This is a genomic window from Pseudomonas sp. SCT, assembly GCF_003864275.1.
Taxonomy (GTDB): domain Bacteria; phylum Pseudomonadota; class Gammaproteobacteria; order Pseudomonadales; family Pseudomonadaceae; genus Stutzerimonas; species Stutzerimonas stutzeri_AE.
Genome location: NZ_BDJA01000007.1, coordinates 1 through 111268, shown reverse-complemented (window position 1 = coordinate 111268; position 111268 = coordinate 1). Strand labels below are relative to the sequence as shown.

Annotated in this window: 112 protein-coding genes (1 of these 112 cut by a window edge); 72 read left to right on the top strand and 40 right to left on the bottom strand. The window is 64.0% G+C overall.

Annotation, left to right across the window (positions count from 1 at the left end; genetic code table 11):
* A protein-coding gene (locus tag BHD08_RS17740; RefSeq protein ID WP_015278855.1) for a TetR/AcrR family transcriptional regulator crosses the window boundary here: on the top strand, positions 1-113 show its end. Its footprint begins 466 nt before the window's first position; the window shows 113 of its 579 coding nt (coding positions 467-579); its start codon lies beyond the left edge, outside the window; the stop codon is at positions 111-113.
* Positions 114-116: 3 nt separating this feature from the next.
* Here the strand turns inward: BHD08_RS17740 and BHD08_RS17735 are convergent, their stop codons facing one another.
* On the bottom strand, positions 117-902 hold the full coding sequence (locus tag BHD08_RS17735; RefSeq protein WP_015278854.1) for an IclR family transcriptional regulator: 786 nt from the start codon (positions 900-902) through the stop codon (positions 117-119).
* Positions 903-1072: 170 nt separating this feature from the next.
* Between BHD08_RS17735 and BHD08_RS17730 the strand changes: the two genes are divergently transcribed.
* From BHD08_RS17730 to BHD08_RS17705, 6 genes are all read left to right on the top strand, one after another.
* Positions 1073-2698, top strand: a complete 1626-nt coding sequence (locus BHD08_RS17730; protein WP_125023889.1) for an AMP-binding protein — start codon at positions 1073-1075, stop codon at positions 2696-2698.
* A gap of 295 nt (positions 2699-2993) precedes the next feature.
* Positions 2994-3230, top strand: a complete 237-nt coding sequence (gene rpmB, locus BHD08_RS17725) for a 50S ribosomal protein L28 (RefSeq protein ID WP_015278852.1) — start codon at positions 2994-2996, stop codon at positions 3228-3230.
* 11 nt (positions 3231-3241) lie between these two features.
* A complete protein-coding gene (gene rpmG, locus BHD08_RS17720; protein WP_003284185.1) occupies positions 3242-3397 on the top strand; it encodes a 50S ribosomal protein L33 in 156 nt (51 codons plus the stop codon).
* 177 nt (positions 3398-3574) lie between these two features.
* Entirely contained in the window at positions 3575-5722 is a 2148-nt protein-coding gene (locus tag BHD08_RS17715) for an adenosylcobalamin-dependent ribonucleoside-diphosphate reductase (RefSeq protein ID WP_125023887.1), read from the top strand.
* A gap of 61 nt (positions 5723-5783) precedes the next feature.
* Positions 5784-6491 (top strand): NrdJb, encoded by a 708-nt coding sequence (locus BHD08_RS17710; protein WP_125023885.1) that lies wholly within the window; start codon positions 5784-5786, stop codon positions 6489-6491.
* A gap of 356 nt (positions 6492-6847) precedes the next feature.
* A complete protein-coding gene (locus BHD08_RS17705) occupies positions 6848-7720 on the top strand; it encodes a DMT family transporter (protein WP_125023883.1) in 873 nt (290 codons plus the stop codon).
* Positions 7721-7759: 39 nt separating this feature from the next.
* On the opposite strand, the gene ppnN is transcribed toward BHD08_RS17705, so the two are convergent.
* The 3 genes from ppnN to BHD08_RS17690 all read right to left on the bottom strand — a co-directional run bounded on the left by ppnN (position 7760) and on the right by BHD08_RS17690 (position 10633).
* Positions 7760-9133 carry a nucleotide 5'-monophosphate nucleosidase PpnN gene (ppnN, locus tag BHD08_RS17700; RefSeq protein WP_125023881.1) on the bottom strand — a complete coding sequence of 458 codons (1374 nt, stop codon included), beginning with the start codon at positions 9131-9133 and terminating at the stop codon, positions 7760-7762.
* A 237-nt stretch (positions 9134-9370) separates the two neighbouring features.
* A complete protein-coding gene (locus BHD08_RS17695) occupies positions 9371-10324 on the bottom strand; it encodes a homoserine kinase (protein WP_125023879.1) in 954 nt (317 codons plus the stop codon).
* A 24-nt stretch (positions 10325-10348) separates the two neighbouring features.
* The gene (locus tag BHD08_RS17690; protein WP_015278846.1) at positions 10349-10633 is read right to left on the bottom strand and encodes a DUF2782 domain-containing protein; all 285 of its coding nucleotides are present in this window, start codon (positions 10631-10633) and stop codon (positions 10349-10351) included.
* Positions 10634-10709: 76 nt separating this feature from the next.
* Here BHD08_RS17690 and polA point away from each other — a divergent pair, with 76 nt between their 5' ends.
* The 6 genes from polA to BHD08_RS17660 all read left to right on the top strand — a co-directional run bounded on the left by polA (position 10710) and on the right by BHD08_RS17660 (position 20985).
* Positions 10710-13454: a DNA polymerase I gene (gene polA, locus BHD08_RS17685; protein ID WP_125023877.1), complete on the top strand. Its 2745-nt coding sequence runs from the start codon at positions 10710-10712 to the stop codon at positions 13452-13454.
* A gap of 528 nt (positions 13455-13982) precedes the next feature.
* The gene (locus tag BHD08_RS17680; RefSeq protein ID WP_003286458.1) at positions 13983-14501 is read left to right on the top strand and encodes an Hcp family type VI secretion system effector; all 519 of its coding nucleotides are present in this window, start codon (positions 13983-13985) and stop codon (positions 14499-14501) included.
* Positions 14502-14685: 184 nt separating this feature from the next.
* Complete coding sequence (tssI, locus tag BHD08_RS17675; RefSeq protein WP_125023875.1) at positions 14686-16785, top strand: type VI secretion system tip protein TssI/VgrG; 2100 nt, start codon at positions 14686-14688, stop codon at positions 16783-16785.
* Positions 16782-17357, top strand: coding sequence for a DUF4123 domain-containing protein (locus BHD08_RS17670; RefSeq protein WP_125023873.1), 576 nt, complete (start codon positions 16782-16784; stop codon positions 17355-17357). Before tssI ends, BHD08_RS17670 begins: the two co-directional genes overlap by 4 nt.
* Complete coding sequence (locus BHD08_RS17665) at positions 17354-20035, top strand: toxin VasX (RefSeq protein ID WP_125023871.1); 2682 nt, start codon at positions 17354-17356, stop codon at positions 20033-20035. Before BHD08_RS17670 ends, BHD08_RS17665 begins: the two co-directional genes overlap by 4 nt.
* On the top strand, positions 20026-20985 hold the full coding sequence (locus BHD08_RS17660) for a hypothetical protein (RefSeq protein WP_125023870.1): 960 nt from the start codon (positions 20026-20028) through the stop codon (positions 20983-20985). Before BHD08_RS17665 ends, BHD08_RS17660 begins: the two co-directional genes overlap by 10 nt.
* Positions 20986-21075: 90 nt before the next feature.
* Here BHD08_RS17660 and BHD08_RS17655 read toward each other — a convergent pair whose 3' ends face one another.
* The 6 genes from BHD08_RS17655 to BHD08_RS17630 all read right to left on the bottom strand — a co-directional run bounded on the left by BHD08_RS17655 (position 21076) and on the right by BHD08_RS17630 (position 25383).
* Positions 21076-23031 carry a DUF4105 domain-containing protein gene (locus tag BHD08_RS17655; protein ID WP_125023868.1) on the bottom strand — a complete coding sequence of 652 codons (1956 nt, stop codon included), beginning with the start codon at positions 23029-23031 and terminating at the stop codon, positions 21076-21078.
* A complete protein-coding gene (locus BHD08_RS17650; protein WP_125023866.1) occupies positions 23028-23348 on the bottom strand; it encodes a DUF2388 domain-containing protein in 321 nt (106 codons plus the stop codon). Before BHD08_RS17650 ends, BHD08_RS17655 begins: the two co-directional genes overlap by 4 nt.
* A 43-nt stretch (positions 23349-23391) precedes the next feature.
* Complete coding sequence (locus BHD08_RS17645) at positions 23392-23688, bottom strand: DUF2388 domain-containing protein (protein ID WP_125023864.1); 297 nt, start codon at positions 23686-23688, stop codon at positions 23392-23394.
* A 108-nt stretch (positions 23689-23796) separates the two neighbouring features.
* Positions 23797-24114: a DUF2388 domain-containing protein gene (locus BHD08_RS17640; RefSeq protein ID WP_038664869.1), complete on the bottom strand. Its 318-nt coding sequence runs from the start codon at positions 24112-24114 to the stop codon at positions 23797-23799.
* A gap of 114 nt (positions 24115-24228) precedes the next feature.
* Positions 24229-24429, bottom strand: a complete 201-nt coding sequence (locus BHD08_RS17635; RefSeq protein WP_015278837.1) for a DUF1127 domain-containing protein — start codon at positions 24427-24429, stop codon at positions 24229-24231.
* 153 nt (positions 24430-24582) lie between these two features.
* On the bottom strand, positions 24583-25383 hold the full coding sequence (locus BHD08_RS17630) for a helix-turn-helix domain-containing protein (RefSeq protein ID WP_177412696.1): 801 nt from the start codon (positions 25381-25383) through the stop codon (positions 24583-24585).
* Positions 25384-25471: 88 nt separating this feature from the next.
* On the opposite strand from BHD08_RS17630, the gene BHD08_RS17625 reads away from it, so the two are divergent.
* A complete protein-coding gene (locus tag BHD08_RS17625) occupies positions 25472-26461 on the top strand; it encodes a bile acid:sodium symporter family protein (RefSeq protein ID WP_015278835.1) in 990 nt (329 codons plus the stop codon).
* A gap of 120 nt (positions 26462-26581) precedes the next feature.
* A complete protein-coding gene (locus tag BHD08_RS17620; protein WP_125023862.1) occupies positions 26582-27172 on the top strand; it encodes an NAD(P)H-dependent oxidoreductase in 591 nt (196 codons plus the stop codon).
* A gap of 71 nt (positions 27173-27243) precedes the next feature.
* Here the strand turns inward: BHD08_RS17620 and BHD08_RS17615 are convergent, their stop codons facing one another.
* From BHD08_RS17615 to BHD08_RS17605, 3 genes are read right to left on the bottom strand one after another with little or no spacing between them, the layout of a single operon-like run.
* Positions 27244-28680, bottom strand: a complete 1437-nt coding sequence (locus tag BHD08_RS17615) for an NAD(P)(+) transhydrogenase (Re/Si-specific) subunit beta (protein ID WP_015278833.1) — start codon at positions 28678-28680, stop codon at positions 27244-27246.
* 3 nt (positions 28681-28683) lie between these two features.
* Entirely contained in the window at positions 28684-29001 is a 318-nt protein-coding gene (locus BHD08_RS17610) for an NAD(P) transhydrogenase subunit alpha (RefSeq protein WP_003284152.1), read from the bottom strand.
* Positions 29002-29014: 13 nt separating this feature from the next.
* Positions 29015-30136: a Re/Si-specific NAD(P)(+) transhydrogenase subunit alpha gene (locus BHD08_RS17605; RefSeq protein ID WP_125023860.1), complete on the bottom strand. Its 1122-nt coding sequence runs from the start codon at positions 30134-30136 to the stop codon at positions 29015-29017.
* 521 nt (positions 30137-30657) lie between these two features.
* On the opposite strand from BHD08_RS17605, the gene gspE reads away from it, so the two are divergent.
* The 9 genes from gspE (at position 30658) to BHD08_RS17560 (ending at position 38320) form a co-directional block, all read left to right on the top strand.
* Positions 30658-32172, top strand: coding sequence for a type II secretion system ATPase GspE (gene gspE, locus BHD08_RS17600; protein ID WP_125023858.1), 1515 nt, complete (start codon positions 30658-30660; stop codon positions 32170-32172).
* 156 nt (positions 32173-32328) lie between these two features.
* Positions 32329-33543, top strand: a complete 1215-nt coding sequence (gene xcpS / locus BHD08_RS17595) for a GspF family T2SS innner membrane protein variant XcpS (protein ID WP_125023856.1) — start codon at positions 32329-32331, stop codon at positions 33541-33543.
* The gene (gene gspG / locus BHD08_RS17590; protein ID WP_015278829.1) at positions 33543-33983 is read left to right on the top strand and encodes a type II secretion system major pseudopilin GspG; all 441 of its coding nucleotides are present in this window, start codon (positions 33543-33545) and stop codon (positions 33981-33983) included. The genes xcpS and gspG overlap by 1 nt, the downstream gene beginning before the upstream one ends.
* Positions 33984-33986: 3 nt before the next feature.
* On the top strand, positions 33987-34556 hold the full coding sequence (gene gspH, locus BHD08_RS17585; protein WP_125023853.1) for a type II secretion system minor pseudopilin GspH: 570 nt from the start codon (positions 33987-33989) through the stop codon (positions 34554-34556).
* A complete protein-coding gene (gene gspI, locus BHD08_RS17580) occupies positions 34553-34972 on the top strand; it encodes a type II secretion system minor pseudopilin GspI (protein WP_125023851.1) in 420 nt (139 codons plus the stop codon). Before gspH ends, gspI begins: the two co-directional genes overlap by 4 nt.
* Positions 34969-35682, top strand: coding sequence for a type II secretion system minor pseudopilin GspJ (gspJ, locus tag BHD08_RS17575; RefSeq protein WP_125023849.1), 714 nt, complete (start codon positions 34969-34971; stop codon positions 35680-35682). The genes gspI and gspJ overlap by 4 nt, the downstream gene beginning before the upstream one ends.
* Positions 35679-36668: a type II secretion system minor pseudopilin GspK gene (gspK, locus tag BHD08_RS17570; protein WP_125023847.1), complete on the top strand. Its 990-nt coding sequence runs from the start codon at positions 35679-35681 to the stop codon at positions 36666-36668. The genes gspJ and gspK overlap by 4 nt, the downstream gene beginning before the upstream one ends.
* A 3-nt stretch (positions 36669-36671) precedes the next feature.
* Positions 36672-37805 (top strand): type II secretion system protein GspL, encoded by a 1134-nt coding sequence (gene gspL, locus BHD08_RS17565; RefSeq protein ID WP_125023845.1) that lies wholly within the window; start codon positions 36672-36674, stop codon positions 37803-37805.
* Positions 37805-38320 carry a type II secretion system protein M gene (locus BHD08_RS17560; RefSeq protein WP_041756827.1) on the top strand — a complete coding sequence of 172 codons (516 nt, stop codon included), beginning with the start codon at positions 37805-37807 and terminating at the stop codon, positions 38318-38320. The genes gspL and BHD08_RS17560 overlap by 1 nt, the downstream gene beginning before the upstream one ends.
* A 66-nt stretch (positions 38321-38386) precedes the next feature.
* Here the strand turns inward: BHD08_RS17560 and BHD08_RS17555 are convergent, their stop codons facing one another.
* The 3 genes from BHD08_RS17555 to BHD08_RS17545 all read right to left on the bottom strand — a co-directional run bounded on the left by BHD08_RS17555 (position 38387) and on the right by BHD08_RS17545 (position 42862).
* Entirely contained in the window at positions 38387-39790 is a 1404-nt protein-coding gene (locus BHD08_RS17555; RefSeq protein WP_125023843.1) for an aminoacyl-tRNA deacylase and HDOD domain-containing protein, read from the bottom strand.
* A gap of 74 nt (positions 39791-39864) precedes the next feature.
* Positions 39865-41937 carry an ATP-dependent DNA helicase RecG gene (recG, locus tag BHD08_RS17550; protein WP_125023841.1) on the bottom strand — a complete coding sequence of 691 codons (2073 nt, stop codon included), beginning with the start codon at positions 41935-41937 and terminating at the stop codon, positions 39865-39867.
* A gap of 4 nt (positions 41938-41941) precedes the next feature.
* Positions 41942-42862 (bottom strand): hydrogen peroxide-inducible genes activator, encoded by a 921-nt coding sequence (locus tag BHD08_RS17545; RefSeq protein WP_015278820.1) that lies wholly within the window; start codon positions 42860-42862, stop codon positions 41942-41944.
* 134 nt (positions 42863-42996) lie between these two features.
* On the opposite strand from BHD08_RS17545, the gene BHD08_RS17540 reads away from it, so the two are divergent.
* From BHD08_RS17540 to BHD08_RS17525, 4 genes are all read left to right on the top strand, one after another.
* Positions 42997-43857, top strand: coding sequence for an NAD-dependent epimerase/dehydratase family protein (locus BHD08_RS17540; protein ID WP_125023839.1), 861 nt, complete (start codon positions 42997-42999; stop codon positions 43855-43857).
* Positions 43858-44005: 148 nt separating this feature from the next.
* Complete coding sequence (locus BHD08_RS17535) at positions 44006-45178, top strand: zinc-dependent alcohol dehydrogenase (RefSeq protein ID WP_015278818.1); 1173 nt, start codon at positions 44006-44008, stop codon at positions 45176-45178.
* Positions 45179-45239: 61 nt separating this feature from the next.
* Positions 45240-45758, top strand: coding sequence for a transcriptional regulator (locus tag BHD08_RS17530; RefSeq protein ID WP_125023837.1), 519 nt, complete (start codon positions 45240-45242; stop codon positions 45756-45758).
* Positions 45759-45886: 128 nt separating this feature from the next.
* On the top strand, positions 45887-46819 hold the full coding sequence (locus BHD08_RS17525; protein WP_125023835.1) for an AEC family transporter: 933 nt from the start codon (positions 45887-45889) through the stop codon (positions 46817-46819).
* A gap of 103 nt (positions 46820-46922) precedes the next feature.
* Here BHD08_RS17525 and BHD08_RS17520 read toward each other — a convergent pair whose 3' ends face one another.
* Entirely contained in the window at positions 46923-47870 is a 948-nt protein-coding gene (locus BHD08_RS17520) for a class I SAM-dependent methyltransferase (RefSeq protein WP_125023833.1), read from the bottom strand.
* A 23-nt stretch (positions 47871-47893) separates the two neighbouring features.
* Positions 47894-49315 (bottom strand): iron-containing redox enzyme family protein, encoded by a 1422-nt coding sequence (locus tag BHD08_RS17515; RefSeq protein ID WP_125023831.1) that lies wholly within the window; start codon positions 49313-49315, stop codon positions 47894-47896.
* Positions 49316-49500: 185 nt separating this feature from the next.
* On the opposite strand from BHD08_RS17515, the gene BHD08_RS17510 reads away from it, so the two are divergent.
* Both BHD08_RS17510 and BHD08_RS17505 read left to right on the top strand, forming a co-directional pair.
* Positions 49501-49707, top strand: a complete 207-nt coding sequence (locus BHD08_RS17510; protein WP_125023828.1) for a hypothetical protein — start codon at positions 49501-49503, stop codon at positions 49705-49707.
* 166 nt (positions 49708-49873) lie between these two features.
* On the top strand, positions 49874-50215 hold the full coding sequence (locus BHD08_RS17505; RefSeq protein WP_015278812.1) for a PilZ domain-containing protein: 342 nt from the start codon (positions 49874-49876) through the stop codon (positions 50213-50215).
* 27 nt (positions 50216-50242) lie between these two features.
* Here BHD08_RS17505 and BHD08_RS17500 read toward each other — a convergent pair whose 3' ends face one another.
* The 7 genes from BHD08_RS17500 to BHD08_RS17470 all read right to left on the bottom strand — a co-directional run bounded on the left by BHD08_RS17500 (position 50243) and on the right by BHD08_RS17470 (position 57388).
* A complete protein-coding gene (locus BHD08_RS17500) occupies positions 50243-52339 on the bottom strand; it encodes a flagellar biosynthesis protein FlhA (protein ID WP_125023826.1) in 2097 nt (698 codons plus the stop codon).
* Positions 52336-53478 (bottom strand): flagellar type III secretion system protein FlhB, encoded by a 1143-nt coding sequence (gene flhB / locus BHD08_RS17495; protein ID WP_015278810.1) that lies wholly within the window; start codon positions 53476-53478, stop codon positions 52336-52338. The genes BHD08_RS17500 and flhB overlap by 4 nt, the downstream gene beginning before the upstream one ends.
* A complete protein-coding gene (fliR, locus tag BHD08_RS17490; RefSeq protein WP_125024064.1) occupies positions 53471-54250 on the bottom strand; it encodes a flagellar biosynthetic protein FliR in 780 nt (259 codons plus the stop codon). Before fliR ends, flhB begins: the two co-directional genes overlap by 8 nt.
* Before the next feature lie 21 nt (positions 54251-54271).
* Positions 54272-54544, bottom strand: coding sequence for a flagellar biosynthetic protein FliQ (locus BHD08_RS17485; protein WP_014595416.1), 273 nt, complete (start codon positions 54542-54544; stop codon positions 54272-54274).
* An 884-nt stretch (positions 54545-55428) separates the two neighbouring features.
* Positions 55429-56184: a flagellar type III secretion system pore protein FliP gene (fliP, locus tag BHD08_RS17480; protein ID WP_125023824.1), complete on the bottom strand. Its 756-nt coding sequence runs from the start codon at positions 56182-56184 to the stop codon at positions 55429-55431.
* The gene (fliN, locus tag BHD08_RS17475; protein WP_015278806.1) at positions 56181-56552 is read right to left on the bottom strand and encodes a flagellar motor switch protein FliN; all 372 of its coding nucleotides are present in this window, start codon (positions 56550-56552) and stop codon (positions 56181-56183) included. The genes fliP and fliN overlap by 4 nt, the downstream gene beginning before the upstream one ends.
* Positions 56549-57388 carry a FliM/FliN family flagellar motor switch protein gene (locus tag BHD08_RS17470; RefSeq protein WP_015278805.1) on the bottom strand — a complete coding sequence of 280 codons (840 nt, stop codon included), beginning with the start codon at positions 57386-57388 and terminating at the stop codon, positions 56549-56551. The genes fliN and BHD08_RS17470 overlap by 4 nt, the downstream gene beginning before the upstream one ends.
* Before the next feature lie 435 nt (positions 57389-57823).
* On the opposite strand from BHD08_RS17470, the gene BHD08_RS17465 reads away from it, so the two are divergent.
* The 17 genes from BHD08_RS17465 (at position 57824) to BHD08_RS17385 (ending at position 72226) form a co-directional block, all read left to right on the top strand.
* Positions 57824-59206: a sigma-54 dependent transcriptional regulator gene (locus BHD08_RS17465; protein WP_041756824.1), complete on the top strand. Its 1383-nt coding sequence runs from the start codon at positions 57824-57826 to the stop codon at positions 59204-59206.
* 20 nt (positions 59207-59226) lie between these two features.
* Positions 59227-59547, top strand: a complete 321-nt coding sequence (gene fliE, locus BHD08_RS17460) for a flagellar hook-basal body complex protein FliE (protein ID WP_015278803.1) — start codon at positions 59227-59229, stop codon at positions 59545-59547.
* A gap of 20 nt (positions 59548-59567) precedes the next feature.
* On the top strand, positions 59568-61244 hold the full coding sequence (fliF, locus tag BHD08_RS17455) for a flagellar basal-body MS-ring/collar protein FliF (protein WP_125023822.1): 1677 nt from the start codon (positions 59568-59570) through the stop codon (positions 61242-61244).
* Positions 61216-62283 carry a FliG C-terminal domain-containing protein gene (locus BHD08_RS17450; RefSeq protein ID WP_015278801.1) on the top strand — a complete coding sequence of 356 codons (1068 nt, stop codon included), beginning with the start codon at positions 61216-61218 and terminating at the stop codon, positions 62281-62283. Before fliF ends, BHD08_RS17450 begins: the two co-directional genes overlap by 29 nt.
* 1 nt (position 62284) lies before the next feature.
* Complete coding sequence (gene fliH, locus BHD08_RS17445; RefSeq protein WP_125023820.1) at positions 62285-62983, top strand: flagellar assembly protein FliH; 699 nt, start codon at positions 62285-62287, stop codon at positions 62981-62983.
* A gap of 3 nt (positions 62984-62986) precedes the next feature.
* Entirely contained in the window at positions 62987-64321 is a 1335-nt protein-coding gene (fliI, locus tag BHD08_RS17440) for a flagellar protein export ATPase FliI (protein WP_014595425.1), read from the top strand.
* Positions 64318-64740, top strand: a complete 423-nt coding sequence (locus tag BHD08_RS17435) for a flagellar FliJ family protein (RefSeq protein WP_125023818.1) — start codon at positions 64318-64320, stop codon at positions 64738-64740. The genes fliI and BHD08_RS17435 overlap by 4 nt, the downstream gene beginning before the upstream one ends.
* A gap of 132 nt (positions 64741-64872) precedes the next feature.
* Positions 64873-65148, top strand: coding sequence for a flagellar biosynthesis anti-sigma factor FlgM (flgM, locus tag BHD08_RS17430; RefSeq protein ID WP_015278798.1), 276 nt, complete (start codon positions 64873-64875; stop codon positions 65146-65148).
* Positions 65145-65585 (top strand): flagella synthesis protein FlgN, encoded by a 441-nt coding sequence (locus tag BHD08_RS17425; RefSeq protein ID WP_015278797.1) that lies wholly within the window; start codon positions 65145-65147, stop codon positions 65583-65585. The genes flgM and BHD08_RS17425 overlap by 4 nt, the downstream gene beginning before the upstream one ends.
* A 487-nt stretch (positions 65586-66072) precedes the next feature.
* A complete protein-coding gene (fliD, locus tag BHD08_RS17420; protein WP_015278796.1) occupies positions 66073-67341 on the top strand; it encodes a flagellar filament capping protein FliD in 1269 nt (422 codons plus the stop codon).
* A complete protein-coding gene (fliS, locus tag BHD08_RS17415) occupies positions 67341-67736 on the top strand; it encodes a flagellar export chaperone FliS (RefSeq protein WP_015278795.1) in 396 nt (131 codons plus the stop codon). Before fliD ends, fliS begins: the two co-directional genes overlap by 1 nt.
* The gene (locus BHD08_RS17410) at positions 67720-68037 is read left to right on the top strand and encodes a hypothetical protein (protein WP_015278794.1); all 318 of its coding nucleotides are present in this window, start codon (positions 67720-67722) and stop codon (positions 68035-68037) included. The genes fliS and BHD08_RS17410 overlap by 17 nt, the downstream gene beginning before the upstream one ends.
* Entirely contained in the window at positions 68034-69182 is a 1149-nt protein-coding gene (locus tag BHD08_RS17405) for a flagellar hook-length control protein FliK (RefSeq protein WP_015278793.1), read from the top strand. Before BHD08_RS17410 ends, BHD08_RS17405 begins: the two co-directional genes overlap by 4 nt.
* Before the next feature lie 36 nt (positions 69183-69218).
* Positions 69219-69668, top strand: coding sequence for a flagellar basal body-associated protein FliL (fliL, locus tag BHD08_RS17400; RefSeq protein ID WP_015278792.1), 450 nt, complete (start codon positions 69219-69221; stop codon positions 69666-69668).
* Positions 69669-69679: 11 nt separating this feature from the next.
* Positions 69680-70414 carry a FliA/WhiG family RNA polymerase sigma factor gene (locus tag BHD08_RS17395; RefSeq protein ID WP_015278791.1) on the top strand — a complete coding sequence of 245 codons (735 nt, stop codon included), beginning with the start codon at positions 69680-69682 and terminating at the stop codon, positions 70412-70414.
* Positions 70415-70418: 4 nt separating this feature from the next.
* Positions 70419-71291, top strand: coding sequence for a flagellar motor stator protein MotA (gene motA, locus BHD08_RS17390; RefSeq protein ID WP_015278790.1), 873 nt, complete (start codon positions 70419-70421; stop codon positions 71289-71291).
* On the top strand, positions 71288-72226 hold the full coding sequence (locus BHD08_RS17385) for an OmpA family protein (RefSeq protein ID WP_015278789.1): 939 nt from the start codon (positions 71288-71290) through the stop codon (positions 72224-72226). Before motA ends, BHD08_RS17385 begins: the two co-directional genes overlap by 4 nt.
* Before the next feature lie 54 nt (positions 72227-72280).
* Here BHD08_RS17385 and BHD08_RS17380 read toward each other — a convergent pair whose 3' ends face one another.
* From BHD08_RS17380 to flgA, 4 genes are all read right to left on the bottom strand, one after another.
* Positions 72281-72763, bottom strand: coding sequence for a hypothetical protein (locus BHD08_RS17380; protein WP_015278788.1), 483 nt, complete (start codon positions 72761-72763; stop codon positions 72281-72283).
* On the bottom strand, positions 72760-73590 hold the full coding sequence (locus BHD08_RS17375; protein WP_125023816.1) for a winged helix-turn-helix domain-containing protein: 831 nt from the start codon (positions 73588-73590) through the stop codon (positions 72760-72762). Before BHD08_RS17375 ends, BHD08_RS17380 begins: the two co-directional genes overlap by 4 nt.
* Positions 73591-73959: 369 nt before the next feature.
* Positions 73960-74796 carry a lateral flagellin LafA gene (gene lafA / locus BHD08_RS17370; protein ID WP_125023814.1) on the bottom strand — a complete coding sequence of 279 codons (837 nt, stop codon included), beginning with the start codon at positions 74794-74796 and terminating at the stop codon, positions 73960-73962.
* A 172-nt stretch (positions 74797-74968) separates the two neighbouring features.
* Complete coding sequence (gene flgA / locus BHD08_RS17365) at positions 74969-75757, bottom strand: flagellar basal body P-ring formation chaperone FlgA (protein ID WP_125023812.1); 789 nt, start codon at positions 75755-75757, stop codon at positions 74969-74971.
* A 98-nt stretch (positions 75758-75855) separates the two neighbouring features.
* Between flgA and flgB the strand changes: the two genes are divergently transcribed.
* From flgB to BHD08_RS17305, 12 genes are read left to right on the top strand one after another with little or no spacing between them, the layout of a single operon-like run.
* The gene (gene flgB / locus BHD08_RS17360; RefSeq protein WP_015278784.1) at positions 75856-76221 is read left to right on the top strand and encodes a flagellar basal body rod protein FlgB; all 366 of its coding nucleotides are present in this window, start codon (positions 75856-75858) and stop codon (positions 76219-76221) included.
* The gene (flgC, locus tag BHD08_RS17355; protein ID WP_014595442.1) at positions 76221-76649 is read left to right on the top strand and encodes a flagellar basal body rod protein FlgC; all 429 of its coding nucleotides are present in this window, start codon (positions 76221-76223) and stop codon (positions 76647-76649) included. Before flgB ends, flgC begins: the two co-directional genes overlap by 1 nt.
* Positions 76649-77314 carry a flagellar hook capping FlgD N-terminal domain-containing protein gene (locus tag BHD08_RS17350; protein WP_125023810.1) on the top strand — a complete coding sequence of 222 codons (666 nt, stop codon included), beginning with the start codon at positions 76649-76651 and terminating at the stop codon, positions 77312-77314. Before flgC ends, BHD08_RS17350 begins: the two co-directional genes overlap by 1 nt.
* 50 nt (positions 77315-77364) lie before the next feature.
* Complete coding sequence (gene flgE / locus BHD08_RS17345; protein ID WP_125023808.1) at positions 77365-78555, top strand: flagellar hook protein FlgE; 1191 nt, start codon at positions 77365-77367, stop codon at positions 78553-78555.
* 9 nt (positions 78556-78564) lie between these two features.
* Positions 78565-79293, top strand: coding sequence for a flagellar basal body rod protein FlgF (locus BHD08_RS17340; RefSeq protein WP_015278780.1), 729 nt, complete (start codon positions 78565-78567; stop codon positions 79291-79293).
* A 14-nt stretch (positions 79294-79307) separates the two neighbouring features.
* Entirely contained in the window at positions 79308-80093 is a 786-nt protein-coding gene (gene flgG / locus BHD08_RS17335) for a flagellar basal-body rod protein FlgG (RefSeq protein WP_014595446.1), read from the top strand.
* Positions 80093-80761, top strand: a complete 669-nt coding sequence (gene flgH / locus BHD08_RS17330; protein WP_015278779.1) for a flagellar basal body L-ring protein FlgH — start codon at positions 80093-80095, stop codon at positions 80759-80761. The genes flgG and flgH overlap by 1 nt, the downstream gene beginning before the upstream one ends.
* A gap of 12 nt (positions 80762-80773) precedes the next feature.
* The gene (locus tag BHD08_RS17325) at positions 80774-81886 is read left to right on the top strand and encodes a flagellar basal body P-ring protein FlgI (protein WP_015278778.1); all 1113 of its coding nucleotides are present in this window, start codon (positions 80774-80776) and stop codon (positions 81884-81886) included.
* An 8-nt stretch (positions 81887-81894) separates the two neighbouring features.
* Positions 81895-83007, top strand: coding sequence for a transglycosylase SLT domain-containing protein (locus tag BHD08_RS17320; protein WP_125023806.1), 1113 nt, complete (start codon positions 81895-81897; stop codon positions 83005-83007).
* Positions 83004-84383 (top strand): flagellar hook-associated protein FlgK, encoded by a 1380-nt coding sequence (gene flgK, locus BHD08_RS17315; RefSeq protein ID WP_125023804.1) that lies wholly within the window; start codon positions 83004-83006, stop codon positions 84381-84383. The genes BHD08_RS17320 and flgK overlap by 4 nt, the downstream gene beginning before the upstream one ends.
* Before the next feature lie 37 nt (positions 84384-84420).
* Complete coding sequence (flgL, locus tag BHD08_RS17310) at positions 84421-85329, top strand: flagellar hook-associated protein FlgL (protein ID WP_015278775.1); 909 nt, start codon at positions 84421-84423, stop codon at positions 85327-85329.
* A gap of 16 nt (positions 85330-85345) precedes the next feature.
* A complete protein-coding gene (locus tag BHD08_RS17305) occupies positions 85346-86383 on the top strand; it encodes a hypothetical protein (protein ID WP_015278774.1) in 1038 nt (345 codons plus the stop codon).
* An 11-nt stretch (positions 86384-86394) separates the two neighbouring features.
* Here BHD08_RS17305 and BHD08_RS17300 read toward each other — a convergent pair whose 3' ends face one another.
* Positions 86395-87588, bottom strand: a complete 1194-nt coding sequence (locus BHD08_RS17300; protein ID WP_125023802.1) for a lactonase family protein — start codon at positions 87586-87588, stop codon at positions 86395-86397.
* 122 nt (positions 87589-87710) lie between these two features.
* Here BHD08_RS17300 and BHD08_RS17295 point away from each other — a divergent pair, with 122 nt between their 5' ends.
* Together BHD08_RS17295 and BHD08_RS17290 are read left to right on the top strand one after the other, a co-directional pair.
* Positions 87711-88868, top strand: a complete 1158-nt coding sequence (locus BHD08_RS17295; RefSeq protein WP_015278772.1) for an acyl-CoA dehydrogenase family protein — start codon at positions 87711-87713, stop codon at positions 88866-88868.
* Positions 88865-91651, top strand: a complete 2787-nt coding sequence (locus BHD08_RS17290; protein ID WP_125023800.1) for a response regulator — start codon at positions 88865-88867, stop codon at positions 91649-91651. The genes BHD08_RS17295 and BHD08_RS17290 overlap by 4 nt, the downstream gene beginning before the upstream one ends.
* Here BHD08_RS17290 and BHD08_RS17285 read toward each other — a convergent pair.
* The 3 genes from BHD08_RS17285 to BHD08_RS17275 are packed head-to-tail and all read right to left on the bottom strand — an operon-like array spanning position 91614 to position 95199.
* Complete coding sequence (locus tag BHD08_RS17285; RefSeq protein WP_015278770.1) at positions 91614-91835, bottom strand: hypothetical protein; 222 nt, start codon at positions 91833-91835, stop codon at positions 91614-91616. The genes BHD08_RS17290 and BHD08_RS17285 overlap by 38 nt on opposite strands.
* Positions 91832-92959, bottom strand: a complete 1128-nt coding sequence (locus tag BHD08_RS17280; protein ID WP_125023798.1) for a PepSY domain-containing protein — start codon at positions 92957-92959, stop codon at positions 91832-91834. Before BHD08_RS17280 ends, BHD08_RS17285 begins: the two co-directional genes overlap by 4 nt.
* Positions 92959-95199 carry a TonB-dependent siderophore receptor gene (locus BHD08_RS17275; protein ID WP_125023796.1) on the bottom strand — a complete coding sequence of 747 codons (2241 nt, stop codon included), beginning with the start codon at positions 95197-95199 and terminating at the stop codon, positions 92959-92961. The genes BHD08_RS17280 and BHD08_RS17275 overlap by 1 nt, the downstream gene beginning before the upstream one ends.
* Positions 95200-95492: 293 nt before the next feature.
* Between BHD08_RS17275 and BHD08_RS17270 the strand changes: the two genes are divergently transcribed.
* The 3 genes from BHD08_RS17270 (at position 95493) to BHD08_RS17260 (ending at position 97640) form a co-directional block, all read left to right on the top strand.
* Positions 95493-95951 carry a nuclear transport factor 2 family protein gene (locus BHD08_RS17270; protein WP_125023794.1) on the top strand — a complete coding sequence of 153 codons (459 nt, stop codon included), beginning with the start codon at positions 95493-95495 and terminating at the stop codon, positions 95949-95951.
* Positions 95952-96039: 88 nt separating this feature from the next.
* Complete coding sequence (locus tag BHD08_RS17265; protein ID WP_125023791.1) at positions 96040-96396, top strand: YciI family protein; 357 nt, start codon at positions 96040-96042, stop codon at positions 96394-96396.
* Between the two features lie 2 nt (positions 96397-96398).
* Positions 96399-97640 carry an RNA polymerase sigma factor gene (locus BHD08_RS17260; protein ID WP_125023789.1) on the top strand — a complete coding sequence of 414 codons (1242 nt, stop codon included), beginning with the start codon at positions 96399-96401 and terminating at the stop codon, positions 97638-97640.
* Positions 97641-97891: 251 nt separating this feature from the next.
* Here BHD08_RS17260 and BHD08_RS17255 read toward each other — a convergent pair whose 3' ends face one another.
* Positions 97892-99235, bottom strand: coding sequence for a sigma-54 dependent transcriptional regulator (locus BHD08_RS17255; RefSeq protein ID WP_015278764.1), 1344 nt, complete (start codon positions 99233-99235; stop codon positions 97892-97894).
* 31 nt (positions 99236-99266) lie between these two features.
* Positions 99267-101030, bottom strand: coding sequence for an ATP-binding protein (locus BHD08_RS17250; RefSeq protein ID WP_125023787.1), 1764 nt, complete (start codon positions 101028-101030; stop codon positions 99267-99269).
* Between the two features lie 205 nt (positions 101031-101235).
* Here BHD08_RS17250 and BHD08_RS17245 point away from each other — a divergent pair, with 205 nt between their 5' ends.
* The 3 genes from BHD08_RS17245 (at position 101236) to BHD08_RS17235 (ending at position 105096) form a co-directional block, all read left to right on the top strand.
* On the top strand, positions 101236-102450 hold the full coding sequence (locus tag BHD08_RS17245) for an HD-GYP domain-containing protein (RefSeq protein ID WP_125023785.1): 1215 nt from the start codon (positions 101236-101238) through the stop codon (positions 102448-102450).
* A 292-nt stretch (positions 102451-102742) separates the two neighbouring features.
* Entirely contained in the window at positions 102743-104230 is a 1488-nt protein-coding gene (locus BHD08_RS17240) for a SulP family inorganic anion transporter (protein ID WP_125023783.1), read from the top strand.
* 14 nt (positions 104231-104244) lie between these two features.
* Entirely contained in the window at positions 104245-105096 is an 852-nt protein-coding gene (locus BHD08_RS17235) for a universal stress protein (RefSeq protein ID WP_015278760.1), read from the top strand.
* 41 nt (positions 105097-105137) lie between these two features.
* Here BHD08_RS17235 and cfaB read toward each other — a convergent pair whose 3' ends face one another.
* A complete protein-coding gene (gene cfaB, locus BHD08_RS17230; protein ID WP_125023781.1) occupies positions 105138-106319 on the bottom strand; it encodes a C17 cyclopropane fatty acid synthase CfaB in 1182 nt (393 codons plus the stop codon).
* Between the two features lie 147 nt (positions 106320-106466).
* Here cfaB and BHD08_RS17225 point away from each other — a divergent pair, with 147 nt between their 5' ends.
* Together BHD08_RS17225 and BHD08_RS17220 are read left to right on the top strand one after the other, a co-directional pair.
* Positions 106467-106841 carry a DsrE family protein gene (locus BHD08_RS17225; RefSeq protein ID WP_125023779.1) on the top strand — a complete coding sequence of 125 codons (375 nt, stop codon included), beginning with the start codon at positions 106467-106469 and terminating at the stop codon, positions 106839-106841.
* Positions 106838-107302, top strand: coding sequence for a glycine cleavage system protein H (locus BHD08_RS17220; RefSeq protein WP_015278757.1), 465 nt, complete (start codon positions 106838-106840; stop codon positions 107300-107302). Before BHD08_RS17225 ends, BHD08_RS17220 begins: the two co-directional genes overlap by 4 nt.
* A gap of 78 nt (positions 107303-107380) precedes the next feature.
* Here the strand turns inward: BHD08_RS17220 and BHD08_RS17215 are convergent, their stop codons facing one another.
* The 4 genes from BHD08_RS17215 to BHD08_RS17200 form a co-directional block, all read right to left on the bottom strand.
* Entirely contained in the window at positions 107381-107698 is a 318-nt protein-coding gene (locus BHD08_RS17215) for a hypothetical protein (RefSeq protein ID WP_125023777.1), read from the bottom strand.
* 287 nt (positions 107699-107985) lie between these two features.
* Complete coding sequence (locus tag BHD08_RS17210; protein WP_125023775.1) at positions 107986-108456, bottom strand: Panacea domain-containing protein; 471 nt, start codon at positions 108454-108456, stop codon at positions 107986-107988.
* On the bottom strand, positions 108453-109463 hold the full coding sequence (locus tag BHD08_RS17205; protein ID WP_125023773.1) for a hypothetical protein: 1011 nt from the start codon (positions 109461-109463) through the stop codon (positions 108453-108455). Before BHD08_RS17205 ends, BHD08_RS17210 begins: the two co-directional genes overlap by 4 nt.
* A 74-nt stretch (positions 109464-109537) precedes the next feature.
* Positions 109538-109762: a DNA-binding protein gene (locus BHD08_RS17200; protein WP_125023771.1), complete on the bottom strand. Its 225-nt coding sequence runs from the start codon at positions 109760-109762 to the stop codon at positions 109538-109540.
* A 167-nt stretch (positions 109763-109929) separates the two neighbouring features.
* Between BHD08_RS17200 and BHD08_RS17195 the strand changes: the two genes are divergently transcribed.
* The 3 genes from BHD08_RS17195 to BHD08_RS17185 all read left to right on the top strand — a co-directional run bounded on the left by BHD08_RS17195 (position 109930) and on the right by BHD08_RS17185 (position 111042).
* Positions 109930-110130, top strand: a complete 201-nt coding sequence (locus BHD08_RS17195; RefSeq protein WP_125023769.1) for a DNA-binding protein — start codon at positions 109930-109932, stop codon at positions 110128-110130.
* Positions 110131-110265: 135 nt separating this feature from the next.
* Complete coding sequence (locus BHD08_RS22975) at positions 110266-110655, top strand: hypothetical protein (protein WP_160128670.1); 390 nt, start codon at positions 110266-110268, stop codon at positions 110653-110655.
* A 108-nt stretch (positions 110656-110763) separates the two neighbouring features.
* Positions 110764-111042 (top strand): hypothetical protein, encoded by a 279-nt coding sequence (locus BHD08_RS17185; RefSeq protein WP_256678728.1) that lies wholly within the window; start codon positions 110764-110766, stop codon positions 111040-111042.
* Positions 111043-111268: the final 226 nt, after the last annotated feature.

Here is a 111268-nt window from a genome sequence, read left to right as displayed (position 1 = left end):
TCGGACCCTGCCATGACATGGCGCGCAACTGGCTGGCGGGACGTTCCCGTACCGCGCTGGCCGACTGCCGCGAGCTGCTCGCGGATATCGCCTGGGCCAGCGTCAGGGCCTGACGGTCAGACGCCGAGGCTTTCGATATCGCGGGCGAGCATTTCCAGCTGGTGGGCCAGCGAGTTCTTCAGGGTGTCCTCGCTGAGCTGGAATGATGGCGCACCGCAGGTCAGCGCCATGATGCTGCCGTCGGCCAGGTGCAGCGGCACACCGGCGGCCATCACGTTGCGGTCCCAGTCGCCGAGCGACAGGCAGAAGCCGTGCTGTACGAACTCCTCGAACGAGGCGTGCAGCGACGCTTCGATGGCGGCCCAGCCATCACCATACTTGGCCGCCAGCGCCGCCATCAGGTGTTCACGTTCCTTTTCCGGCGTGGCGGCGAGAAAGGCGCGACCGGCGGCGGTGGTGGCCAGCGGCAAGCGCACGCCGGCGTCCATGCGCAGGGTAGTGACTTCGGCCGGGCGGCAGTTTTCCACGTAGATCATCGACAGCCGGTCGCGGCAGGTCAGGCCCACCGTGGTGTTGGTGCGGCGGGCGAATTCATCCATGTACGGCTTGGCCAGCTGGCGCACGCGCAGGTTGGATACGTAGGCGTAGCCGAGCGCCAGCACGCCGGAATCGAGCTGGTACTTCTCCAGCTGCTGCGAATAGCTGAGGTAGCCGAGCTTGGTCAGCGTGTAGGTCATGCGCGACACGGTGGGCTTGGGTAGCCCGGTGATGCGTGCGATGTCCTGGTTGCCCATCACCACCGAGCCATGGGTAAAGGCACGCAGCACGTCCAGCCCGCGGGCCAGCGCCTCGACGAACTTGCGATCCTTGGGTGTGCCGGTGTCTTCGATGTCGTCGCTCATTGGTCTCGGTCTGTCTGGCTAGTGGGCAGCGGTGGCGAACGATAGCAGATCGCCCGATGCCGGGCAGTGCGGCCATTGGCGATCATTGCGGGAGAAAAACTGTTCCACTACTATCGGATTCGACATCCAGTTTCGCACAGTAAAACAATAATTCATTTTGGAGAATGTCGATGTCCGCTTCCGCGCAAGGCTACGTGGCTGCCGAACTCGCCCGTGGCGGCTACCAGAACGTCCATGACCTGCTCTCTCGAGCCTGCGCGACGCATCCGCAGCGCACGGCATTTTCCTGTGGTGACGACCACCTCACGTACGCCGAGCTGGGCAGTCGTGCCGACGCCTTCGCGCGCTACCTGCGGTATCACGCGGGTCTGCAACCGGGTGACCGGCTGGCGCTACAGCTACCCAACTGCTTGCAGTATCCGATCGCCGTGTTCGGGGCGCTCAAGGCCGGGCTGGTGATCGTCAACACCAATCCGCAGTACACCGCCGCCGAAGCCCGGCATCAGTTCCACGATTCCGGCGCCAAGGCGATCCTCGTGCTCGATCGCCTGTTGCCACAGGTCCGTGCGGTGCAGGCGGACACCGCGCTGCGACAGATCATCCTGACCAGTGTCGACGACCTGCAACAGCCAATCTACGAAAGCCAGGAGGACGGAACGCTCCGCTTCATGCAGGCGCTGCGCCTGGGCGAACAGAGATCGCCTGTGCAGCGCGAGGCAGGTCTCGACCGGCTGGCGTTGTTGCAGTACACCGGCGGTACGACCGGTGTGTCCAAGGGGGCGATGCTCACACACCGCAACCTGCTGGCCAACGTGCTGCAGACCATCGAGCTGTTCGACCAGCCTGGTCTGCTCGAGCCGGAAAAGGACGTGCGTATCGCCCCGTTGCCGCTGTATCACATCATGGCTTTCGCCACGAACTGTCTGAGTTCGGTGGGCATGGGCCTGCATACCGTATTCATCCGCGACGGGCGCAATCTGGACGAAACCATCGGTGCCATGCAGCGTCATCCGTTCAGCCTGCTCAGCGGCATCAACACGCTGTTCGTCGGACTGATGAATCATCCGGAATTTCGCAGCATCGATTTCTCCCACCTGAAGTGGGCGACGTCCGGCGGCGCGCCGCTCAACAGTGAGGTCGGCCGCCGCTGGCAGGCGCTGACCGGCGCGCCGATTCGCGAAGGTTTCGGGCTGACCGAGGCGTCGCCGGTGGTCGCAACCGGCACTCAGCTGAGCCCCTACCGTGAAGGCTACATCGGCCAGGCGCTGATCGAGACCGAACTGCGCACCGTGGATGACGAGGGCAACGACGTGGCGCCGGAAACGCCGGGCGAACTGTGGCTGCGTGGCCCGCAGGTCATGCAGGGCTACTGGCAGCGTCCGGACGAGACGGCCAAGGTGCTCACACCCGATGGCTGGCTGAAGACCGGCGATATCGCGCTGCTGGATGCCGATGGCTTCGTGAAGATCGTCGACCGCAAGAAGGACATGATCCTGGTGTCCGGCTTCAACGTGTTCCCCAACGAGATCGAGGATGTGCTGATGCAGCATCCATCCGTGCGTGAATGCGTGGCAGTGGGCGTGCCGGATGCGCGCAAGGGCGAGGCGGTGAAGGTCTTCGTCAGCATCAAGGACGATACGGCTGATGAGCGGGCCTTGCTCGAACATTGCCGGCGATACCTCACCGGCTACAAGATGCCGAGCTTTCTCGAGCTGCGCGACGAGCTGCCGAAGACCGCGGTCGGCAAGTTGCTGCGTCGGCAGCTGCGTGACGAGGCGCGCGCCGCTGCAAGCTGATCGCTAGCTATATATATGTACGAAGCGACGGGCGGATCTGCCGGGTCGCAACCCACCGGATGAGCCGGGCGAAGGGGTTCGGGTCCAAGGCAGCCGGGCGGAAATATCAATCCGCGCTTGTTGCCCTGGGGGGTTTCTGATATAAAGCAGCGCTCTTTTCTAGGGGCCCGGTATCTTCGTTCGCAACGTGGCCGGTAAGACCCCCATGAAACGTGGCGCTGAGCGCCGAACTGACAAGTGAATTCAAGCGGCCAACCCATGCCGGGTTGGGCATGTGGTTTTAGAGGGCTGAGGCATGTCGAGAGTCTGTCAAGTTACCGGTAAGGGTCCGGTAACCGGGAACAACGTTTCCCACGCAAACAACAAAACCCGTCGTCGTTTCCTGCCGAACCTGCAGCATCATCGCTTCTGGGTCGAGTCGGAGAACCGCTTCGTCCGTCTGCGCCTGAGTGCCAAAGGCATGCGCATCATCGACAAGCGCGGCATTGACGTCGTTCTGTCCGAGCTGCGCGCCCGCGGCGAAAAGGTTTAAGGAGAGCAATCATGCGTGACCTGATCCGTTTGGTGTCCAGCGCCGGTACCGGCCACTTCTACACCACCGACAAGAACAAGCGCACCACCCCCGACAAGATCGAAATCAAGAAATTCGATCCGGTCGTACGCAAGCACGTGATCTACAAGGAAGCCAAGATCAAGTAATTGATCGGCCCTTGAAGAAAGAACCCGCCTCTCGGCGGGTTTTTTCGTTTTTGGTACATGGTCAGCGCCGTTCGTCACCGCTCCGGGTAATTTGACAAGAGTCATATGCTTCGGCCGGAAATTCGCTATCGTACGAGCTTTTCGTTTACCCACTTTCGGCACGAGGATGCGTAGCGCATGGCGAAGACGGACGGGCCCATCGCGGCAGACAGCAAGAGCACTTCCATCGCCCTGCAGGCGGCTTCCGAAGATATCTGGGCGCAGAAATACCGGCTCACCAGCAAGGACGGCACACCGATCGACGAGAGCGTCGATGACACTTGGCAGCGCGTCGCCCGTGCCCTGGCCGATGTCGAGCCGGCCAAGCAGCGCGAGCACTGGTATGAGCGCTTCCTCTGGGCGCTGCGCAACGGTGCCATCCCGGCCGGGCGGATCATCTCCAACGCCGGCGCGCAGGACTACAAGCCGGCGACCTCGACCATCAACTGCACCGTCTCCGGCTCGATCACCGACTCGATGGACGACATCCTCGGCAAGGTCCACGAGGCCGGTCTGACGCTCAAGGCCGGCTGCGGCATCGGCTACGAGTTCAGCACCCTGCGCCCGCGCGGCTCCTTCGTCTCGGGTGCCGGCGCGCACACCAGCGGCCCGCTGTCGTTCATGGATATCTTCGACAAGATGTGCTTCACCGTCAGCTCCGCCGGCGGCCGCCGCGGCGCGCAGATGGGCACCTTCGAGGTCGGCCATCCGGACGTGCGCGAGTTCATCCGTGCCAAGCGCGAAGACGGCCGGCTGCGCCAGTTCAACCTCAGCCTGCTGATCACCGACGAATTCATGCAGGCGGTGGACGCCGACGGCGAGTGGCCGCTGATCTTCCCGGTACACGCCAAGGAAGCCGCCGAACTCGACCTGAACGATGCCGAGCACGTGCTCTGGCGCGAATGGCCGGTGCACGACAACTACATCGTCCGCGACGACGGCCTGGTCGCCTGCAAGATCTACGGGCGGGTCAAGGCGCGGCATCTGTGGGACATGATCATGGTGTCCACCTACGACTACGCCGAGCCGGGCTTTATCCTCATCGACCGCGTCAACCAGCTGAACAACAACTGGTGGTGCGAAGCGATCCGCGCCACCAACCCCTGCGGTGAGCAGCCGCTGCCGCCGTACGGCTCGTGCCTGCTGGGCTCGATCAACCTGACCAACTTCGTCATCGACCCGTTCGGTGCCGATGCGCGCTTCGACTGGGACAAGTACCGCGAAGTGGTGCGCGTCTTCACCCGCATGCTGGATAACGTGGTGGAGATCAACGGCCTGCCGCTGGAGCAGCAGCGCCACGAGATCGAGAGCAAGCGCCGCCACGGCATGGGCTTCCTCGGCCTCGGCTCGACGCTGACGCTGCTCAAGCTGCGCTACGGCAGCCCGGAAGCCTGCGTGTTCACCGAGGAAGTCGCCCGTGAAATGGCGCTGGTCGGCTGGGAGCAGGCGCTCGAGCTGTCCAAGGAGAAGGGCGCGGCACCGCTGCTGAGCCAGACCTTCGAGGTCACCGCCGAGATGCTGCGCAAGCGTCCGGAGATGGCCAAGGACGGTTACAAGGTCGGTGACAAGATTGCCGGTCGCGTGCTGCACGCCAAGTATTCACGCTACATGCAGAAGATCGCCGAGTACGCACCGGAACTGATCGAGGCGCTGGCCGAGCAGGGCGCGCGCTTCACCCACCACAGCTCCATCGCGCCCACCGGCACCATCAGCCTGAGCCTGGCCAACAATGCTTCCAATGGCATCGAACCGAGCTTTGCCCACCACTACTCGCGCAACCTGATCCGTCCCGGCCGCAAGGCCAAGGAGAAGATCGAGGTGTTCAGCTACGAGCTGCTGGCCTACCGCACGCTGATCAACGAGCGCGCCAAGCCGGGTTCCGACGAGCCGGGCGAGAAGCTGCCGGACTACTTCATCACCGCCGATGACGTCAGCCCGACCCAGCACGTGGACATCCAGGCCGCCGCGCAGAAGTGGGTCGACTCGTCGATCTCCAAGACCGCCAACGTGCCGACCGATTATCCGTTCGAGGCGTTCAAGGACATCTACCGCTACGCCTGGCGCCAGGGCCTCAAGGGTTGCACCACCTTCCGCTTCAACCCGGCGGCGTTCCAGGGCGTACTGGTCAAGGAGTCCGATCTGGAGAAGACGCTGTACCGCTTCACCCTCGAGGACGGCAGCGTGGTCGAGCTCAAGGGCAACCAGGAAGTCGAGTACGACGGCGAGGTGAACACCGCCGCCAACCTGTTCGATGCCCTCAAAGAAGGCTATTACGGCAAGTACTGAACCGGACTGCCAATCGTATAAGCGCCGGGCCATCGCTGTGCCCGGCAGGAGAATCTGCACAATGACCGTAAAGATCACCCAGCGCATCAAGGGCTTCAAGGTCGTCGACGAGGCCCTCGAGCGCCCCGCGGCCGCTGCGGCCAGCACCGAGAGCAAGACGAGCAAGGCCGTCAACGTGGTGGAAATGGACGAGAGCCTGCAACGTCCGGAAACCCTCATCGGCATGACCTACAAGATCAAGTCGCCGCTGTTCGAGCACGCGCTGTACGTTACCGTGAATGACATCGTGCTCAACGCCGGCACCCCGCATGAGCAACGGCGGCCGTTCGAGATCTTCATCAATTCGAAGAACATGGACCACTTCCAGTGGATCGTTGCGCTTACCCGCATCATGTCCGCGGTGTTCCGCAAGGGCGGCGACTGCACTTTCCTCGTCGAGGAGCTGAAGGCGGTGTTCGACCCGCGCGGCGGCTATCTGAAGAAGGGTGGCGTCTACATGCCGTCGATCGTGGCCGAGATCGGCGCGGTGCTGGAGCGCCATCTGATCGCCATCGGCATGCTTGAAGGCCATGCGCTGGACGAAACCCAGCTCAAGTACCTGGCCGAAAAGCGCGCCGCCTACGAAGCCAGCCAGGGCGCGGTGGCTGTCGAGCCGGGCGAAGGCTTTCCGGCCGGCGCACAGCTGTGCAACAAGTGCAACACCCAGGCTGTGGTGCAGATGGACGGCTGCGCTACCTGTCTGAACTGCGGCAACTCCAAGTGCGGCTAAACGGCGTGCGCTGATTTCGCCTGCTGCTCGTCAGGCCCGCTTTACCCGGCGGGCCTGGCTCTGCTAGCTTTGGACCTGTATACAGCTTTCCGGTTTTTGGCCAAATGTCTTCCACTGCTCACAGCCTGTTCCCCATGAAGCCAGCCGATCTCGGTGCGGCCCGGCTGTGCGCAATCGCTCCACCTCCCTCTGTCGTTGCCGATCTGGCAATCGCGCCACCACCTCCACAGGCGGTCGCGCTGGGCTGATCCGCCCACACTTCGCAGCTCCGGTTTTCGCTTCCGATCCTTATGGGTCGGTGCGCGCACGCTTTCGGCGTTCGCTGGAGCCTGTTTGGCTTCGACAGGTAATCACTGATGACTTTCAACAAATCGTTGTGGACGTCCTATGGCGTCATGACTGTGTTCGTCCTGCTGTGGGGCAGTGCGGCCATCTTCACCCGCTGGGGACTGGACCACGGCACGCCCTTCGCCCTGCTGATCGTGCGCTTTGCTCTGGCGCTGACTGCGGTTCTGCTTATCGGCCTCTACCGTAGGCGCTGGTGGCCAGCGCCTGGCACTGCTTGGCAGACGGCGGCGACCGGGCTGCTGATGATCGGCTGTTATTCGATCTGCTATTTCCAGGCCATGGCCCATGGCGTGACCCCAGGCGTGATCGCGACGCTGCTCGGCGTGCAGCCGATTCTCACCCTGTTGCTCCTCGAAAGGCGCTTCTCGCCGCTGCGCCTGCTCGGATTGCTGGTGGCACTGGCCGGACTGGCCGCGGTGGTCTTTCAGAGTCTGGTACTGGCGCGTTTCTCGCTCGCCGGGATGCTCTTCGCCCTCGGCGCGCTGCTGTGCATGACCGTGGGTGCGATCCTGCAGCAGCGTGTTCGCCAGAGCCCGCTGGAGGTCATGCCGCTGCAGTACGCGGTCAGCCTGCTGCTATGCCTGGCGTTCGTGCCGTTGCAGCCGATCCAGCTGGAAGCGGTGACAGGCTTCATCATTCCGGTGCTGTGGCTGGGCCTGGTGATCTCGGTGGCGGCGCAGCTGCTGCTGTACCGCATGATCCAGACTGGCAATCTGGTCAATGTCACCAGCCTGTTCTACCTGGTGCCGGTGGTGACCGTGGGGATGGATTACCTGTTCCTCGGCAATCAGCTGTCGCGCCTCGGACTGCTCGGGATGGGCGCGATTCTGCTGGGGCTGGCGCTGGTGTTCAGGGCCGCGCCGCAGCCGCATCGCGGATGAGCAAAGGCCGGGCGGTTGCCGCCCGGCCTTTCGGCAGCTTCAGCTGACCACGCGGTAGCACGGCGTGTAGGGCACGCCGCCGGGCAGCTTCATGCGGTGCTGCTCGACGAAGGCCTGCAGCAGCTTGTCCAGCGGCTGCATGATCGCCGCGTCGCCGTGGATCTCGTAACGGCCGTACTGCTCGATGCGGCGGATGCCCTTGTCCTTGACGTTGCCGGCGACGATGCCGGAGAACGCGCGGCGCAGATTGGCGGCGAGTTCGTGCGGTGGCAGGTCGCGGCGCAGCGGCAGGCTGGCCATGGCCTCGTGGGTCGGGTCGAAGGGGCGCTGGAAGCCTTCCTCGATCTTCAGCAACCAGTTGAAGTGGAACGCATCGTTGCGCTCGCGGCGGAAGCGACGGACTTCGCGCAGCCCCTCGGTCATCTGTCGGGCCACTTCGGTGGGGTCGTTGAAGACGATCTGGTAGCGCTTCTGCGCGTCTTCGCCAAGGGTCGCGCCGACGAAATCGTGCAGCTGCTGCAGATAGTCTGCGGCATCGCTCGGGCCGGTGAGGATGACCGGAAAGGGCACGTCGCAATTGGCCGGGTGCAGCAGGATGCCAAGCAGGTAGAGGAATTCCTCGGCCGTGCCGACGCCGCCGGGGAAGATGATGATGCCGTGACCGACACGGACGAAGGCTTCCAGGCGTTTCTCGATGTCCGGCAGGATGACCAGTTCGTTGACGATCGGGTTCGGTGCCTCGGCGGCGATGATGCCGGGCTCGGTCAGCCCCAGATAGCGGCTGCCGTTGCGGCGCTGCTTGGCATGGGCGATGGTGGCGCCTTTCATCGGGCCCTTCATCACACCTGGGCCGCAGCCGGTACAGACGTCCAGGCTGCGCAGGCCCAGCTCGTGGCCGACGCGCTTGCTGTACTTGTATTCCTCAGTGCTGATCGAGTGACCGCCCCAGCACACCACCATGTTCGGCTCGATGCCAGGGCGCAGCGTGCGGGCGTTGCGCAGCAGGTGGAACACATAGTCGGTGATGCCCTGCGAAGTGCTCAGATCGATGCGTGCGCTGCTCAGCTCGCTTTCGGTATAGACGATGTCGCGCAGGGCGCTGAAGAGCATCTCGCGGGTGCTGGCGATCATCTCGCCATCGACGAAGGCATCGGCCGGCGCGTTGAACAGCTCCAGGCGTACGCCGCGATCCTGCTGCAGGATGCGCACCTCGAAGTCCTCGTAAGCTTCGAGGATGGTCTTGGCGTTGTCGATGCGCGTGCCGGTGTTGAGGATCGCCAGGGCACATTGGCGGAACAGCTTGTGCGTGCTGCCGGAGCCGACTTCGCTCAGTTGCTGTACTTCGCGTTGCGAGAGGGTTTCCAGGCTGCCTTTGGGGCTAACCGAGGCGTTGATTACGTTGCGTTGGGTCATTCGTCGTTCCCTGAAATACCGCCGTTTCGGCCGCATTGCGATGGTGAGCCCGCGGGGGAAGCCCGGGGCCGCCGGTTCAAGGCGTGTCGAAGACGCTGGCTTCGCAAGAGCTCGTGAACGCGGCAGGGTAAAGGTGCGCCATCTTACCTGCCATCGTGGAACGCAGGCTGGCGCTCGATCGTGCATTGCATCCGCGGGTGGCCGGCAGCGTTCGCTCTGGCCGCAGGGCCGCGGCTGTCAGAATGCAAAAGGTAAGACACTCTGTGGGTGCTGGCGTGCGGAGAGCAGGCGATGAAATTCGCCGGGATCTTTCACCTGCACGTCCGTCTTGCCTTCGTGACGCTGCGCCGCGATCAGCCTGGATAGCCAGAAGCGCACGCAGGCCACACGCAGCATCGGCTGCCAGAGTTCGGCTTCGGCCGGGGTGAAGCGGCGCAGCGCGGAGTAGGCCGCCAGCAAGGGTTCGCTGCGCTCGCCGTCGATCTCGCCGTTGGGGTGCGAGCACCAGTCATTCACCGCAATGGCCAGGTCGTAGAGCATCGGCCCGGAGCAGGCGTTGTAGAAGTCGATCACGCCAGTCAGGTGGCTGCCTTCGAACAGCACGTTGTCGCGGAACAGATCGGCATGCAGGTTGGCGCGCGGCAGGGCGAGGAGTTTCGGCCGTAGCTCGGCGATTTCCGCCAGGCCATCGCGCAACAGTGGCAGCTGGTCCTCGGACAGGCTCAGTGCCAGGCTCGGCCCCTGTTCCTGCATCCAGTCCAGGCCGCGGTCGCTGGCGCGCTCGAGGATGTGTTCGCGGGTGGCCAGGTGCAGCCGCGCCAGCAGCCGGCCGACTTCGGCGCATTGGTGTGGATTGGGCTCCACCACATGCTTGCCCGGCAGGCGCGGTTGCAGCAACGCGGGCTTCTCCGCCAGTTCGCGCAGTGCGTCGCCATCCTCGCTGCGCAGCGCGTAGGGCACCGGCAGGCCGGCGCGGTGCAGCACGTCGAGCAGCTCGATGAAGAACGGCAAATCCTGGCGCGGGCCGCGCTCGATCAGGGTCAGCACATATTCGCCCTGTTCGAGGCTGACGAAGAAATTGCTGTTCTCGCTGCCTGCGGCGATGCCCTGGAAGTCGCGCAGCCGGCCGAGCCGGTACGGCGCCAGGAAGGCTTCCAGTTCATCGCGTTGCAGGGGCGTGAATACCGACATGCTGTGCTCCTGGTGACTGATGGATTACCAGCTGAAGATCTTCCAGGAGGGGATCAGCATGTCCGGCTGATCGGCGCGGACAAAGTTGCCGTCGTTGCCGTCTGCGCGCACCAGGAAATACGGCTTGCCGTGCTTGGGCGTGACTTTCACGGCGTAGAGGAAGCCGTTGACGCGGTATTCCTCGACAGTGCGGTCGCCTTCCTGACGGATGGTTACGTCGGGCTCGCCGTCGACCGATTCCTGGGCGAAACCGGCCAGGGGAGCGCACGCCAGTAGGCTGGCCAGCATCAGGTGTTTGAGAGCGCGCATGGTAACCTTGTCCCTTTGTCGATAAGTGGTCCTTGGCATTCTAGCTCCGGGCCCGCCGAAAAGGTTGATTCCGCTCATGAGCCAAGCTCCCCTCATCCTAGTGGACGGTTCGTCCTACCTCTATCGCGCCTTTCATGCCCTGCCTCCATTGACCACCTCCACCGGCAAGCCGACCGGCGCGGTCAAGGGTGTGCTGAACATGTTGCTCAGCCTGCGCCGGCAGTATCCGGACAGCCCGTTCGCCGTGGTTTTCGACGCCAAAGGGCCGACCTTTCGCGACGCGCTGTTCGAGAACTACAAGTCGCACCGCCCGCCGATGCCGGATGATCTGCGCTCGCAGGTCGAGCCGCTGCACGCCAGCGTTCGCGCCCTCGGCATGCCGCTGCTGTGCGTGGAAGGGGTCGAGGCCGACGACGTCATCGGCACCCTGGCCCGGCAGTGCGCGGCGCTGGGCCGCGATGTGGTGATCTCCACCGGCGACAAGGACATGGCCCAGCTGGTCTGCCCGCACGTCACCCTGGTCAACACCATGACCGGCAGCGTCTATGACATCGAAGGCGTGAAGACCAAGTTCGGCGTTGGCCCGGAGCTGATCATCGATTTCCTCGCGCTGATGGGCGACAAGGTCGACAACATTCCTGGCGTGCCAGGCGTGGGCGAGAAGACGGCATGTGGCCTGCTCAACGGTATTCCCGGCGGGCTCAAGGGGCTTTACGACAACCTCGACCAGGTCGCCGGCCTGCCGATCCGCGGCGCCAAGTCACTGGGCGCCAAGCTCGCTGAACACCGCGATGCCGCCTTCATGTCCTACGAGCTGGCGACGATCAAGATCGACGTGGCGCTGGATGTCGAAGTCGGCGACCTGATGCCCGGCGAACCGCACCGCGAGGCGCTGATCGCGCTGTACCGCGAGCTGGAATTCAAGAACTGGCTGGACGACCTGCTGCGCGAGGCCAAGGCCGCGGGCGAGAACTGCGAGGTGCAGCCAGAAGGTTGCTCGATCCAGGCCGAGGCACAGTACGAAACACTCCTTGAGCAGGCCGATTTCGAGCGTTGGTTGGATCGCCTGAAGACAGCCGAGTGCTTCGCCTTCGATACCGAAACCACCAGCATCGATGCTCAGCGCGCCGAGCTGGTCGGCGTGTCGTTCGCCGTCGAGCCGGGCCAGGCGGCCTATGTGCCGCTGCGCCATTCCTATATGGGTGTGCCGCAGCAGCTCGAACTGGATGCCGTGCTCGCCGCGCTCAAGCCGCTGCTGGAAGATCCGGCGAAGACCAAGATCTGCCAGCACGGCAAGTACGACATGAACGTGCTGATGCACTATGGCATCGAGATGCGCGGCATGGCTTTCGACACCATGCTCGAATCCTACGTGCTCGACGCCACCGCCACCCGCCACGACATGGACAGCCTGGCGCTCAAGTACCTCGGTCGCGGCACCATTCGCTTCGAGGACATCGCCGGCAAGGGCGCCAAGCAGCTGACCTTCGACCAGATCGCCATCGAGCAGGCCGGCCCCTACGCCGCCGAGGACGCCGATGTCACCCTGCGCCTGCACCAGACGTTGCTCGGCAAGCTGGAACAGACGCCATCGCTGCTCAAGGTGCTGACCGAGATCGAGATGCCGCTGGTGCCCGTGCTGGCGCGCATCGAGCGTAATGGCGCGCTGGTCGATGCGCAGCTGCTCGGCCAGCAGAGCGTCGAGCTGGGCGACAAGCTGGTGCAACTGGAACGCGAGGCCTTCGAGATTGCCGGCGAGGAGTTCAACCTCGGCTCGCCCAAGCAGCTCTGCGCGATCCTCTACGACAAGCTCGGTTGCCCAGTGATTTCCAAGACCGCCGGCGGCCAGCCGTCCACCGCCGAAAGCGTGCTGGCCGAACTGGCCGAGCAGGATTACCCGCTGCCCAAGGTGATCATGCAGCACCGCAGCCTGAGCAAGCTCAAGGGCACCTACACCGACAAGCTGCCGCAGCAGATCAACCCGCGCACCGGGCGCATCCACACCAGCTACCATCAGGCAGTCACCGCCACCGGCCGGCTGTCCTCCAGCGACCCGAACCTGCAGAACATCCCGATCCGCACCGCCGAGGGGCGGCGCATTCGCCAGGCTTTCGTCGCAGCGCCGGGCTACAAGCTGCTGGCGGCGGACTACTCGCAGATCGAGCTGCGCATCATGGCCCACCTGGCGCAGGACGCCGGGCTGTTGCACGCCTTCCAGAACGACCTCGACGTGCACCGCGCCACCGCCGCCGAGGTGTTCGGTGTACCGCTGGAGCAGGTCAGCAACGACCAGCGTCGCAGCGCGAAGGCGATCAACTTCGGCCTGATCTACGGCATGAGCGCCTTCGGCCTGGCCAAGCAGATCGACGTCGGCCGCAAGGAAGCGCAGGAGTACATCGACCGCTATTTCGCCCGCTATCCCGGCGTGCTCGCCTATATGGAGCGCACCCGCACCCAGGCCGCCGAGCAGGGCTATGTCGAAACGCTGTTCGGCCGTCGGCTGTACCTGCCGGAGATCAATTCGAAGAACGGCGCCATGCGCAAGGGCGCCGAGCGCACCGCGATCAACGCGCCGATGCAGGGCACCGCAGCGGACATCATCAAGCGCGCCATGATCGCCGTGGACGGCTGGCTGCAGGACAGCGGGCTGGATGCACGGGTGATCCTGCAGGTCCACGATGAATTGGTGCTGGAAGTGCGCGAAGACCTGGTCGAGCAGGTCCGCGAAGCCATCTGCCCGCTGATGAGCGGTGCCGCCCAGCTGGACGTGCCGCTGCTGGTCGAAGCAGGCGTTGGCAATAACTGGGACGAGGCGCACTGACCGAGCTGCCGGAAAATGTCGCTAGTCGACGAAATTTTTCGTCCGCGTTGAACTTTCTCTGCAACGATTCGGTCAGAGCATGCGAAGGGTGTAAAAGCCCTTCGATGCTCCTTGTTGTGTTAAGTGTTGGCAGATCTCTGGACCCCGCCCTAGCGGTCCGGATTTGGACCTCGAACTTCCCCCTCCCCCAATGAAGTTCGAGGTTTTTTTTGCCTGCAGAAAAGTGGCATGGACGCCGCGGCAGCCACAATGACCTGCGCAGTTTCTTGCGCAGGCGTTCTGTGGATAACCTTGTGGGTAAGCTGTTCGCAGTGCGATCAGCCGCGCGTTGCGGCAGTGTTGCGCAACTTGTTGCCGCGGCTGCGCAGGAACTTGCGCAGCTTTCTGTGTTGGCGATCACTTCTGCCAGTCGGGCTGCATATTGTCAATTCAGTATCTATTTGAAAAATAAGATTTTTTCCAATTTGGCATGCTGCTTGTTGTTATGAAATGGCCATTCGGCACTCATATCAGACAAGGAGAGCACTCATGCCAACACCCGCGTATCTGTCCCTCGAAGGCACCAAACAAGGCCTGATCACCGCCGGCACTTTCACCGAGGACTCGGTTGGCAACATCTTCCAGGAAGGCCATGAGGACCAGATCCTGGTGCAGGCCTTCCAGCATCAGGTCATCATTCCGCGCGACCCGCAGTCCGGCCAGCCGACTGGCCAGCGCGTACACAAGCCGCTGATGATCACCAAGGTGTTCGACAAGTCGTCGCCGCTGATCTTCAACGCCCTGACTTCCGGCGAGCGCCTGAACAAGTGCCGTCTGGAGTGGTATCGCACCTCGTCCACCGGTACTCAGGAACACTACTTCACCATCGAACTGGAAGATGCGGTGATCGTCGACGTGCAGTCGCGCATGCCCAACTGCCAGGACCCGAACATGTCCCATTTCACTCATCTGGAAGACGTGTACTTCACCTACCGCAAGATCGTCTGGACCCACGAGGTTTCCGGCACCTCCGGCTCCGACGACTGGCGCACCCCGATCGCCGGCTGATTCGCCGCGGTCCCGCTTCGGCCAGGCTTGCCTGGCCGAACGCTTTTTTGCGAAGCACTGAACATATTCCGCCATCGTCACTCGGGAATGCGCGAGCCATGCGTTCTAGAGCGGCCGGCCTGTGTTACACGGAGCTCCGCAAGCGCCCATGCGCTGATACATGGACTGAACAGGAGGAACATGGATGTTCGCCCCAGCCAACCAGGCCCACTTCACGCTTTCCCTCGAAGGCATCGAGCACGACTTCAAGGTGCTCGAATTCCGGGGCCGCGAGGCAATCAGCCAGCCCTATCGTTTCGACCTGGAACTGGTCAGCGAGCATCCCGACCTCGATCTGGAGAACCTGCTGCATCGCCCGGCCTTCCTCGCGTTCGCGCCGGACAGCAGCGGTATTCATGGGCTGGTTCATCAGGCCGCGCAGGGTGAGTCCGGCAAGCGCCTGACCCGCTATCGGCTCACGCTCGTGCCGCAGCTGGCCTATCTCGCCCATCGCACCAACCAGCGCATCTTCCAGCACCTGACGGTGCCGCAGATCATCGCCCAGGTGCTCGAGGAACACGGCATCCAGGCCGATGCCTACCGCTTCCAGCTCGGCCCGGTGATTTACCCGCCGCGCGAATATTGCGTGCAGTACGACGAATCCGACCTGCACTTCATCCAGCGCCTGTGCGAGGAAGAAGGTATCCATTACCACTTCGAGCACAGCACGGCCGGCCATGTGCTGGTCTTCGGCGATGACCAGACGGTCTTCCCCAGGCTCGCCGCCACCGCCTATCAGCAGGACAGCGGTCTGGTCGCCGACCAGCCGGTGATCAAGCGTTTCGGCCTGCGCCTGGAAACCCGCACCAGCCGCGTCACGCGCCGCGACTACGATTTCGAGAAGCCACGTCTGAGCATGGAGGCCGCCTTCCACAGTGACTTCCAGCCCGACCTTGAAGACTACGATTACCCCGGCCGCTTCACCGAGCGCGCCCGCGGCAAGCACCTGTCGCAACGCGCCCTGGAGCGCTACCGCCACGACTACGAACTGGCCGAAGGCGAAAGCGACCAGCCGCGACTGGCGAGCGGGCACTTCCTCCCGCTCGGCGAACACCCCCGCAGCGACTGGAACCAGCTCTGGCTGCTGACCGAAGTGCTGCATGAAGGTAAGCAGCCACAGGTGTTGGAGGAGTCAATTACCAATGTCCCAGCTCACCACGGACTGGCCCCCTCTCCCCTATGGGGAGAGGGGGCTCTTGCCAGCTCCGACTTCCAGCAAGGCTACCGCAACCACTTCACCGCCACCCCCTGGGACATCCCCTTCCGACCGGCGCTGAAGCATCCGAAGCCGAAGGTGCTCGGCAGCCAGACCGCTTTGGTCACCGGCCCGGCGGGCGAAGAAATCCACTGCGATGAATACGGCGGCGTGCGCGTCCAATTTCACTGGGATCGTGAAGGCCAGGCCGACGACAAGACCAGCTGCTGGCTGCGCGTGTCGTCCAGCTGGGCCGGCGACCGCTACGGCGGCATCGCGATCCCGCGCGTTGGCATGGAAGTGCTGGTGACCTTCCTCGAAGGCGACCCCGACCAACCGCTGGTGACCGGCTGCCTGTATCACAAGGAACACCAGGTTCCTTACGACCTGCCGGCGAACAGGACCCGCACGGTGTTCAAGACCTTGAGCTCACCGGGTGGTGGCGGCTACAACGAGCTGCGCATCGAAGACCGTAAGGGCCAGGAACAGATTTATATCCACGCCCAACGCGACTGGGACGAAAACATCGAGCACGACCAGAAGATCCGCGTCGGCCACGAACGCCACGACACCGTGGAAGCCAACAGCTACAGCGAATTCAAGGCCGAAGAACACCGCACCACCCACGCCGATCGCAAGACCGAAATCCGCGCCAACGACCACCTCACCGTGGGCAATACCCAGCACCTGAAGATCGGCACTGGGCAATTCATCGAGGCGGGCCAGGAGATTCATCTGTCCAGCGGCTTGAAAGTAGTCCTCGAAGCCGGCAGCGAACTGACCTTCAAGGCGGCCGGCAGCTTCATCAAGCTCGATGCCAGCGGCATCACCATGGTCGGGCCGGTGATCAGGATGAACTCGGGGGGAAGTCCGGGTAAGGGGGCCGGTGCGGCGCCGGTATTGCCGGGGAAGGCCAAGCCGGCGGATGCGGATAAGGCGGGTGTACCGCTGGAAGCCTTGCTTAAGCAAAACCTGCTATTTCGCAGTACTCGAGCGGGCGTATGCGAGCTATGCGAGGCGGCCAAAGCACAGCAGGAGACCAAGGTATGAGCGCGCCCACGATCACAGGCAATGGCGCCATTCTGCTAGACGGTGCGCGGTATGAAAACGCAACGGCCTGGCTCTATCAGACCTTCCCCAGCCATCAGCCCTGGCCTTTACTGCTCAACACTCCCTATGAGGCAATCGCTGAAGCAGGGCCTATCCTGCTGGATGCCCCCATGGGTAGCCCAGCCTATGAAGCCTGGAAGCACGGCAGTGGAATTAAGGACAGCGTTTGGCTGGAAAGCGATGCCTCAGTGGAAGAACTACACCGCATTCTGCAGCGCCGTCTGCGCATCTTTACCCCAGAACACCGCGAGCTCTGGTTGCGTTTTGCTGACGCCCGCCCTTTGTACCAGGCGTGGCAAAGCAAGGCGCAATGGCCAGAGGGTTTCTGGCATCGCATCGCACGTATCTGGCTCCATTACGAGGGCACAACTTTCTGTGCCTGGAACAATGAACACCCAGAAAAAGACGGCGCCCCGACCAGTCAGGGGATTGCGGTCCAACTGACACTTGACTGGCCGCTGCTGGAAGCACTTGCCAAACAGGGCGACACGGCACAGGAGGCGGCTCTATGACCGCTCAAACCACAGCACCCGCCAGCTTGACGGTAGCCGCCTGCCCACTGCTTAGCGCCGTCCTGCCGTTGCGCTATGCGCTCGGGCCAACACTGGCGGTGGATACCGCCGCCTATGATTTGCCCGCACTGCAGGGCAACTTCCCCGCCATCGGTGACTACTTCGAGCCCCTGCAAGGCCGTCCGCTTAACTACACCGCTCGCCTTTTGCGTGATGGCTGGCTATACGTTTGGCAAAGCACCCTGCAGCAACTAGTCGAGTACCGCGTCAGCCAGGCTACCTTTTCCCAGACAGCCCGTGGCGGGAAGGTCATTGACGGACGCAGCTTGCCCTACCTGCTTCTCCCTGCCGGAACACCCGCGATGTTGGTCTGGTCGCCGCAGCAATGGGCCGATGCGTCATTCGCGGCAGCCAAAAACAAAGCAGAGGTGCGCCAACGCGTGATGCGAACCATCACTCCTGGCGTCGCACCCTTCAGCGGCCAGGCTCGCACCGTCCACGAACGCATCGGCGACTACATGGACGCCAACTGGTATGGCTGGAGCTGCGAACCATCCACATCCCACCGCCCAGCCTGGCCACAACTGCTGGAAGATATGCAACGCTGCGAGCAACAGTCCTATGCCTTGATCGACGATCAGTGGGGCGTACTACTGGATCTGGCTGAATTGCTCCGCGCGCGCCAACAAGCGTTCAACGTCACCCGGGAAGTCCGTGGCGAAGATTGGGCCATGGCCGGTGTGCTCAAGTCTTTGGCCAAAAGCGACTCGCAAATTGGCGGTCAGCTACGCAGCATGACCAATTACCGCAAATTGCAAACCGCTTGGCAGGAGCAAGCTCAGGAAGAGAATGCATACACTGCTGATGTGCGTCGTCTCAGTGAACTCTGGTCGGCCTGGTTCAATACCCTGGCACAGCGTGGCCCCGCCAGCCTAGGCACTGCCTGCGGTCACTTTGACATTACCCAACCGGCCCCACGAAAGGAGCTAGAGCTGCACTTCGCCGCTGCCTGCCTTGGCCCAGCGACAACGGGTCCTGGCGCGCAGGCCATCGCCAATGCTTTAACGCTTCAGCAACAGGCAGGTAAACCCTGGTTGGTCTGGTCACTATTGGGTCTGGGTAAACGCCTGGGTATTGGCGAGATCAACACCATTGTCGGGCTGGCTGATGGCGCCAGAGATAATGGTGCCAGTGCCCTGGCCGAAGCACGCAAGGTGGCGGAACTGCTTAACCAAGCGGCCGAAAAACTGGCCCGCCATATTCAGGGATCAGCACTGGAAGCGCTGTTCACCGCCCTAGCCCCAATTGCTGGGGTGGGCCTGCAACAAGCCAATGATGGCACCAAGGCTGCCGGACGCCTCTACCTGGCTGCCGCGCTGGCGCGTAGTCAGCAGCGTCTGGCTATCGAGGTCGTCAGTCGGCGCCAAGTCGGGGAGTGGATGAGCGACCTGATGGGCGCACGGCCCCAACTGCCCGCCAAACTCAGACCCACACAACTGAGCGTTGCGGTCAGTGATGCCTTGCCGTTCTTCCGACTGCTACCGGCCAAAGACCTGCCCGCGTTGACCGGGCACTTGGCAGCCGACGTCAATCTCAAGGGAATGCTTGACCTTAGCAAAGAAGCGATGGAAAAGGCTCCGGTAAAGTGTCTGGTGGCTCTAGTCGCCGGAATGAATTTTGTTTGGGGTGGGGCACAGCTGACTGAAAAACAGTCAGGTAAAAGCTGGCTGAGTTTTACAGGAGGAGCTTTTGGCGTTGCCTCTGCTACATCCGCAGTAGCACAAAAAGTTGCCGAAGTAGACTGGGAGGCAACCACCAAGATTGCAGGTTCCCATTCTCTCTCGTCACAAGCAGCTCTGACCAAAGCCCTGGGCGTCGGCGCGAGAACCGCTTTATGGCAATCCATCACCTCAGGCTTTGATGTAATGGTCTTCAGTATTGAGGCATTGGAGTCCTATCAAGCCGGTGATATCGATACCGCGAGTATTAATTCCGGACTTACCCTGGCCTCCGCCGCCAACCTGCGGCTGTACGTGCAGAGTTTTCGAGCCATACGCGCCGCCCGAGCGGCGGTGATCGCTGGCGAGGCTGCGGCTATCGGACGAGGTGTTAGCGTAGTCCCGCACCTGGCCACCCGCGCACTGGGCTGGACCTTGCTGATTGTCGGCGGGGTCATCGCCCGGCAATACACGCAAGACACGCCACTGGAAACCTGGGTCAAGCGCACCCGCTTTGGCATCCGCCCTGCCGACTGGGCCGATAGTTACGAGCAATCGATGACCGAGCTTTATAGAATCGTCTTCCCCATCAGCTTCCAGGCTTATCGTCTCAACGAGCTGAACCCCTATCGCGGCATGCAGACCATCACCTATGTACTACTTCGCCTACCGGGCAGGGATACCCTGACCGACGAGATGATCCACTTCAAAGGGCACGAAACCTGGGGCACCTTTCTGGGCTTCGGCGGCACCCGCAAGGCCGTGGAATGGACGGGCAAAGATTTTGATCATCACGGCGGTACTCAAGTCAGAACCGAACCAGGGGTTGCAGTCTACCGACGCGTTTACCATGAAAATAACGGCGACGAACTCGATGCCATTCATGGCGAACTAAGCTATTCGCCCATTGAAGGCCTTACCCTGCCACCTATTGAAATCAAGGAACTCGCGTGGCTGTAAGCGACCTAATCCAGCAAGCCCGCGCCCGCTTCGGACAAGCGCCCAGTGTGCTGTTGCGCGCCGACCAGTCCACGGGGGAAAGGCCTTGGGAGATGTTCGTTACCGAAGAACATACCGAACACTATCTGGCCTTAAAGGCAGGAGGCGATACTGATAGAGGAATGCTTACTGGAGTAATGGGCGGTGTTGGAGGAGTAGCCACAATTCTCATGAGTGCCATTCTGATCCTGACTGGGAAGATAGAAGGCGTTTGGATGGGACTGGCATTGGCTGGCATTTTCTTCATCGTCCCTTTTCTCTGGGAAACCCGCCGCCCTCTCCCCCTCCCAATCCTCTTCAACCGCCGTACCCGCGAGGTCTATTTCGATCACAACGGTGAGCTCTACCACAGCCCATGGGATGGTATTCAAGCGCTGGCCGGTGAGTACGTGATGGTCGGCCCCCATACCGGCGGTATGCGTAACGCTTCGCTGGAGGTTCTGGTGCGCCGATTGGGGGAACCGGATAAGGCGCTGCTAGTCAGTCTCGGGCTGCCCATGGGCAAGACGTTGCAAATGCAAAAAGGCTTCTGGGAATGGCTGCGTGCCTATATGGACAACGGCCCCTGGTTTGATGAAAACGGCCAACGCAGCGATTCGGATGCCTATATCAAGGAAATGCTCAAGGCCGGCAATATCAAAGGCACTGACTGGCACTCATTGACACTGGCCAAGATAGCCGAGAAGAAAGCCGCCAACGGCGGAAAGAACTACCTAGAGTGGACCGATGCTTTCATGCTGGCTTGGGAAGTGCTGTCTTACCCGACGAGCTGGCTACACGAGTACACCTATAGAATTGCCAAACGCCGCTCGCGCAATCGCTGGCCGCAGATTGTGACCGAACGTCTGCAAGCTGATGGCCCAACTACGCGACTGATCGACCTGGAGCGAGAGCGGGGATTGGACGTGTGAGTCAACCCTCGTACCCGACGCAAGAGGTAGTTGTCCGAATACTGCCATTGAGTTGTTTGGCTAATCGGATTACTGCCGAAACGTAACTTGTCACGGCAACTCCAACCCACCCCCAGCCTTGTGCAACCCGCGCAGATGCTCGCCGATCTGCGCCAGGTTCACTTCGATCGCTTCCAGTTCCTTCCTTCGCTCATCCCCCAGCAGCACGCGGACTTCCTGGTCCAGCTCCTCACTCAGCTGATTCAGGCGCAGCTGGCGTTGTTCGCTTTCGCGTTCCAGGCGGGTCCATTCGCGGGTCTGTGGCAGGCCGTAGCCGGCGCCGTCGAGTAGTTCGGCAGGGCGGCTGAGGTAGCCGCTGTTGGCGAGGATTTCCTGCAGGGCGCCGTCGGCCTTATTTAGCGTGGCGTCCCGGCCGCGGCCGCCGAGGTAGCGGTTCTTCAGCTCGTCCTGGGCCAGGAGCAGCTGGCGGCGCAGGGCGGCCTGTTCGACCAGCAGCAGGGCGGCGGCGGCGCGCAGGTCGGCGCGGTCGATCCACGGCTGGCGTTCGGCGGCGCTGAGTTCCAGCCACTGTTCGACGCTGCCCTGCGGCAGGCCCAGGCGGTCCTTGAGTACGGCGAACATGGCCTGGTAGCGGTCGCGGTAGGAGTCGAAGCGGTAGCCCAGGCGCAGCGCCTCGCGGGCGTCGTCGAGCACGCTGGCGTCGGCCAGGCCGCGGTGGATCAGCACTTCCAGCAGCCCGTTGGGCATGATGCTGTCCAGTGCCACCAGATCGCTGCGCGCCGTGCCGCTGCGCAGCAGTTTCAGGGTTTCCACCGCGCAGTTGTTGGACAGGAAGTAGTAGTCGCCGTCGTAGCTCCAGTGCAGTTCGGCGCTGCGCTCGACCAGCGCGCGGATCTCGTCGTGCTGTAGCTTCAGCGGCACCGAGGCCAGCCCGCGCAGCTCGACCTTGGTGTATTCGTCGATCACCTGACCCAGCGGCAGGATGAACAACCGCGAGGGGTAGACGCCGGTAAGGCCGTCCCAGCTGGACAGCTGCACATCGTCGACGAAGGCGCGGAAGGACAGCACCAGGTGATGATCCAGGTCCAGCCGGCAATCGGGACCGGGCTCGCGGCCGGGCGCGCAGATCACCAGGCGTAGCATGCTGTGGCCCCAGCGGCTGACCCAGGCATCGTTGGCTTCGGCGAACAGGTAGTCGACTTCGTAGACACGCGCGGGGTCGAGGCTCAACAGGGGCGTGCGGCCAAACTCGCGCCCGGCGTTCAGAAATGGATAGCCAGCGGTGCAATCGGCAGCGGTATCCGGCGCCCAACCGAAGTGTTCGCTGAAGTAGCGGTACAGGGACGGGCGCCGGCAAGCGTAGCTGGGGTCGAGCAGAAAGTATTCGAGATTCACTGCGACGAATTCCAGCGGGCTGGTCAGCTCGTACGGATCTGGGCTGCGCGCCAGCTGCGCGTTGTCCTGCTCGCGCAGGCCGCGCTTGCCGACGCGCTGCGGCCAGCCGGCGAGATCGAGCAGGCGCGGTTCATCGCTCAGGGTGAAGCGGCGGCCGGTCTGCCCGCGGCAGTGGTCCGGCAGGCCAGTCAGGCCGAGATTGCTGGCGCGCTGACGGCACTGGCCCTGCAGCAGGTGCTGCTCGGGCGACCACAGGCGAGCGCGGTCATAAAGATGCGCCACTTCATGAATGACGGTGGCGAGCAGCTCGCGGCGTACTGTGCCGTGGGGACGATTGGTGTTCTCGTTGGCAGCGCTACCGTCGGTCAGCGCCGGCAGCAGTCGCCGGTTGAGTTCCAGTTGTTTGCCGCCGGCGCGGCCATAGGCCTGTTCCGGCAGGTTGTCGCGCCATTGCACGCGCACCTCGCGATCGAGGCTCTGCACCAGGCGCGGGGGCAGGGCGGCCATGGCTTCGTCCAGCAGTGCCTGGCTGGCGGCGCGTTGCTCGGCGTCCAGCGTGCGTGAGTCGAGAACCAGGCGCAGCTCGGCATGAGCCGCGATGCTGGCCAGGCTCAGGCAGCTCGCTAGCAGCCAGGCGCCGAGGCGAATCACAGCGCGAGGATGGCTTCGGCCAGCTGCAGGTCGCTGGCATCGCGCGCCGCGGGGAATTCACTGCGCAGGGTGCCGATCGCGGCTTCCAGGTGCGCACCGCGGATCTCGCCGGCGCTGGCGACGAAGCTGGCAGCGTCTTCACGCGCTTCGACGACGACCTTCATGTCACTGATGCGGCTGGTCACGTCGGAGGTGAAGTTGATGCTGCGGTCCAGGGCACGTACCACGATGTTGCTGGTGGCGACGAGGGTCTGCGCCTGGGCAGCGCCCGCGGCGACGGCCAGCGCCAGCGGGGCGGCGAGCAATAGCTTGTTCATCGATGAATCTCTCATGGGTCGGGGCACCGGCAGGCCGGTGCGATTATTGGACGAGGATCGCTTCGGCCAGTTCCAGGTCGCTGGCGGCAAGCTCCGGGTGTTCCTGGCGCAGCCGCGCCATGGCGGCCTGCAGGCGAGCCGCGGCGAGCTGGCCTTCGCTGGCGACGAAGCCGGCGGCGTCTTCGCGGGCCTCGGCGATCAGCTTGTTGTCGAAGGGAGCACTGGTCAGCTGGCTGCTGACGTAGCTGGTCTGCACGACACCTGCGGTGGTGACATCGAAGGCGTACGCCGAGCCGGTGGTGAAAGCGATAAGCAGAATGGCGATGGAAAACGAACGCATGGGAACCCTGTTGCCGAGTAAAACGGCGCCAAGGCTAGCGAAACGCCTGTCCCAGAGCCAGTGCCCGGTTGCATCCGCAGGTTTCGGCAGCGTCCGCTGCCTGGCTCATCAAAGCGCGAGTATCGCCTCGGCCAGCTGCAGGTCGCTGGCCTGCAATTGCGGCTGCTGGCTGCGAATGTGCTGCAGCGCCGCCTCTAGATGGGCGCCGCGCAGATCACCACGGCTGGCGACGAAGCGTGCGGCGTCGTCACGGGCGTCGAGTACCAGCTTGTCGTCGCGCAGGGACGAGGTCAGGTCCGAGGTGGCATCGACGGTATTGATCAGGCCGCCGACCACCATGTCGGTAGTGGCGGTGAAGCTGGCGGCCGAGGCAGCGCCGCTCAGCAGCAAGCCGGCAGCGAAGAAGGGGAGCAGGATTCGGGACATGGCAGATCTCCAGTATTGAGGCTCTAGACCGTACCATGGGCGTTGCGTTCCCGCCGCCACGGCCGTACCGATCAGCTTAGGCGGGGATCGGCAGACGTGATAGTGCGAGCCGCCTCAGCGCCAGAACGGCTTGTCCAGTTCGCTGACACGCTCGCTGTGGCTGATGCCGATATCGGCCAGTTGGCGGTCATCGAGCTGCGCCAGTTGCTGCCGGGTACGGTAGTTGCGTTGCCAGCGCTGCAGCAGGCGCAACAGCTGCTGCCAGCTGCGGCTATGGAGGGTGGCTTGGTATGGACGAGTCAGCGAGCGGTCCATGAGCGCGTTCCTTCCCGGCAAACCGGGTGCGGGTTATGGGCAGACAGGATCGCGCGCAGCCAGCTGCTGTTACAGCCACAGGGGATTTCAATTGTGCCGGTGCAGTTCGATAACCATCGCGACTGTACTGCTCGCGCGACGAGCAACTGTTCGCTAGGGACGCGGCGCCCTTGCCAGCGCCCCCGGGGTGGTGCCGAACTGCTGGCCGAACGCGGCGATAAACGCCGAGGTGGACTCGTAGCCGCACGCCAGCGCGACGTCGGTAACGGGCTGGCCCCGTTCCAGCAACGGCAGGGCGCTGAGCAGGCGCAGACGCTGGCGCCAGGCGCGAAAGCTGAGGCCGGTGTCGCGCTGGAACTGGCGGGTCAGGGTCTTCTCGGATATGTGCAGCCGCTCGCTCCACTGCGCCAGGCTGAGGGACAGATCTGGCTGTTCGTACAGCGCCTCGCAAATGCCGCGCAGGCGTGCATCGTCGGGCCAGGGCAGCGAATAGCCAAGCTCCGGGGCGGCGCGCAGCTGGTCGAGGATGACCGCGGCCAGGCGGCCGTCGGCGCCCGGTTCGTCGTAGTCCACCGGCAGCGTGCCGAACGCCCGGATCAGCTCGCGCAGCAACGGGCTCACGGCCAGCACCTGGCAATGCGCAGGCGCCCAGGGCACCACACGCTGGTCGATGTACAGGCTGCGCATCTCGGTCTGCGGCGAGCTGATTACCTCATGCAGCAGGCCGGGCGGAATCAGGATGGCGCGCTGCGGCGGAGCGAGAAAGCGCCCGCGCTCGGTATGCACGCGCAACACGCCGCTGATGGCGTAGGACAGCTGCGCCCAGGGGTGGTTGTGGCGGGGTGTGGTGGTCCGTTCGGCCAGGGATTCGCTGCGGGCGAACAGCGGTCGCGGCAGCGCATCCATGACCGGAATGCTGCGTTGGGTGAGGCCGGCCTGTCCTTTTCTCGACATTTGTCTGGCTGATAGCGTTAGTCGGATGTTCGCGCCGACAGTAGACTCCTGAGCCATTCGCTGCAAGCCACATGCATCAGGAGCGCCCATGGCCAGACCCCGCCTGCTACCGGACAATTTCACCCTCGCCCTGCTCGGCGCGGTGGCCATCGCCACGCTGCTGCCGGCACGCGGGCAGGGCGTAGTGGTGTTCGAGTGGATCACCAATCTGGCCATCGGCCTGCTGTTCTTCATGCACGGCGCCAAACTGTCGGGTAGCGCGATCCTCGCCGGCATGGGCCACTGGCGCCTGCATCTTTTGGTGTTCAGCTGTACCTTCGTGCTGTTCCCGCTGCTCGGCCTGGCGCTGCGTCCGGTGCTGACGCCGATGGTCGGGCCGGAGCTGTATCTCGGGATCCTCTATCTCTGCGCCCTGCCGGCCACGGTGCAGTCGGCCATCGCCTTCACCTCCCTGGCGCGCGGCAATATCCCGGCGGCGGTGTGTAGCGCGGCAGCCTCCAGCCTGATCGGCATCTTCCTCACGCCGCTGCTGGTGCTGCTGCTGATGGGCGCGCAGGGTGAAGGTGGCTCGACGCTGGATGCCATCGGCAAGATCGTCGTGCAGCTGCTGCTGCCGTTTATCGCCGGGCAGATCGCGCGGCGCTGGATCGGCGACTGGGTGGCGCGCAACAAGGGCTGGCTAAAGAACGTCGACCAGAGCTCTATCCTGCTGGTGGTCTATACCGCGTTCAGCCATGCGGTGGTGGAGGGCATCTGGCAGCAGGTGCCGCTGCCGCAGCTGCTCGGTCTGGTGCTGGCCTGCTGCCTGCTGCTGGCGCTGGCCCTGCTGATCACCTGGCTGGTGGCGCGCTGGCTGGGCTTCGATCTGGAAGATCGCATCACCATCCTCTTCGCCGGGTCGAAGAAGAGTCTGGCCACCGGCATCCCCATGGCGCAGGTGCTGTTCGCTGGCGGCGCGCTGGGCACGCTGATCCTGCCGCTGATGCTGTTCCACCAGATTCAACTGATGGTCTGCGCGGTGCTGGCGCAGCGGTACGCGTCGCGACCGGAGACGACTTCGGTGGCAAAAGCGAGCTGATCTGAAGTCAATACACAGCAGATTCATGACTGGCGCGCAAAGATGATTTGCTCGCCCTGGCCTGGGTGTCATGCCCGACCGTGGGTAAGCTGCGCGCCATTCTTTTGCTGAGGCATTCCCATGAAGAAGATTCTGCTACTCAACGGCGGCAAGGCCTTCGCCCACTCGGCCGGCCAGTACAACGCCACGCTGCATCAGGCTGCCAACGAAACCCTGACGGCGGCCGGCTTCGAGGTGCGCACCACCGAAATCGACGCCGGCTATGACGTGCAGCAGGAGGTCGAGAAGATTCTCTGGGCCGATGCGCTGATCTACCAGATGCCTGGCTGGTGGATGGGCGCGCCCTGGACGGTGAAGAAGTACCTCGACGAGGTGTTCACCGCCGGCCACGGCAGCCTCTACGCCAACGACGGCCGCACCCGCTCCGATGCCTCGCAGAAATACGGCAGCGGCGGTCTGTTGCAAGGCAAGCGCTACATGATTTCCGCGACCTGGAACGCGCCACAGCAGGCCTTCGACGATCCCAGCGATTTCTTCGCCGGCAAGGGCGTGGATGCCGTCTACCTGCCGTTTCACAAGGCCCACGAGTTTCTCGGCCTGCAGGGCCTGCCGACCTTCCTTTGCGTCGATGTGATGAAGCGGCCGCAGATCGAGGCGGACGTCGAACGCTACCGCCGGCATCTTGGCGAGGTGTTCGGCTTCAGCGTCTGAGCTTTGCCGAGGCAAAGAAAAACCCCTCGCGGCGTGGGCCGGGAGGGGTTTTTCGTTTCAGCGCGAGGCGATCATTCCACGGCCTTGACCATGTCCTCGACGACTTTCTTCGCGTCGCCGAAGACCATCATGGTCTTGTCCATGTAGAACAGCTCGTTGTCGAGGCCGGCATAGCCGCTGGCCATGGAGCGCTTGTTGACGATGACCGTCTTGGCCTTGTAGGCCTCAAGGATCGGCATGCCGGCGATCGCCGACTTCGGATCGGTCTTCGCCGCCGGGTTGACCACGTCGTTGGCGCCGAGCACCAGCACCACGTCGGCCTGGCCGAACTCGGAGTTGATGTCATCCATCTCGAACACTTGCTCGTAAGGCACTTCGGCCTCGGCCAGCAGTACGTTCATGTGCCCCGGCATGCGTCCGGCCACCGGGTGGATCGCGTACTTCACGGTTACGCCCATGTGCGTCAGCTTCTCGGCCAGCTCCATCAGTGCGTGCTGCGCGCGGGCCACCGCCAGGCCGTAGCCCGGGACGATGATCACGGTGTCGGCGTTGGTCAGCAGGAAGGCCGCGTCGTCGGCCGAACCGGACTTTACGTTGCGCTCCAACTGCGCGCCCGCCGGGCCGCCGGCATCGGCGTCGGCACCGAAGCCGCCGAGGATCACGTTGAAGAACGAGCGGTTCATCGCCTTGCACATGATGTACGAGAGGATCGCGCCGCTCGAGCCCACCAGCGAGCCGGCGATGATCAGCATCGAGTTGTTCAGCGAGAAGCCGATACCGGCCGCCGCCCAGCCCGAGTAGCTGTTGAGCATCGACACCACCACCGGCATGTCGGCGCCGCCGATGGGGATGATGATCAGCACGCCGATGACGAAGGCCAGCGCCACCACGATCGCGAAGGCGGTCAGGTTGCCGGTGAAGGTGTAGACCAGACCCAGGCCGACGATCGCCAGGCCGACGGCCAGGTTGACCATGTGCTGGCCCTTGAACACCACCGGGGCGCCCTGGAACAGGCGGAACTTGTACTTGCCGGACAGCTTGCCGAAGGCGATCACCGAACCGGAGAAGGTGATGGCACCGATGGCCGCACCAAGGAACAGCTCCAGGCGGTTGCCCACCGGAATGGCGTAGCCGATCTGCTCGACAATGCCCAGCGACTGCGGCTCGACCACCGCCGCGATGGCGATGAATACCGCGGCCAGGCCGATCATGCTGTGCATGAAGGCGACCAGCTCGGGCATCTTGGTCATCTCGACGCGCTTGGCCATGACGGTGCCGACGCTGCCGCCGATCAGCAGGCCGACGATCACGTAGCCGATGCCGGCGGTGGCCAGCTCGCTGCCGAGCTTGAAGATCAGGCCGACCGTGGTCAGTACGGCCAGGCCCATGCCAATCATGCCGAACAGGTTGCCGCGGCGTGAGGTGGTGGGGTGGGACAGGCCCTTCAGTGCCTGGATGAAGCACACCGAGGCAACCAGATAGAGCAGGGTGATCAGGTTCATGCTCATGGCTTACTTGCCCTCCGCCTTGGCCGCGCTGCGGTCCTTCTTCTTGAACATTTCCAGCATGCGACGGGTGACCAGGAAGCCCCCGAACACGTTGACCGCGGCCAGCGCCACGGCGAGGGTGCCCATCGCCTTGCCCAGCGGGGTGACGGTGAGCGCGGCGGCCAGCATGGCGCCGACGATGACGATCGCCGAGATCGCGTTGGTAACCGCCATCAGCGGGGTGTGCAGGGCCGGGGTGACGTTCCAGACCACGTGGTAGCCGACGTAGATCGCCAGCACGAAGATGATCAGGTTGTAGATGCCGTCTGAAATCAGATCCATGTTCGCGTCTCCCTTAACCGTTGGTCCGCACGACCTGGCCGTCGCGGCACATCAGGCACGCGGCGACGATGTCGTCTTCGAGGTTGAGCTGGAACTGGCCGTCCTTGTCGGTGACCAGTTTGAGGAAATCCAGCAGGTTGCGGGCGTACAGCGCCGAGGCGTCCGCCGGCACCAGCGTCGCCAGGTTGGCGTGGCCGACGATGGTCACGCCGTGGCGCACCACCACCTGATCGATCTCGGTGAGCGGGCAGTTGCCGCCATGGCCGGCCGCCAGGTCGACGATCACCGAGCCGGGCTTCATCTGCTCGACGGTGGCTTCCTGCAGCAGCGTCGGCGCGTTGCGGCCAGGGATCAGCGCGGTGGTGATGACGATGTCCGACTGCAGCGCGCGCTCGTGCACCGCCTGCGCCTGACGCGCCATCCACGAAGCGGGCATCGGCCGCGCATAGCCACCGACGCCTTCGGCGCATTCGCGCTCCTCGTCGGTCTCCAGCGGCACGTCGACGAACTTGGCGCCGAGCGATTCGATCTGCTCCTTCACCGCCGGACGCACGTCCGAAGCCTCGACCACCGCACCCAGGCGCTTGGCCGTGGCGATGGCCTGCAGCCCGGCGACACCGGCACCGAGGATCAGCACGCGCGCGGCCTTCACGGTACCGGCGGCGGTCATCAGCATCGGCATGAAGCGCGGGTAGTGATGGGCGCCGACCAGCACCGCCTTGTAGCCGGCGATGTTGGCCTGCGACGACAGCACGTCCAGGCTCTGCGCGCGGGAAGTACGCGGCGCGGCCTCCAGCGCGAAGGCGGTGATGCCGCGGGCAGCCATGCGCGCAATGCAGGCATTGTCGAACGGGTTGAGCATGCCCAGCAGCACGCTGCCCGACTGCATCTGCGCCAGTTCGGCATCGTCCGGCGCATTGACCTTCAGCACCAGCTCAGCGGCGAACGCCGCGGCGGCATCGCCGATGGTTGCGCCGACCGCTTCATAGGCGCTGTCCGGCACGCTGGAAAGCAACCCGGCGCCGCTTTGCAGCGTCACCCGGTGCCCTTGGCCGATCAGTTTCTTGACGGTTTCCGGGGTCGCGGCGACGCGCGTTTCCCCGGAGTGGGTTTCGAGAGGAACACCGATGTGCATTGTTGTTGTTCTCCTGCGTGATCATGACCGGTGCTGCGGCGAGCCGCGCACCGACGTGCTTTTCACCCGCCCGCTGCTCTGGCGGACGGGGTATGGAACAGGTGAAGCCAGCCGGGCGATGCGCAAAAACGGATCGCCCGGCGCGGCATTCTGCAAGCCTTGAAAAAATCAAACAACTGTTTCAATCAAACGATTGTATTTGACGCGCCGGTCGCAGGATGACTGCCTGTTTTCCGCGCTTCGCTGCAGATTGCGTCCTGTTTGGCTCTGCGTACGTCCAAGTCGTCCGCGCCAGGCACACGACACGGCCGCATCATGAATGACGCGCCATTGACGGGGTATTCGTCAGCGGTGCCAAGCGCCTCCGACCTTGGTGTCGGGTTAAGTCGATATGCAGGAAAAACGCGCGCACGTTGAAATGTCATCCAATCCTTGTAGTCCAACTAGGCTGGTTGGACCCGATTGGAGTGTTTCGAACGCAGTGACGTCGGGTCGCTGCGTATCGCTGGTGGAGCTGCACGATGCCCGAACTCGATGTAAACGAAGTCACCATGCTGCTCGAACAGCCGGCCCAGCGCCGTCTGCCGTTCGCCTTTGCCCGCCGCCACGGCGTTATCCTGCTGGAGCGGGGCAGCGAGCTGCGTCTGGGCCTGCGCGAAGGTGCCGCGCTGACTGCGGTGCAGGAGGCGCAGCGGGTGGTCGGTATGCGCCTGCCGATGCAATGGCTGCCGCAGGCGGACTTCGAGCAGGCGCTTGGCGCGGCCTATCAGCACGATTCCTCGGCGGCGATGCTGATGGTCGAGGGGCTGGGCAACGACCTCGACCTGGCCAGCCTGGCCGACCAGATTCAGGAAACCGAGGACCTGCTGGAGCAGGAGGACGACGCGCCGATCATCCGCCTGATCAACGCCATTCTCGGCGAGGCGATCGCCGAGAACGCCTCGGATATCCATATCGAAACCTTCGAGAAGCGCCTGGTGATCCGCTTTCGCGTCGATGGCATCCTCCGTGAAGTGGTGCAGCCCAAGCGCGAGCTGGCGGCGCTGCTGGTTTCGCGGATCAAGGTCATGGCCAAGCTGGATATCGCCGAGAAGCGCATCCCGCAGGACGGGCGCATCTCGCTGCGGGTCGGCGGGCGTGAGGTCGACATCCGCGTTTCGACTTTGCCTTCGGCCAATGGCGAGCGGGTGGTGTTGCGTCTGCTCGACAAGCAGGCCGGGCGCCTTACCCTGCGTCACCTGGGCATGAACGAGCAGGACCGCGACCACCTGGAACAGGCGGTGAAGAAGCCCCACGGCATCATTCTGGTCACCGGCCCTACCGGCTCAGGCAAGACCACCACGCTATATGCCGCGCTGACCACGCTCAATGACCGCACGCGCAATATCCTCACCGTCGAGGACCCCATCGAATACCACCTCGAAGGCATCGGCCAGACGCAGGTCAACACCAAGGTCGACATGACGTTCGCCCGCGGCCTGCGCGCCATCCTGCGCCAGGACCCCGACGTGGTGATGGTCGGCGAGATCCGCGATCAGGAAACCGCCGACATGGCCGTGCAGGCCTCGTTGACCGGCCACTTGGTGCTCTCCACGCTGCACACCAACAGCGCCATCGGCGCCGTCACGCGCCTGGTCGACATGGGTGTCGAGCCGTTCCTGATTTCCTCCTCGCTGCTCGGTGTGCTGGCCCAGCGCCTCGTGCGGGTGCTGTGCAATGACTGCAAACGTGCCTACGTCGCCGATGCCGCCGAGTGCGCGCTGCTCGGTGTGAGCCCGGACAACGCACCCACGCTGTATCACGCCGAAGGCTGCGAGCAGTGTCGCGGGCTCGGTTACCGCGGGCGTACCGGCATCTACGAATTGGTGCTGTTCGACGATGCCTTGCGCACCATGGTGCACACCCGCGCCAGCGAGCAGGACATGCTGCGCCACGCGCGGGTGCTGGGGCCGAGCATCCGCGACGACGGCCTGCGCAAGGTGCGCGAAGGCGTGACCACCATCGAGGAAGTGCTGCGGGTGACGCGTGAGGAGTGAGGGGATGAGGTTGTTTCAGGCTCGCCTGGCGAGGTATCTGCGGGGCGGCAGGTGGTGCGTCATGGCGCCATTCGCGGCCAACGCCACTTCCATGCACCCAAGCAGGCCAGATGGGAGCGGCCGTGACCGCGAATCGCCCGTGTTGGAGATCGCCTGATGGCTGCCTTCGAATACCTTGCCCTCGACCCCCGCGGCCGTGAGCAGAAAGGCCTGATCGAGGCCGACAGCCCGCGTCAGGCGCGCCAGCTGCTGCGCGAGAAGCAGTGGGCACCGCTGGAGGTGAAGCAGGCCAAGTCCAAGGAAGACGTCAGCCGCGGCGGCCTGAGTTTCGGTCGCGGCCTGTCGGCGCGCGACCTGGCCTTGGTCACCCGCCAGCTGGCGACGCTGGTGCAGGCCGCGCTGCCGATCGAGGAAGCCCTGCGCGCGGCAGCGGCACAGTCCACCTCGGCGAAGATCAAATCGATGCTGCTGGCAGTGCGCGCGCGGGTGATGGAAGGCCACAGCCTGGCCGCGGCGCTGCGCGAATATCCATCGGCATTTCCCGAGCTGTATCGCGCCACGGTGGCGGCCGGCGAGCACGCCGGGCATCTCGGGCTGGTGCTCGACCAGCTGGCCGACTACACCGACCAGCGTCAGCAGTCGCGGCAGAAAATTCAGCTGGCGCTGCTCTATCCGGTGATCCTGATGGTCGCCTCGCTGGCCATCGTCGTGCTGCTGCTGGGCTACGTGGTGCCGGACGTGGTCAAGGTCTTCGTCAACACCGGCCAGGAGCTGCCGGCGCTGACCCGCGGTTTGATTGCCACCAGTGACGTGGTGAAGAACTGGGGCTGGCTGATCGTGCTCGGCATCATCGCCGGCGTGCTGGCCATGCGTGCGGCATTGCGCGATCCGGCGCTGCGCCTGCGTTGGCACGCGTTCATCCTGCGGATACCGCTGATCGGTCGGCTGAGCCGGGCGACCAACACCGCGCGCTTCGCCTCGACCCTGGCGATCCTGACCAAGAGCGGCGTACCGCTGGTGGAGGCGTTGTCCATCGCTGCCGCGGTGATCGCCAACCTGCGCATTCGCGAACGGGTGGTCGAGGCCGCGCAGAAGGTGCGCGAGGGCAGCAGCCTGACCCGCGCACTCGACGCCACCGGCGAATTTCCGCCGATGATGCTGCACATGATCGCCAGCGGCGAGAAATCCGGTGAACTGGATCAGATGCTGGCGCGAACCGCACGCAATCAGGAGAACGACCTCGCTGCCCAGGTGTCTTTGCTGGTCGGTCTGTTCGAACCGTTCATGCTGGTGTTCATGGGGGCTGTGGTGCTGGTCATCGTGCTGGCGATCCTGATGCCGATCCTCTCTCTCAACCAACTGGTGGGGTAATGACAATGAAGTTGCAACGACGCACGCAAGGGGGCTTCACCCTCATCGAAATCATGGTGGTGGTGGTCATCCTCGGCATCCTTGCCGCGCTGGTGGTGCCGCAGGTGATGAGCCGGCCGGATCAGGCCAAGGTCACCGTGGCCAAAGGCGACATCAAGGCCATCGGCGCCGCGCTGGATATGTACAAGCTGGACAACTTCACCTACCCCAGCACCCAGCAGGGCCTGGATGCGCTGGTGAAAAAGCCTTCCGGCAATCCGCAACCGAAGAACTGGAACCGCGACGGCTACCTCAAGCGCCTGCCCAAGGACCCATGGGGTAACGACTACCAGTACCTGTCGCCAGGTACCCAGGGCCAGTTCGACCTGTACTCCTTCGGCGCCGACGGCAAGCCCGGCGGCAGCGACCTCAACGCCGATATCGGTAACTGGGACCTGTAATCGATGCGGCAGCGCGCCCGCGCCTTCACGCTGATCGAGCTGCTGGTGGTCATCGTCCTGCTGGGCATTCTGGTCAGCGTGGCGGTGCTCAGCGTCGGCGGTTCGAGCACCTCGCGCGAGCTGCGTGACGAGGCGCGGCGCCTGGCGGCGCTGATCGGCGTGCTCAGCGATGAGGCGGTGCTCGACAGTCGCGAATACGGCCTGCTGGTCAACAGCGAGGGCTATCGCGTACTGCGCTACGACGAGGCGGCCACACGCTGGCTGGAAGTCGAGCGACGCAAGGTGCACAAGGTGCCGGAGTGGATGCGCCTGGATCTGGAACTGGACGGCACGCCGCTGGAACTGCTGGCCCCAACCCAGCGCGAAGACGACCGCGCCGGGCTGTCCCGCGATGATGAGCGCACGGCACGGCGGGCACCGCGACTGGAACCGCAACTGCTGATCCTTTCCAGCGGCGAGCTATCGCCATTCAACCTGCGCCTGTCCGAACGTAAGCCGCGCGGCGGTGCCTGGCTGATCGCCAGCGACGGTTTTCGTCTGCCTGAGGCGCAAGTCATCGAGGACAAGCGATGAGCAGACACTTGCCCAGGGTCGGCCGTGGCTTCACCCTGCTCGAAGTGCTGGTGGCATTGGCGATCTTCGCCAGCGTGTCGGCCGTGGTGCTTACCGCTGCCGGACGAAGTCTGACCAACGCAGGGCGTTTGGAAGAACTGACCCTGGCCGGCTGGATCGCCGACAACCGCATCAGCGAACTGCAGTTGCAGCAGACGCCGCCTGCCATCGGCCGCGAAACCCAGGAGCTGGATTACGGCAGCCGCAAGTGGCAAACGCTCAGCGAAATCGAGGCCAGCGCCGACCCTGGCCTGCTGCGCGTCACCGTCTGGGTCGCGCTGCAGACGCCGCGCGCGCGCAGCGGCCCCTTGTCAGAGCGTGCGGTGACCAGCCTCACCGGCTTCATTGCGGTCGGCCCGGGAGTGGCGCGCCAATGAACGCCCACGCGCGCACCAGCGCCGGTTTTACCTTGCTCGAGCTGCTGATTGCCATCGCCCTGTTCGCGCTGCTTGGCCTGGGTACCTACCGCATGCTCGAGGCGGTGTTGCAAAGCGACGAGGCCGTGCGCGCGCAGGAGCAGCAACTGCGGGAGCTCAGCCGTGCGGTGTGGGCCTTCGAGCGCGACCTGCAACAGGTAGTCGGACGGCCGATTCGCGACGGCTTCGGCGACGAGCGCAATGCCTTCATCGGCCAGCTCGGCGGCGACGACGGCGCGCCGGTGCTGGAATTGACCCGTGCCGGCTGGCGCAACCCCACCGGACTGCGCCGCGCCAATCTGCAGCGGGTGCGCTGGCGGCTGGCCGGGCAGAATCTCGAACGTGTCTACTGGGTGGTGCTCGACCGCGATCTCGACAGCGAGCCGCGGGTGCAGCGGGTGCTGGAGAACGTGCAGGGCCTGCAGTTGCGCTATCTGGACGAGGAAGCCGTGTGGCACGAGGAATGGCCGCCATTCGATTTCGGCCGCGGCAGCCCGGAAGACGCTGCCGAGCGCTTGCCGGTCGGGCTGGAACTGAGCATCGAACATGCCCGCTACGGTCGAGTTACGCGCGTGCTGCGGCTGCCGGATGCCGCCGAGCAGACGACGCAGCAGGCATTGCCCGGCGCCGAAGGCGTGCCCGAGCCGTTCGAAGGGGAGCTGCCGCAATGAAGCGTCAGCGCGGCGTTGCCCTGATTACCGTGCTGCTGGTGGTGGCCATCGTCACCGTGGTCAGCGCGGCGATGGTCGCGCGTCAGCAGCTCAGCATCCGTGCCAGCAGCAACCAGCTTCAGGCGCGCCAGGCCTGGCATTACGCGCTGGGCGGCGAGGCGCTGGCGCAGGCCATCCTCGCTCGCGATCTGCGGACCGGCGCGACTGGCGAGCCGGGCGCCAGTGGTGAGGCCGCGGCGGTCGATCATCTGCTCGAACCCTGGGCGCAGCCGCTGCCGGCGTTCGAGATCGATCAGGGCGAAATCCTGGTGCGTATCGAGGATCTGGCCGGGCGCTTCAATCTCAACGACCTGCTCCGCGACCAGCAGCCCAATACTGCAGCGGTCGAGCAGTTTCGCCGCCTCTTGCTGCGCCTGCAGATCAGCGCGCCCTACGCCGAGCGCTTGGTCGACTGGCTAGATCCCGACCAGCAGCCGAGTGGCGAATTCGGCGCCGAAGACAACGCCTATCTTGCGCTGGACCCGCCTTACCGCAATGCCGGGCGTCGGCTGCATGATTTGTCCGAGCTGCGCCTGCTGCTGGACATGCGCGAGGAGGATTTCCAGCGACTGGCGCCCTATGTCGCTGCGTTGCCGCCTAACGTGCCGCTGAACGTGAACACGGCCAGCGCGATGGTGCTGTCCAGCTTGAGCGACAACCTCAACCTCGGTGCGGCCGAGTCGCTGGTGGAGCTGCGCCGCGTCGCACCGTTTCGCAACAGCGCGGCCTTCCTCGCGCAGCCGGCCATGGCCGGGACTACGCTGCAGGGCACTGCGTTGGCGGTTGGCAGTCAATTCTTCCAGGCCACCAGCGAAGTGCGTCTGGGCGATCGCCGGTTGGCGCTGGTCAGCCTGTTGCAACGCGAGCAGGACGGCAGCGTGCGCGTGCTCGCGCGAAATCTTGGCCAGCCTGCTCGGCTGGCCCGCTCATCCGATGGAGAACGCTAGATCATGGATTGCCTGTTTCTGCCCGCCGACAGCCCTGCCACGCTCGATGGCGCTACGCGTGTCTATTGGCTGCCCAAGGACGGCCCTGGCCGCTGGCAGCCCCTGGCCGACTGCGGCGGTGGCAGCGGCGCGATCAGCCTGATTCTGCCGGCCGAAGTCTGCAGCTTCTTCGCGATCAGCCTGCCCACCCGCAAGGCGCGCTGGATGCAGCAGGCGCTGGCCTACGCCGCCGAGGAGCTGCTTGCCGAAAACGTCGATGATCTGCATCTGGCGTTGGGCGAAACGCTGCCCGATGGCCGCCAGCGCGTCGTGGCGATCCGTCGCCAGCTGCTGGCCGGCTGGCTGGAGCAGCATCGTGAGCTGGGTCTGCTGATCGTGGCGATCCATGTCGATGCCGACCTGCTGCCGCGCGAGGACACGCAGCTACTGTTCGTCGGCGAGCGTGGCCTGCTTGGTGGCATCGGTGAAACGCGAATGGCCTTCGCAAGCGAAGACTGGCCACAGCTCTCCGCCTTTTGCCCGGTGCCCTGGCATGCGCAGGGCGATGCGGCCGAACCGCCGGCAGTGGTGGAGGGTTATCGACAGGTGGAGGACCCCTACACCTTTCTAGTCAGCCAGCGCGCGGCGGCGATCAACCTTGCCCAGGGTGACTTCGCCGTGGAGGTCGGCAACACCGGCCTCGGTTACTGGAAACCACTGTTTGCGGTCGCCGGGCTGATTCTGCTGGTGCAGCTGGGTTTCAACCTGAGCCAGGCCTGGTATTTCCAGCGTCAGGGCGATGCCTATGCCGACGCCAGCCTGGCGCTGTACCGTGAGCTGTTCCCCGAGGACATCCGCATCGTCAATATGCGCGCGCAGTTCGATGATCACCTGGCCCGCGGCAGCGGTGGTCAGGCGGGCTTCCTGCGTCTGCTCGATCATGCCGCCGCAGCGCTGGAAGATGGTATTCCGGTGACTATCGGCCAGCTCGACTACAACCAGGATCGCGGTGATCTGGCGCTGCAGGTACAGGCGATGGACTTTGCCACGCTGGAAACCCTGCGCCGGCGTCTGGGTGAAGCGGGGCAGAGCGTGCAGCTGGGCTCGGCCAGTCGTGAAGGCGACGGCGTCAGTGCGCGCGTGGTGATCGGAGGCTGATGATGAATCTCAAGCAACAACTGGCCGTGCGCCTCGCCGATTCACCACTGTGGCAGCGCTGGCAACGGCTGGCCCCACGCGAGCGCACCTCGCTGAGCCTGCTTGGCGCGTTTCTGCTTGCGGTGCTGTTCTACCTCTGGCTGTGGCTGCCGGCCCAGCGCCAGGCCGCCGACGCTCGCGAGTACTACCAGGCGCAGCGCGAGCTGCACGCTTACATGGAGCAGAACACCGAACTGGCGCGGCAGATGGAGCGCAGCAATCAGGTCGAATTGGCACCGGAGCAGCTGCAGGGCGTGATCACCGAAAGCGCGCAGCAGGGCAATCTGTCGATCGAGAGTTTCGACAACGGCAGCGACGGTAGCCTGCAGGTGAGCCTTCCCGGGGCCTCTTATGCGCTGCTGCTGCGCTGGTTCGACGCGCTGCAGGGCCAGGGCGTGAGCGTTACCGAAGTCAGCCTGGAACGCGCCGGAGAAGGGTTGGTGAATGCGCGGGTGAGCTTTCGCGCCAGCACTTGAGGGTGCCTGAGTCCGGGGCTGCCGCCGGGCCTGCAGCCTTTGGCGCAGACCCGACGGCATCGGTCGTCAATGTGGTGTATTGAACTGCATCGCCAGCGCACGTAGCGCAGCTTCGGCGGCAAGCACCTTGGCCACGGCATCGTTGGCTTTTTCGCGGGTAATACCCAAGCGATCGAACAGTTCCTGCGGTACTTCGGCATCCGGCCCGCTGCCGATACCGCGGTTGCGCAGCATGCGCACCGCCAGGCAGACCAGGTTCGGATAGGCCGCATCCTCGCCGTCGTAGCCCGGGTCGTTCTGGAAGCGCAGGGCGGCGGCCAGTTCCTCGGGCATGCCCCACAGACGCATCAGCCAGGCACCGATCTGCTCACGGGTGATGCCCAGCAGATGCTGCTCGACATGGCTGTGCGACAGGTGCGGGTTGGCTTCCAGATGCCGACAGATCAGCGAGAAATGTGGCGGAAAGACGTGCGCCAGCACCAGATAGCCGAAGTTGTGCAGCAGGCCGGCGAGGTAGCTCAGGCCGGGCTCCGGGCGCTGTTCACGGGGAATCGCGCGGGTCAGCCCCTCGATCACCGCCGCGGTATAGATCGCCTGCTGCCAGTAGGGCGTGGCGTCCTGCGGTTTGTCGTTGGGCAGGCTGATGGTCTTGCCCAGTGCCAGACCGAGGGCGAGGTTGATCACCAGATCGAAGCCCAGCACGCGGACGATGGCGTCCTCTACCGAGCGGATACGCCCGGGCGCCGCGTAGTACGGCGAAGCCGCCCAGCTGATCACCTGTGCGGCCAGGGCGGGGTCGGTTTCCACCACACCGGTGATGTCGTCGACCGTGGCTTCGGGGTTGACCCGCAGCTTGATGATCTTCTGCGCTGTGTGCGGCAGCGGCGGGATTTCGATGGTTTCTTCCAGGCGCTTCTGGATGCGCCGCGCGGTGAAGCTCTGCACCGCCTGGGTAATTTCCGCACGGTCATCGTTCGGGCGGTTCAGATTGGGCCGGATAGTGTTCAGCGGCACGGCGAAGCTGCCTGCCGTGGCTTTGCTCAGCATGCGCTTGAACTCGCCACCGGCGACTTCCACCAATAGCCCCGGCTGGCCGGATTCCACCAGCAGGCGCGGTTGCTGCAGCAGCTGCTCTTCGTACAGGCAGGGCGAACTGGTCAATGGCGGCAGGCCGGGCAGTCGAGTCAGCTCGTGCTTGGCGAGCATGCGCGCCAGTCGTTCTGGTTTCACTGCAGCCAGTTCGCGACCGGTGAGTTCGGCCAATCGCGCCAGGTCGAGCAGATGATCCTGTGGGAAGAGCACCAGCATGGCGCCGATGCTGTCGTCCAGCAGCACCGCCTGGACCCGTTGTGCGGCCGGGAAATTGGGGCGATCGCGCTGAATCTGGTAACTCACACCGAGGTCTTTCAACAGCTTGGTGATCAGCAGGGGCAGTTCGGAGCAGCTTTCGGTGTCGACAGCAGTATTCATGAGCGGACCTGTTGTGGTGACCTGCCGAGTATAGCGAAGCCGCCGGGCGCGGGCGTTGCGGCGACGGATGGTTGTCAGACCTGGCCGTATTCCTGGCCATGACGCAGCCAGCGTTCGAGCAGCGGGCTGACATGTTGCGGCCAGCGCGCCAGCAGCTCCTGCGCAGCGTCGCGCACCGCCGGCAGCAGCTCGGCGTCGCGCATCAGGTCGGCGACCTTGAATTGCAAGAGACCGGTCTGGCGGGTGCCGAGCATCTCGCCGGGGCCGCGCAGTTCCAGGTCCTTTTCGGCAATCAGGAAGCCGTCGCAGGTCTCGCGCATGATCGCCAGCCGCTCGCGGCCCAGTTGCGACAGCGGCGGATGGTACAGCAGCACGCAATGACTTGCCGCACTGCCACGGCCGACCCGTCCGCGCAGCTGGTGCAGCTGCGCCAGGCCCAGCCGTTCCGGGTTCTCGATGATCATCAGGCTGGCATTGGGCACGTCCACGCCCACCTCGATGACGGTGGTGGCGACCAGCAGCTGCAATTCGCCGCGCTTGAACTGCTCCATCACCGCGGCCTTCTCGGCCGGCTTCATGCGCCCGTGGATCAGCCCGACGCGCAAGCCGACCAGCGCAGCCGAAAGATCCTCGAAGGTGGTTTCCGCGGCCTGGCAGGTCAGTTCCTCGGATTCCTCGATCAACGTGCACACCCAGTAGGCCTGGCGCCCCTCGTTGCAGGCGATGCGTACCCGTTCGATCACTTCCAGGCGGCGGCTGTCGGCGATCACCAGGGTGTTCACCGGGGTGCGCCCCGGTGGCAGCTCGTCGAGGATCGAGGTATCGAGATCGGCGTAGGCGCTCATCGCCAGGGTCCGCGGGATCGGCGTGGCGGTCATGATCAGCTGATGCGGGCAGAGTCGACCGTCGATGCCCTTCTGCCGCAGCGCCAGACGCTGCTGCACGCCGAAGCGGTGCTGCTCGTCGATGATCACCAGCGCCAGGCGCTTGAACACCACTTCGTCCTGGAACAGCGCATGGGTGCCGACCACCATCGGGCAGCCGCCGGCGATCTGCTCCAGCGATGCGGCGCGCGCCTTGCCCTTGAGCTTGCCGGCCAGCCAGGCGACCTCGATACCGAGCGGTTCGAGCCACTTGCTGAAGTTGAGAAAGTGCTGCTCGGCGAGGATCTCGGTCGGCGCCATCAGCGCCACCTGGTAGCCGGCTTCCAGCGCCTGCAGCGCCGCAAGGGCGGCAACCACCGTCTTGCCGGCGCCCACGTCGCCCTGCACCAGGCGCAGCATGGGCTCGTCCTGGGCCAGGTCATAGGCGATCTCGGCGCCGACGCGCTGCTGCGCACCGGTGGGAGCGAAGCCGAGGTTGGCGAGAAATTGCTGCGGCAGTCGCCGCGCCGGTGGCAGTGAAGGCGCCTGCTGGGCGCGAACCCGTTCGCGCAGGCGCTGCAGCGACAGCTGATGGGTCAGCAGTTCCTCGAAGGCCAGGCGATGCTGCGCCCAGTGGCGGCCTTCGGCGAGTTCTTCCAGATTGGCGTCGGCCGGTGGCCGGTGCAGGTAGCGCAACGCCTGGTCCAGCGGGCCGAGCCGATAATCACGGGCCAGTTCGGCGGGCAGCCAGTCCGGCAGGCTGTGCGGCCCGAGACGGCTCAGCGCCTGTTCACTGAGGTTGCGCAGGCGCTGCTGGGTCAGGCCTTCGGTGGTCGGGTAGATCGGCGTCAGGGTCTGTTCCACCGGCGCCGGCTCGCCGGTCAGTGCGCGGTATTCCGGGTGGTAGATCTCCAGCCCCGAGGCCCCGGGGCGCGCCTCGCCGTAGCAGCGCAGCTGGGTGCCGCGCTTCATGGCTTCCTTCTGCGCCTGGCTGAAGTGGTAGAAGCGCAGGCTCAGCGTGCCGCTGCCATCCTGCAGGCGCACCAGCAGGCTGCGGCGGCGACCCATGACGATATCGGCGCCGGATACGACGCCTTCGATCACCGCGTCCTGTCCCGGTCGCAGTGCACCAATCGGCACCACGCGGGTGCGGTCCTGGTAGCGCAGCGGCAGGTGGAAGAGCACGTCCTGCAGGGTTTCCAGGCCGACCCTGGCGAGCTTCTCGGCCAGTGCGGCGCCGACGCCCTTGAGTGCGGTGACCGGAACGGTCGCCAGTTCGCTCATGGCCTCAGGATTTCGCCGCCGTCGGTTTGCCTACCGAGCACAGGCGAATCGAGTCGGCGAGGATCTCGATGGCCTTGGGCCGCGGGAAGCTGGCGCGCCAGGCGATCGCCACGGTACGGAACGGTACCGGCGGCGTCAGCGGGCGGATTTCCAGCACGCCGGGGGAGTAGTGGTGGCTCTCCACCGCCGACAGCGGCAGGATCGATACGCCCAGCCCCGAGGCGACCATGTGGCGGATGGTTTCCAGCGAGCTGGATTCGACCGTGGTGTGGCTCGGTGCTTCGCCCTTGCGGGTGGTCGGGCAGGCTTCGAGCACCTGATCGCGGAAGCAGTGGCCTTCGCCGAGCAGCAGCAGGCTCTTGTCGTTGAGCATCTCGGCGTCGATGGTTTCCTTGGCAGTCCACGGATGGTCGGCCGGCATCAGCACGTAGAAGGGCTCGTCGTAGAGCGGCTTGGTCAGCACGTCGGCTTCCTGGAACGGCAGCGCGACGATGATCGCGTCCAGCTCGCCGGTGCGCAGCTTGTCGCGCAGGATGTGGGTGAAGTTCTCTTCGATGTACAGCGGCATGTCCGGCGCCACGCGATGCAGCTGCGGAATCAGGTGCGGGAACATGTAAGGGCCGACGGTGTAGATGGCGCCGACCTTGAGTGGTGCGGCGAGCTGATTCTTGCCGACCTGGGCCAGCTCGCGGATGCTCTGCGCCTGCTCCAGCACTTTCTGCGCCTGGGTCACGATGCCTTCGCCGACTGGGGTCAGGCGCACCGCGCTCTTGGTGCGTTCGAAGATCAGTACGCCGAGCTCGTCCTCGAGCTTTTTCACGCCGACCGAGAGGGTCGGCTGGCTGACATGACAGCGTTCGGCGGCACGGCCGAAGTGCTGTTCCTGGGCAAGCGTGACGATGTAGCGCAGTTCGGTCAGAGTCATAGTCAGCATCCATCAAAGTGCCTGCAAGCATAGCCTTTTGCGCAGCGCAGAACCAACCAGTCGGCCGTGGTGTGAAAGTCGGTACACTCCAGCACATACGGCCCGCGTAGCGGGTGCAACTTAGGGAGCAGAACATGGGCAAGCGCCTGAGCGTATTGATCGCAGGTTGCGGCGACCTTGGCAGTCGTCTCGGCCTGCAAATGAGTCGTGCCGGCTGGACCGTCTATGGCCTGCGGCGCAACGCCGCCGAGCTGCCGGTGCCGATCCTGCCGATCAAGGGTGACCTTGCCGATGCGGCCTGTCCGCGCAGCTGGCCCAACGGCGGACTGGACTATCTGGTCTATGCCGCCTCTGCCACCGAGCATGATGAGGCTGGCTACCGCCAGGCCTATGTCGAAGGATTGCGCAATGTACTCGGCTGGCTGCAGCAGCATGGTCAGCAGCCTCGACGCGTGCTGTTCGTCTCCAGCACCGGCGTGTACGCCCAGCGCGACGGCGAATGGATCGACGAGGCCTCGGCCACCGAGCCTGGCGGTTTCACCGGACAGGTGATGCTCGAGGCCGAACAGCTCGCCCTGGGCTGTGGCGTACCGGCCACCTGTGTGCGCATGGGTGGCCTCTACGACCCAACGCGGCCCTGGCTGCAGAACCAGGTGCGTGCCGGCTTGCGCGTCGAGCGTGATCCGCCGCAGTACAGCAATCGCATTCATCGCGACGATGCCGCCGCGCTGCTGGCCTTTCTGCTGCAGGCCGACGCCAGCGGCGTTGCGCTCGAATCGTGCTACCTCGGGGTCGACGACGATCCGGCGCCGCTGCATGAAGTCGTCGACTGGCTGCGCGAACAGCTGGGTATCACCCACTGGGCCGAGCAGAGCATGACTCGCCGCGCCGGCAGCAAGCGCTGCAGCAATGCCCGCGCCCGCGCGCTGGGCTGGAAACCCAGGTTTCCCAGCTATCGCGACGGCTACGCCTCGCTGGGTCGCAATCGGCATTAGTGCAGCCCGTCGGTAAACGGCAACTCTGCTGCGGCGCTGCTTACTAAATCCCTGACAGCACGCCGCACCGGCCACAGAGGAGCTACAGCGAGGCAGCAAAGGAGAATCACCGAGACGGCGTTTCCGAAACCCGACCAGGAGATTGTCCATGAGAGCCCTCCGCTGGCACGGCAAGCACGACATCCGTTGCGACAACCACGTCCCCGATCCCTCCATCGAAGACCCGCGCGACGCCATCATCAAGGTGTCGTCCTGCGCCATCTGCGGCTCCGACCTGCACCTGTATGACGGCTTCATGCCCGGCATGCAGCATGGCGACATCATGGGCCACGAGTTCATGGGCGAGGTGATGGAGGTTGGCTCGGCGAACAAGAAGCTCAAGGTCGGCGACCGCGTGGTGGTGCCCTTCACCATCGTCTGCGGCGAGTGCGACCAGTGCCGGCGCGGCAACTTCTCGGTGTGCGAGCGCACCAATCGCAACAAGGACATCGCCGACAAGGTGTTCGGCCACACCACTGCCGGTCTTTACGGCTACACCCACCTCACCGGCGGCTATGCCGGCGGCCAGGCCGAGTACGTGCGCGTGCCCTATGCCGATGTCGGGCCGGTGGTGATTCCCAATGGCCTGACCGATGAGCAGGTGCTGTTCCTCGGCGACATCCTGCCCACCGGCTGGCAGGCCGCGGCGCAATGCGACATCCAGCCCACCGACACGGTGGCGATATGGGGCGCGGGGCCGGTTGGCCAGTTCGCCATCCGCAGCGCGGTGATGATGGGCGCCGAGCAGGTCATCTGCATCGACAACGTGCCCGAGCGGCTGTCGATGGCCCGCGCTGGCGGCGCCATCACCATCAACTTCGATGAAGAGAGCGTACTCGAGCGGCTCAAGGAGCTGACCCGTGGCAAGGGGCCGGAGAAATGCATCGACTCGGTGGGCATGGAGGCGCACGCGGCCCGCTCGATCGATTCGATGTACGACCGCGCCAAGCAGGCGCTGATGCTCGAGAGCGATCGGCCGCACGTGCTGCGCGAGATGATCTACGTCTGCCGCCCGGCCGGGATCATCTCGATTCCCGGCGTCTACGGCGGGCTGATCGACAAGATCCCGTTTGGCGCGGCGATGAACAAGGGCCTGACCTTCCGCATGGGCCAGACCCACGTCAACCGCTGGACCGATGACCTGCTCAGGCGCATCCAGGAAGGCGAGATCGATCCGAGCTTCGTCATCACCCACAGCGTCAGCCTCGAGCAGGGTCCGGAGATGTACAAGACTTTCCGCGACAAGCATGACGGCTGCATCAAGGTGGTCCTCAAGCCATGAACCGGTCGCCGATCCCTAAAGTAGGGATTGGCCGAGCCAAGCTATCGAGCGAGGAGTCTTTATGAGCATTCCACGTCAAGTCACCCGGCCCAACCATTCCGCGCGCACGCTGGCGCGTGGGCTGGGCTGGTTCAGCATCGGTCTGGGCTTCGTCCAGCTGGTGGCGCCGCGGCAGGTCGCACGCTTTATCGGCATGCCCGGCAGCGACGGGCTGGTCCGCGCCTGCGGGCTGCGCGAGATCGCCACTGGGGTCGGCATCCTGCTGGCGGATGATCCCAAGCCCTGGATCTACGGCCGTATCGGCGGCGATGCCCTGGACCTGGCCGGTCTCGGCTGGAGCATCGAGCACGGCCACGAGCCGGCGAATGCGGCCATCGCCGCCGGCGCGGTAGCCGGTATTACCGCGCTGGACCTGAGCTGCGCCAAGGCATTGGATGAGGAGCGGGTTCCGGCAGTCGAATGGGACTACAGCGACCGCAGCGGTTTTCCCGGTGGCACTGCGCAGGTTCGTGGCAGCGTCGAGACCGAGTTCGCTGCCGCACGAGCCGAACCCAACGGCTATTCGCCATCGCTTCACTGAGCTGAAGTCCGGGTCGGCCGGGCACAGCCTGGTCGACTCTGTGCGCGACGATCCGCCGCATTTGCTATGGTGGCCGGCCGTTTTGGTCCAGGCCTAGTGCCGCGCCGCCAGTTTGCAGATGAGAGTCCATGTCTTCGGTCGTCAATGTCGTCCTGCCCGTCTTTGCGCTGATCCTGCTCGGTTACCTGTGCCGCCGTAGCGGCAGGATGGGGCCGACCGGCGCCTCGGAACTCAACCGTTTCGTGGTCTGGCTGGGCCTGCCGGCGCTGCTGTTCAGCGTCGTCGCCACCTCGACCTGGGAGCAGCTCTGGCAGCCCGGCTTTATCGCCGCGTTCGCCATCGGCTGCCTTGGCGTGTTTGCCTTCACTCTTGCGTATCGCATGTTGCAGAAGCAGCCGCTGGTCGACGCCAGCCTGGATGCGCTGGGAGCCTCCTACGCCAACACCGGCTATGTCGGCATTCCGCTGTGCATGCTGGTGCTCGGCGACGAGGCGCTGCAGCCGGCGATGGTCGCCTCGATCGTGGTTGTCTGCGTGCTGTTCGCCATTGCCCTGGCCTGCGTCGAGACCGGCCTGCATGCCGGGCAGGGCTTGCTGCGCACGCTCGGCAAGGTAAGCAGTGCACTGGTACGCAATCCTCTGGTGATTGCGCCGCTGCTCGGTGCGCTCTGGGCGGCGAGTGCCCTGCAATTGCCGGTGCCGCTGGCGACGCTGCTCAAGCTGCTGGGTGCGGCCGCGGCGCCTTGTGCGCTGGTTTCGCTGGGGCTGTTCCTCGCCCAGCCGCAGCCGGGAGGCAAGGTACAGGGGGTGTGGCCGCTGGTGGGGCTGAAGCTGGTGGTGCAGCCGCTGATCACCTGGTATCTGGCTTTTCAGGTGTTCGAGCTGCCCACCCTGTGGGCCTATTCGGCGCTGCTGCTCAGCGCGTTACCGACCGGGACCGGGCCGTACATGCTCGCGGAATTTTATGGACGCGAAGGCTCGCGGGTGTCGCGGGTGGTGCTGCTGTCGACGCTGGGCTCGCTGATCAGCCTGTCGCTGATTCTGGTGCTATTGCCGGTCTGATAAGCGCGCTCACTTGCGCGTGGATAAGCCTGCGGCGTTATCCACCCTACGCCTGGCCGATCGCAGGGTGGAAAACCGCGAAGCGTGTTCCACGCGGGAACGTTCAGCTCGCCGCCCGCGTCACTTCCAGCACCACGGCAGCGATGCGATCGCACTGGGTATAGGCGCCGCCAAGCAGCTCCTCGCCGAATACGTCCGGGTCGATTTCACGGTAGCCCCACTGCAGGTCGGTACGCTCCAGGCGCTGGCGCACCTCGGCCAGGAACGGGTCCTGGTTGTCGATCATGGCGACCCCGGTGTACAGCAGCAGCGTGCCGCCCGGTGCCAGCCGGCCGAGCGCGGCATCGAGAATTGCCAGCGACAGACCAGCCCCCAGCGGGCCGCCGCCGTGGCGGTAGGCGCGCTGATCGGCGTCGACCAGATAGGGTGGGTTGGCCAGGACCAGATCGAACTCGCCTTGCGCGTTGCTCAGCAGGTCACTGTGTTCGGTGCGCAAGTTGTCCACACCCGCCAGCGCCGCGTTGATGCGGGTCAGGCGCAGCGCCTGTGGGTTGATATCTACCGCCAGCACTTCGGCTTGCGGTCGCGCCAGGGCGGTGAGAATCGCGCCGGCGCCCGAGCCGCAGCCGATGTCCACCACGCGGCGGATCTCGCCGGCATGCTGATTCAGGTGGCAGCGGATGGCGCTGGCGAAACGGTAGGTGTCCGGCCCGAAGAACACCGCATCGCTGGCTTCGGTGGGAAAGGCCGAGTGCAGGAATAGCTGACCGTCGAGGCTGGACAGGCGCACCTTGGAGCGCCAGCGCGAGCCGTGGGCTTCCAGCACGGCGGCCTGATCCATCAGGCTGAACAGCGGTGGTGGCAGCAGTTCGTGCTGGAACGGGCGGCTCCAGCCGAACACCCCTGGCAGGTCCTCGGCGAGCGCGTTTTCCGGACGCAGATTGACCCGTTCATGGGTCAGCGGCGTGGGGGTGATGAAGTGATAGCCGCGATCGCGCAGCGCCTGGCCCAGATGCAGCAGCGCGCGGTCCTGCGCGTTTTCCATGGTCATCGTCGCTTTCCTTGATGGTGCCGTCAGTTGAAAAGTCCGTTGAACAGCCGCGTGGCGAGCAGCCCGGCGGCAGTGTGGTGGCGTTGCGGAGCGAGCAGCGGCAGCAGCAGGCGCATGCGTGCGGCGCGATCGGGCAGGCGCGCCACCTGCTGCTCGAGCAGCTGCAGTTCTTCGTCGAAATCGTTGCCGGCAGCAGCCGCAGCCGGTTGCGCTGCACTCGGCACCTGCGGCACGCGGCGGCTGTTGAACAGTGCCTGCCGCTGCAGCAGCGCACCGCGCGGGCTGCGCTTGCCGTCTGGCTGCCAGTCGGGGGCGATCCAGTCATGGATCATCTGCTGCTCATAGGCGCTGAAGACCCCGAACATCGGTGCCTGTTCGCCGACGATGAGTTGCCAGAAGCGACTTTCCTGCGGGTCATGGCCGCGCTTGATCCAGCCGCGCTTGTCCAGCACGGCGAGGAACTGCTCGACGTCCTCGGCCAGCCACTGGTTGACCGTGCGACCTTCGAAGCGGCAATAGTCGGAATGCACGAACTGACCGACCGCGGCCTTCTTCTCGAAGATGCGCTGCACCTCGCGGGGCAGATCGAAGTCGCCGATCACCGAGACAGTGCTGGCGCCGAGGTCGTTGAGCCGGTAGCCGTCGCGCACCCGTCGATAGAACTCCGCGCTGTCGCCGACTTGCGGCAAGGCGTCCAGCAGGCCCTGCACGGCCTTCTTCGCGTGACCGTTGTCGGCGTTGTCCACGGTGACGTGCAGGGTGAAGTAGTAGGGGTCGATGCCCAGTTCGGTCAGCTCGTAGGAGGTGATCAGCAGGTGCAGCGGCAGTTGTTCGTAGCCCAGGTTGAAACCGATCACCTCCGGCAGGAACTGCTCGGCATGCTCGGCCAGCGCCAGCTGAATGGCACCCTGGACGAAGTGCTCATCGTCCAGCTCCTGCCAGTCGTCGCAGCCCTGACTGGCGAGCAACTTGCGATAGAGCACCACATGATTCTTTTCCGGCAGACCTTCGCCGAGCTCTTCCAGATAGGTCTGGATCAGTGCGGTGAAACGCGCATCGTCCCAGCGCTGCAGCAGGCCGTAGAGCCAGGCGCCATCCACCAGCTTGGTCGGCGCGACCCCACGGAGGAAGTGCAACGCATGGGCCTTGCTGGAGAAATAGCGACGCGCCCCGCCGGCCCGGCGCTGATCGAGATAGGCCTGGTACTGGCGGCCAACCGTTTCGGTGCGCTGAACAACCCAGGCGTGCAGATCGGCCGGGTCTTCCGGCAGGTCGTAGGGCAAGGCGGCAGCAGCTTCGAGCTGCAGGCGCAGGTAATCCGCCGCACTGTCGCGCGCGTGCTGATCGACTTCGCGAACGAGGGTGAAGTACAGCGCCCGGGACGACTGGTCCGGCTGCGCATTGATGGCAGGGGCGATCGGCAGGCTGCGAGAAGTCAGTTGCATGATTCTGTTCTATGGCAGTTCTAGTGGAGTTTTGGCTGCCCGGTCGCGGGTTTAGTTCAGCTGCCCCGCCGAGCGGCCATTGGTCCAGAAAGCCGGCTCGACCCTGCAACTTCCGCCGGCCCGGCCCTTCCTAAGCGAGAGGGCCCCGGATCGGCTGGGGTGCTGCGACGAACGAGGAGCGCGTGATGAGCGAGAACGAACAGGGCCGCGAAAGCATCGAGTCCATCGACCAGAGCGGCGATGCCCACGAGCAGAATCCGGAGACCACCTCGACCCAGGGCGAGGTCGCCGGCGGTGACGAAAGTGACGTGCCAGGCGGTGCCTACAACGTGCCGCCAGGATTGGCCGATGAAGTCAGCGACGAGCCGGCTCAGGGCGAGTCGAAGCGCTAGGCGCAGTGGGCGACGGTGTGACGGATATCACGAGGATGATTGGGATGGCGGGTTGCGTTTAACTGCAGCGGCGATCGGGTCGCCTGCTGGCTCTATACACTGCCAGCGATTGCGGTAGCGGAGCCTTCCGTGCCGCAGCACCGATCCATCTGCCCGAGCAACGGACATGCGCCAGCACAGCCGCTTCAGCTTCCGCCACATCAGCAGCATCCAGGTCACCAATCGGCTGAACGGCGAGCCGATGGGTTATGTCGCCGATCTGTCGCTCGGCGGGCTGCGCCTGGTCGCCAAACAGCCGCTGGCAGTGGGCGGTTGCTACGAGATGGTGCTGCACGTGCCGGAACAGGGTGAACGGGTGCGACAGATCGAGGCGGTGGTGATCTGTCAGTGGTCGCGCAAGGATTCACGGCGCGACAGCTTCGAAATGGGCTTCGCCCTCGATCGGCCGTCGGCGGAATTCACCGCCATGGTCGCGCAACAGCTGCCGCGGCGGCGCAAGGTCTTCTAGGGCCTGTGCTGCCGCGGCTGGTTGCCCTCAGCCCAGCGTGCCGAGGATGTTCACACCGACGCGGTCGGGAATCTCGTTCTGCGACAGCACGTGCAGCCCCGGGCTGAACACCCGCGCGTAACGCGCCAATAGCGGGCGCAGCTGCGGCATCACGGTGAGGATCGGCGGGTGGCCGTCCTTGCGCAGTTTTTCCTTCACCACCGGCATGCTGTTCTGCAGCTGGTTGAGCAGGCTTGGTTCCACCGGAATGTTGTCCAGGCTCACCGGTCCGGCCTGCTGGGCGATCGCCAGGGCGTTGAGCAAGGTGTTTTCCAGCGCATTCTCCAGAACGAACACGCCCAATTCACGACGGTCACCGGCGACCATCGAAACGATGCTGCGGCGCAGCGCATAGCGCACGTCAGCGGCGAGCAGTACCGGGTCCTTGGTGGTTTCGCTGCATTCGAGCAGGGTGCTGGCGATGGTCTCGATGTCGCGCAGCGGCACTTCTTCCAGCAACAGCTGACGGTACACGCGCATCTGCTGGGTGTAGCTCAGGGCGTTCTTCAGGCTTTCGGCAAGTTTCGGCGCCTGCACGGTCAGGCGCTGCATCAGGTGCTCGACGTCGTCGTGCTTGAACAGGTCCGGCAGATGCTCGCGGATCACCTTGTTCAGGTGCGTGGCGATGACGCTGGCGCAGTCGATCACCTGATAGCCGAGGTTCAGCGCCCGCGACTTGTCGGTCGGCTGGATCCACACGACCTGCATGCGATAGGCCGGATCGGTGCCGAGGATGCCGTCGATCTCGCCGTACAGCTCCGGCGAGGGGATCGCCATCAGGCGGTCGGCATGCAGCTCGGCGCCGTCGATCTTCTCGCCATTGATGTAGATGTCGTACTGCGAGGCCTTGAGCCTGAGGCTATCGCGGATCTGCACTTCCGGCAGCAGAAAGCCCAGGTGCTCGGAGAGTGTCTGGCGCACACCGCGTACCCGCGCCGGCAGTGGCGCGCCGGAGGCCTCGTTGACCAGCCCGACCAGTTTGTAGCCGAGCGATACCGACAGCCGCTCGACCAGCGGAATGTCTTCCCATGCCAGGCTCTGCGCCTTTTCCTTGTCCATGGCCTGGCCGAGCTGCTGGATCTCCTTGAGGTCGGCGCCGGCGGCCGGCGGTTCATGCAGCGAGACGCGCCAGGCGATGAAGCCGATCAGCGCAGCGAAGCCGAGAAACGCCAGGTGCGGCATGCCCGGGACCATGCCAAGCACGAAGAGAATGCCGGCGACGGTGTACAGCGAGGCCGGGTTGGCCAGCAGCTGGCGCTGGACCTGGCTGGTGATGTCGCTGGATTCATTGATGCGGGTGACGATGATCGCCGCCGCGGTGGACAACAGCAGCGCCGGAATCTGCGCCACCAGGCCGTCACCGATGGTCAGCAGGGCGTACTGCTTGAAGGCCTCGCCAGCGCCGAGATCGTGGACGAATACACCGATGGCGAAACCGCCGAACAGGTTGATCAGCAAGATCAGGATGCCGGCGATGGCATCGCCGCGGACGAACTTCGAGGCACCGTCCATCGCACCGTAGAAGTCGGCTTCCTTGGCCACTTCCTGGCGCCGTGCCTTGGCATCTTCCTGGGTCAGCAGGCCGGCATTGAGATCGGCGTCGATGGCCATCTGCTTGCCCGGCAGGGCGTCGAGGGTGAAGCGCGCGGTGACTTCGGAGATGCGCTCGCCGCCCTTGGTGATGACGATGAAGTTGATGATCATCAGGATCACGAACACCACCAGGCCGACGATGAAGTTGCCGCCGATCACCACCTCGCCGAAGGCCTCGATCACCTTGCCCGCCGCGCCGGTGCCCGTATGGCCCTCGAGCAGCACCACCCGCGTCGAGGCGACGTTCAAGGTCAGGCGCATCAGCGTGGTGACCAGAATCACCGTGGGGAACAGCGAGAAATCCAGCGGGCTCTTCGACGATACGCTGACCAGCAGCACCAGCACCGCCATGGCGATGTTGAAGGTGAACAGGATATCCAGCAGCTGCGGCGGCAGCGGCAGGATGATCATCGCCAGAATCGACAGGATGATCAGCGGAATGCCGATCCGGCCACTGCGGAAGGTCGGCGTCAGTTTCTGCATCAGGCTCATGAGCGTGCTCGGTTGAACAATTCTTCGGGGATGTGGATGTTGCTGGCCAGCGCCGGTTTACCCTGGCGACGGCCCTGTTTCCAGGCCTTGAGCTGGAGGATGTAGGTCAGCACGTGGGCCACGGCGGTATAGAGCGGTGCCGGAATCTGCTGGTTGACCTGGGTGCTGTAGTAGATCGCGCGGGCCAACGGCGGCAGCTCGATCACTTCCAGCGCATTGGCCTGGGCCATCTTGCGGATGTACAGCGCCATCTCGTCGACGCCGCGGGCGATGACGAAGGGCGTTTCGGCCTTCTTCGGGTCGTACTTGAGCGCCACGGCATAGTGGGTCGGGTTGACGATCACCACATCGGCCTCCTTGATCACCTTGGTGATCTGCCGCTGCGCGAGCTGGCGTTGCAGCTGCTTGATGCGTGCCTTCACCTCGGGGCGGCCTTCCTGGTTCTTGTGCTCTTCCTTGCGCTCCTGCTTGGTCATGCGCATCTTCTTCAGGAAGAAGAAGCGCTGCAGCGGGATGTCGATGAAGGAGAACAGGACGAACACCAGCAGCAGCGAAAACGCCAGATCGAAGGTCAGCGAGAAGGCGCCACCGATGGCGTTGAAGATGTCCGTGCGCTGCAGTGCGATCAGCCGTGGCGCAGCGTAGTACAGCTGCCAGCCGGCGATGCCGAGCAGCGCGGATATCTTCAGCAGCGACTTGGCCAGCTCGCTCCAGTTCTGCGCACCGACCATCCGTCCCAGTCCGGTGATGGGGTTGAGCTTGCCGAAGTTCGGCGCGAAATTCTTCGAGGCGAATACCCAGCCGCCCGGCACCAGGGCAAAGGCGATGACCAGGATCGGCGTCAGCAGCAGCGGCAGCAGCACGCTGACGAACACCAGCAGGTTGTGCAGCAGAATCACCTGCACGTCATCGATGCCGATCTCGCTCTGCTGGAAGTTGATATAGGAGTAGCTGAAGCTCTGCTGCATGCCGTCGAGGAACACCCCGGCGCTGAGCTTGAGCAGCAGCAGCGTGGCAAGCAGCGACACGGTGGTGGCAACGTCCTTGGAGCGGGTGACCTGGCCATCGTCGCGACTCTTCTTGAGTTTCTGCTCGGAGGCCTCTTCGGTCTTTTCCTGGCTGCTGTTCTGCTCAGACATGGCCGCTGCTCCTGAGCAGTACGCCGATCTTGTCCAGCAGGTCGCGGGTCAGGTGCAGGTAAGCCTCGGCGAGGTTTGGCAGGGTCAGGTAGATCAGCGACAGCCCGGCCAGGATCGCCATGGGAAAGCCCAGCGAGAAGAGGTTCATCGCCGGCGAGATGCGATTCAGCAGGCCGAAGCAGAACTGCACCAGGGTCATGCAGAAGACGATCGGCAGCGCGATCAGCAACGCCGCCGAGATCACCCAGGCCATCGACCAGGCGATGGTCTGCAGGCCGTCGTAGAACAGCCCGCTGCCGATCGGCCAGTAGACGAAGCTCTGGTAGATGATGCTTACCGTGACCAGATGGCCGTCGACGGCGAAGAACAGCAGCGCCAGCAGGATGAAGTACAGCTGGTAGATGATCGAGGCCGAGGAGACGCCGTTCATGGGGTCGTTGAATACCGCCATGGACAGGCCGAGCTGAGTCGAGACCACGTCACCGATCAGGGTGAACACGGTGAACACCAGCAGCAGCGCCAGGCCCAGCAGCAGGCCCATGGCGATCTGCTCGATGGCGGTCAGCATGCCGGCCAGCGACAGCGGGTCGAGATTGGGTGGCGTCGGCAACGCCGCGCCCAGCACCAGGGTCAGCGCCAGCGCCAGGAGGATGCGCACGCGTACACTGATCGCCTTGTGATTGAACATCGGCGCCAGGCTGAACACGGCCATGATCCGGCAGAACGGCCACCAGTAGGCGAGCAGTGATTGCAGGTATTGGCCGGCGTGCATCAGGGGATCGTTGGGCATGATTCAGCCGACCAGGCGACCCGCCTGCTGGAAGGTTTCGATGAACAGATCGCTCAGCGTGCGCAGGATCCAGTGCCCGGCGAACACCAGCATGCCGAGGGTGATCAGCAGGCGCGGGAGGAAGCTCAGCATCTGTTCGTTGATCTGGGTGGCGGCCTGGAAAATGCTGATCAGGAGGCCGCCGAGCAGGCTCGGGACGATCAGTACGCAGACCACCAGGACGATCACGTGGATGGCGTTGGAGACGATATGGACGGCGGTGTCGGGAGTTAGCATTGGGGCACCTGGAAGGTGATACAGCCGCTGTAGGTCGCGGCGAGCCGGTAGCGGCTTTGGCCTCGGGTGTAATGGCTCTTTGTTGTGGTTGGCTGAGGCAGTGGTTTCGCCCTGCTGGGCGAGTCCCTTTTGGCAGTCGCCCCAAAAGGAACCAAAAGGTCTTGCCCCTCCATCCGGGTCTCGCTGCGCTCGACTTCCCTCACTCCATCGCTGCTCCGAGGGTCGCCGTGCAAGGGCCATCCATGGCCCTTCACGGCTCTCGCGGCATCCATGCCGCTAGCCCCTCTGCGCAGCGATTCCATTCGGCCTTTTGAAAGGGGCGTTTGGCGTCGTCTGGAAGTTCGTGCAATGGAAAAGCAGCTTTGCCCGCAGGCAGGCTCCGTAGGGTGGAAAACTGCGAAGCATTTTCCACCGCAATCGGCGGTATAGAAATTTGCCTTTGAATATCGGTGGGTAAGCTTTGCGTTACCCACCCTACGATCCCTTGAAGCCCGCACATCCACTTCGTTGCAAGAGCTTTCAGGCACGACCGAGTCGCCCCTTTCAGGAGGCCGAGCGCAGGTGGCGTGGAAGGGGTTGAGCGGCATGGATGCCGCGAGAGCCGCGATGGGCCAGGGATGACCCTTCGCGGCGGGCCCCTGGAGCGTCACCGGAGCGAGGGAACTCCGGCGCAGCCGGGGCCGTATGGAGGGGCAAGCGTTTTTGCTTACTTTTTTCGCGACTGAAAAAAGTGAGTCGCCCAGCCGGGCGAAACCAATGCGTCGGCCAACTGCGCCAATGGGCTGTACTCGGAGAGCCCCAAGCCCAAACACTTCGCGGCAAAGGTGCCCAGCCTCCCCACTCTCCAAGCCCCACCACCTGGCAAACGCATCCATTCCCATCACCTAAAACGGCTGAATACTGGTGGTCAACGTCCCCATCAACAGCGCCCAGCCATCGACCAGCACGAACACCATCAGCTTGAACGGCAACGAAATCATCATCGGCGAGAGCATCATCATGCCCATCGCCATCAGCACGCTGGCCACCACCAGATCGATCACCAGAAACGGCACGAAGATCATGAAGCCCAGCTGGAACGCGGTCTTCAGCTCGCTCAGCACGAATGCCGGCAGCAGCAGCGAGAAATCCAGCTCGTCGAGGTTTTCCGGCAGCTGTTCGCCGGCCAGGGCCACCATGGTTTCCAGGGAGTTCTTGTTGGTCTGCGCCAGCATGAAGCCGGCCAGGCTGCCCTTGGCCGAATCGAGTGCCTGTTCAAGAGTGATCTCGTCGTTCTGGAACGGCTCGTAGGCCTGGCTATGGATTTCCTGCCAGACCGGGCGCATCACCAGCAGGGTGACGATCAGGGCAATGCCGATCAGTACCTGGTTCGGCGGGCTCTGCTGTAAGCCGATGGCCTGGCGCAGGATGGCCAGGACGATGATGAAGCGGGTGAAGCAGGTCATCATCATCAGCATCGCCGGCAGGAAGCCGAGCAGCGTCATGATGATGAGGATCTGCAGCTTCACCGAGAATTCCTGGCCGTTCTCGGTATCGTTCAGGTTGAACAGGGTGATCTCGCCGCCGGCGGCCTGGGCTGCCAGAGGCATCAGCCCGATCAGCAGCAGGCCGAACAGGCTCAGGCCGCGACGCAGGTTCATGGGGCGAAGGCGTCCAGGCTGGTGCCGGACAGCTCGACGATGCGCAGGCCGTAGTTGCCGTTCATCACCACCACCTCGGCCTTGGCGAACAGGGTACCGTTGACCTTCACGTCCAGCGGTTCGCCGGCCAGCTTGTCGAGCACGATCACGCTGCTGGTATCGCACTCCATCAGCTCCTTGAGGGAGATTTCCGCGGAGGCAACCTCGAGAGTGACGTTCACCGGGATCTTGCCGAAGAAGCTCAGATCCTGGCGCGGTGCAGGTGCGGCGGCCGGGGCCTCGAGCGCCGGAGCGTCGACCGCATCCAGGCTGAGGTCGCCTTCGTTGATGAGGTTTTCGAATTCGTTGTCGGAAAGATGGCCGTTCATTGGGGGTTCACGCTTTCAAGTGAAGTAAGGAACAGGGCCCCGTCCTCTTCGAAGATGGTGCCGCGATAGAGCTTCTGCTGGTTGATGCGCACTTCGTAGCGGTCCAGCGGGCGCAGCATCAGGATGTCGTCGAGCTGCAGCGCGAGTACCTGCGCCAGCGGCATCTGCGCCGCCGCGACCACGCAATCGAGGCGCACCGGCAGATGCTTGATGTGATCGATGGGGTTGCCGGGCAAACGCGCCGGGGCCGGGCCGGCGAGACGGCTGGTCAGTTCGTCGACCAGGTCGGTATCCAGATAGATGTAGATCGAGGAGCGGCTACCGGTGATATGGCTGATGTACTCGTACTCGGCCACATATTCCCAGCTGGTTTCCTCGTAGTCATTGCGATAACTGTCGAGTTTGCCGAATGTCTCGCCGGACAATATCGAGCGCGCAAATATATCGGTGATGTCCATGCCCAGACGATTGCGCATCCGTTGCTCGGACGTACTGATCGGTGGGGTGTCCTGACTGGCTACTACGGTGCCGCCGTAATAACACTCCAGGGCTTCTGTAAGCAGTGCGCGATCAATTGAAAAACCAACTTTGCCCATGGCCGAGCGATAAATGCCGTCCGGCTCTTCGCTGCGCTCTTCCTGAACATCGATCTTGTTCAGCTCGAGGTTGATCCGGTAGTTGCGCAGGAAGTAGTCGCCGATCAGGCGCGGGTTCTTGTTGGTGCTTTCCTTTATGTACTGCGGAATCTTGTGGTGATGCCGTCCCAGCTTCTGCGGTTTCAATACAGTCAGGCTTTGGGCGGGCACGCCATGGTGGACTTTTGAATTGCCAGTCATGTTGTGAACTGTATTTCCTGGGGTCGGTTAACACGGCGGCGTTGCCGCTGGCCGTGCATGCAGATGGTTGGCTGGCAGGCACCGGTGTTTTCCGGGCACGGCTCTAGCGTGCCGCCATCCTAGGCCTGGGCGCGTGAGGGGGTTAAATCAAGAGATATCAAATGAGCTTTTTTGAGCTCATCAGGCATCGGTTGATTTCAATTAAGCAGAACTGATTGGGGGATTGATCCAGCGTCCTGATAGCGTGCGCGCACTTGTCCGGGAAGTGCCGTTGGGTAGATCGCTTCGGCAGCGAAGTTGCCATGCAGAAGACGACGTTCGGTTCCGGAAAATTAAATCTTTTTTTCTTTTGCTTGTTTCTGGTGTCGCGCTCATCGCCAGCGCGGCCAATACTGGAAGGGCAAGGTGGTCACATTGAAGAGTATCAGTCAGGCAATGAATTACTCATGCGACGAGCTATTCGATGAATTGCCGGCGAAGAAGATCGCCATCATCGGAAGTGCCCATGAGGCGGCTTGCGATTTTCTCCAGGTTGGCTTGCGCCGGCAGGGCTGCAAAGTTGAGCGCTACGACGATCTGGATGGACTGGTTAAAGCCGCGATCGATCAGTTCTCCCTGATATTCGTTGTGGTCGGAAGTTTGCCGGCGCGCTCCTTATATGCACAGGTGGAGGCGCTGACACGTCGGGCACGCAATGTAAGTGTCATCCCGGTGGTTGAATACGCCGATCAGGAAAAGGCGGCAGCGCTGCTCGAGATCGGTTGCGTCGATTACTTGCTGTCGCCTTTCAGTGAAGCCCAGTTGGCTGCATTGCTGCGCCGCCAGGTCTGCGCCGAGACCGCCCAGGAAAGCTTCGTCTCCTGTTCCCAGGCCGGCCGCCGGCTGCTGGCCATGGCTCAGCGCGTTTCGCTGACTCGCGCGCCGATCCTCATCACTGGCGAGACCGGTACCGGCAAGGAGCTGATGGCGCGCTACATCCATCGCTTCTCCGCCAGTCCGGATGCTCCGTTCATTGCGGTCAACTGCGCGGCAATTCCCGAGCAGATGCTCGAATCCATTCTCTTCGGTCATGAAAAGGGCGCCTTCACCGGTGCGGTGAGTGCCCAGCCCGGCAAGTTCGAGCTGGCCAACGGCGGCACCCTGCTGCTCGACGAGATCGGCGAGCTGCCGCTGGGGCTGCAGGCCAAGCTGCTGCGGGTGCTGCAGGAGCAGCGTGTGGAGCGTCTGGGTGGCCGGCGCGAGATCGAGCTGAACGTGCGCATCATCGCCGCGACCAACCGCGATCTGCAGCAGGAGGTGGCCGAGGGCCGCTTCCGTGCCGACCTGATGTTCCGCCTCGACGTGCTGCCGCTGCACATCAGCCCGCTGCGCGAACGCAAGGAAGATGTGTTGCCGCTGGCGCGCCGCTTCATCGGCAAGTACGCGCCGCAGGAGGCCCATGATGAGCTGCTCACCGAGGATGCCTGCCGCGCGCTGCTGCAGCACGACTGGCCGGGCAATGCCCGTGAGCTGGAAAACACGGTGCAGCGTGCGCTGGTGCTGCGCAATGGCCTGTTCATCCAGCCGCAGGACCTCGGCCTGGCGGCACCTGCGGCCGCATCGGTCCGAGTCGAAAAGCCGCTGACGCTCGCGGCCGAGAACGGCAAGGCAGCGCTGCGCGCCAGCGGCAAGTGGGCCGAGTACCAGCACGTGATCGACACCATTCGCCGCTTCGACGGCCACAAGACCAAGGCCGCCGCGAGCCTCGGCATGACCTCGCGCGCCTTGCGCTACCGCCTCAATGCGATGCGCGAGCAGGGCATCGAGCTGAATTTCTGAATGATCGGGGGAGAGCAACCATGAGTTCCATCACTCAGGTGCAGCAGGATCTGCTGGGCCGCATGCAACAGCTGGCCGGGGCCGCCGAAGGGCAGCCGATCCGGCCGTCGAGCATGGCGGCTAACGCCATCAGCGGCTCGTTCGAGGCGGCGCTGCGTTCGGTGGATGCCGAGCAGCGCCAGGCCAGCGCGGCGATGGCGGCGGTCGACAGCGGCAAGAGCGACGATCTGGTCGGCGCGATGATCGACAGTCAGAAGGCCAGCGTGTCGTTCTCCGCCCTGCTGCAGGTGCGCAACAAACTGACGACGGCGTTCGACGACGTCATGCGAATGCCGCTTTGATCGGCCCAGAGAGCTAAGACGTGCTGCAGAAAATCAAATCCAGGTTGCCCGCAGGTGGGCTGCAACTCGATCCGCGCGTGACGCTGGCCGGCATGGCGGTGATCGCCGCCGCGCTGGCCGTGGCCGTGGCCTTCTATCTGTGGCGTGACAACGGCTCGTTCCGCCCGCTGCACGGCGCCGGTGAGTCGTTTCCTGCCGCCGAGGTGATGCAGATACTCGACGGCGAAGCGCTGCAGTACCGCATCCATCCGCAGAGCGGGCAGATCCTGGTCCGTGAGGATCAGCTGGCACAGGCGCGGCTGCTGCTCAACGCCAAGGGCGTGAAGGTGGCGCAGCCGGCCGGTTACGAACTGTTCGACAAGGAAGAGCCGCTTGGCACCAGCCAGTTCGTTCAGGACGTGCGCCTCAAGCGCAGCCTGGAAGGTGAGCTGGCGCGCACAGTGATGGCGCTCAAGGGCGTACAGCAGGCGCGGGTGCATCTGGCGCAGGAGGAGAACAGCTCCTTCGTGGTCAGCAAGCGTGCGCCGAGCAAGGCGTCGGTGATGCTGCAGCTGGAGCCCGGCTACAAGCTGAGCAGCGACCAGGTCGGTGCCATCGTCAATCTGGTCGCCAACAGCGTGCCCAATCTCAAGCCGGAAGATGTCGGCGTGGTCGACCAGTACGGCGCGCTGCTCTCGCGCGGGCTCAACGTTGGCGGCGGGCCGGCGCAGAACTGGCAGGCGGTGGAGGACTACCAGCAGAAGGCCGCGGGCAACATCGAGCAGGTGCTGGCACCCGTGCTGGGCCTGGGCAACTTCCGCATCAGCGTGGCGGCGGATATCGATTTCAGCCAGAAGGAAGAGACCTTCCAGTCCTACGGCGACACGCCGCGGCTGCGCAACGAAGTCCTGCGCAACGAAAGCGCGCTGGACCGCCTGGCGCTTGGCGTGCCCGGCTCGCTGAGCAACAGGCCGCTGCCGCCTGCGCCTGACGGCGAGGAAGCGCAGCAGCTGGCCACCGAGAACAAGGGGGCGACGTCGCTGCGCGAGGAATCGACCCGGCAGATGGATTACGACCAGAGCGTCGTGCACGTCAAGCACGCCGGCTTCGCTCTGCGTCAGCAAAGCGTGGCGGTGGTCCTCAACTCTGCGGCGGCGCCGAAGGGTGGCTGGACAGACGAGGCCCGTGCCGAAATGGAGGCAATGGTGCGCAATGCCGTCGGCTTCAAGCAGGAGCGCGGCGATCTGCTCAGCCTCAGCGTGTTGCCGTTCGCCGCCGTCGAGCAGATCGAGCAGGTCGTGCCCTGGTGGGAGAACAGCCAGATCCATGCGCTGGCCAAGGTCGGCGTGGCCGGACTGATCGCCCTGTTGCTGCTGCTGATCGTGGTGCGCCCGGCGGTACGCAACCTGACCCAGCGCAACGTCCAGGCGCTGCCGCAGGGCGAGGGACTGGAAGGCAGTCTGGTCGAGCCGAGTGCGCCGGCCGCATTGGAAGGCGACGCCAGGCCGGCGCTGGCCAGCCCGCGCGAATCGAACGGGCCGCATATTTTCGGCGAGCTCAACCCGCTCTCGGAGATCCGCCTGCCGGCGCCGGGTTCGGGGTTGGAGCTGCAGATCGAGCATTTGCAGATGCTCGCCAAGAACGATCCCGAGCGGGTATCGGAAGTCATCAAGCATTGGATAGGGCGCAATGAAAGAGATCTCAACCCAGCCGGCTGAAGAAAGCCAGGCGTCGTCCCGCGAGATCAAGCCGCGGCCGGTGCAGCTGCGCTCGGTCAGTTCGCTGGATCAGGCGGCAATCCTCATGCTGAGCATGGGCGACGAGATTTCCGCGGGCATCCTGCGCAACTTCTCCCGCGAGGAAATCATCAGCATCAGCCAGGCGATGGCGCGACTGTCCAACGTCAAGCAGCCGATGGTTTCCGACGTGATCAGCCGCTTCTTCGACGACTACAAGGAGCAGAGCAGCATCAAGGGCGCCTCGCGTTCCTACCTGGCCGGGATGCTCGGCAAGGCGCTCGGCGGCGACATCACCCGCTCGCTGCTGGACTCCATCTATGGCGAGGAGATCCGCGCCAAGATGGCCAAGATGGAATGGCTCGATCCCAAGCAGTTCGCCGCGCTGATCGCCAAGGAGCACGCGCAGATGCAGGCGGTTTTCCTCGCCTTCCTGCCGCCGGGCATGGCTACCGAGGTGCTCGAGTGCATGCCGGCCGAGCGCCAGGACGAGCTGCTCTACCGCATCGCCAACCTGTCGGAGGTCAACAGCGATGTGATCGCCGAGCTGGAGCAGCTGATTGACCGCAGCCTCAAGGTGCTCAGTACCCAGGGTTCGCAGGTTCGCGGCGTCAAGCAGGCGGCCGACATCATGAACCGCTTCAAGGGCAATCGCGACCAGATGTTCGAGCTGCTGCGCGCGCACAACGAGGAGCTGGTCGGCAAGATCGAGGATGAGATGTATGACTTCTTCATCCTTTCGCGGCAGAACCAGGACGTGCTGCAGACCCTGTTGGAGGTCATCCCGCTGGATGAGTGGGTGGTCGCGCTGAAGGGCGCCGAACCAGAGCTGGTCAAGGCCATCCAGGGCGCCATGCCCAAGCGCCAGGCGCAGCAGATGGAGTCGATCAACCGGCGCCAGGGTCCGGTGCCGCTGAGCCGTGTCGAGCAGGTACGCAAGGACATCATGGCCGTGGTGCGCGAGATGTCCGCCGATGGCGAGCTGCAGGTCCAGCTGTTCCGCGAGCAGACGGTGGAATGACATGACGATCAAGGTGATCAAGGGTGCCGACCGCAGCTGGCGGCCGTTCCGCTTTCCGCCAAGGGTGAAGACCCCGGCACAGGCGGCGGCTGGTTTCGCCGGCGACCCGGCAGCGCTGCAGCGTGCGGTGGCCGATGGCTTTCAGGAGGGCATCGACAAGGGCTATCGCGAAGGCCTGGAGCAGGGCCGCGAAGCAGGGCACCGCGAAGGCTTTCAGCGCGGCGTCGAGGATGGCAAGGCGCTCGGTCTGGAAGAGGGCCGCCAGCAGGGTCGTCGCGCCTTTGACGAGGCCGGTCGGCCGCTGGATCGCCTGATCGAGGCATTCGAAGGTTTTCGTCAGGAATACGAGCAGGCGCGTCGCGAGGAGTTGCTGGAGCTGGTGCAGAAGGTCGCGCGGCAGGTGATCCGCTGCGAGCTGACCCTGCATCCGACCCAGCTGCTGACCCTGGCTGAGGAAGCGCTGAACGCCATGCCGGGCGATCAGGAAGACGTGCGTATCCAGCTCAATCCGGAAGAATGCGCGCGCATCCGCGAGCTGGCGCCGGAACGCGCCGCCGCCTGGCGGCTGGTGCCGGACGAGAAGCTCGCGCTCGGCGAATGCCGTGTGCTCACCGCCCAGGCCGAGGCTGATATCGGCTGCCAGCAGCGCCTGGACTCGTGCATGGAAACCCTCGCCGAACACATCGCGGCGCAGGGCTGACCGATGGCCCTGCGCGACAGCTTCCGCCTCGACGAGGCCCTGCGCTCGCTGGACAACGTGCAGCTGGCCAAGGTCAGCGGGCGGCTGGTGCGGGTCTCCGGCATGCTGCTGGAAAGCCTCGGCTGCCAGCGCATGACCGGCCAGCGCTGCTATGTCGAGCAGGGCGATGGCAGCATGCTGGAAGCGCAGGTGGTCGGCTTCAACCGCGATATCACCTACCTGATGCCGTTCAAGAAACCGGTCGGCCTGACCGCCGGTTCGCGGGTATTCCCGGCGCCGGATGACGCCAAGCTGCATATCGACGAATCCTGGCTCGGCCGCGTAGTCAACGGCCTCGGCGAACCGCTGGACGAACTGGGCAAGCTCGGCGGGCGCGACCCGTTGCCGACCGAGCTGCCCTCGGTCAATCCGCTCAAGCGCAAGCCAGTCAGCGAAGCGCTGGATGTCGGCGTGCGTGCGATCAACGCCACCCTCACCCTGGGCAAGGGCCAGCGTGTCGGCCTGTTCGCCGGCTCCGGTGTCGGCAAGAGCGTGCTGCTGGGCATGATCACCCGGCAGACCAAGGCCGATGTGGTGGTGGTCGGGCTGATCGGTGAGCGGGGCCGCGAGGTGCAGGAGTTCCTGCTGCATTCGCTGGGCGAGGAGGGCCTGAAGAAGGCCGTGGTGGTGGTCGCGCCGGCCAACGAATCGCCGCTGATGCGGCTGAAGGCCACCGAGCTCTGTCACAGCATCGCCGCCTATTTCCGCGATCAGGGGCATGACGTGCTGCTGCTGGTGGATTCGCTGACCCGCTACGCCATGGCCCAGCGCGAGATCGCCCTGGCCCTTGGCGAGCCGCCGGCGACCAAGGGCTATCCACCGTCGGTGTTCGGCATGCTGCCGGAGCTGGTGGAAAGTGCCGGCAACGGTGCCAGCGACAATGGCAGCCTGAGCGCTATCTATACGGTGCTGGCCGAGGGCGATGACCAGCAGGATCCCATCGTCGACTGCGCGCGGGCGATTCTCGACGGCCACATCGTGCTCTCGCGGCGCCTGGCCGAAGCCGGACACTACCCGGCCATCGACGTCTGCGCCTCGGTCAGCCGCTGCATGAGTCAGGTCGGCCAGCCGGCGCACCTGGGCGCGGCGCGCCAGCTCAAGGAGTGCTACAGCACCTTCGAGAAGATCAAGGAACTGATTCCGCTCGGCGGCTACACGCCGGGCGCGGACATCAAGACCGATCGTGCGGTGCAGCTGGCGCCGACCATCGAGCGCTTCCTGCGTCAGGACGTCGGCGAAGCCGCCGAACTGGAAACCAGCGTCGCCACCTTGCAGAACATCCTCGGGAAACCGCGATGAAACAGCAGATCGAGACCCTCGGCCGCCTGGCCAGCCTGCGCAGCCACCGTGTGCGGCAGATGCTCGGCCGCGTGCAGTACCAGCAGAACCTCTGCCAGCGCTACCGCAACAACATCACCGGCCTGAGCCGCCTGTGCGGCTTTTCCGTGCCGATGAACACACCACTTCAGCGCGACAACCAGCAACGTTACAAGGCCACCCTGTACAAGATGGTGGAGCTGCAGCGCCGTGAGCTGGCGGTTGCCGAGCAGGCTCTGGAGCGTATTCAGCGCGAGCTGCTGCAGGCCATGCGCAGCGAGAAAGTGGTCGAGCACATGATCGATGACAAGATGCAGCAATGGCAGCAGCTGCTTGCGCAACAGGAACAGAAAATCCAGGACGGACTGGCGGCGCAGGCCCATTGGCGCGCCACGCATTGAGGCAGGCGACGCCGCGCAGGTCGGCCCGGTAGACTGCACGCGCACGCCTGCGTGATGCAGGTGAAAGTCGATTTAATAACTTGCCGATGATGGTCGCCTGTTTGGCTGTAACCACCGAGTTGGAATGAAATCATGGAAATCAGCCGGCATTTCAAGCCCGCCCTGACACCGGCCGCCGAGGCCAGCACCAATCGCCAGCCCGCTGCACGCCCTGCGGCTGAAGCGCTGGTGCGCCAACCTGCCAGCCTTCCGCTGGAGCAGATGCATGACGCCCTGCGCGCTATGCCGGAAATCGACCTCGACCGGGTTGCGGCGATCAAGCAGGCCCTGCAGCGCGGCGAGATCTCCAGCGATCCTGCGGAGCTGGCCGGGAGCATGCTCGCCTACCATCGCGGAAGCGATGCGTGAACCAGCGCGACAAGCTGCTCGCGGTCGTTGCCATCGACCTTGAGCAGGATTGCGATGACTACCTGGCCCTGCGTGACCTGATGCAGGCGCTCTACGCATTCCTGCTCGAACGCGACAGTGTAGAGATCGATCGACTCAATCTGCAGATCACCACTCGCGTCGAAACCATCGGTGCGCGGGCCCAGCGCCGGGCAAAGGTGCTGAGTGCCTTCCGCCTGCAGGCCGATGCCGATGGCATGCAGCGCCTCCTCGGTTCTTACCCTGACGAGCAGGCGGTGCGTCTGCGTCAGTCCTGGCAGCAGCTCGGCGTGCTGGCCAGCCAGTGCCAGCAGATCAACGAGCGCAACGGCAAGCTGCTGGCCATGCATCACGAGATCCTCGGTCAGCTGCTGGCCGGCAGTCATGACGCGCGGCTCTATCAGCCGCAGATGTACTGATCCCCGCGCGGCGTAATCCCCGCGTTTCTCCGTTTCTCCGTTTCTCCGTTTCCCGCTGATCGGTCTGCCTTCCCTGCTCGGTGAGCTTGCTCGCGGATGCCATTGGAGCTGCGGCCGGCCGGTTCGCCAGGCGCTGGCACCTGTGGGAAGCCACGGGCACTTCGGTTCCTGAATTGCGCCCGCTCCGCGGCGCATGCCTGCAGCGCCTTGCCTGGGTTGCCGCACATGAGCGCCGCTCGCGAGCGGGGCAGTCGGGCGATCTTCCCATCGATATTTTCGGCGCGCCTTAGCGTTGGCTCCGTATTCGTCGCCTTTAACCAGAGAGATTGCGCCATTCGGTCAGGCGGAAACGGCATTTCCCCGTTTCCTCATAAGGCCGCCAGGCGGAAGCGCTTCTTCTGCGCCACTTGGCATAAAGCGCTTGTAAATCAATGATTTGTGAATTGGCACTCAACTTGCTCTACAGAGCACAGGAAGGGGATCGGTAATGGCGATAGATTCGAATTACATAAAGCAGATGTCGACGCAGCTGGCGACCTACGAAGTTCAGTCTTCGCTGGACCGGCTCAATCGCAACGAAAGCAACTACAAGACTCAGCGTGATGCGCTGAGCAAGTTGCGCACCTCGCTGACGACCTTCAAGTCCGCCGTCTCCGGATTGAAGACCGGCAAGGCGACCATGCTGGTCAACAGCGCCACCACCAGTCAGGAGGGCTACGTCAGTGCCACGGTCGGTGCCAAGGCGCAAGCCGGCAGCTATCAGTTCTATGTCGAGCAGCTGGCCAGCAAACAGCAGGTGGCGGTGCAGGGGTTGGTCGATGGCGCCCTCAGCGGAACGCTGAATCTCAAGGATCAGACATTCAACCTGGGTGCCTACGCGACCCTCGAAGACGCCGCGAAGGCGATCAATGCCAGCGCCGATCTCGGTGTGCAGGCGACGCTGGTGCGCAGCAACGGTGAAGTCAGTCTGGTATTGACCAGCACCGAAAGTGGCACGGCCAATGCCTTCGCACATTCGCTGACCGGCACCGCTGCTACCACGACTACGCTGTCGACCGCGGCCGATGCGCGTATTCGCATGGGCGGCAGTTTCGGTGTTGGTGGTATCGAGCTGACCAGTTCGAGCAACACCTTCGACAACGTCATCGAGGGCGTCAGCCTGTCGGTCAACAAGGTGCACAAGGACGGTGATCCGGCACTGACGCTGACCATTGACCAGGACAAGAGCGCCACCAAAGGCAAGGCGCAGAGCTTTGTCGACGCCTTCAACGCCCTGATGACCAGCTTCGACTCGCTGACCGCCAGCGGCAGCGACAGCAGTGCCCGTGGTGCGCTGGCGGGCGACTCCAGCGTGCGCGCCATCGAAGGCCGCCTGAACACCCTGCTGCGTACCGACTTCGGCGGCAACAGTCTGATCAATTTCGGTATCAGTGCCGACCGCAACGGCAAGCTGACCATCGACACCGCGCGCTTCGAGGCCGCCGTGGCGAAGGACCCGGCCGGGTTCGAGGCGCTGTTCACCGGCAAGGACAACCTGCTCGACAGCATCGACAAGACCGTCGCCAGCTACACCAGCAGCACCAACGGCATGCTGAAGAACCGCATGGACACGCTGGACATGAACCTGCGACGCACCAACGAGCAGTTCGACAAGCTGCAACAGCAGTACGACAGCCATTACTCCCGCTACCTCAAGCAGTTCACCTCCATGATGCAGACCATGCAGAACATGGAGCAGACCTTCGGAATGTTCTGATGACCTACCTTCCCAACGACAGTTACGACAGCTACCGCTCGGTGGACCTCGAGGCGCGCGCCGCTTCGGCATCGCCCTATGAGCTGGTGCTGGTGCTGATGGATGGCCTGCTCGACGAGCTGGCCCGTGCGCGTGGCCACATCGAGCACAAGCGCTATCAGCAGAAGGGCGCCTCGCTGGAAAAGTGCATGAACATCCTCAACGGACTCAACGGTGCACTGGATGAGGAAGGCGGCGGTGAGGTAGTGCAAGGCCTGGCGCGGCTCTACGAATACTGCATCTATCGCCTCTCCGACGTCAGCGTGACGCTCTCGCTGGAAGGCCTGGACGAGGTGGTGAACCTGCTCGGCACGCTGCGTGAAGGTTGGGAGGGCGTCAGTGCCGCACGCAAGTGACGAGCAGCGCCTGCAAGCCTTGCACGAGAGGCTGGCGGCGGCATTGCAAAGCCAGGACTGGCGCGCCGTCGGTGAAACCGATCAGGCGATCCGGCAGTGCCTGGAACAGTTGCCGCGAGATGCACACGCATCCGTGCAGAGCGCCAGACAGCAGCTCAAGCGTTTGCATGGCCAGGCCTTGAAGGCCTGCGCCGAGGAATGCGAGCGCTTGCGCCTGCTGCTGGTGAATCACCTCGAGTACGCCGAAGGGCGCTCGGCTTATCAACGAGTCGACATGTATCAGGCGAGGAACGGCGAGTGATCCAGTTGATCCCGGCTTCGGCCTCAGCTGCCGGAACGGCACAAGCGTTGACGCAACCGCTGCGTCCGGCCTCGCTGAGTGGCCATGCGGCCGCGCGAGCGGCCGAGGGCCAGCCCGGTCTCGGCGCGGATTTCAGCGCGCGCATGCTGACTGCTGCCGTCGAGCTGGACATGGACACGCTGCAGCAGCCCGTGGCCGAGCAGGCAGAGCTGTCGCCGTCCGCGCTAGCGGAACCCGTTGCCCAGGCGAGCAGCGACGAAGCGGCCGAGCAAGGTCCGGTCGAGCAGTGGCTGCTGGGGATGCTCGATCAGCAGCAGGTGCAGGTTCAGGCGCGGGAGGCGGCGGTTCAGCCGGGTTGGCCAGCGGCACCACAGCCGGCAGGCGCTGAAACGGAAGGTGAAGCCGCTGGCGTTGCCGAAGCACGGCTGCAGGGCCAGGTAGCTCCGTTGCCCCTCGAACTATCCGGTCGGCAGATGGCTGATCCGGTCGCTGATCGGCCGATGCCCGCTGCTCAGGCCATACGTCCAGTCGTTGAACCGGGTGCTGTGTTGAGTCTGCTGGCAACCGGTGCAGCGGGAAGCGATCTCGGCGCAGAACTGCCGGTGGAGCAGTTGAAGGAACTCGCCCCTATCGATGAGGGCAGCCAGTCGGCGCCGCTCTTGGCTGAACGCCCGACTAGTAGCGTCGCTCAGGGGGCCGAGCGCCTGCTCAAGCTGCAGGGCCCCGAAGCCAAGTGGGGCGAGCAGATGCTGCATGCCCTGCGCGAGCACGTCGAGATCCAGCTGCAGCAACGTCAGCAGAGCGCCAGCATTCGGCTGGATCCGCCGGAGCTGGGCAGCCTGGAAATTCATCTCAGCCATGAGTCCGGTCGTCTCAGCGTGCAGCTCAGCGCAGCCAATGCCGATGTGGCGCGGCTGCTGCAGCAGACCAGCGACCGTCTACGCCAGGAACTGGTGGCGCAGCATTTCGTGCAGGTCAATGTACAGGTCGGCGCCGACGGCCAGTCGGGCCGTCAGGGTCAGTCGCAGCAGGCGCATGACGGCGATGCGGTTCTCGCCGCAACCACGCCCGCGCGCGCAGCCGCGGTAGAGGATGGCGGCGCACGTTCGGCTGGTCGCAGCAGCGATGTGCTGGTCACGGTCTGACCGGCTCAACTTCAACTACAGGATTGTGAATAGGTTATGTCGACGCCACGTCTGGTTCTTCTGATGCTGCTGCTCAATGTCGTCACCGTTGCCGGTGGGGTCGGTGCCGCCTACTGGCTGCTCAAGCCGGGCATGAGCGGTGGTGAGGTGGTTACGGAAACCATCGAGCCGGTGGAGTACCAGTTCTATCCGGTCACCAAGGTGATCGTCAGCCTGCGCGGAGAGGGCCGTGAGCGCTATTTCGTGCTCGACCTGGCACTGCAGGCCGAAGCCTCGGACGAGCCGAAGAACTTCGAGCAGGTTGAACCGCTGGTGCGCAATTCGGTGGTCAGCTACCTCTCCGGGCTCGACTTCGCCGACCTGCGTGCCATGCCGATCGGCGAGTTGCAGACCCGTCTGGAGGAAGCGCTGTTTGCCGACTTCGCCAGCAAGAACGCAGTGGTGCCGTTCCGGCACGTACTGGTCAACAAGATGATCGTTCAGTAAAGGCCCGCGCCATGAACGCCACCTGTTCCGTCGACTACTACGGCGCCAGCCCGGCCAGCCCTGCGCTATTTGCACCGGGTGCCGAGCAGCGCTGGCTGATGCAGTACCTGCCGCTGGTCAAGCGCATCGTGCGACAGCTTTCGTTGCAGGCGAATCAGGTGCTTGACCGCGAGGACATGGAGCAGATCGGCATGATCGGTCTGCTCGAAGGTCTGCGTCGCTACGGCGAACCGGACGAGCAGTTCGGGCGCTTCGCCGCGTTGCGTATTCGCGGTGCGATCCTCGACGAGCTGCGCCGGCAGGACTGGCGCCCGCGTCAGGTCCGGCAGCAGGCGCACAAGGTGCGCGACGCGATTCGTGAACTCACCCGCCAGCTGGGCCACAGCCCAAGCGACGAGGAGATCAAGACATTCACCGGGCTGGACGAGAAGGATTATCAGGCCTTCCTCTGGGCCGATTCGTCCGAGGCCATCGAGAGCCTCGACGAGCTGCTGCAGAGCGGCCATGAGCACTTTCCCGACACGGCCGAGCTGTTCGAGGAGCGGCTGCTCAAGGAGCGTTTGCTGGAGCAGGCGTTGAGCCGGCTGGACGAGCGCGAGCGACTGGTGCTGACGCTGTACTACCAGCACGAATTGAGCCTCAAGGAAATCGCCCTGGTGCTGGAAGTCAGCGACGCCAGGGTCTGTCAGTTGAGCAAGCAGGCGATCGGCAAGGCCTGTCGCTTTTTAACCGAGAGAAGTCAGTAACGTCATGCAGAAAGTATTAGGTGCGTTCATCATCATCGGTTGCGTGCTGGGCGGCTACGCCATGGCCAACGGCGACATGCGGGTGCTCTGGCAGCCCGCGGAGATCGTGATCATCCTCGGCGCCGCGATCGGCAGCCTGGTGGTCGGCAATCCCAAGGAAGTGCTGGTGGAAATGCTTTCGCAGATCCGCGGCGTGTTCATCTACGAACGCCGTGGCGAGGAGTTCCAGCGCCAGCTGCTGATGCTGCTCTATGAGCTGTTGGAAATGGTCGATGTGGGCGGTCTCAAGGTGCTCGACTCGCACATCGAGGAGCCAGAGCAGAGCGAGCTGTTTGCACGCTACCCGCTGATCCTCAAGGAAAAGAACCTGATGGCGTTCATCGCCGACAATTTCCGCCTGATGGCCATGGGCAAGATCAGCGCCCACGAGCTCGAGGGTTTTCTCGAGCAGGAACTCGAGGCGATGGAGCATGCATTGCTGCAGCCGTCGCGTTCGCTGTTCAAGATCGGCGAGGCGATGCCGGGTTTCGGCATCCTGGCGGCGATCATGGGCATCATCATCACCATGGGCAGCATCGGCGGTAGCGTCGCCGAGATCGGCGCCCATGTGGCCGCGGCGCTGGTCGGTACCTTTCTCGGCATCTTCTTCTGCTACTGCCTGATGGAGCCGCTCTCCAACGCGATGGGGCAACGGGTCAAGACCGAGCTGTCGGCGCTGGAATGCGTACGTACCACCTTGGTTGCGCATCTGGCTGGCAAGCCGACGCTGCTGGCAGTCGACGCTGGCCGCAAGCTGATCGAGCAGGACGTCAAGCCGGCCTTCCGTCAACTCGAGGTCTGGGTCAACCAGTACGAGGAAGAAAGGGACGCGGCATGAAGAGCCGAGGCAAGAGCGGTAACGAGCACGAAATCATCGTTCGCCGCCGAACCAAGAAGGGTCACGGCGACGAGCACGGCGGCGCCTGGAAGGTGGCTTTCGCCGACTTCACCCTGGCGATGATGGCGCTGTTCATGGTGCTGTGGATCATCCAGCCGCAGATGAACCTGACCAATCCCGCATTCGGCGATGAGGAAAGCAATCCCCTGGTCGATGGCGGTGCCGGTATTTTCGACGGCACCAGCACCTCGCCACTGGAGCTTGATGGCGTACCGGTACGGCAGGCGCGCAATGAGGACGAACCCGAGCGTCGGCGTGTCGAGAGCGACCGCGCAGAGGGGGAGTTGCCCGAGGATGGCAGCCGCCGCTATGCCTCGACGGCCGAGTTGCAGGCGTTGGCAGCGTTGATGCAGGAGGTGGCCGGGCAGGTCGATGCGCTGGCGAATCTGGAAGTGGACGTGGTGCCCCAGGGCCTGCGCATCCTGATCAAGGACGACCAGCAGCGCTTCATGTTCCAGCGCGGCAGCGCCGTGCTCAATCCGCACTTCGCCCGCCTGCTCGGTGTGCTGGCCGGCGTGCTGGCCAAGGTCGAGAACAAGCTGATCATCAGCGGCCACACCGATGCCACGCCTTACCGGCTGCAATCGGGCTATGACAACTGGAATCTCTCCGGTGATCGCGCCTTGCGTGCGCGCAATGTGCTGGTGAGTGCCGGCCTGCCGGGGCGCTCAGTGCTGCAAGTGACTGCGCAGGCGGACGTGATGCCACTACGCCCCGATGCGCCGGAAGATGGAGCCAATCGACGGGTGGAGATTCTCTTGCTGACCGACTCGGCGGAGAACCTGTACAAGGAATTGTTCGGCGACAGCTACGGCAAGGTTCGCTTCACCGAGAAGGGCGCGAGCTACAGCGCTCCGGAGTCCGACGAAATCTGATTGCAACGCGTGTGGCTGCGCGCCCGCTGCAGGCTGTCTGGCGCAGCGGGGTTGTCAGAGCTGGGCCACCGCCGGTTCGGCGCAGTAGACCTGCTGGGTCTCGACGCCGTAGAGGCAGGCGCCCACTTCCTCCAGGGTGATGCGGGCGCCTTTGTGCTTGCCGTAGAACAGATTGAAGATCAGCTCTTCGTCCAGTTCGTCGGCGCCGGCAATTCCGCTGATCTGGCCTTCTTCCACCACCAGCCGGGCACGGCCGAGAAAGTCGGTTTCGACCCGGCCAGACGCTTCGACGATGGCCGGGCTGTTGCGTGTCATCGCATAGAAGCGCCCATCATTGAACACCACGCTCTGACTGACCTGCACCAGTTGGCCGTTGCTAAGCAGCACCTGGCCAGTCGAGGAATATCGACCGTCAAGGTTGGCGCTGTAGTTGGTGGTGGTGCCCATCGCAACGAAGGCCCATAACGCCAGAGCAGTCGGCACCATGACGCGCAGCAGGCGCTTGCTTGCCGTGCCGGTCTCGAAAGAAGCATTCATCGCAGACATCCTTGCAGTGTTTCATTCGGAATGGCGTTCACCTGGCTGCGGTGAACCTTCACCCAGTTCATCCGGCCATCGTTTTGCAGGCAGCGAAGCTCATAGAAGCCGGGTGACATGTTCACGATCAGGCGACCCGGCCGCGAACTCATGCCGGCAACGCTGGCTACCAACAGGCGGGTTTCCTGCATCATCCGGTCGAGCATCTGCTGGCTTTTTTCCACGTACAGCACTTCGAGCTGGCCGATGGAATGGGTATAGGTCAGCGAACTCTTGGGCGCATGCATGAAGCGGTAACCCAGGGCGACACATGCCAAGAGCAGTGCTACCGCAGTGCCAAGCATCGTCGGGGCAAACCAGGCAGAGCGCCGCGGCATTTGAAGTGGGAGCTGTGCCAGCTCCGTGATCGGCTGTTCGACCGCAGTCGGGACCGGCGGCAGCGCGGCCTTCTCGATGTTGACCAGGTAGTTCGGGTTGAACAGATAGCCCCGACGCGGCAGGGTCTGAATGATCTGGCTGTCGGCATCGCCGAGAACCTGGCGCAGCGTGTAGATCTGCTGGTTCAGGCTACCTTGCCCGACCACTCGATCCTGCCAGGCGTAGCTCAGCAGCTCCTCGCGCGAAACGACCTCGCCGGGCATTTGCAGCAGGCGCTCCAGAACCCGGCTTCCGGAAAAGCCAAGGTCAACTTTTTCTACGTTATCGCCGCTGCAAAGCGAGAGCTGGTAGAGCGAGCGATCGAAGCGAACCAGGCAGTTGTCGCGGCCACTCTTCAGGAGCGGATAGACGGTGCCATCGGTGGCCTTCATGGTCAGAGATGAAGTCATGGTGCCCTGAGAAGCGAATGAGGGTTTCTGTGATAGGAGGCAAAGGTTTACCGTGAACTAGTTGGCAGTATGTTGACGCCGTTTTTTTGAACTTACAAGGGAACTAATCAGGGCGATAGAGGTCATGAATAATGGCTATGTGCCATCATTTGCATTGAAAGTGATGGCTCATGGAGCGACGGCTGGTGCTGAAAGGCCTATTCTAGAAGGGGTTAAGGTTATTTTGAGATGGCCATATGACCTCAAAATGATATCAATAGCCGTTAGTCGGATAGACAGGAGAAAAAACCTGAACAACAAAAAGCCCCGAACCAGTCGGGGCTTTTTGCATGTATCGGTTGGGTCAGCCAAGGGCCAACCCGGCAGTCATCAGCCCAGCAGGCCCATGACCATGCTCGGCATCTGGCCTGCCTGCTTGAGCATGGAGATGCCGGACTGCATCAGCATGCTGTTCTTGGTCATGTTGGCGCTTTCCGAGGCGAAGTCGGCATCCATGATGCGACCCTTGGCCATTTCGGTGTTGTCCTTCATGTTGGCCAGGTTGTTGGCGGTGTGATTCAGGCGGTTGATGTTGGCGCCCAGAGCACCACGAGTGGCGCCAAGATCGTCAAGGGCGGTCTCAAGCGCATCGATGGTAGCAACGGCACCGGCTGCAACTGAAAGGCCCGGCACAGTGGTGGTCATCTGGGTCAGTGCGGCAGCAATCTTGGTATCGGCTATAGCCACTGTCATCACTTCTGCAGAACTAGCACCGATCTGAAAATTGATGTCGGCAGCCAAGGTGCCGCCGTCTAGCAGCGCATCACCCGCATATTTGGTATTGGTTGCGATATTGTTCAGCTCTTTGCCGAGCTCCACGAATTCAGCTTCTAGGGCGTCGCGGTCTTTCTGAGTATTGGTGCCGTTAGCCGATTGGGTGGCCAGGTCTTTCATGCGCTGCAGGATATCGGTCGCTTCGTTGAACGCGCCCTCGGCAGTTTGCAGCATCGATACGGCATCGTTGGTGTTGCGTATGGCCACGGCCATGCCGCGGGCGCCTGCGTTCAGACGGGTGGCGATCTGCAGGCCAGCAGCGTCGTCGGCGGCGCTGTTGATGCGCAGGCCGGTGCCCAGGCGCTGCTGGTTGGTGCCCAGGGTGTTGTTGGTCTTGCTCAGGTTGGTCTGAGTGATCAGCGAGGAATAGTTGGTATGAATGGACAGGGCCATGTGAAAATCCTTCGTGCTAAGTGGGCTGTAGGAGCTGGCTTGACTGCCTGCTGAAAGGGTAAGGCGACAGCCCAGGAAGAAGGATTAAATCCTGGCGCCAAAATTTTTTTGGATTGCTCCCAATTGGCCTTTCAGCGCCCTTGCGCGGATCATATCCATGCACGTTCGCCTGTTAGAACGTACTGGTCACCACCCCTTCTTCCACCACCTTCGCATCGATCACCTTGCCGCTGCGTACGTTGCGTACGCGAATTACCTCGCCCGGCTGCCCGTCGCCCAGTGCTTCGCCGTTGGTGGAGGCTTCGATACCGTCGTGGCTGGCAACGATCCTTACCGGCTGGCCGCGCTTGACTGCCAAGGGCTGCGCCAGCAGCGACGGCGTGAGGGTCTGGCCGGCGCGGATGCGTCGTTTCGCGGCCATGCCCTGCACCTCTTCCAGGCGATTGAAATAGCCACGCTGGGCCTTGCCGATATTGATCGGCTCAAGCCTTAGGTCGTCGCGCCCCAGCGTCTGCCCGCGTTCGATGATGCCCTGAGCGTGCACCGCCGGCAGCCACACACTGGGCTGGCTATTGATATCCAAGGTCCAGCCGTTCGCATCGGGGCAGCTGATCGTCAGCCGCTGACGGTCCAGCAGCGACTCGCTGCCGCTTGCGTCGCGAACCTGCAGCGGCTGGGCGCAGCGGGGCAGTCGCGCGGTGCTGGCCGGCAGGCTGGTGTCGTGGCTCAGGCGGGCGCCCTGCCAACCCTGGCGCTTCGCTTCGCGCAGCAGCGCATCGTTCAGATGCCGGTCGACGGCCTGGCGAATCTGCTCATCGGCACCGCCTTGCGCCCACACCAACCCTGGCAGCAACAGCAGCGCTGCCCAGGCGGAAGTACGTTTTCCGCTTCCGTCCTCACGCTGCGCCCGATGCGGAAGCAGGGTGTTGAAGCGGGACCTGTGCTTTGCGCTTTTTTTCATTGAAAACAACGGGTTACCTATGCGTTGGCGGACCGGCACGAATGCTGCAAAAGCGATGGTCGGTTATCACACCGCTCATGCTTCAAGGGTATCGGCGAATGAGTATACGGATTGAAGACGCAATCGGCGTTCACGAACGGGCGCTGGGCTTGCGCATGCAGCGCAGCGAGATCCTCGCGGCGAACCTGGCCAACGAGGACACCCCGGGCTTCCAGGCCCGCGACATCGACTTCGGCGCCGAAATGCAGCGTCTGGACGATAACGCCTCGTCGCGCCTGAGCATCGCGGGCAGCGATCCGAGCATGCTCTATCGCGTACCGACCCAGGCTTCGCAGGACGGCAACACCGTCGAGCTGTCGGTCGAGCAGGCGCAGTTCTCGCGCAACTCCATGGATTTCCAGACCAGCCTGACCTTCCTGACCATGAAATTCCGTGGCCTGAAGCAGGCCATCGAGGGCCGCTGATGTCTTTTGATTCCATCTACCGCATCGCCGGTTCGTCGATGAACGCGCAGACCGTGCGGCTGAACACCGTGGCCAGCAACCTGGCCAACACCGACTCGGCGGCGGCCAACCCGGCGGACGTCTACCAGGCGCGCAAGCCGATGTTCGCCGCGGTGTACGAGAACAACTCGCTGACCCGCGGCGTCGGCCTGGGCGGCGCCCATGTGCAGGTGCTCGACGTGGTCACCTCCGGGGCCGAACCCAAGCGCCGCTACGAGCCGGGCAATCCGCTGGCCGACGGCGAGGGCTACGTCTACTACCCCGACATCAACGAGATCGAGGAGATGACCGACATGATGTCGGCCACCCGCAGCTTCGAGACCGGTGTCGAGGTGCTCAACCGCGTCAAGAGCATGCAGCAGAGCCTGCTGCGCCTGGGAGAAGTCTGATGAGTAGCGTCAATTCCGCGCTGGACGCCAGCCTGGCCGGCAACAGCATCGACCAGGTCAAGCGCGCCGTGAATGTGAGCGACGCCACCACGATGGAGAACAACTTCATCAGCCTGATGGTCGCGCAGATCAAGTACCAGGACCCGACCAAGCCGGTCGACAGCACCGAATTCCTCAACCAGTTCTCGGCGATGTCCCAGGTCAAGAGCATGGAAAACATGACCAGCCTGGCGCAGAACAACCTGGTGTTGATGGACAACCTGCAGACCCTGACCGCCGCCGGCCTGGTTGGTCAGCAGGTGCGGGTGGCGGTGGACAGCCTGCAGCTGGGCACGCAGCCGCTGCAGGGGCAATTCACCCTGGCCCACGCCTCCAATCGCACGGCCGTGGTACTGACCGATTCCAACGGCCTGAAGACCACCGTCGAGCTCGGCGCCCGCGCGCCCGGCCAGGTGCCGTTCGACATCGATCCGCAGCGCCTTGGCCTGCCGGCCGGCCAGTACAGCGTGGTGATCGAGTCGGACAACGGCGAGTACCCGCAGGTGGAAGTCGCCGGTCTGGTCGGCAACGTGCGCGTCAGCGCCGAGGGCCCGGTGCTGCAGATCGACGGCGTCGGCTCGGTGCCGTTCTACAACATTCTCGAGTTCGGTGCCGGCCGCGCCTGAGCGCGGCGGCCAGTCACCGAACCTTCATCCAGCAGAGTCGAGACGCAACCATGAGCTTCAATATCGCCCTGACCGGCCTGTCCGCCGTCAACGAACAACTCAACACCATCGGCAACAACATCGCCAACTCCGGCACTGTGGGGTTCAAGTCCTCGCGCACCAACTTCGGCAGCCTGTATGCCGAGACCCAGGCCATGGGTGTGGAAGTGATCGGCACCACCCAGAGCATCAGCCAGGGCGGCGCACTGACCTCGACCAACCGCACCCTGGACCTGGCCATTTCTGGCGGCGGCTTCTTCGTCACCCGCGCCAGCAACGGTGACATCGGCTACACCCGTGCCGGCATCTTCGGCACCGACAAGGACAGCTACATCACCAACAGCCTCGGCCAGCGCCTGCAGGGTTACCCGGCCGATGCCACCGGCAACCTGCAGACCGGCACCGTCGGTGACCTGCAGCTGCGCTCCGGCGGCATCCCGGCCCGCGCCACCGATGCGCTGAGCTTCGTCGCTAATCTGGACGCCAATCAGGAAGTGCCGACCGTGGCCTTCGACCCGCTGGCGGCGGACAGCTACAACTCCACCTACACCACCAAGCTGTACGACTCCCAGGGCAAGGAACACACCCTGACCCAGTATTTCGTCAAGACCGCCGACAACAACTGGAATGCCCACTACTACGTCGACGGCGCCGCCCTGGCTGGTGCGCCGCAGGCACTGACCTTCGACACCTCCGGCGTGCTCGCCACCCCGATCGGCACGGTCGCCCTGGCAGCCCCATTGACCGGTGGCGTCGCCCCCCTGGCCATCCAGCTCGACTACAGCGGCACCAGCCAGTACGGCTCGGAATTCAGCGTCACCAACAACCGTGCCACCGGCTACGCGGCTGGCGAGCAGACCGGCATGACCGTGGAGAAGGACGGCAAGGTCTACGCCAGCTATTCCAATGGCGAACGCATGCTGCAGGGCCAGGTGGTGCTGGCCAGCTTCGTCAACGCCGAAGGCCTGAAGAACATCAGCGGCACCGCCTGGACCGAAACCGCCGCCTCCGGCGCGGCGATGCTCGGCGCTCCAGGCGTCGGCCAGTACGGCACCCTGGCCTCCGGCGCGCTGGAAAGCTCCAACGTCGACCTCACGCAGCAGCTGGTAGGCCTGATGGAAGGCCAGCGTAACTACCAGGCCAATACCCAGGTCATTTCCACCAACAAGGAACTGACCCAGGTCCTGTTCAACGCAATCTGAGGCTGACCCATGGACCGCTTGGGATACACCGCGATGACGGCCGCCAGCCGCACGATGATGTCGCTGCAGGTGCGCTCGAACAACCTGGCCAACGTCAACACCCCCGGCTTTCGCGCCGACCTCGAACGCGCCCAGGCCGTGGCGGTGGAAGGCTACGGCTACGACAGCCGGCACATGGCGCTGATCGAGAACAACGGCGTCAGCCTGGCCGCTGGGCCGATGGTCGCCACCGGTCGCGAGCTGGACTTCGCCGTCAAGGGCACCGGCCTGATCGTGCTGCAGGACGGCGAGGGCGAGGCCTACACCCGGCAGGGCAGCATGCAGGTCGATGCCGAAGGGCGCCTGACGCTCAACGGCCGTGCGGTGCTCGGCGAGGGCGGTCCCATCGTCCTGCCGGAGTACGACCGCATGGAGATCGGCAATGACGGCACCGTGTCGGTCATGGCCCCCGGTGACTGGATGATGGCCGAGGTCGATCGCATCCGCCTGGTCGACGTGCCGGCGGCCAACCTGATGAAGAACCAGGCCGGCCTGCTGGTGACCCGCGACGGCGAGCCGGCGCAGCCCAGCGAGGACGTACGGTTGGCCAGCGGCTTTCTCGAGTCGAGCAACGTCTCGGCGATCGACGAGTTGGCCTCGACCATGAGCCTGAACCGCCTGTTCGAAACCCAGGTAAAGATGATGAAAGCCGCCGAGGACCTCTCCGACGCCGGCAACCGAATGATCCGCGGCAGCTGATCGGGAGATAACGCATGAATTCTGCACTTTGGGTCAGCAAGACCGGCTTGGCCGCCCAGGACAAGGCCATGGCCACCGTCGCCAACAACCTGGCCAACGTCAACACCAACGGCTTCAAGAGCGACCGCGCGGTCTTCGAGGACCTGTTCTACGTCATCGAAAAGCAGCCGGGCGCCCAGGCCGACGAAATCAACACCGTGCCCTCGGGCATCCAGCTGGGCAGCGGCGTGCGCGTCGCCGGCACGCAGAAGGTGTTCACCGAAGGCAGCATCCAGACCACCGGCCAGCCGATGGATCTGGCCATCGTCGGCCGCGGCTTCTTCCAGGTCGAGGCGCCCAACGGCGACATCTTCTACACCGAGAACGGCCAGTTCCAGCTCAACGCTGAAGGCATGATGGTCAACGCCCAGGGCTTGCCGCTGAACCCGGCCATCGAAGTGCCTGAGGGCAGCACCGGCTTCACCGTCGGCAGCGACGGCATCGTCACCGCGGTGCTGGCCGGCGACACCCTGCCGTCCGAGCTGGGGCAGATCACCCTGGTCAACTTCACCAACCCCGGCGGGCTGGAAGCACTGGGCGGCAACCTCTACCGCGAAACCGTCGCCAGCGGCGAGCCGGTGGAAGGTGTGCCGGGCGAGGAGGGCCTCGGCCAGCTCAAGCAGGGCGTGCTGGAAGGCTCCAACGTGCAGGTGGTGGAAGCCATGGTGGCGATGATCGCCATCCAGCGCGCCTACGAGGCCAACGCCAAGGTCCTCGATGCCGCCAGCGGCATGCAGCAGTTCCTCAACCAGACCGTGTGATGCCGATGAAGCCGATCGCCCTCCTGTTCGCCTTTCTGCTGCTCGGCGGCTGCGCCAGCTTCGACGAGCTGCTGCCGGACGAGGATTCCAGCGAATACGAGCCGCTGGAGCTCGACTACAGCCTGCCACCGACCACTGGCGGCGGCCTGTTCCGCTCCGGCTACGGCGGCTCGCTGGTCAGCGACCGGCGCGCGGTGCGGGTCGGCGACATTCTCACCGTGGTGCTGGACGAATCCACCCAGTCGAGCAAGAGCGCCGGCACCAGCTTCGGCAAGGAATCGAGCGTCGGCATCGGCGTGCCCACCGTGCTGGGCAAGACCTACCCCGACGTGGAAACCTCGGCCTCCGGCGAGCGTGAGTTCAAGGGCTCGGCCAAGAGCTCACAGCAGAACACCCTGCGCGGCTCGATCGCCGTCAGCGTGCACCGCGTGTTGCCGAACGGGACCTTGCTGATCAAGGGCGAGAAGGCGCTGCGCCTGAACCAGGGCGACGAGTACATCCGCCTGACCGGCCTGGTGCGCATCGATGACATCAACCGCTACAACCAGGTTTCTTCGCAGAGTGTGGCCAACGCCAAGATTTCCTACGCGGGTCGTGGCGTGCTCAACGACAGCAACTCGGCTGGCTGGCTGACGCGATTCTTCGCATCGCCGCTGTTCCCCCTTTAAGCGGTAACTCCAATGACTAGCCCCTTGCGCTCCGTGAAGCTGTTCCTCGCCTCTCTTGTTCTGTGCTGGCAGCTGCCGGCGCAGGCCGTGCCGTTGATGGACCTGGTGGATATCGAGGGTATTCGCGGCAACCAGCTGATCGGCTACGGTCTGGTGGTCGGCCTGGATGGCACCGGCGACAAGAACCAGGTGAAGTTCACCAGCCACTCGGTGGCCAACATGATCAAGCAGTTCGGCATCAACCTGCCGGCCAACGTCGACCCCAAGCTGAAGAACGTCGCCGCGGTGACCGTCACCGCCACGGTGCCGCCGTCCTACAGCCCTGGGCAGAGCGTCGACGTCACCGTGTCCTCGCTGGGCGACGCCAAGAGCCTGCGCGGCGGCCAGCTGCTGATGACCCCGCTGCAGGGCGTCGACGGCGAAATCTATGCCGTGGCGCAGGGTGCGCTGGTGGTCGGTGGGGTGAATGCCGAAGGCGCCAGCGGCTCGAAGGTGGCGATCAACACCTCCAACAGCGGCCTGATCCCCAACGGCGCGACGGTGGAACGGATGATTCCCACCGACTTCACCGAGCGCCCGGACGTGATGCTCAACGTGCGCCAGCCGAGCTTCCAGACCGTCACCCGCGTGGTCGATGCGGTCGATGCCTACTTCGGCAAGGGCACCGCCACTGCGCTCAATGCCACCAAGATCTCGATTCGCGCCCCGGTCACCAGCACCCAGCGCATGAGCTTCATGGCCATGCTCGAACGCCTGGACGTTGAAGAAGGCCGCGTGCGGCCGAAGGTGGTGTTCAACAGCCGCACCGGCACTGTAGTGGTCGGCGAGGGCGTGCGGGTGAAGGCCGCCGCGGTGGCCCATGGCTCGCTCACCGTGACCATCAGCGAGCGGCCGCAGGTCAGCCAGCCCGGCCCCTTCTCCCAGGGCCAGACGGCCGTGGTGCCGCAATCGGACGTCGCCGTCGAGCAGGACCGCAACGCCATGTTCAAGTGGCCCGAAGGTGCCAGCCTGGAAAGCATCATCAACACCATCAACAGCCTGGGCGCGACCCCGGATGACGTGATGAGCATTCTCCAGTCGCTGGAACGCGCCGGCGCGCTGAACGCCGAACTGATCGTGATGTAAGGCCGCCCATGAGCATCGTTTCCCTACCGCAACACCTCAATGCCATGCGCGCGCGCCATGACGGCCCGAGCGCCGCGCGCCGCCAGCAGCTGGAGATGGTTTCCGAGCAGTTCGAGGCCATGTTCCTGCAGCAGATCCTCAAGCAGATGCGCAAGGCCGGCGACGTGCTCTCGGCCGGCAATCCGATGCGCAGCCGCGAGCTCGACACCATGCGCGACTTCTACGACGAGGTGCTCGCCGAAACCCTGGCCGGAAAGCGCCAGACCGGGATTGCCGACATGCTGGTGCAGCAGCTCTCCGGCGGTCTCGACGGCACCGCGCCGGCGCCTGCCGCGCTCGGTCTGGCCAGTGCCGGGCAGGGCGGCCAGCATGCGCTGCGTGGTACCTGGCAGCGCGGCGTCGATGCGCTGGACAACGCCTGGGCGGCGGGCAAGGCGGGCTTCCGCGCGCTGGTGGATAGCGTCATCAAGCACGAATCCAGCGGCAACGTCGCCGCCGTTTCGCCCAAGGGTGCCCGCGGCCTGATGCAGCTGATGCCGGGTACTGCCCGCGACATGGCCGCCGAACTCGGCCTGCCATTCGATGAAGCGCGGCTGACCAGCGATGCCGAATACAACAAGCGTCTGGGCAGCGCCTACCTGAACAAGATGCTCGAGCGCTACGACGGCCACCAGGCGCTGGCGCTGGCCGCCTACAACGCCGGCCCCGGCAAGGTCGACGAGTGGTTGAAGAACCATGGCGACCCGCGCCGCGGCGAGATCGATGCGGCCAGCTGGATCCACAAGATCCCGTACCAGGAGACTCGCGACTACACGCGCAACATCCTCAAGGACCTGCAGGCGGCCAACAGCCAGCCACACGAGCCGCAGGCTGCCGTGCAAGCGTCTGGCTGGCCGCAGGCGGCACAGGCCAGCCTGGCCACTGCCGAGCGCCTTTCCCGTGGGCAGTTGCTGGCGGTGGTGGAGGGCAAGCGCATCGCCGAGCAGCAGGCAGCGTCCGCCGGGCTTAATAGCGCGCCCGCCGCAGTCGCCTTGGATAGACAACAGCCGGTTGCCGCGCGCCATCTTTCCGTGGCGTTCGCTCAACCGATCCGCATCGATTCGAAGGAAGCCCTGTCGTGAGTGTCTTGAGTCAGATTGGCTATAGCGGCGTACGCGCCTCGCAGATCGCCCTAACCGCGACCGGGCAGAACATCGCCAACGTCAACACGCCCGGCTTCAGCCGCCTGGCGCCGGAGATGCATTCGGTCGGCGGGCAGACCGCCACCAGCATCGGTGGCGGCGTGCAGGTCAGCAGCATCCGCCGGCTGTCCAACGATTTCCAGAACCAGCAGCTCTGGCGCGCCAGCACCGACAAGAACTACTACGGCACCAGCCAGCAGTATCTGACCGCGCTGGAAGGCCTGATCCACAGCGAAGGCTCCAGCGTCAGCGTCGGCCTGGACAACTTCTTCGCCGCGCTCAGCGAGGCCAGCTCCACACCGGAGTCCATCGCCCTGCGCCAGCAGATCATCGGCGAGGCCAAGCAGCTGGCGCAGCGCTTCAACGGCCTGAACGGCAACATCGGCACCCAGCTCAACGCCCTGCAGGGCCAGCGCGTGGCGATGGTCGCCGAGATCAACGGGCTGTCCGGCAACATCGCCGAGCTGAATGCGGAAATTCTCAAGATGGAGTCGGCCGGGCGCGATACCGCCACGCTGCGCGACTACCGCGAGAACCTGATCAAGGACCTCAGCCAGTACGCCGGCATTCGCGTGCAGGAAGTCGCCGACGGTACGCTGACCGTGTCCCTGGCCAACGGCCAGCCGCTGGTGGCGGGTACAACGGCCGGCCAGCTGCGCGTGGAGCAGAACCTGGCCGGCGAACAGGAACTGACCCTGGTGTTCGCCAAGACCACCTTCCCGCTGGTGCAGGAAGGCCTCGGCGGTTCGCTGGGCGCGCTCTACGACATGGAATACGGCGCGTTGCGTCCGGCCCAGGCCGACCTGCACGACATGGCCGCTGCCCTGGCGCAGATGGTCAACGACACCCTGGCCGGTGGCTTCGACCTCAATGGCAATCCGGGCCAGCCGCTGTTCGTCTACACCCCCGGCAGCACCAGCGGCATGCTCGCGGTGACCGCGCTGACGCCGGAACAACTGGCGTTCTCTTCTGCCGGCCAGAGCGGCACCGGCGAAGTCGGCAACAATGAGAATCTGTTGGCCCTGCTGGAACTCAAGTCGGCCAAGGTCAACGTGGCCGGCAGCGATGTTCCGCTGAACGATGCCTACGCCGGCCTGGTCGGCCGCGTCGGCAGCGCCAGCCGGCAGAACAAGGCCGACCTCGCCGCCGCCACGGTTGTCGCCGAGCAGGCCCAGGCCCAGCGCGACAGCGTCAGCGCAGTGAACCTGGACGAGGAAGCGGTCAACCTGATGGCTTACGAACAGGCCTATCAGGCCAACATGAAAGTAATCAGCACCTCCAACGACCTGTTCAACGCCGTATTGGCGATGTTCTGAGCGCTCGCCGCCCGATTCGACTGACGAGAAAGACACCATGCGCATTTCCAACGCCCAGATCACCGCGATGATGCACGGCTCGCTGAACAACAGCTCCGAGAAGCTCGGCAAGCTGATGCAGCAGATGGCCAGCGGCGAGCGCATGCTGGTGCCGTCCGACGACCCGATCTCGGCGGTCCGCGTGCTGCGCATCCAGCGCGAGGAAGCCAGCCTGACGCAGTACCGCACCAACATAGCCAACGTTTCTGGCAACCTGTCCAAGCAGGAAGCCAATCTGAAAGCCGCCTCCGACAGCATGCTGAGCATTCGTGACCTGCTGTTGTGGGCGGCCAACGGCAGCAACACCGACGAGGATCTGTCGGCCATCGCCAATGAGCTGGAGGCGCTGGAAAACACCGTGCTGAGCTTCGCCAACGTGCGTGACGAGGAAGGCCGTTACCTGTTCTCCGGCACCCGTTCCAACCAGCCGGCGATCGCCCTGATCGGTGGTATTTACGTGCTGCAGGGCAACGATCAGCATCGCCAGGCGGCGGTGGCCAACGGCGTGCTGGTGGAGGAGAACGTTACTGCAGCGCAGGTCTTTGGCGCCGACGTCGGCATGCTCAACGAGCTGCGTGCGCTGGTGCAGGTGCTCAAGGACCCGGCGCTGGATTCCACCGACCCCGCCGTACGCGCACAGATCACCGCGACCATGGATAACCTGGACGCCACCCATGCCCGCCTGCTCGGCGCGGTGACCGATCTCGGTGGCCGGCAGAACACCCTGACCCTGCTCAGCAGCAGCAACGAGGATGTCTCGCTGGTGAACCAGAAGATCGAAGGTGAGCTGTCGCGCCTGGACTATGCCGGTGCGAGCATCGACCTGAACAATTACCAGCTGTCGCTGCAGGCCACTCAGAAGACCTATCTGAAGATCAACGGCCTGTCGCTGTTCGGCATGCTCTAAGGCGAGGAACGCTTGAATGAAGATCGGCAAGCCGCTACCCGCCGTTTCCGCCATCAACCCCCATGAGCGCCGACAGGCACTGCTTGCCGACGTGCCGACGCCGTCGCGCCGTCTGCCGGTGCCGGGCGATACCGCGCATGCGGAAGTCGCCAACAAGAAGAGCACCAGCTTCAGCCTGCAGCTCAATCAGCAGCTGTCTTCCATGCAGTCGGCAGAAAGCTATCTGAACGACCTGCACGGGCGTCTTTCGCAGCTCAAGCTCAGCCTCAGTCGCGAAATCAGCTCGCCGACCTCGAGTAGCGGGCCGGATGCGATTAGGCATGCCATGCAGGAGGTGGAGCAGCTGTTGCGCGAGCGCAGCAAGCGCTCGGCCAATTCTCTGGACGCGACGCTGAAGCTGCGCCTGAGCGAGCCGGTGCGCAGCCGCTTCAGCCTGCAGGGCTTGGAATCGCTCGAAGCCATCCGCCAGTCGGGTCGCGAGACGCTGCTGTTCAGTGGTGGTCGCCAGCTGGCCGAGCCGGTCGCGGTGGTGCTCGACGACGACATGAGCGACGAGCAGATCCTGCGCCGCTTCAACGGCAGCCTCGGGCAGTCCGGTATCCGTGCCGAACTCGATGACAGTGGCCGGCTCAGGTTCTCGGCGCGGGAAAGCGACTGGCAGCAGCTCAAGGACCAGCTGGCGGTGCAGGGCGAGGACAAGCTCTTCGCCAAGGGCCGCTTTCAGCGTCTGCCGAGCCAGGAAGAGCAGCTGCTGAAGTTTCCCGAAGAGCCGGCACTGGACTCGCTGCGCGAACTGCGGCGCATGCTCGATACCGTGGTGGCCGGGCTGGAGAAGGTCGGCGCGCTGCGCGAGCAGCTAGGCCAGCGTCAGCGCGAGATCCGCGAGTTCCTGGCGCAACAGGCCGATGTCGATGAGCAGCAGTGGGCAAAGGACTTCTCCCACTCGGTGTTCAACCTGATGCAGCGCAGCCCCTCCAGCTACGCGGCCGTCACCCAGACGGTGGTGGCGCAGGCCAATATCAGCCGCTTCGCGGTGGTCAGCCTGTTGTCCTGATCCCTTCCCACTCAGTTCGGCGCTAGCAGCTTGATATCCGACGGCCGTCCAACCGTCAGGGTCTGCAGCTTCTCGCCGAGCTTCCCACTATCCGGATCGCGCCGGATCACCACCAGCTCATCGCTCAACTGATTGGCGATCAGCATGAAGCGCCCGTCCGCGGTGATGGCGAATTCCCGCGGTTCGCGGCCTTCGCTCGGGCGGCGCTGGATTTCACGCAGCGTGCCGTCGGCCTCGATGGCGAAGGCGACGATGTGGTTGTAGTCGCCACGGTCGCTGACATAGAGGAAGCGGCCATCGGCAGAGCTATGGATCGCGCCCGGCGAATGCCGCACGTCGCTCCCCGCACTTTTCAGGTCCAGCAGTTGCCGGCGGGTCAAGGTGCCGTTCGCGTAGTCGAAGCTCGCCACCTGGGCGCTCAGCTCGAGGGCGAGATAGGCGTGTTTGCCATTGGGGTGGAAGACCAGATGGCGCGGGCCGCTGCCAGGCGGCAGTTCGATGCTTGCCGGCTCGTCGGCCTGCAGCGGGCGCTCCGAGTTCTGCGGGTCGTAGCGGTAGACGAACACCCGATCGGCACCCAGGTCGCTGACCAGCAGACGCTTGCCGTCCGGGCTCGGTACGGCGGAATGCACATGTGCCGAGCGCTGGCGTTCGGGATGCACGCCGCTCGACTGATGCGCAAGGATCTGTGTGACCGGCAGCGGGTGGCCATCCTCGGCCAGCGGCATCACCGCCAGACTTCCGCCAGGGTTGGGCCGCGAACCGTAGTTGCTGATGAACAGGTAGCGGCCGTCATGGCTCAGGCTGGCATGGGTCGGCTCATCGCCCAGACTGATGTTCTGCCCGATCAGCTGGTGCTCGCTGCTACTGTCGAGCTGCCAGGCACTGACACGACCGACCGGGTCAGCATGTGCCGGACCGTTCTCATTGGTGGCGTAGAGCCGGCCGCGCTTGTCATCCAGCACCAGCCAGGACGGGTTGTCGCTGGTGAGCGTTTGCACGGGCTTCGGGTCGATCTGCCCGGTCGCGGGATCGAAGCGCAGACGCAGGATGCCCGGGCTGTCGCTATCGTGCGTGTAGCTGCCGATGAGAATGTGCATATCGTCTGTCTCGGCTCGCGCACCGCCCGCCAGCAACGCACCGACCAGCAGGGCGAAAGCGAGGCGAAGCAGTGTGGGCCAATTGCCCCTGGTCAATGTAGTCATGCGACTATGACCGCCGGTGTTGCACAACGCTCCCGCAAGAAGCGCGGCCGAACATTACCTGACTGTTACGGTCTGATATCCACCCGGGCGGATGCCGGCCTCCCTTGATTTCAGGAAGATTAATGGACCATTTGCTACCCGTTCAGCTCGTCGAATTGCAGAGCGTCGCCACCGATCTGGCTGAAAATGTCATCGCGCCGCTGGCTGCCGAGGTCGACGCCGAATGCCGCTGGCCTGCCCACTCGATGCAGGCTTTCGCTGATGCTGGTCTGCTTGGGCTGCAGGTTCCGAGCGAACTCGGCGGGCTGGGTCAGGGGCTGCTGGGCCTGTGTGTGCTCACCGAGGCGATCGCTCGCGCCTGCCCGTCGTCGGCGCTGTGCTACGGCATGCATTGCGTCGCCACCGCGGTCATCGCCGCCAAGGCTACCGAGCATCAGCGTGATCATTATTTGCGCGAGATCGCCCAGGGACGCCATATCACCACCCTGGCATTGTCCGAGCACGGCACCGGCGCGCATTTCTACCTGCCGGAAACCCGCCTTGACGCTGATGGTGAAGACTTCGTGGTCGACGGCACCAAGCAGTTCGTCACCAATGGTGGGCACGCCGATTCCTACGTCATCTCCACGGTGGCCGCGGGCGCCGAAGCCGGAGATTTCAGCTGCCTGATCGTCGACAAGGGCAGCGCCGGCATGCAGTGGCTCGACGCCTGGGCCGGCTTCGGCATGCGCGGCAACTCCTCGCGACCGTTGCGGCTGGATCAGGTTCGGGTGCCGGCGCGCAACCTGCTCGGCGAACCGGGCGATCAGGTCTGGTATGTGTTCGAGGTGGTCGCGCCGTTCTTTTTGATGGCCATGGCCGGCACCTATCTCGGCGTTGCCCAGGCGGCGCTTGATGAAGCCAGCCTGCAGCTGCGCTCGCGGCGCTACAGCCATTCCGGCGAGGCCCTGCGGGATGTGGAAAGCCTGCAAATTCGCTACGGCGAACTCTGGACCGATCTGGTCAAGACGCGTGCTCTGGTGCGCGAAGCGGCGCGCCGCGGCGATGCCGCACATCCCGAGGCGCTGCCGTTCATTCTGGCGTGCAAGGCGGAAGCCGCGGAAACCGCGGTGCGCCTGGCGAACGAGGCGATGACCCTGTGTGGCGGTGCCGCGTACCGCGAAAACAGTCGCGCGGCGCGTCTGCTGCGCGACGCCCGCGCCGGCCATGTGATGACTCCCACAACGGGCCTGCTCAAACTCTGGACAGGTCGCAGTCTGCTGGGGCTGCCGCTGTTATGAGCGAGGTGCTGCTCAACCAGATCGCACTGCTGGAGGCAGGCGACGCGCAGCTGCGCGAGCGGATAGCTAGCTGGGCCGCGGCGCATGGATTGCACCTGCGCACTGTGGATGTGGGCGCATTGCCGTCCGAAGACGAACAACCCGGGTTGGTGCTGTTGGCGCCAGGGCTGGCGCGCCCGGTAGCCCTGGCCCGCCAATTGCGTAGTCGCTGGAAGGCCACGCAACTGCTGTTCCTCAGCGAGGATGCGAGTGTCGACGCGCTGCATCGGGAGTTGGGGCCGGCGCCTTTGCTGGGGCCTTACTGGTCCATCGTCACGCTCGACACCAAACTGCTGCAACAACTCGACGAGGCGCTGGCGAGCGTGCACCGGCGCATGCGCCTGCGCACGACCCTGGCGCGGGCCAACGTCACGGTTGATGGCACCCACGCGAGCCGGCGACCGCTGCCTGCGGCGGAACTCTATCTGCATCACTTCATCGACGCGGCGCGCGACGCCATCGTCGGCCTCGATCACGCGGGCGCGGTGCTGTACTGGAGTGCCGGCGCTGCCGAACTGTTCGGCCTGCCGCGTGCCGAGGTGTTGGGGCGCCCTGCGAGCGGACTGCCGTTCTGGAGCGCCGAACTGGCCCAGGCCTTGGCGCGTGTGCAGGACTGCGATGAGACGCTGACCCTGCAGCACGACGACGTAGGCGGTGGGCGGACGCTGGAGATCGTAGTGGCAGCCGTCTGCGCGGCGAGTGGCGCAGTGGTGGGCGCGGCGCTGACCGTGCGTGATGTATCGGCACTGGTTGCCGAGCGCCGCGCCAGCGAACTGCAAGGGCATCAGCTCAGCGAGGAGCGCACGCACCTGCAGCGCCTGTTCGACCAGGCACCGGGCTTCATCGCCATCACCGAAGGGCCGCAGCATCAGCTGAAAATCGCCAACAGGGCGTTCCATCAACTGGTTGGTGCTCGCGAGCTGCTTGGCCGGCCGGCCTTCAAAGTATTTCCGCAGCTGGAGAGCCGGGCCCTATCCGAGCTGCTGCAGCAGGTCTACGTTACCGGGCGGCCCTATATTGGTCGCGACATTGCGGTGCGCGTGCGGCCGCAGGCGGGCGGTAAGGCCGAGCGGCGCTACGTGAACTTCATCTTCCAGCCGGTATTCAGGGAGGACGAGCAGGTCAGCGGGATCTTCTGCCAGGGCCATGACGTCACCGCCCAGGTGCTGGCGCAGCAGGAACTGCAGCGCTCCAGCGAGCGCCTGCAGGAGCTGGTCGAGGAGCGCACCCGCGAACTCGAACTCAGCCGTCAGGCGCTGTATCAGTCGCAGAAGCTTGAGGCCATCGGCAAGCTGACCGGTGGTGTCGCCCACGACTTCAACAACGTGCTGCAAGTGATCGCCGGTAACCTGCAATTGCTGCAGCCGCTGGTAGACGACAACCGCACCGCCGCCAAGCGGGTCGATGCCGCGGGCTCGGCTGTCGAGCGCGGTGCCAAGCTGGCGCGCCAACTGCTCGCCTTCGCCCGCCGGCAGCCGCTGCGCCCGCAGCCGACCAATCTCGGCCGGTTGTTGCGTGATCTCGACGAGCTGCTGCGCCAGGCCCTCGGCGAGCGCATCGAGATCGAAACCGTGGTGGCGGGTGGGCTGTGGACCACCATGGTCGATCCCAATCAGCTTGAGCAGGTCGTGCTGAACCTGGCGATCAATGCCCGTGATGCCATGCCTGACGGCGGCAAGCTGACCCTGGAACTCGGCAATTCCATGCTCGACGAGCATTACGCCGAGACCCAGAGCGATGTCACGCCCGGGCAGTACGTGCTGCTGGCCGTATCCGACACCGGCGTCGGCATGCCTGCCGAGATCATCGAGCAGGCCTTCGAGCCGTTCTTCAGCACCAAGCCCGAGGGTCACGGCACCGGGCTCGGGTTGAGCATGGCCTACGGCTTCGCTAAACAGAGCGGTGGGCATATCCGCCTCTACAGCGAGGAGGGCACCGGCACTACGGTGAAGCTCTACCTGCCGCGTACCGAGCAGCCAGAAGTACAGGCCCAGCCATCCACCGTTGGCCCGGTGGTCGGCGGCAGCGAAACCATCCTGGTGGTGGAGGATGACCTGCCGGTGCAGGCCACGGTGATCGAGCTGCTCACCGGCCTCGGCTATTCGGTGCTGCGCGCCAACGATGCGCAGAGCGCTTTGAGCATCCTGCAGAGCGGCCTTCCGATTGATCTTCTGTTCACCGACGTGGTCATGCCCGGGCCGCTGAGCAGCACCGAACTGGCGCGCCAGGCGCGACTGCTGCTGCCGGATATCGCGGTGCTGTTCACCTCCGGCTACACGCGCAATGCCGTCGTCCATGGCGGCCGGCTCGATCCGGGCGTGGAGCTGCTGAGCAAGCCTTACCGCCAGGAAGACCTGGCGCGCAAGGTGCGCCAGCTGCTGGGCGCGCCGCACAACGAGGAGCGAACCGCCCCGCAGCAATGGGTGATGGTGGTGGAGGATCAGCCGCAGCTGCTTGCCCTGACCTGCGAGATGGTCGAGGAACTGGGCCATCGCGCCTGCGGTTATGCCAATGCGGAGCTGGCCGCGCAGGCGCTGCACGAACAGCGCTTCGATCAGCTGCTGCTCGACGTCAACCTGCCGGGCCGCTCCGGGCCGGAATTCGCCGCCGAGGCCCTGGCCACCCAGCCGTGGCTACAGCTGGTGTTCGTCTCTGGTGAGGGGCGTATTGAAAGCAAACTGCCGGCGCGTTCACTGCCCAAACCCTTCAGCTTCGACCAGCTCGCCGAGATCCTGCAGGCGTAACGTCGCTGCGGCGCCCTACTGGGCGGGCGCCGCAGCGGGTCAGGCCATGAACGCCGATAACCACGGGTGCCGCCAGGGCCAGCCAGCTCAGCCAGTCGCCTGCGCCTTCGGAGACCAGCCCGGCGATCAGGCCGAGCATGGACGCGACGCCGATCAGCACCGGCCACAACCAGATGCGCATCATGTCCGCACCTCCGTCGCGCCGCGCTTGAGCCACAGATACAGGCCGCTGCCGAGCACGACGATGGTGAGAACGTCCAGCAGCGCCCAGAGCATTTTCAGCGGCAGCCCGCCGTAATCACCGAAGTGCAGCGGCTCGGACAGCTGCAGCGCGGTGACGTACCAGGGTCGGGGGCCGGCCTCCAGCACCGCTCCATCGGCCGGGTCGACCAGCAGCGCCTGGGTCAGGCGTGACGTCAGCGGCGTGTCGCCACGCAGGATCACCGCGACATGCTCCGGCGTGGCGCGCAGCGTGCCGGGGTAGGCGATCATCGCCACCGCCATGCCCGGTGCGGCTGCCAGCACGCGGTCGACAGCCGTTTGTAACGAACCATCTGCGGCGGGAGCGTCGTCAGCATCAGCTGCCAGCAACACTCGCGTCTCGCCGGCCTGCAGCGCGGCGACCTGCTCGGCCTGCCAGGCCTGAAAGATCAGGTCCGCCCAGGTATTGATCACCCCGGTAAAGCCAACCGCCAGGGCCCACACCAGGGTGACGATGCCGAGCAGATTATGCAGATCCAGCCAGCGGGTGCGGGCGGTGCGTTCCTGGCGCACCTCGCCGAAGCGCAGCTTGCGCATGAACGGCGCATAGAGCACCACGCCGGAGACGATCGCCACCATCAGCAGCAGCCCCATGAAGCCGAGAAACAGCTTGCCCGCCAGCCCTGCATAGAGGTCGACGTGCAGGCGGTACATCACGCTCATGAAGCCTTCGTCGATGTTCGGCGCGCCGAGCACCTCGGCAGTACGGGCGTCGGAGAGGATCAGCGTTGACGCGCTCTCGTCGGTATCGACGCGGGTATCGAGCTTGACGTACCAGACATCCGGATCGTCTTCCTCGGCGAAGAAGTACAGCGGCACGAGACCCGGGTAGGCCTCAACCGCCGTGGCGGCCACCCGATCGACCGCAGCGCGCGGCGTGCCTTCGGGCATCGCCGGCGCTTCGATCTCGTTGCCGGTGAGGTGATCGATCTCGTGCGAGAAGACCAGCGGCAAGCCGGTCAGGCAGAGCATCAGGATAAACAGCGTAGAGACGAGGCTGGACCACTTATGGACCCAGCCCCACCGCCGCAGGGTGACTGCCTGCATCAGAAGTCGACCGTAGCGCTGACCGAGAGCGTGCGCGGGGCGCCGAGGACGAGGTAGTTTTCGTTGGCGTAGCCGCCAGTCGATGCCCAATAGTCACGGCCAGTGGCATTGTCGAGGCGGGCGCGAAGGGTCACGTCGCGGTCCTGCACTTTCATCCCGTAGCGCGCACCGAGGTCCAGACGCGTCCAGGACGGGATTTCCCGGTCATTGTTGATATCGGTGTACTGGCTGCTGGTATAGACGACGCGACTGGTCAGCGTGAGGCCGGCAAGCCCGGGCACATCCCACTCGCCGCCAATGTTGGCTTGCGTTTTGGGCACACCAATAGCGTGGTTGCCGTCGTAATCGCCATTATCGGTGTCGCTTAGCTCGGTATCGAGCAGGGTCACGCCGCCCAGCAGGCGGATCCCGGGGGCCGGTTCGCCGAATAGCGACAGTTCGATGCCGCGATTGAGCTGATCGCCTCCTTCGCGGAAGACGCCATCGGTCACTACGCCGATAGGGCGCTCGGTGCGGAACATCGCCAGGCTGCCGCCCAGGTTGATGCCGTCGTACTTCAAGCCGATCTCGGTTTGCTTGGCGATGTGTGGTGCCAGCGTTTGCGCGGCGTTGCTAACTGCCTCGGTCGTTCCATCGGGTCGCGTGGTGTTCCATGGGGCGGTGTCACCTTTGGCAAGCCCCTCGATGTAGTTGGCATAGATCGATACGTCATCGGTCAGCTTGTAGAGCACGCCGCCAACTGGAGTGGTCTCGTAGCGGTTGATCCGTGACGTGCGATCTCCGGTCGCCGCAGAGTAGTTTCTGGTCTCGATCCATTGTCGGCGTGCGCCCAGGGTTACAAGTAGCCGATCATCCATGAACCCAAGCGTGTCTGCGATCGCCAGGCTCTGAGTGGAGGTGCGGCCGATCACATTCGGATCGGAAAACGAACCGTTGATGTTTTTCGGCAGCAAGTCGGGGATAGGGATGTCGTACGGGTTATCGAGGCCACCGACCAAGAGGTTGCCATAATCTGATCCACCGAACGCGTTGCGTTCCTCGGCCCTAAAAGCCGCTGCGGACATTACCCATTGGTGGGAGACCTGTCCGGTCGATGCAAGGCCGCGCAGGCCGATTTCACCCGTAGAGATCTCTTCCTTGCGGCGGTTATCGAAGCGGTAAGCGGTGGTGGTGTCGGCGCCGATGTAAGTCGGGTTGGCCAAGCGGTTTTCTTCCTCGCCATGGCGCGCGCCGACGGCTAGCCAGCCCGTGACCGAGTCAGAAAAGTCATATTCGCCGCGGACGGTGCCAAACGTCTGCTTTTCCTTCGAGAAGGTCCAGGTTTGGGCAAAGTTGTCTTCCGCGTCAGGTGCGCTTGGAAGATCTATCCCATCGGCGATGTAAAGACTCGGCCGTGGTGCATCGATAAAGTGGTACTGATGACCAATATCAGCAGATAGGCGGAAGTTGTCCCCTTGGTAGTCCAGCCCGAGGGCAAACATATCCAGAGTACGCTCTTCGTTGTCGACCGAGGTCTCGCCGGTATGCTTGGCGGCATTGAGGCGCAACCCGAAGCGCTCCTCTTCACCGAAGCGGCGGCCCAGATCGACGGCTGCCGAACCTTGACCGCCATTTTCGGCACCTACGGTTAGACGGGTCAGCGGCTCATTCGGAGCACGTTTGGGTACGAGGTTGATCATGCCGCCAACCCCTGAGCCTCCTGGAGCTGCACCATTGAGGAAAGCACTCGCGCCGCGGAAGACCTCGGCGCGTTCGATGAACTCAGCGGCTACGTATTGACGTGGCAACAAGCCGTACAAACCGTTGTATGAGATGTCGTCTGAGAACAGGCGGAATCCCCGGACCATGTACAGCTCCTGCATATTGCCGTAGCCCCGTGCCACACGTACCGACGGGTCGTTCTGCACGATGTCCGACACGCTGCGCGCCTGCTGGTCCTGAATCAGCTTGGAGGTGTAGGCCGTAGAGGTAAACGGCGTCTCCATATAATCCTGATTGCCGAGGATGCCGACCCGCCCACCTCGCGCCACCTGCTCACCAGCGTAGGGTTGGGTCAGACCTTCGGCCGAGGCATCGGCGCTGGCGGTGATCTCCACCGACTGCAGCTCGACCGGCTCGGCTGCTGTGCTCTGGGGCTGGTCCTCGAGTTGTTCCTGGGCCATCAGCGGGAAGCCAGCGAAGCTGGCAGCAAGGCAGACGGGCAGCAGTGCAGTTTTGCGCGGGAAGCGGAGAGTGGACATGACGGACCTGACCGGACGTTGAGCTGTGAGAGTGGCGGATGACGGCGAGACGGAGCATTGAGAACCAGTGCCATCTGAGAGCCACTATCGTATCTAAAAGATAACGCTTCGCAACATTATTCCGTCTGGCGGTACCGTGCCGCATTGGCGCGCCAACCGTCCTGGCTGTCTGGCGCGCGGCCTGTCGTTCCCAAGCGTCTTTGCAAAAAAAGATTGTTCCGGTCTGTCGATTGAGGGAAACGCCGGACGACTAGTTGGTGAACCCCCATTCAATCAGATGTCAGGAGACGGACATGAACAGCGAAACCCACCAAGACGAACTCGCCATTCGCCAGCTGCATGAAACGTTCGAACAGGCCACCAAGGCCAAGGATCTCGACCGGATCATGGCGCAGTACGCCGACGACTTAGTGGCCTTCGATGCGGTTGGCGCGCTGCAATTCAAGGGCGTTGACGAGTACCGGGCGCACTGGCAGCGCTGCTTCGAGTTCTGCCAGGGCGAAGGCTTTTTCGAGAGCCATGAACTGCATGTGGATGTTGGCGGTGAGCTGGCCTGTAGCCGCATGCTCACCCACTGTGGCGGACCCAATGCCGAAGGCGAGATGCAGGCCGCCTGGATGCGCGGCACCAGGGTATGGGCGCGGCGGGGTGGCGAATGGAAGGTGATCCATGAGCATTTCTCGATGCCGTTCGACATGCAGACCGGCCAGGTGTGCATGGATCAGGCTCCGTCGCAGCAACAGGCCGGGTGAGGCTGGCTGGCAATCTTCGTCGCCTGATCGGGCGCACTTCGTCATCGGCTGCTAGCTTTGCTGCGTTGCCGGCAGACGGAGCCCCGCCATGAACTACCTGTGCCTGATCTATTACGACGAACAGCGTGTGGATGCGATGACCGATGAGCAGTGGCATGCGCTGGTCGCGCGTTGCCTGAGTTGCGCTGAAGAGTTGCGTGCCAGCGGCCACATGCTCGCCGGCGAACCGCTGCAGTCGGTGCGTACCGCGCGCACGGTGCGCGTGCGTGACGGGGTCACCTCGGTGGTCGACGGCCCATTCGCCGAAACCCGCGAGCAGCTGGCGGGCTTTTACCTGATCGAGGCGGCCGACATGCGCGAGGCTGAGGCTATCGCGGCGAAGATCCCGCCGGCCAGCCTTGGCTGCGTCGAGATCCGACCGTTGCGCCAGCTGCCGCAGCGCTGAGCATGCCGCTGACCGGGCATTTCACTGCGGCGCGGGTCGAAGCGGTCTATCGCAGCGAATCGCGCCGCGTGCTGGCCACGCTGATCCGTCTGCTGGGCGATTTCGATCGTGCCGAAGAGGCCTTGCACGATGCCTTCGCCGCGGCCTTGCAGCAGTGGCCGCGCGACGGCGTACCGGACAATCCGCGCGCCTGGCTGGTGTCCACCGGTCGCTTCAAGGCCATCGATGCCCTGCGCCGGCGGGCGCGCTTCGATGCCTCGTTGCGGCTGCTGGCCGAACAGCTGGAAGACGCAGTCGAGGCAGCGGAGGTGGACGAGATGGAAGACGATCGCCTGCGGCTGATCTTCACTTGCTGCCATCCCGCCCTGCCGGCCGATGGTCGCGTGGCGCTGACACTGCGTGAGGTCTGCGACCTGACCACCGAGGAAATTGCCCGCGCCTTTCTCGCTCCACCGGCCACCATTGCCCAGCGTATCGTGCGCGCCAAGGCGAAGATCCGTGACGCCCAGCTGCCGTATCGCGTGCCCGAGCGCGACGAGCTGCCGGCGCGCCTGGAGAGCGTGCTGCGGGTGGTCTATCTGGTGTTCAACGAGGGCTATACGGCATCGGCCGGCGGCGAGCTGACCCGCGCCGATCTTTGTGCCGAGGCGATTCGGCTGGGCCGCTTGCTGCTCGAATTGCTGCCCAACGCGGAAGTGATGGGGCTGCTGGCGCTGATGCTGCTGCACGATGCCCGCCGGGCTGCACGTACCGATGCAAGCGGCGAGCTGGTGCGGCTGGACGAACAGGACCGCAGCCTGTGGAACCGGCCGCAGATCGCCGAGGGAGCGCAGCTGGTGCAGTTGGCGCTGACCAGTCGCGCGTTCGGCGCCTACGCGCTGCAGGCCGCTATCGTCGCCGTGCATGCCGAAGCGCCGAGTGCCGCGCAGACCGACTGGGCGCAGATCGTGCGGCTTTACGATGTGCTGCTGCAGCTGAGCCCGTCGCCGGTGGTCGAGTTGAACCGTGCGGTGGCCGTGGCCATGCGTGACGGTGCCGAGGCCGGTCTGCTGTTGGTGGATCAACTGCTGGAGCGTGGTGATCTGCAGGACTATCACCTCAGCCATGCGACACGTGCCGATCTGCTGCGTCGCCTGGCACGTACAGACGAAGCGCGTGAGGCCTATCGCAGGGCGCTGCGCCTGGTGCAGCTGGAGCCGGAACGGCGTTTTCTGCAGAGGCAACTGGCTAGCCTGGGCGGGTGATCGAACCTTCTCAGGCGCTTGCCGAATGTCTTGCCGATGGTGCGCCTCAAACCGGTGTAGAAGCGGTCGCGAAGGGCTCGATAAATCAGTCGATGGTGGCTCCAGCGTGGGCAAAGCGTTCCGCCTGCGCAAAAGGCTTCACGGCCTGCCGCTCTCTCGGTTTGCGCCGAAAGCCTGCAGGTCCGCTCCGATGTGGCAGTTGCGCTGAGCGTTCCGATGCTGCGCGAAGCTCAGCGTCTCGGGCCGATCGCTCAGCTATCCGCACTGCCTGCCGGCAAGTAATCGCTGCGGCTCAGCCCATGGCGCTGCATCTTCTCGTTGAGGGTGCGGCGCGGCAGCTGCAGCTGGGTCATGACCTCGGTGATGTTGCCTTTGCATTGCTGCAGGGCGTTGTGCAGGCATTGCGCCTCGAAGGCTTCCATCTGTTCGGCCAGCGACTGGCCACCGCTGCTCGCCGGGGCTGGGGCGCTGAGGCCGAGGGCGTGGCGTTCGGCGGCGTTGATCAGTTCGCGCACGTTGCCTGGCCAGTCATGGGCGAGCAGCTGCGTCAGTTCGCCGGGTGTCACCGGCGGAGCGGCGCGGCCGTGGCGCTGGGCGGCCTGGCTGGCGAAGTGTTCGAACAGCAGCGGGATATCCTCGCGGCGCTCGCGCAGTGGCGGGATATGCAGCTCGGCGACGTTCAGCCGGTACAGCAGGTCCTCGCGGAAGCGGCCGCCGCGCACCTCTTCCAGCAGGTCCGGCTTGGCCGCGCTGATCACCCGCAGGTCGACCTCGATGCTGCGGTTCGAACCTAGCCGTTCCAGGGTCTTTTCCTGCAGCACGCGCAGCAGCTTGACCTGTTGCGCCAGCGGCATGCTTTCGATCTCGTCGAGGAACAACGTGCCGCCGGCGGCGTGCTCGATGCGACCGATGCGCTTGCCTTGGGCGCCGGTAAAGGCGCCGCTCTCGTGACCGAACAGCTCGCTTTCGAAGATGGTTTCCGGGATCGCCGCGCAGTTCAGCGCCACGAACGGCCCACCGGCGCGTGGGCTGAAGTCGTGCAGGCAGCGCGCGACCTGCTCCTTGCCGCTGCCGGTTTCGCCGCGGATCAGCACGTTGACGTCGGTCCCGGCCAGCTCCAGCACCTGGCGTCGCAGGTTATCCATGGCACGGGACACGCCCAGCAGCTGCGACTCGATACGCCCCTTGCGGGCGAACTGCTCGCGCAGCTGACGGTTCTCGCAGACCAGCCGGCGCTTGTCCATGGCGCGGCGCACGCTGTCGAGCAGGCGTTCGGGGGTGAAGGGCTTCTCGATGAAGTCGTAGGCGCCCTGGCGCAGCGCCTGCACCGCCATGGGCACGTCGCCGTGGCCGGTGACCATGATCACCGGCAGGTCGGCGTCCAGCGCCACCAGCTGTTCGAGCAGGCCGAGGCCATCGAGATCGGGCATGCGCACGTCGCTGATCAGCACGCCGGGAAAGTCCCGATCCAGCGCCGTCAGCGCCTCGCGGGCGCGGGAGAAGGTGCGCACCTGAAAGCCGGACAGCTCCAGCCACTGCTGCACGGCCTGGCGGATCGCCGCCTCGTCGTCGATGAAGATTACCTGCCCGCTCATTGCCTGCTCCTCGCGGTCGCGTCGTGGCAGTTTACTCGGCGGCGTGTCCTTCGACAGCCGGCAGCGTAAGGGTGAACACCGCGCCGTGCTCGTCGTTGCTGACTTCCAGCGTGCCGCCCATGTCACGGACGATGCCGTAGGACACCGCCAGCCCAAGGCCGAGGCCCTGGCCGACCGGTTTGGTGGTGAAGAACGGCTCGAACACCTGATCCAGATGCTCGCTGGCGATACCGCCACCGTTGTCGCCGACGCTGAGCTGCCAGCTGTCGCCGTTGAGCTGACAAAGAATGCGCAGGCGGCGTTGCGGACGTCCGGCCATGGCATCCAGCGCGTTGTGCAGCAGATTGATCAGCACCTGCTCGAGGCGGATGGCATCGCCACTGACCATGGCTTCGGCCGGGACCTGGCGGAACACCTCGACCTGCTCGCTGCGAATGCGTGGCGACAGCAGCTGCAGGGCCTGCTCCAGTACCTCGGCCAGGCTCAGGCGCTGGCGCAGCCCGGCCGGGCTCTTGCGGGCAAAGGTCTTCAGATGACCGGTCAGTGCCGCCATGCGTTCGAGCAGGCCTTCGACATGCCCGAGGCCTTCGCGCACCTCGCCGTCGCGGCCGCTGTCGAGCAGCAGACGCAAACTGGCGAGCTGCATGCGCAGCGCCGTCAGCGGCTGGTTGATCTCATGAGCGAGGGCGGCAGACATCTGCCCCAGCGCGGCCATGCGCGCGGCATGCACCAGCTCGTCCTGGGCGGTGTGCAGCTCGCGGGTGCGCTCGTGCACCAGATGTTCCAGTTCGCTGCGGCTGCGCATTTCCACGCGCCGCGTCTTGCGCCGCTGCGCCAGGTAGAGCAGCAGGAAGGCGAGGGTCATCCACACCCCGGCCGCGGCCAGGCGGTAGCTGCGCACGCTGGCGACGACCATCTGCGGATCGTGCAGCAGGTGCAGCGTCCAGTCTTCCTCGGGCAGTGCCAGGCGTTGCCAGAGGTACTCGCGGCGGCCGTCCGGGCCATCCACCAGACGCCGCTCGCTGCTCTCGGAAAGTTGTTGCACGCGGCTGCTCTGCAACGGCTGCAGGGTCTGCTCGGCATAGCGGCGCACATCGACCAGGCGGCTGCGCACCTCGTCGCTCAGCGGCCGCAGGTAGCGGAAGCGCCAGGCCGGGCGGTTGGTGAGAATGACGATATCCAGCGAATCGGCGATCAGCAGGATGCCTGGCTGGCCGACCCAGTCGCGCTGCATGTCTTCCAGCTCCAGCTTGACCACCAGCACGCCAAGCACTTCGCCGGTGGCGCTCTTCACCGAGCTGGAGAGGAAATAGCCGGGAATCCCGGTGGTGACGCCGACCGCGAAATAACGCCCGCTGTCATGGGCTACGGCATCGCGAAAGTACGGGCGGAAGGCGTAGTTGTTGCCGACGAAGCTGCTCCAGTCGCGCCAGTTGCTGGCGGCGATGGTTTCGCCGTTGCGGTCGAGCAGGTACAGCACCGAGGACCCGGCGGCGTGGTTCTGCTGCTCCAGGCGCTGGTTCAGTTCGCGGCGCAAGGCACGGTTGCCCGGGTCGGCAAGGAGCCCCTGGATGTCGCTGTCCAGCGCCAGCAATGCCGGCACCGAGCGGAAGCGCTCGACCTGGGTATGGATCGCCTGCGCATAGAGTTCAAGCTGGCCCTGGGACTCCTGACTGCGCTCGGCCCAGGCGCGTTGTTCGGCCAGACGCCCGGCCCAGTGCATGCTCAGCAGCAGGCCGACGAGTATCAGCGCAACGATCAGGGTTACACGCAGGCGGTTGGGCAGGGCAGGCATGATGGCGCTCGCGACGGGACGCGCCGATGGTAAGCGATAGCCAGCGCACATGGTGCATTGCCGGGGCGCGGCGTAGCACCAAAGTCGTGATCTGGTGCTGTGGAGGCAATGTGCCATCACACATATACTGCGGGGGTTACCTTCAATTTCAGCAGGGATCGCTGGTACGGAACGGCCTGGCCGCTCCATTCAGTCGAGGTCAGCCTTGCTTAGAAAAGTCCTTGTCAGCCAATTGCGCTTCGGCATGTACGTACACGCGCTGGAGGGCAGCTGGTTCGACCATCCGTTCTGGCGCAGCAAGTTTCTGCTGACCGATCCCGCTGACCTGCAAGCGCTGCACGCCAGTGGTATCAAGGCCGTCTGGATCGATGCGGGCAAGGGCGTCGATGTGGAGATGGCAACGCCGCCGGCGGCAGAGGCCCCGCTCCTCGGGGCTGACACCGTCCCCGTCGTGTCGATTTCCGTCACCCCGCCAGCGCAGCAGTGCAGCGCCAGGGAGGAAATGCAGCACGCCACCGCGCTGCTCAAGCGCTCCAGGGAGCAGGTCACCTTGCTGTTCAACGAGGCGCGGCTCGGCAAAGCCGTCGATCCACAGCAGTGTCAGCCGCTGGTGGAACAGATTTCCGCCTCCCTGGCGCGCAACGGCTCGGCATTGCTCAGCCTGGCGCGGCTGAAGACCAAGGACGAATACACCTACATGCACTCGGTGGCGGTCTGCGCGCTGATGGTGGCGCTGGCACGTCAGCTCGGGCTGCCCGAAGACCAGGTGCACGAGGCCGGCATGGCCGGGCTGCTGCACGACATCGGCAAGATGGCCATGCCGCTGGATGTGCTGAACAAACCCGGCAAGCTCAGCGATGACGAATACACGGTCATGCGCAGCCACCCCGAGCGCGGACACGCCATGTTGCTGGCGGCGCAGACCGCGGTGTCCGATGCAGTGCTGGATGTCTGCCTGCATCACCATGAAAAGGTGAACGGCACCGGTTATCCGCACCGGCTGGCGGGCGAGCAGATCAGCCGGTTGGCGCGCATGGGGGCGATCTGCGACGTGTATGACGCCATCACCTCGAACCGCCCGTACAAGACGGCCTGGGACGCGTCCGGTTCGCTGGCGCGCATGGCGCAGTGGCACGGGCATTTCGATACCCAGCTGCTGCATGCCTTCGTGCGCACGGTGGGCATCTATCCATTGGGCTCGCTGGTGCGGCTGCAATCGGGGCGGCTGGGCGTGGTGACCGAGCATCACCCGCAGCAGCTGACGGCGCCGCGCGTGAAGCTGTTCTATTCCACACGCGCCCGCGCAACTATCGTCCCGGTGGAAATGGACCTGTCCAATCCGCAGTGTAGCGACCGCATCGTCGGCCGCGAAGACCCCGCCGCCTGGGGCTTCACCAACCTCGATGCGCTCTGGACCTAGATTGGCGGTCGTAAAACCGGGGCCATGCGACTAGAATGTCGCCCCCCGAACGCGGCTCGCGCGGCGAGTCGCTCAGAAAAGAGCTCCTGATGCCCATGACCTGGCTGCCTAGTCCGCCATAGCGCTCCGCCCCCTCGCGTCACTTTGCGACTGCCTGTCATGGGGCGGTCGTACGCCGCTGTCCGTGCGTTTCGTCGACTGACAGCCGAATCAATCACACCAAAAAACTCGCCTTGTATCGCTGCCGGCCGCCCGTGGTCTGCATGGTGGTGCTTTTGCTCTGGATAGTCCGATGCTGCAATCGATCAAACAAAACTGGTTCTCCAATATCCGCGGCGATGTGCTGTCCGGCCTCGTCGTCGCGCTGGCGCTGATTCCCGAAGCCATTGCCTTCTCCATCATCGCCGGGGTCGATCCGCGGGTCGGCCTGTACGCCTCCTTCTGTATCGCCGTGGTGATCGCTTTCGTCGGCGGCCGCCCGGGGATGATCTCCGCGGCCACCGGTGCGATGGCGCTGCTGATGGTGACGCTGGTGCGCGAGCACGGCCTGCAGTACCTGCTGGCGGCGACGTTGCTCTGCGGCCTGCTGCAGATCGGCGCCGGCTATCTGCGCCTCGGCTCGCTGATGCGCTTCGTCTCACGCTCGGTGGTCACCGGCTTCGTCAATGCACTGGCGATCCTGATCTTCATGGCGCAGCTGCCGGAGCTGACCAACGTCACCTGGCACGTCTACGCCATGACCGCTGCGGGCCTGGGCATCATCTACCTGTTTCCCTATGTGCCGAAGCTCGGCAGGGTCATCCCCTCGCCACTGGTGTGCATTCTCAGCCTGACCGCCGTGGCCATGTTCCTCGGTCTGGATATCCGCACCGTCGCCGACATGGGCGACCTGCCCGACACGCTGCCGGTCTTCCTCTGGCCGGAAGTGCCGCTGACCTTCGAAACCTTGGCGATCATCTTTCCGTATTCCGCCGCGCTGGCGGTGGTCGGCCTGCTCGAATCGCTGATGACCGCGACCATCGTCGACGACCTCACCGACACCTCCAGCGACAAGAACCGCGAATGCAAAGGGCAGGGCGTTTCCAACATCGTCTCCGGCCTGTTCGGCGGCATGGCCGGCTGCGCGATGATCGGCCAGTCGGTGATCAACGTGAAATCCGGCGGCCGTACCCGCCTGTCGACGCTGATCGCCGGCGTGGTGCTGTTGCTGATGGTGGTGTTCCTCAGCGATTGGGTCGGGCAGATCCCCATGGCCGCGCTGGTAGCGGTGATGATCATGGTGTCGATCGGCACCTTCAGCTGGGATTCGCTGCGCAACCTCAAGCGCTATCCGCTTTCCACCAACATCGTCATGGTCGTCACCGTGGTGGTGGTGGTCTTCACTCACAACCTGGCCTACGGTGTTCTGGCGGGCGTGCTGCTGGCGGCGATGTTCTTTGCCAACAAGGTCGGCCACTACCTGCACATCGGCTCGGAGCTGGACGCCACCGGCAATCAGCGCACCTACAAGGTCATCGGGCAGGTATTCTTCAGCTCATCGGACAAGTTCACCGGTGCGTTCGATTTCAAGGAAGCGCTCGGCAAGGTCACCATCGACCTGTCCCGCGCACATTTCTGGGACATCACTGCCGTGGCGGCGCTGGACAAGGTGGTCATCAAGTTCCGCCGCGAAGGCACCGAGGTCGAAGTGCTGGGTCTGAACGAAGCCAGCGCCACCATCGTCGACCGCTTCGGTGTGCATGACAAACCCGAGGCCATCGACAAGCTCATGAGCCACTGACCAGGAGAACAACAATGACCCATGTAATGGCGTGTATCGACGGATCACCGCAGGCTGCGGCGGTTTGCGACTATTCGGCCTGGGCCAGCAAGCGCCTGGACGCGCCCCTGACGCTGCTGCATGTGCTCGACCGCCAGCAGTATCCGGTGTCGGGCGACCTGAGCGGCATCATTGGCCTCGGCAGCCGTGAATTCCTCCTGCAGGAACTGGCGACGCTGGACGAGAAGCGCGCCAAGCTGGCGCTGGAAGAGGGCCGGATGATGCTCGATTCGGCACGCCAGCGGGCGATCTCCGCCGGCGTCGCCCAGCCCGAGTGCCGGCAGCGCCACGGTGATCTGGTCGAATCCCTGCGTGATCTGCAAAGCGAGACGCGCCTGCTGGTCATTGGCCGCCAGGGCGAGGACAGCGGCGACGCCATCCAACACATCGGTAGCCAGCTGGAAAACGTCATCCGCACCATGCAGCGGCCGATCTTGGTTGCCCCTGGCGATTTCAGCGAACCGCAAAGCGTGATGCTCGCCTTCGACGGCAGCGCCACCAGCCGCAAGGGTGTGGAGATGCTCGCCGGCAGCCCGCTGTTCAAGGACATGCCGATTCATCTGGTGATGGTCGCGGCGGACACCGCCGACAACCAGGCGCAGCTGGAAAATGCCCGTGGCGTGCTGACCGCCGCCGGCTTCAACGTGGAAATCGCCATTCGTGCCGGTGAAGTCGAGCCGACCCTGCATGCCTATCAGGCCGAGCACGGTATCGACCTGCTGGTGATGGGCGCCTACGGGCACTCGCGCATTCGCCAGTTCTTCGTTGGCAGCACCACCACCAACATGATCCGCACCACCTCGACGCCGCTGCTGTTGCTGCGCTGATCGCTATCCGCTGCGCCCCCCCGTCCCGGGCGCGGCGGCAGTCAGCTATAAAGGTCCGCCCGACTCCACGGCAGCTCGTGGGAGCCATCCGCCAGCGGCTTGCTGGCGAGGATCTGGTGCAGGTTGATCCAGTTGTGGCGGAAGCCGTAGGCGCAACCGGCCAGATAGAGGCGCCAGATGCGCAACGCGCGTTCGGGGACCATCTGTTTTGCCTGCTCCAGCTGCGCTTCCAGCCGCTCACTCCAGAAGTCCAGCGTGCGCGCGTAGTGCAGGCGCAGGCTTTCCACATCGACGATTTCCAGCCCGGCCTCGCTGATGCAGCTGCTGATGTTCACCAGATGCGGTAGTTCGCCGTGGGGGAATACGTAGCGGTCGATGAACTCGCCCGCACCGTGCCCGACCGGGCGGCCGTCGATGTGTCGGGCGGTGATGCCGTGGTTCATCACCAGCCCGCCCGGGCGCACGGCGTCGAACAGGCGCTGGCAGTACAGCGGCAGGTTGGCGTGGCCGACATGCTCGAACATGCCGACGCTGACGACCTTGTCGAAACGGCCATCCTGCGGCAGATCGCGATAGTCCATCAGCTCTAGGGTGATCTGCTTTTCCAGGCCTTCGGCGGCTACCCGTTCGCGCGCCAGCTCGAGCTGTTCGCGGCTGAGGGTGATGCCGAATACCTTCGCGCCGAACTGTCGTGCGGCGTAGCGAGCCAGGCCACCCCAGCCGCAGCCGACATCCAGCAGACGTTCGCCTGGCTTGAGCCGCAGCTTGCGGCACAGGTGGCGCAGCTTGGCCTGCTGCGCCTGCTCGAGGTCCTCGCTGCCGGTTTCGAAATAGGCGCAGGAATAGACCATGTCCTTGTCCAGCCAGAGCCGGTAGAAATCGTTGGACAGGTCGTAGTGATAGGAAATGGCTTCTGCGTCGGTCGTCTTGTCGTGCGCCTCGCGTGACGGCAGCGGAAAGTCGTCCTCGCCCAGCGCCCGGGTGATCACATCGCCGATGCGGATCACCTCATGCACCGGCCCGAGCAGGTCGATCTGCCCTTCGACGTAGGCCGCACCGAACACGACCAGGCTCGGCTGCGCCAATCGGGTTACCAGGTTCGGGTCCTTGATAACCAGGGTGACGCAGGGGGCGGGCCCGATGTCGATCTCTTTGCCGTCCCACAGTTGCAGCTTCAGCGGCAAGGCGAGTTCTTTCAGGGCCGGTAGCAATGTCGCCAGCATGCTCCATCTCCTTTTAGTGCATCCGTGAAAATCCTAGACCATCAATACAGAACTGTAGGCTATGGTGATGATAGTTTCGCGCTATGGTTCGAACGACGGCGAACGTGCATATGACGGCTTAGCTCGACGGGCTACGCATGAGGGCTTATGGAACACAACGATTCACAACGCGTGCTGATCCTTGTCGCCAGCGGCCCCAGCACACCGGCGCGCTGCGCCGCGCCTTTTCATATCGCCACGCTGTTGGCCTGCATGGACGCCGAAGTAACCCTTTATCTCACCGGCGAGGGTGTGCAGCTGGCGCGGCGCGAGGTAGTCGAATCGCTGCGCGCGGTGGGAGGCGGCGAGCCGGTACTGCACTTCATCCGCAACGCCAAGCAGGCCGGCGCGCGCCTGCTGATGTGCCGGCAGCCGGGCGTACAGGTCGACCCTGCCACGCTGATCGCCGAACTGGACGAAATTTCCAGCGGCGGCGAGCTGGCGCAGATGATCCTCGAGTACGACCGGGTGCTGACGTTATGAATGTGCAGGGTCTCGACTTCCCCGACGCGCTGCGTTACGCGCCGGAGCACAGTCTGTGGCTGCGTGAAGAGGTAGATGGCAGTGTCACCCTTGGCCTGACTGCCTACGGCTGCGCACTCTACGGCCAGATATTCGCCTTCACTCCCAAACGCGTCGGCGCCCGTATCGAGCGCGAGCGCAGCTTCGGTGTGGTCGAGTTCGCCAAGGCCGCATCCTCAGCGCGCAGCCCCCTCGCCGGTGAGCTGCTGGCCGTCAACGAAGCGCTACTCGAGCGGCCGGCGCTGATCAATCAGGATTGTTACGGTGATGGCTGGCTGGTCCGCCTGAGGCCGGAAGACTGGGGCGCCGTGCGCGAGGAGTTCCCGCTGGGCAAGGCCGCCGAAGCCGCCATCGCCGAACGTATGCGGCTGGACAACTTCGACCCGGCCAACGCCCATGTGCAGGCGTTGCAGTGGAAGTAGCGGTACTGGAAGCGCGGTAGATGACAGTAGCCATCCCACACACCGCGCAAAGAGCATCACCGCGTTGCGCCAGGCCTCTCAGGGCTTGTCGGGCTTTGAGCTTTCCAGCGCGTCGAAGCAGCTCGCCTTGATCGCATGGTCCAGCTGGCGGATGCAGATATCGATGGCCAGATCGCGAGTGCGCTTGTTCGTCCACTCCAGCTCGGCAAGCGTCTCGATCAGGTCCTGATGGCCATTCTCGTTGAGCAGTATCCCGTGCTGTACCGTCAACGTCCGGCCCTGAAAACTCAGCTGCACCGGGTCGCGACCGACAACGGACGCTCCTTCGGCCAGCAGGCAATCGATATGGTCACGCAGCGCGTGCAATGCACGGCGTTCGTCGGCCCGATCACTCACAAAACCTCTCCTATCCCTGGAAAGACAAACCGCGATTGTGACGCGCTTCGCGCTGGAGCGCGATGGCTTTTTGATATTGCGAGGTGGGGCGGGCTGTCGCGGGGTAGGTGTCGAGGGTTTGGGAGTCGGCGTGTGAGTCGAAATGGCGGAAGGCAGTGAGGGTCGAACTCGTTTTTCTAGCGCGCAATAATCGGCTGTCTTCAGCTTTGCTAGGTCTGCCGACCTAGCTTGGCTGCATTGCTCCGCTCTGGTCGGCATTGATTTCGACAGTTTTTCGACACTTTCTGTCAGAGGTTTTGCTCTTCTTTGTACTCGCGGGCGAGAGCGGGCAGATTAAATTTTGTGTATCGCTCTTTGGCTTGCACAGGGTAGGTTGAGTAAACGTAATCAATAAAGTCGTTAAAGTATAAGCGCTTCGTTCTATTAATCACTTCGTCCAATATCTGAATTTCTCTTCTGTTGAGAGAAAGTCTGCTTGTGTCACCGTAATATTTAATTATCTGTTTTCTCGATCCGTAAGCTGTCCAGTCGTCTTCTATTTCAAAATCTTCGTGGCGCTTTGTCTCGTCAACAACATCATCAACATACGGGCCGTAGTGGTTAAATACCCATTCAATATCTGTCAGTTGTGCGTCGTCTACTAAAGCGCTAAACCAATCAGCAAGATATACAAGTTTTGTAAGGCGAGCTTTTGAAAGCTCTCCTTTGTACGGATATTGCGAGCAAAAATAAGCAGCTATTTCTTGAACCTTATTCATGCTGCGCTCCTTAATGACTTAAGTACGTCATTTTGTTCGATTGCCGCACTGGGCGCCCGTTGAAGGTTGAGAGCTCGATCATAAAGCATTCCTTGCCTCATAAATTTTGCCATATTACTTTCATATTTGGCGCAGTGCTCTTTTAGTTCTTTAATTACTCTTGCATTTAAAGCGTCTGATTTGTCGCTTTCAAAAACTACTACGCCAATTCTAATTCCAGCATCCTTTACCGCTAATGCAAATATTCTGCAGCTCTTCATGGTAAAGCTCACGGTCTTTTCACGTTCGAAGAGATACATTTCTTTATGATGCGCCAAATATGCTTCTACATCTTGAGTGTAGTCAGGGCAATCGCTATCGATCCACTCGCCATGCTGCCATGCCTTGCTAATGGCCCCTTCGTTCTGTGAAAAACGTTGCTTATGCATACGGCTATAGCGCGGATTCTCAGAGTAACGTGCCAGCAGCGTGAAGCTTTTTTCGGAATAATAATATAGAGATACTCTACAGTAGGACTTCTTGTCCTTTGGCGTCGGAAAGTTAATCAGCCACTGCCTTACGAGCTCCTCGTGCAAAGTTGCTATGTCGCCTCTGAGTGAATGCGTATCCTCAGCTTGCTTGTCCAGCTCAGCCCTGCGATTATCCGATAGTCGGGTAATGTCAGTAATCTCGCCCTTCAACTCATGATTTGCCTGAGTTAAGGCTCCGATCTTTTCGCTTAAATTTTTGTGATCTTTACTGATTCCGATTGCGCCAAGCAATAAAGAAACAGCGCCGCTGATAAAGTACAGCCAAGGGTTTTCATATAAAAAAACTAGAAAGCCTTTTGCGTCGGCTATATTTTCAATCTCGGTTGCCAATGTATAGTTAGAAAGAAATATTGATGAGATTGCGATTAATATCGTACCTATAGCCGAGCTAGCTATGTGTAGGAACCTATCCAATCTTGCGCCGAGCCGTTCAAATACTTTTTTATTTGAACTATAACCAAACCACTGTTCCTTCATGTTTATATTCCTTGCTCTAGCTATTTTCCCAAGTTCCCTTTGGCATCCTCATAGCAGTTTCACTGCGGGTTGGGTTATTCCGAGCTTTGGTTGGCTTCGTCGTAGTCTGGGCTGGTTTGGCCGATCCCGGGCGAGATCTGGCCGCTTGCCAACCATAGGGCGTACTTCGGGTACAGCTTGACCAGTACGTCTATTTCTTCAGTGCTCACCCGCACCGCTCCCTTGCTCACGTTCAGCCAACGGCTGTGATCCGTGTCGCTCAGCTGGCTCAGCCTCTTGGGGCCAACCGTCTTGATCAATACGCGCGCTCTATCTGCTGAGCTTTCCATATAGAAAAAAGCAACCACTAGTTCGAGGTAACTATTGACTCGGCATTATGCCGAGTCAATAATTGACCTGAAGTAACTATTGACCTGAGCACTGCTCAGGCTGTCGGAAAATTGCCGAACATAGTGGAGTAAAGCTGATGGATACGGAAGGTCTTGACCCGCAAAAGCTGCACGGCGCCCCGCCCCTGATGCCGTGGCCGAAGTTCGCCGAGTGGATCGGCATGGGCGACGAACCCATCGTCGTGCGCACCTGGTTGGAACGTGGCTACCTGCCGTCGCAGAAGGTGGGCAAGCGCACGATGGTCAACGTGGCCCTGCTGCAAGTGGCGTATCTGTAGAAGAGGCCGCCGACTGGGCCGCCACCGGCACCATCCCGACGATGCGCCTCGCCGACTTCCGAATGGTCAACCTCGCGCGCCTGCGGGCCGACCTGAAGAAAGGCAAAAAGGAGTTCAAGGAAGGAGACTACAGCCATGCGTAAGCCCGGCATCACCCTGGATACCCAAGCCGCAATGGCCTACATCGGCGAGTCCGTGCTGATGGAGCTGTACATGGATGAAGACGAGCCGCCGTACTGGTGCTGCGTGCACATCGTCGGCGTGGTGCTGGAGAAGGAAGGCGTCTGGGATTATCCCTACTTCATGGCCATGAGCTTCACCAGTGACGGGCGCACGCCGAGCGAGATCCCGTTCATGGACATACTCACCATCAGGGTGATGCGGCACCGCGACCGGCATAGTTCCGGCAACGTACTGGACCGCATTGCCCTCCCTAATGCCGGGAGGTCAGGGGCCGCGCTCCCGGCTCGTCGGGACAGCTTCACCGTCCCGTCGAACGGAAGCACGGGCGCAGCGCACCCTTGACCCTGCACGACTATGAAAAGCCTATCGCTGGGAGTGTGGGGTAGCTTTTCCACCCCACGCTCCCGAGCCCTCGGCGGCGAGAGCGGGATGACAAGGGCAGCGCCCTTGGTGTTATTCGTCCTCGCGCGCCGCGCCGATCTCAAACTTCCTCACCTGCTCGCGCTGGCCAGCCTCGCGCTCTACCTCGCCTGGATCAGCACGCCGCCGCCTGACCGTCCCCACCTGATGACCTTCATCCAGGAACAAACCTGCCTGGAAGATCCGACAACGTTATTCACCGACCCCGTAACAGCATTAACGCTCTCTGGCGCGCGCACGGCTGCACAGCTCTACGCCGAGCGTAGCGAGCGCGTCGCCTGTGCCGGCGTGCGCGCGCCCCCGCGCTGACGTCCCTGTAGCACGTCAGATAGATCCAGATTAACTACCGCATTAGTCAGCATTAGGAAGTAAACCAAATGAGCAAACCAAAGGATTTTCTTCGTCTAGGGAAACTCTGAAAAAGACTTTCTGATTTGGCAAAATACCGCGACCCCACCCACCGAGTTTCCCGATGAAGCAGATGACCTTCGCCGACGCCGAGTACGCTGGCAAGCGCAAGCAAACCCGCAAGGAG

Coding starts and splice junctions, on each gene's coding strand:
- BHD08_RS17670 (WP_125023873.1), top strand. CDS start 16,782: ATGAGCGCGCCCACGATCACAGGCAATGGCGCCATTCTGCTAGACGGT.
- BHD08_RS17275 (WP_125023796.1), bottom strand. CDS start 95,199: ATGTCCACTCTCCGCTTCCCGCGCAAAACTGCACTGCTGCCCGTCTGC.
- BHD08_RS17535 (WP_015278818.1), top strand. CDS start 44,006: ATGAGAGCCCTCCGCTGGCACGGCAAGCACGACATCCGTTGCGACAAC.
- gspG (WP_015278829.1), top strand. CDS start 33,543: ATGACAATGAAGTTGCAACGACGCACGCAAGGGGGCTTCACCCTCATC.
- BHD08_RS17240 (WP_125023783.1), top strand. CDS start 102,743: ATGCTGCAATCGATCAAACAAAACTGGTTCTCCAATATCCGCGGCGAT.
- BHD08_RS17610 (WP_003284152.1), bottom strand. CDS start 29,001: ATGGATCTGATTTCAGACGGCATCTACAACCTGATCATCTTCGTGCTG.
- BHD08_RS17715 (WP_125023887.1), top strand. CDS start 3,575: ATGGCGAAGACGGACGGGCCCATCGCGGCAGACAGCAAGAGCACTTCC.
- BHD08_RS17225 (WP_125023779.1), top strand. CDS start 106,467: ATGGAACACAACGATTCACAACGCGTGCTGATCCTTGTCGCCAGCGGC.
- BHD08_RS17635 (WP_015278837.1), bottom strand. CDS start 24,429: ATGGACCGCTCGCTGACTCGTCCATACCAAGCCACCCTCCATAGCCGC.
- BHD08_RS17730 (WP_125023889.1), top strand. CDS start 1,073: ATGTCCGCTTCCGCGCAAGGCTACGTGGCTGCCGAACTCGCCCGTGGC.
- fliS (WP_015278795.1), top strand. CDS start 67,341: ATGACCTACCTTCCCAACGACAGTTACGACAGCTACCGCTCGGTGGAC.
- flgG (WP_014595446.1), top strand. CDS start 79,308: ATGAATTCTGCACTTTGGGTCAGCAAGACCGGCTTGGCCGCCCAGGAC.
- BHD08_RS17375 (WP_125023816.1), bottom strand. CDS start 73,590: ATGACTTCATCTCTGACCATGAAGGCCACCGATGGCACCGTCTATCCG.
- BHD08_RS17340 (WP_015278780.1), top strand. CDS start 78,565: ATGGACCGCTTGGGATACACCGCGATGACGGCCGCCAGCCGCACGATG.
- BHD08_RS17320 (WP_125023806.1), top strand. CDS start 81,895: ATGAGCATCGTTTCCCTACCGCAACACCTCAATGCCATGCGCGCGCGC.
- fliD (WP_015278796.1), top strand. CDS start 66,073: ATGGCGATAGATTCGAATTACATAAAGCAGATGTCGACGCAGCTGGCG.
- BHD08_RS17280 (WP_125023798.1), bottom strand. CDS start 92,959: ATGCAGGCAGTCACCCTGCGGCGGTGGGGCTGGGTCCATAAGTGGTCC.
- BHD08_RS17260 (WP_125023789.1), top strand. CDS start 96,399: ATGCCGCTGACCGGGCATTTCACTGCGGCGCGGGTCGAAGCGGTCTAT.
- gspH (WP_125023853.1), top strand. CDS start 33,987: ATGCGGCAGCGCGCCCGCGCCTTCACGCTGATCGAGCTGCTGGTGGTC.
- BHD08_RS17205 (WP_125023773.1), bottom strand. CDS start 109,463: ATGAAGGAACAGTGGTTTGGTTATAGTTCAAATAAAAAAGTATTTGAA.
- ppnN (WP_125023881.1), bottom strand. CDS start 9,133: ATGACCCAACGCAACGTAATCAACGCCTCGGTTAGCCCCAAAGGCAGC.
- BHD08_RS17450 (WP_015278801.1), top strand. CDS start 61,216: ATGAAAGAGATCTCAACCCAGCCGGCTGAAGAAAGCCAGGCGTCGTCC.
- BHD08_RS17380 (WP_015278788.1), bottom strand. CDS start 72,763: ATGAATGCTTCTTTCGAGACCGGCACGGCAAGCAAGCGCCTGCTGCGC.
- BHD08_RS17290 (WP_125023800.1), top strand. CDS start 88,865: ATGAGCGAGGTGCTGCTCAACCAGATCGCACTGCTGGAGGCAGGCGAC.
- flgE (WP_125023808.1), top strand. CDS start 77,365: ATGAGCTTCAATATCGCCCTGACCGGCCTGTCCGCCGTCAACGAACAA.
- BHD08_RS17500 (WP_125023826.1), bottom strand. CDS start 52,339: ATGAGCCTGATGCAGAAACTGACGCCGACCTTCCGCAGTGGCCGGATC.
- fliL (WP_015278792.1), top strand. CDS start 69,219: ATGTCGACGCCACGTCTGGTTCTTCTGATGCTGCTGCTCAATGTCGTC.
- BHD08_RS17515 (WP_125023831.1), bottom strand. CDS start 49,315: ATGCAACTGACTTCTCGCAGCCTGCCGATCGCCCCTGCCATCAATGCG.
- BHD08_RS17555 (WP_125023843.1), bottom strand. CDS start 39,790: ATGAATACTGCTGTCGACACCGAAAGCTGCTCCGAACTGCCCCTGCTG.
- BHD08_RS17285 (WP_015278770.1), bottom strand. CDS start 91,835: ATGATGCGCATCTGGTTGTGGCCGGTGCTGATCGGCGTCGCGTCCATG.
- BHD08_RS22975 (WP_160128670.1), top strand. CDS start 110,266: ATGCGTAAGCCCGGCATCACCCTGGATACCCAAGCCGCAATGGCCTAC.
- BHD08_RS17385 (WP_015278789.1), top strand. CDS start 71,288: ATGAAGAGCCGAGGCAAGAGCGGTAACGAGCACGAAATCATCGTTCGC.
- BHD08_RS17710 (WP_125023885.1), top strand. CDS start 5,784: ATGACCGTAAAGATCACCCAGCGCATCAAGGGCTTCAAGGTCGTCGAC.
- polA (WP_125023877.1), top strand. CDS start 10,710: ATGAGCCAAGCTCCCCTCATCCTAGTGGACGGTTCGTCCTACCTCTAT.
- BHD08_RS17540 (WP_125023839.1), top strand. CDS start 42,997: ATGGGCAAGCGCCTGAGCGTATTGATCGCAGGTTGCGGCGACCTTGGC.
- BHD08_RS17625 (WP_015278835.1), top strand. CDS start 25,472: ATGGCCAGACCCCGCCTGCTACCGGACAATTTCACCCTCGCCCTGCTC.
- flgM (WP_015278798.1), top strand. CDS start 64,873: ATGGAAATCAGCCGGCATTTCAAGCCCGCCCTGACACCGGCCGCCGAG.
- BHD08_RS17525 (WP_125023835.1), top strand. CDS start 45,887: ATGTCTTCGGTCGTCAATGTCGTCCTGCCCGTCTTTGCGCTGATCCTG.
- BHD08_RS17255 (WP_015278764.1), bottom strand. CDS start 99,235: ATGAGCGGGCAGGTAATCTTCATCGACGACGAGGCGGCGATCCGCCAG.
- lafA (WP_125023814.1), bottom strand. CDS start 74,796: ATGGCCCTGTCCATTCATACCAACTATTCCTCGCTGATCACTCAGACC.
- fliR (WP_125024064.1), bottom strand. CDS start 54,250: ATGCACGCCGGCCAATACCTGCAATCACTGCTCGCCTACTGGTGGCCG.
- flgH (WP_015278779.1), top strand. CDS start 80,093: ATGCCGATGAAGCCGATCGCCCTCCTGTTCGCCTTTCTGCTGCTCGGC.
- BHD08_RS17695 (WP_125023879.1), bottom strand. CDS start 10,324: ATGTCGGTATTCACGCCCCTGCAACGCGATGAACTGGAAGCCTTCCTG.
- BHD08_RS17270 (WP_125023794.1), top strand. CDS start 95,493: ATGAACAGCGAAACCCACCAAGACGAACTCGCCATTCGCCAGCTGCAT.
- BHD08_RS17510 (WP_125023828.1), top strand. CDS start 49,501: ATGAGCGAGAACGAACAGGGCCGCGAAAGCATCGAGTCCATCGACCAG.
- gspE (WP_125023858.1), top strand. CDS start 30,658: ATGCCCGAACTCGATGTAAACGAAGTCACCATGCTGCTCGAACAGCCG.
- BHD08_RS17615 (WP_015278833.1), bottom strand. CDS start 28,680: ATGAGCATGAACCTGATCACCCTGCTCTATCTGGTTGCCTCGGTGTGC.
- BHD08_RS17265 (WP_125023791.1), top strand. CDS start 96,040: ATGAACTACCTGTGCCTGATCTATTACGACGAACAGCGTGTGGATGCG.
- cfaB (WP_125023781.1), bottom strand. CDS start 106,319: ATGCTGGCGACATTGCTACCGGCCCTGAAAGAACTCGCCTTGCCGCTG.
- BHD08_RS17325 (WP_015278778.1), top strand. CDS start 80,774: ATGACTAGCCCCTTGCGCTCCGTGAAGCTGTTCCTCGCCTCTCTTGTT.
- BHD08_RS17300 (WP_125023802.1), bottom strand. CDS start 87,588: ATGACTACATTGACCAGGGGCAATTGGCCCACACTGCTTCGCCTCGCT.
- BHD08_RS17560 (WP_041756827.1), top strand. CDS start 37,805: ATGATGAATCTCAAGCAACAACTGGCCGTGCGCCTCGCCGATTCACCA.
- motA (WP_015278790.1), top strand. CDS start 70,419: ATGCAGAAAGTATTAGGTGCGTTCATCATCATCGGTTGCGTGCTGGGC.
- fliN (WP_015278806.1), bottom strand. CDS start 56,552: ATGAACGGCCATCTTTCCGACAACGAATTCGAAAACCTCATCAACGAA.
- BHD08_RS17645 (WP_125023864.1), bottom strand. CDS start 23,688: ATGCGTTCGTTTTCCATCGCCATTCTGCTTATCGCTTTCACCACCGGC.
- BHD08_RS17705 (WP_125023883.1), top strand. CDS start 6,848: ATGACTTTCAACAAATCGTTGTGGACGTCCTATGGCGTCATGACTGTG.
- gspI (WP_125023851.1), top strand. CDS start 34,553: ATGAGCAGACACTTGCCCAGGGTCGGCCGTGGCTTCACCCTGCTCGAA.
- BHD08_RS17520 (WP_125023833.1), bottom strand. CDS start 47,870: ATGACCATGGAAAACGCGCAGGACCGCGCGCTGCTGCATCTGGGCCAG.
- BHD08_RS17485 (WP_014595416.1), bottom strand. CDS start 54,544: ATGCTAACTCCCGACACCGCCGTCCATATCGTCTCCAACGCCATCCAC.
- rpmB (WP_015278852.1), top strand. CDS start 2,994: ATGTCGAGAGTCTGTCAAGTTACCGGTAAGGGTCCGGTAACCGGGAAC.
- BHD08_RS17470 (WP_015278805.1), bottom strand. CDS start 57,388: ATGACTGGCAATTCAAAAGTCCACCATGGCGTGCCCGCCCAAAGCCTG.
- BHD08_RS17650 (WP_125023866.1), bottom strand. CDS start 23,348: ATGAACAAGCTATTGCTCGCCGCCCCGCTGGCGCTGGCCGTCGCCGCG.
- rpmG (WP_003284185.1), top strand. CDS start 3,242: ATGCGTGACCTGATCCGTTTGGTGTCCAGCGCCGGTACCGGCCACTTC.
- BHD08_RS17235 (WP_015278760.1), top strand. CDS start 104,245: ATGACCCATGTAATGGCGTGTATCGACGGATCACCGCAGGCTGCGGCG.
- flgL (WP_015278775.1), top strand. CDS start 84,421: ATGCGCATTTCCAACGCCCAGATCACCGCGATGATGCACGGCTCGCTG.
- BHD08_RS17295 (WP_015278772.1), top strand. CDS start 87,711: ATGGACCATTTGCTACCCGTTCAGCTCGTCGAATTGCAGAGCGTCGCC.
- BHD08_RS17680 (WP_003286458.1), top strand. CDS start 13,983: ATGCCAACACCCGCGTATCTGTCCCTCGAAGGCACCAAACAAGGCCTG.
- fliE (WP_015278803.1), top strand. CDS start 59,227: ATGAGTTCCATCACTCAGGTGCAGCAGGATCTGCTGGGCCGCATGCAA.
- fliH (WP_125023820.1), top strand. CDS start 62,285: ATGACGATCAAGGTGATCAAGGGTGCCGACCGCAGCTGGCGGCCGTTC.
- BHD08_RS17210 (WP_125023775.1), bottom strand. CDS start 108,456: ATGAATAAGGTTCAAGAAATAGCTGCTTATTTTTGCTCGCAATATCCG.
- flhB (WP_015278810.1), bottom strand. CDS start 53,478: ATGTCTGAGCAGAACAGCAGCCAGGAAAAGACCGAAGAGGCCTCCGAG.
- tssI (WP_125023875.1), top strand. CDS start 14,686: ATGTTCGCCCCAGCCAACCAGGCCCACTTCACGCTTTCCCTCGAAGGC.
- BHD08_RS17350 (WP_125023810.1), top strand. CDS start 76,649: ATGAGTAGCGTCAATTCCGCGCTGGACGCCAGCCTGGCCGGCAACAGC.
- BHD08_RS17665 (WP_125023871.1), top strand. CDS start 17,354: ATGACCGCTCAAACCACAGCACCCGCCAGCTTGACGGTAGCCGCCTGC.
- BHD08_RS17505 (WP_015278812.1), top strand. CDS start 49,874: ATGCGCCAGCACAGCCGCTTCAGCTTCCGCCACATCAGCAGCATCCAG.
- gspJ (WP_125023849.1), top strand. CDS start 34,969: ATGAACGCCCACGCGCGCACCAGCGCCGGTTTTACCTTGCTCGAGCTG.
- recG (WP_125023841.1), bottom strand. CDS start 41,937: ATGAGCGAACTGGCGACCGTTCCGGTCACCGCACTCAAGGGCGTCGGC.
- flgC (WP_014595442.1), top strand. CDS start 76,221: ATGTCTTTTGATTCCATCTACCGCATCGCCGGTTCGTCGATGAACGCG.
- BHD08_RS17305 (WP_015278774.1), top strand. CDS start 85,346: ATGAAGATCGGCAAGCCGCTACCCGCCGTTTCCGCCATCAACCCCCAT.
- flgA (WP_125023812.1), bottom strand. CDS start 75,757: ATGAAAAAAAGCGCAAAGCACAGGTCCCGCTTCAACACCCTGCTTCCG.
- BHD08_RS17530 (WP_125023837.1), top strand. CDS start 45,240: ATGAGCATTCCACGTCAAGTCACCCGGCCCAACCATTCCGCGCGCACG.
- fliI (WP_014595425.1), top strand. CDS start 62,987: ATGGCCCTGCGCGACAGCTTCCGCCTCGACGAGGCCCTGCGCTCGCTG.
- xcpS (WP_125023856.1), top strand. CDS start 32,329: ATGGCTGCCTTCGAATACCTTGCCCTCGACCCCCGCGGCCGTGAGCAG.
- fliP (WP_125023824.1), bottom strand. CDS start 56,184: ATGAACCTGCGTCGCGGCCTGAGCCTGTTCGGCCTGCTGCTGATCGGG.
- BHD08_RS17195 (WP_125023769.1), top strand. CDS start 109,930: ATGGATACGGAAGGTCTTGACCCGCAAAAGCTGCACGGCGCCCCGCCC.
- BHD08_RS17640 (WP_038664869.1), bottom strand. CDS start 24,114: ATGTCCCGAATCCTGCTCCCCTTCTTCGCTGCCGGCTTGCTGCTGAGC.
- BHD08_RS17545 (WP_015278820.1), bottom strand. CDS start 42,862: ATGACTCTGACCGAACTGCGCTACATCGTCACGCTTGCCCAGGAACAG.
- BHD08_RS17735 (WP_015278854.1), bottom strand. CDS start 902: ATGAGCGACGACATCGAAGACACCGGCACACCCAAGGATCGCAAGTTC.
- BHD08_RS17620 (WP_125023862.1), top strand. CDS start 26,582: ATGAAGAAGATTCTGCTACTCAACGGCGGCAAGGCCTTCGCCCACTCG.
- BHD08_RS17435 (WP_125023818.1), top strand. CDS start 64,318: ATGAAACAGCAGATCGAGACCCTCGGCCGCCTGGCCAGCCTGCGCAGC.
- BHD08_RS17465 (WP_041756824.1), top strand. CDS start 57,824: ATGAATTACTCATGCGACGAGCTATTCGATGAATTGCCGGCGAAGAAG.
- flgB (WP_015278784.1), top strand. CDS start 75,856: ATGAGTATACGGATTGAAGACGCAATCGGCGTTCACGAACGGGCGCTG.
- BHD08_RS17690 (WP_015278846.1), bottom strand. CDS start 10,633: ATGCGCGCTCTCAAACACCTGATGCTGGCCAGCCTACTGGCGTGCGCT.
- BHD08_RS17250 (WP_125023787.1), bottom strand. CDS start 101,030: ATGCCTGCCCTGCCCAACCGCCTGCGTGTAACCCTGATCGTTGCGCTG.
- BHD08_RS17220 (WP_015278757.1), top strand. CDS start 106,838: ATGAATGTGCAGGGTCTCGACTTCCCCGACGCGCTGCGTTACGCGCCG.
- gspK (WP_125023847.1), top strand. CDS start 35,679: ATGAAGCGTCAGCGCGGCGTTGCCCTGATTACCGTGCTGCTGGTGGTG.
- BHD08_RS17630 (WP_177412696.1), bottom strand. CDS start 25,383: ATGTCGAGAAAAGGACAGGCCGGCCTCACCCAACGCAGCATTCCGGTC.
- BHD08_RS17605 (WP_125023860.1), bottom strand. CDS start 30,136: ATGCACATCGGTGTTCCTCTCGAAACCCACTCCGGGGAAACGCGCGTC.
- BHD08_RS17395 (WP_015278791.1), top strand. CDS start 69,680: ATGAACGCCACCTGTTCCGTCGACTACTACGGCGCCAGCCCGGCCAGC.
- gspL (WP_125023845.1), top strand. CDS start 36,672: ATGGATTGCCTGTTTCTGCCCGCCGACAGCCCTGCCACGCTCGATGGC.